This is a genomic window from Vogesella sp. (genome assembly GCF_046297735.1).
Classification (GTDB): Bacteria; Pseudomonadota; Gammaproteobacteria; order Burkholderiales; family Chromobacteriaceae; genus Vogesella; species Vogesella urethralis.
Map to the genome: position 1 here is coordinate 55,127 of NZ_JBKBHK010000005.1, position 112,812 is coordinate 167,938.

Genomic DNA, 112,812 nt, shown 5'->3' on the forward strand with positions numbered 1-112,812 from the left:
AGCTTGGTAATACTGCCAACCCTTAAAGCCGATGAAGCCCAGCGATACGGCCAGTACGGCACCACCAATCAGTTTGCCCCACTGCGCCCAAAAACCCTTGAGCGCGTCAATCTGTTCCTGTTCCTGCAGGTCGTAAGCCATGCGGCCCCCTTGTTATCAAGACTTGAAGCGGGAAACGGCAGCCACCACGTCGGCAGCGGCCACGGTTTCCTGGGTGGCGTCGGCGCGCAGCGGCTTCACCACCACTTGCGCACTGGCCACTTCGTTCTCGCCGATGATCAGCGCCACGGCGGCGCCGCTGCCATCGGCTTTTTTCATTTGCGACTTGAAGCTGCCATCACCCATGTTCTGTACTACGCTATGGCCGGCGGCGCGCAGCGCCTGGGCCAGTTGCATGGCGTAGGCGGCTGCACCGGCGCCCTGGTTGACGATGAACACGTCTACGCCGCGGCGGGCGGGCAGCAGGTTTTTCTCGGCCAGCAACAGCAGCACGCGCTCCATGCCCATGCCAAAGCCGATACCCGGCGCCGGCTTGCCGCCCAGCTGCTCGATCAGGCCGTCGTAGCGGCCGCCGGCACACACTGTGCCTTGCGCACCCAGCTCGGTGGTGACCCACTCGAATACCGACAGGTTGTAGTAATCGAGGCCGCGCACCAGACGCGGGTTTTCCACGAACGGGATGCCCAGCGCGCTGATGGTGGCTTTCCAGCCCTCGTAGTGGGCACGCGAAACTTCACCCAGGTAGTCGGCCAGACGCGGCGCGTTGTTGGCCATGTCCTGCAGGGCGGGGTTCTTGGTATCCAGCACCCGCAGCGGGTTGCTGTACAGGCGGCGCTTACCGTCTTCATCCAGAATGTCGATGTGCTTTTCCAGGTAAGCGATCAGCGCCTCACGGTGCGCGGCACGCTCTTCCTTGTTGCCCAGCGAGTTGATTTCCAGCTGTACGCAGTCGGCCAGACCCAGGCGACGCCACAGGTCGGCAGTCATGGCGATGATTTCGGCGTCGATATCCGGGCCAGCCATGCCCAGTGCTTCCACACCAATCTGATGGAACTGGCGGTAGCGGCCTTTCTGTGGGCGCTCGTGACGGTACATCGGGCCCATGTACCACAGCTTCTGCGTGGTGTTGTACAGCAGGTTGTGCTCTACCACGGCACGCAGGGTGCCTGCCGTGCCCTCGGGGCGCAGCGTCAGCGGGTCGCCGTTGAGTTTGTCTTCGAAGGAATACATTTCCTTCTCGACAATGTCGGTCACCTCGCCGATGGAGCGCACAAACAAGGGGGTCGGCTCCACGATGGGGGTACGAATGTTGGCGTAGCCGTAATCATGCAGCCAGCCGCGCAGGATGTTCTCGAAGTACTCCCACTGTTGCGACTCTGCCGGCAGCACATCGTTCATGCCACGGACAGCCTGGATTTTCTGAGCCATTGTTATCGATTCTTTCGCTATATCACGCAGGCGGCGGCCAAGGTTGGCCGCCACACCTCAAAGCTGGCGGATGGGGATGGTACGCGTCACCCCTTCGCGACGCTTGGTACCACCCTCACCGTAACGGGTCTGCACGTAGTTTTCCACGATGGCGCGGAAGTCCTGTGCAATATTGTCGCCCTTCAGGGTAACGTCTTTCTGGCCATCGACATAGACCGGCGCCACCGGCACTTCGCCGGTACCGGGCAGGCTGATGCCGATGTCGGCCAGTTTCGACTCGCCCGGGCCATTGACCACACAGCCCATCACCGCCACTTTCATGTCTTCCACGCCCGGGTACTGCAGGCGCCACACCGGCATCTGCTCGCGCAGGAAGGTCTGGATGCTGTCGGCCAGCTCCTGGAAGAACGTGCTGGTGGTACGGCCACAGCCTGGACAGGCAGTAACCAGCGGCGTGAACGAACGCAGACCCATGGTTTGCAGCAGCTCTTGCGCCACCACCACTTCCTTGGTGCGCGCCTCGCCCGGTTGCGGGGTCAGCGAGATACGGATGGTGTCACCGATGCCTTCCTGCAGCAGCACCGCCAGCGCCGCGCTGGACGCCACGATACCCTTGCTGCCCATGCCGGCCTCGGTCAGGCCCAGGTGCAGCGGAAACGCGCAGCGGCTGCCCAGATCGCGGTAAACGGTGATCAGGTCCTGCACGTTGCTGACCTTGCACGACAGCAGGATCTGGTTGGCCGGCAAACCCAGCTCCATCGCCTTGTCGGCCGATTCCAGCGCCGAGGTAATCAGCGCCTCGCGCATCACCACTTCCAGCGGCTGCGGATTGGCCGCACGGCTGTTCATGTCCAGCATGCGGGCCAGCAGCGCCTGGTCCAGGCTGCCCCAGTTGACGCCAATGCGCACCGGTTTGCCGTACTCGGCAGCGGCGCGGATCATGTAGGCGAATTTCTCGTCGCCTTTGGCCCCTTTGCCGACGTTACCGGGGTTGATGCGGTACTTGCCCAGCGCACGCGCGCAGTCCGGATAGTCCTTCAGCAAACGCTCGCCGTTGAAGTGGAAATCGCCCACCAGCGGCACGTTGCAGCCCATATCGTCCAGTCGCTGGCGGATCTCGGCCACGCGGGCCGCCGCTTCCGGGCTGTTGACGGTAATGCGCACCACCTCCGAGCCAGCCTGAGCCAGTTCGAATACCTGCTGTGCGGTAGCCACCGCGTCTGCGGTGTCGGTATTGGTCATCGACTGCACCACCACCGGGTGCTCGGACCCTACCATCACGTGCCCTACTGCTACCTGCAGGGTCTTACGGCGTTTGATCGTTGCGTCCATCTGCTATCAGTTCAGTTCCAGTTTTGCGGTACTGCCGCGGGTCTTGTCTTTCAGGTCTACCGGCGTGCCTTCGTAGCTCAGCGACATTGCCGGCGCGTTACCGATAGTGAGCTTGAACGGGGGCTTGCCGTTCACCTCCTGGCTACTACCGGCAGCAATGGTGCCGAACACCAGGCGCTTGCCTGTGGCGTCTACTACCGACACCCAGGAGTCGGCACTGGCGCTCAGCCGCAAACGCTTGCTGTCAGACGCCGGCTGAGCGGCAACCACTGCCGAAGCAGCCAAGGCCGGTGCGGTGGCTGCAGCCTGCGTACGCGCTGACATGGACGCACTGGCGGGTTGTGCAGTAGGCGCGCTAGCCACTGCTAACGGTAGGCTGGCTGCCACGGGCTGGCTGGCTGCGGCGGACAGGGGGGCACTGGCGTCCTCAAGTTGCATCGGTGCCAGTTCACCTGCTTGCGGCGCAGGCGAGGCTTCGGGTTGCAACCACCAAACCGCCACTAACAGCCCCAACAGTACCGGCAACAACAACAGCCATGGCGTAATGCCATTGGACTCGGCCGGTACGACGGCTGCGGGCTCGATACGTTCCACACGCTGCGGCGGGTAAACCTGATCCAGCAACGCTATCAGTGGCGCACTGTCCAACGTCAGGAAACGGGCGTAATTACGCACGAACCCGCGCACGAAGGTGGCACCGGGCAGTTGCTCCAGTTGGCCGGCTTCGATAGCCTCCAGCTGACGCAGAGATAGCTTTAGGCGGTCGGCGACGTCATGCAGGCTCAAATCTTTGGCCAGTCTGGCATCGCGCAGCTGCTGGCCGATTTCTTGTGCAACAGAAGTTGTCATAGGCGAGGTTAGCTTTCGGGGTCAGCTGCCGCTGAGCAGCTGCTGGGTTTGCAGGCTGTCAGGAAAACGCTTTTTCAAGGCCTCGCTCAGGCGCAGTTCGGTCAGCGCGTCTTTTTTCAAGCGCGCCAGCCGGACGCCCAGCAATAACTCGTCAGCCCCAAAACGTCTATCGTCCTTACCCAGGCGGTCAAAGTAAAACTGCGCCAACTGGGCGTTGCCAGCCTGCACCGCCAGCCGGGTCAGCTCGCGCAATGCAGTCACATCATTCGGCGAACGCCGCAGCACTTCCAGCAGCAGGGCGTTGGCTTCATCGTTACGGTTCATTTTGCCCAGGCACACCGCCTTGTTGGCCATGGCAGTCTGCGGCGTAGCAAAAAACGGGTCGGCCAAGGCGGTGTCAAAACGCTTGAGTGCCTCATCGAAGCGGCGACGCTCGCACAAGAACAGACCGTAGTTGTTGTTCACTTCCGGGTTAGCCGCATTGAGAGACAAGGCTTTGCGAAAGGCGGCATCTGCCTCGCCATCGACTTTTAGCGCCATGTAAATCAAGGCCTTGGCAAGGTAACCAGCCTGATAAGTAGGATCAACCGCAATGGCCTGATTCGCGTTCTCCATTGCCACGCGCATATTGCCGTAGCGCATGTATTCGATGGCCAGCTGCGCACGTGTCTCCGCCAGCTCGCGCGGCGGGGCCGCAGCCAGCGCCAGCTGGGCGCTCAGTACGCCCGTCAGCAAAGCAGCAAGAACACGTGTTTTCAGCATCAGCCTTTCTCCTCGGCAATTCGGATCCACTTCTCCTGGCGGCGGGTCTTGTCCTGCACCTGGCCGGCCAGCTGGCCGCAAGCGGCGTCGATATCGTCACCGCGGGTCTTGCGCACCGTCACCACAAAACCGGCTTCCTGCAGGATCTCGCGGAAAGCGCGGATGGCGTTGTTGCTGGAACGGTCGTAACCGGAGTTCGGGAACGGGTTGAACGGAATCAGGTTGAACTTGCACGGCACGTCGCGCACCAGTGCAATCAGTTCGCGAGCATGTTCCGGTCTGTCGTTCACCCCGTCAAGCATCACATACTCGAAGGTAATGAAGTCGCGCGGCGCTTTCACCAGGTAGCGCTGGCACGCCGCCATCAGTTCTTTCAGCGGGTATTTCTTGTTCAGCGGCACGATTTCGTCGCGGATGCGGTCGTTGGACGCATGCAGCGATACGGCCAACGCTACCGGACAGGCCTCTTTCAGGCGGTCCATCTGCGGCACCATGCCCGAGGTGGACACCGTCACGCGGCGACGGCTGAGGCCGTAACCGTGATCGTCCAGCATGATCTGCAGCGCCGACACCACGTTGTCGAAATTGGCCAGCGGCTCGCCCATGCCCATCATCACCACATTGGAGATGACGCGTTCGTTCTTCGGGGTCACCCCCATGGCCTTGTTGGCCCACCACAGCTGGCCGATGATCTCGGCGGTGCTGAGGTTGCGGTTAAAACCCTGGCGGCCGGTAGAGCAGAAGGTGCACTCCAGCGCACAGCCTACCTGGGATGATATGCACAAGGTGCCGCGATCATCCTCGGGGATGAACACGGTTTCCACACCGTTGCCGGTGCCGACGTCGAGCAGCCACTTGCGGGTACCATCCTCAGACTCCTGCGACACCATCAGGTCCGGCACGCCCACTTGCGCCGTGTCGTGCAGTTTGGCACGCAGGCTCTTGGCAATGTCGGTCATGGCGTCGAAATCGGCTTCGCCCATCTGGTGCATCCAGCGCATGATCTGCTTGGCACGAAACGGCTTTTCGCCCATGGCGGCAAAGTGTTCGGTGAGCTGGGGCAGGTTGAAGTCGAGCAGGTTGGTCTTCATGTCAATCTCTGGTAAAGGCGGCCGCCCACAAAGGGCAGCCGCCGGGTACAACGGGTCTATCATGCGACCAGGGGTTGGCCGCGTCCGCCTTAGCGGGCTACGACTTCGGTAGCAGCGAAGAAGTAAGCCACTTCGATCGCGGCGTTTTCCAGGCTGTCGGAACCGTGAACGGCGTTAGCATCGATGGAATCGGCGAAGTCTGCACGGATGGTGCCGGCGTCAGCTTTCTTCGGATCGGTCGCGCCCATCAGTTCGCGGTTTTTCAGAACGGCGTTTTCGCCTTCCAGCACCTGGATCATGACCGGGCCGGAGATCATGAAGTTCACCAGATCGTTGAAGAACGGGCGCTCTTTGTGTACAGCGTAGAAGCCTTCGGCTTCAGCGCGGGACAGCTGTTTCAGTTTGGCAGCGACGATTTTCAGACCAGCGGTCTCGAAGCGATCGTAGATCTTGCCGATTACGTTCTTGGCAACAGCGTCCGGCTTGATGATGGACAGGGTGCGTTCGATAGCCATACAAATTCTCCCAGTTTGCAAGTGAATATGGTTACACTTGGCATGCGCTTTTGCGGCCTGCCAGTTACCCAATTTTGAGGAACCCGGCATTTTACCAGTGTTCACCAGCCTTTGCTGCACAGAATTCAAACCGCGATGACTCCCTCCCCCAACGACCCGCACCAAGGTGGCGAATCCGCCACGGCCATGAGCCCCGAACTGAAAAAGCGCCTGGCGATGGCCGCCGGCCTGGTGGCCGTTGCCCTGGCCGCCATCCCCGTCCTGGACAGCTTTTCCGGCAACAAGCCGGAAACCATCCCCGGCAGCGTACCGGTCAGCTCCGGCCGCATCATCAACAAAGAAGCTGCCTCTGAACCCACGCTGGTGATTGCACAGCTGCCGGAAAGCAGCGCGCCGGCAGCCGCCAGCACCCCAGCCATCGCCACGCCGTCGCCAGCCACGCCTGACCTAACCCGCACACCGGCCGCCAACCTGGGCAGCACCAGCCCGGCGCCGGCCACGCCGGCACCCGCCGCGGCCAACCCGGCAACGCTAAAACCGGCCACCACGGTGGCACCGGCTGGCAACACCACAGCCACAGCCAAGCCAGCCGGCGGCAATACGGCAACCACGACCACCGCAGCGCCGGCCAAAGCACCGGCCGCTACCACTGCCACAGCGCCCGCCGCCAAGCCAGCCGCCCGCCCTGCCACCACGCCGATCGAGCTGCCGCCCGCAACCGCCACGCCTACAGCACCCGCCGCAGCCGCAGCCCCCAACACGGCGCCGCGCGTAATGCCCACCGTACCGAGCAACCGCGCCGCACCCGGCGGCAGCTCGCTGGGCTACCAAGTACAATTGGGCTTGTTTGCTAGCCCCGGCAACGCCGAAAAGCTGATCGACGACCTGAAAAAGCGCGGCATCAGCGCTCGCACCGAAACCCGCGTCCAGCTGGGGCCATTCACCACCCGCGCTGAGGCAGAAGAAGCAATGGCCAAGCTAAAAGCACTGGGTTATCAGCCCATGCTGGTGCCGGCTGGCGCACAGTAAGCAGCCGACAAGCTCCCTACTCAGACAAAACAAGCCCTGTTCGCTTGGCAAACAGGGCTTGTCACCCCTCCCGGCCGCAGCGGCATCGCTGCGGCTTTTTCACAGGCAGGTGGCGGCCGGATCAGGTTTCGCTGATGCCGTCGGCAATGCTGAAATTATCGACCAGATGGGGCAATGCCAGATAGGCGCTGGTTTGCATCTCGGTCAGACGGCTGGCAGTACGGAAGAACTCGCTGGCCTGCAGGCCTTCGGTATAGATCTCCTCCGGTGGCACCGCACTGGACGCCACAAACTTGACGCGATGGTCGTAAAACACGTCCACCAGCCAGGTAAAGCGGCGAGCAATGGCCGAGTCTTTGGCTGCCAGTTTCGGGATGCCGGACACGAACACGGTATGGTATTCGCTGGCAATTTCCAGATAGTCGGTTTGCGCGCGCGGGCCGTCGCAGATGGCCATGAAATCAAACCACACCACGCCCGGCACGTGCCGCTTCAGCGGAATCTCGCGCCCCAGCACCGCCAGCGTATGCGGCGCCTCGGCGGCGGCACCAGCCAGGCGCTCGAACATGGCGCTCATTTTCTGCTCGGCAGCGGCGTCGGCCGGCACATGAAACAGCGGCTCGCGCGTCAGCTCGCGCAGGCGGTAGTCGTTGCCGCCGTCTACGTTCAACACGTCCAGATTGGCCTTCAGCAGCTCGATGGTAGGCAGGAAGTTGCTGCGCATCAGGCCGTTGGGGTACAGGTTGTCCGGCGGGTAGTTGGAGGTCATCACGCAGATGATGCCGTGATTGAACAGCTCGGTGAACAGGCGGCCCAGCATCATGGCGTCGGCAATGTCGCTGACGTGGAACTCGTCAAAACACAGCAGCCGTACTTCGCGGGCGATGCGCGCCGCCACAATCTTCAGCGGGTCCGGCTCGTTGGTAACCGTGCGCAGCTGCTTGTGGATTTCGGCCATGAAATGGTGGAAGTGCACGCGGCGCTTGCGCTCGTACGGCACGCAGCCATAAAAAGCATCCATCAGGAAGCTCTTGCCGCGCCCTACCCCACCCCAGAAATACAGGCCACGCGGCACCGGCGGCTTGCGCAGGCTGCGACCGAGAAAACGGTTGCGTTTGTCCTTGAAGTCCACCAGCGCCTGCCACAGCGCGTCGAGGCGCTCGATGGCGGCGGCCTGGGCGGCGTCATGAATGAAACCGGGCTGCTGGCTGGCGGCCTGGTACCAGGCCTGGGGGCTGAGGCTGCCGTCGCTGGGCGGCGAAAAAACGTGTTGGGACATGGTGTTCGATTAAGGTTGGCCGCCGGCGGCCAACCCGTGCTCAGGAGAATAGACCGGTGGAAAGATAACGGTCGCCGCGGTCGCAGACAATAGAAACAATCACCGCATTTTCCAGTTGTTCGTTCAGACGCAGCGCTACCGCCAGCGCACCACCGGACGACGGACCAGCCAGAATGCCCTCTTCGCGCGCCAGACGGCGGGCGGTATCTTCGGCGGTTTGCTGGTCTACCAGCAGCAATTGGTCGATGCGATCAAAGTCGCAAATCTTTGGCAGATACTCGTCTTCCCACTTGCGGATACCGGGAATCTGGCTGCCTGCCTGCGGCTGCACACCGACAATCTGGATAGCCGGGTTCTGCTGTTTCAGATAGGTGCTGGTGCCCATCACGGTGCCGGTAGTGCCCATGCTGGACACAAAATGCGTAACGGTGCCGGCGGTATCGCGCCAGATTTCCGGGCCGGTACCTTCGATATGGGCACGCGGGTTATCCGGGTTGCCAAACTGGTCCAGGATGCGGCCAACCCCGGCCGCCTGTAGCCGGCGTGCCTCGTCGATGGCACCAGGCATCGACGCTTCTTTGGGCGTCAGCACCACCTCGGCGCCGTAAGCGCGCATGGTATCGACGCGCTCCTGGCTGGAGTTTTCGGGCATCACCAGAATCATCTTGTAGCCCATCATGGTGGCGGCCATCGCCAGCGCGATGCCGGTATTGCCACTGGTGGGCTCGATCAGCGTGTCACCGGGGCGGATGTCGCCGCGCGCTTCGGCCTGGCGGATCATCGACAGCGCCGGGCGGTCTTTGACCGATCCGGCCGGGTTATTGCCTTCCAGCTTCACCAGCACCACATTGCTGCTGTTGCCGGGCATGCGCTTCAGGCGCACCAGCGGGGTATTGCCGACGAAGTCTTCCAGGTATTTGAATTCAGGCTGGGTCATGATCCTCTCCTCGTTGGCCGCATTATACGGGCGCCGCGCCGGCACTTCGCCACCCCGCCGGCCGCCGCCAACGGCCACAGCGACATTTATGCCTTTAAATCAGCGACTTGGCGAGAAAACATGCTTTGTAATATTAAGCTCTGTTCTTATAACCGGATTGCAACACGCTACACATGACAAGGCCCGCTTGCCTAAGCAAGCGGGCCTTGTTGCGGCGCAGCCGGTGTTTACTGCAGCAGCTCTTTCAACGGCTTTTGCAGCGTAATCAGCCACAGCTGCGTGCTTTCACCGTTGGCCGCCACCCCCAGGCTGGCGCCGGCTTGCGGCTGACCCTGCTTGTCTACCAGTTTGCCGTCAGCTACACGCAGCTCGTCCAGCTTCAGGCTGCTGCCGCGCAGCTCGCTGGCGACGCCAAAATCGTTATCATTGATCACCGCCAGCGTGCTGGCGTCCACCAAGGCCAGGCCTTCGGCTTTTTCGGCTGTCCAGCCCAGCGCACGCAAGTCCAGCGCCAGCTGCTTTTTCACCGGCATCACGCCAGCGGCGGCCAGCGCCGCCGCGTCGCCGTATTCCAGCGCACGGCCGTCGGCCAGCTGCTTGCCGTCCAGCGCGCTGGCCTTGGCCAGATCGATCAGCATGATGTCGTTATGCATGCGCTTGTCTTTGTCCTTGCCCTGCTCGATCACGGCAAACTGGGTTTCGGACAATGCCACGATGTCACCCAACTTCATGTCGCCGGTTTTCTTGAAGTGGGCCGATACCGGGTAGGCAAACTGACGCACGACGCCGGTTGTCGGGTCCAGCTCGACGATGCGGGTAAACAGCGCCTCGTGGCGGGTTTTGCCATCCACATCCAGTGTGCTCTGCACGATGGCTACCACCTTGCCGGCCGGCGTTACCGCCACGCCCTCGAAACCGCGGTTGGGCTGGCGTGCGGCCAACTCCGGCGGCAAGCCCTGACCGGGCGCGTAGCGCTGCAGGATCTCGCCACTCTTGCCGTCCACCTTCACGATGAAGGGGCCGTACTCGTCCACAATCCACAGATTTCCAGCGGCGTCGGCGTCGATGCCTTCCGGGTCCAGCCCGTTGGCGTCATATGGCAGCGCGGCCAACTGCTCGCTCAGGCCCAGCTCGCCACTGGCGCCCACCTGCCCCGGCGCTATCGGGCGGCCGCTGATCGGCTTGCCGTCCTGCTTCAGCGGCAGCGTCTTGATGACCTCGGCCTTTTCGGCCAGCGATACGCGCAGCTGGGTGATAGTGGGCGTGTAATCCGGCACCGCAAACACCTTGCTGGCGCGCTTACCCTTGCCATCCGCCACATCGGGCGAATCGACATTGGGGCCACGGTCGGTTAGCGACCAGAACTCTAGCGCCGAGGTGGCTTTCTCGTAGCCCTTGAAGCGCAGGCCGGACCCTACCGCCAGCGGCAAGCCCTGCGGGAAGGCGGCCTTGGCCGTGCCAGCATAGGGCACCCTGGGCGTGGCCACTTCGTAACGCTCCAGCGCGGCGATGTTCGGCTCGCGGGTTTCCAGCAGGGCAAACGGTTCAGCCAGCGCCGGCAGCGCGGCGGCAAGCAACAGGGGCAGCAGCAAACGGGTCATGGTGTCTTCCATCGAAATGTGAACGCGATGCGGCCAACGTATAACAGCCGGGTGACAGCACCATGACAGCGCCACCGCACATAAAAAAACACCGCCCTTCTTGCGAAGGCGCGGTGTTTTTTGCATCACGACCGCCAGCTGGCGGCGGCGATTACTTAGCGTAAACCGGGAAGCGGCGTGCCAGTGCGGTGGCTTGTTCGGCCACGCGCGCCAGTACGGCGTCGTCGTTCGGGTTGTCCAGCACGTCGGCCACCAGGTTGGCCACGATGCGGGCTTCTTCTTCCTTGAAGCCGCGGGTGGTGATGGCCGGGGAGCCGATGCGGATACCGGAGGTCACGAACGGGCTTTCCGGGTCGTTCGGGATGGCGTTCTTGTTCACGGTGATGTGCGCTTTGCTCAGGGCGGCATCGGCAGCCTTGCCGGTCAGGCCTTTCGGGCGCAGGTCCACCAGGAACACGTGGCTCTCGGTACGGCCGGAGATGATGCGCACGCCACGGGCAGCCAGGGTTTCGGCCATGGCGGCAGCATTCTTCAGCACTTGCTCTTGGTAGGCTTTGAATTCCGGCTGCAGCGCTTCTTTGAAGGCCACGGCTTTACCGGCGATGACGTGCATCAGCGGGCCGCCTTGCAGGGTCGGGAACACGTTGCTGTTCAGCGACTTCTCGAACTCGGCCTTGGCCAGGATGATGCCGCCACGCGGGCCGCGCAGGGTCTTGTGGGTGGTGGAGGTCACGAAGTGGGCGTGCGGCACCGGGTTCGGGTACACACCGGCAGCCACCAGGCCAGCGTAGTGGGCCATGTCGACCATGAAGTAGGCACCCACCTTGTCGGCGATTTCGCGCATGCGGGCCCAGTCAAAGCGCAGGGCGTAAGCGGAAGCGCCACCGATGATCAGCTTCGGCTTGGTTTCCAGCGCTACGCGCTCCATGTCGTCGTAGTCGATCTCTTCGTTTTCGTTCAGACCGTAGGCCACGATGTTGAACATCTTGCCGGACAGGTTGGCCGGGGAACCGTGGGTCAGGTGACCACCGTGGCCCAGGTTCATACCCATGATGGTGTCGCCCGGCTTCAGGATGGAGAAGTACACCGCCTGGTTGGCTTGCGAACCGGAGTGCGGCTGCACGTTGGCGTACTCGGCGCCAAACAGCTGCTTCACGCGGTCGATGGCCAGCTGCTCTACCACGTCAACGTGCTCGCAACCACCGTAGAAACGCTTGCCCGGGTAGCCTTCGGCGTACTTGTTGGTCAGCTGGGAGCCCTGGGCTTCCATGACGGCCGGGCTGGTGTAGTTTTCCGAGGCGATCAACTCGATGTGATCTTCCTGGCGAACGACTTCTTCGCTGATGGCGGCAGCGAGTTCCGGGTCGTACTGGGCAATTTTGATATCTGCAAACATCGTCGACTATTCCATCAAAGGGTTATGGATAAGGAAATCTTAACGCATTCCGGCGCCGGGCCGAAATGAACAAATGGCGAAGAAACAATGAATTGCATTCATGTTCCTTCGCCATTTTCGTGTCTTACTGCAGGGTCTGGCTGACCGGCCAGTCGTCTGCGGTGTAGAACAGCGGGATGCCATCGCGGCTTTCCGGCTGCACCTGCGGCACCACCCGCACGTCGCGCACATGGCACTCGGCCATCAGCATGCGGAAATTGGTTTCGATCTGCGCCACCACGTCCTGCGCGGCCAACGGCCACACGAAACCACCCCAGTCCTTGGCATTGCCTTCGGCCGAAATGGTGAAGTGCAGCTCGCCGTTATCGTGCGATGACACAATCGCCACCGGTTCCTGGCCCTGATCGCGCAGCTGGCGGATCTGGGTGCTGGCAAACACTTGTAGCGCCACTTCCAGACGGGCAAAGTTGCCCGCCACGATGGCCTGCATCAGCGCCATCGGCGGGCGAGGAATCGGGAACAGCGTCACGCCGTCGGTTTTCAGCTGCTCGCCGAGGAACTTCATCAGCGGCACGCCCCAGGCGCCCACGCTACCACCCAGTTTTACCGGCGCCGGCGCGCCTTCCTGCTGGATGGCCACCCCCAGCAGATAGCGCAGGAATACGCCCTCGTCCTTGGCGGTTACCGCCGCCGGCGGCAAGTCCAGCGGTACGCCACTGGCGGCGTCCTGCAGCTCGCGGGTCAGGCGGAAAATCTGGGTAGAAGGAATGCCCACCACCGAATCGGGGTGCAGCAGCTTGCCGGACAGCCACGCTTCGGCGCCTTCGGCAAACAGGCCATGCTGGCGGAACAGCGCATTCAGGCCATCCACGTCGGCCAGCGTGGCCGGCAGCGTGACCTGGGTACGGCTACCGACGACCAGTACCACCGGCACGGCGAACACCACGGCATGACGGCCGCTGTCCGGGCGCTCGGCCACGTCGCGCAGCGCGTCCCACAGCACCTGGTACAGCGCCTGCGAGGTCACCATTGCCAGCGCCACCGACACCGGCAGCAGCTCGTTACGCTCCAGCATTTCTGCCAGCGTGGCGCGCAGCGATTCCTGCCACATGGCGCGGTCGTCCTGGCTGGGCGCATTGGCAATCGACTGCGCGTAATGGATCAGCATATTGGAGGGGGACGACTCGGGGTACTGGCGCGGATCGGGCAGGACTGGGCTCAAATCACTCATTGCTGACAACCGTCTGGATGGGCAAAGGCGGTATTTTCGCACAGGCCACGCCGCAGGGCGAGTGCGTGATGTGCGGAATCGCACCGGGTGGCGCCTTGGCCGCTGCCAAGTTATGGCTTATTAAAGCTTTGCCACTATTCAATAGGCTTATGACCAGCAACGAGCAAGCGCTCAATTTTCACGTCCGAACATTTTCGAGTGTTCGATGCGCGACAATTTGTTATGTTTTTTCGCTTTTGTAAATTGTATACATTGACACCCCAGGCCACGATCTGGATAATCCGTCCTCGTTGAGATGCAGCAATTGCTTCTTGATAGTTTCTCCTCTATTTCTCCTTTGTAGACTTGGCGCGGGCTTCAAACCCCGCGCATTTTTTTGCCCGCTCGCCGGCAATCAGCAAAATCAGTCACTTAGCTTGACCTTTTTTGCCCACCTCGCCTCACCCGCTCCAACGCACCGCTCGTCACCCCGCCCCACGCCCTGCCATCAACGCACGGCAACATCTGCCATCCAATCGCAGCATCATGCCACCGCACATCCGGCCTGGATGTTCGAATGAGTGAAATATTGCGTTCGATATTGTTAGAAAGCGAAAAAGAAAGCCAGCGCCGCAAACGCGGGGCTGGCCACAAGGGATATCCAAACAATCAGGGGAGGCGTGGCACGCAGGTACCACCCGCTGTCAGGCCACCGCGACGCACAAAAGTTCCAGCCAGGCGCTGCCGGTGCGACAATCGCGTTTTGCGCCCTTGCCATCGACCATGAGCCCAACCACTTTCTTCTGGCACGACTACGAAACCTTCGGCGCCGTACCACGCAGCGATCGCCCGGCCCAGTTTGCCGGCATCCGCACCGACAGCGAGCTGAACGAGATCGGCGAACCGGTCATGCTGTACTGCCAGCCAACGCCCGACTACCTGCCGTCGCCGGAAGCCTGCCTGATTACCGGCATCACCCCGCAGCACTGCGCCGCCCACGGCGTGCCCGAGCACCAGTTTGCTGCTGCCATCGAACGCGAACTGGGCCAGCCCGGCACCATTGGCGTCGGCTACAACTCGATCCGCTTCGACGACGAAGTTACCCGCTACCTGCTGTGGCGCAACCTGAAAGACCCGTACGCGCGCGAATGGCAACACGGCTGCAGCCGCTGGGACCTGCTGGACGTGGTACGCACCACCTACGCCCTGCGCCCGGAGGGCATTACCTGGCCGCGCCACGATAACGGCCTGCCCAGTTTCAAGCTGGAGCACCTGAGCGCGGCCAACGGCCTGGCGCACGAGGCGGCCCACGACGCGCTGTCCGACGTGCGCGCCACCATCGCACTGGCGCGGCTGATCCGCGCGCGCCAGCCGCGGCTGTTCCAGTTCTGCCTCGACCTGCGCAAGAAGGACGCGGTGCGCCACCAACTCAGCCTGCACGCGCCGCAGCCACTGGTACACGTGTCCGGCATGTTCGGCAGCGAACGTGGCAACGTCGCCATCGTCTGGCCGCTGGCCGAGCACCCTACCAACAAAAACGAAGTACTGGTCTGGGACCTGGCGCACGACCCGCGCGAACTGAGCGGCCTGACTGCCGAGCAGGTACGCGAACGGCTGTTTACCCGCAACGAAGACCTGCCGGCAGGCGTGCAACGGCTGCCGCTGAAGAGCATCCACATCAACAAGTCACCGTTCGTGTGCAACAAGCTGGCGGTACTGGACGACGCCCGCGCCGCCGAGCTGAGCATCGACAAGGCGCTGGCACTACAGCACGCGGTGCACGCGGCCGCCCTGCCGGACCTGAGCCTGCTATGGAAAGCCGTGTTTCGCCGCGAGCCCGGCGACACGCCGGATGTGGACGAGAACCTGTACGGCGGCTTTGTCAGCTACAACGACCGCCGCATCCTGAACCGCCTGCAACAGCTGGCGGCGCCGGCGTTGGCCGCAGAGCGGCCCGAGTTTGAAGACAGCCAGCTGGCGCGACTGTTATGGCGCTACCGCGCGCGCAATTTCCCGCACAGCCTGAATGCCGAAGAAGCCCGCCACTGGCGGCAGTGGTGCCTGGAAAAGCTGCACAGCGGCCAACCCGGCGGCCGCAGCTACGCCCAGTTTTGCCAGGAGATCGACGCACGGCTAGCCAGCGCCACACCGCAGCAGGCCACAGTGCTGCAAGCGCTACGGCAATGGGGCGAACAGCTGTTGAAACAGGCTTGAACACGGGCTACTTGCTATTACGCGGGCTAACGTCGCACTGGCGAGCTTGGCGCAGGCGGGTTGCTTATTCATTTTGTGAATAACCAAACATGAAATACATCTAAAGCAGCATAAACCCTTCGGTTAGCATGGCTGCCCGTATTGCTTTCTGAAGGGTGTGCCCCATGGATCTGGGCTTTGTGGTTGCCGGCCTGGTGGTCGGCTTCATCGTTGGCCTCACCGGCGTCGGTGGCGGCTCGCTGATGACGCCCATTCTGCTGTGGTTCGGCATCAACCCGGCCACCGCGGTCGGCACCGACCTGCTGTACGCCTGTATCACCAAGATGGGCGGCGTCTGGGTGCACCACAAGCAAAAGCACATCGACTGGCGCATTACCCGCCTGTTGGCCATGGGCAGCGTACCGGCCGCATTGCTTACCGTGGCGGTGCTGCATTTCCTGCACCTGGAAACCGCGCACGTCAACAAGATCATCAAGGTCACGCTGGGCTTCGCGTTGATGCTGACCGCCGTTGCCATCCTGTTCAAACCGTTCATCCTGCGCCAGCTGGCCCGCATTCGCCCCACCCCGGCGCCGGACCATCTGCCGGTGAACGCCACCATCGCCACCGGCGTGGTGCTGGGCGTTATCGTCACCCTTAGTTCCATCGGCGCCGGCGCACTCGGCACGCTGGCCATCTTTGCCTTGTACCCGCTGCTGCCCACTGCCCGCCTGGTGGGCACCGAAATCGCCCACGCCGTGCCGCTGACGCTGGTGGCCGGCCTGGGCCACGCCAGCATGGGCAATATGGACTACGGCCTGCTGGGCCAGCTGCTGGTAGGCTCGCTGCCGGGCATCTGGCTGGGCAGCCACATGACCCGCCGCGTGGCCGAACAATGGCTGCGCCCGGCACTGGCTATCATGATGGTGGTGATCGGTGCCAAACTGGTGGCATAAGCCGCACCGTCTGCCTGTAAAAGCCGCCAATGGCGGCTTTTTCTTCGCCCGCCTTGTGCGACAATAGCCGCCTCGTTTTGCACCCAGTACCCGTACGATGAAGCCACAACACCGCGCCATCCTGCTGATGGGTCCCACCGCTTCCGGCAAGACCGGGCTGGCGCTGGCGCTGGCGCAACGCTTTCCGGTGGAAATCGTCAGCGTCGACTCCGCGCTGGTTTACCGCGATATGGATATCGGCACCGCCAAGCCCACCGCGGAAGAAATGGCGACCTGCCCGCACCACCTGATCGACATCATTCCGCCGACTGAGTCGTACTCGGCGGCACAGTTCCACGCCGACGCCAACCGACTGATCGCCGACATCTGCCAGCGTGGCCGCATTCCGCTGCTGGTAGGCGGCACCATGCTGTACTTCAAGGCGCTGCTGGAAGGGCTGTCCGACCTGCCGCAAGCCGACGCCGAGGTGCGCGCCCGGCTGGAAGCCGACGGCGAACAGCTGGGCTGGCCCGCCATGCACCAAAGGTTGGCCGCGGTCGACCCGGAAACCGCTGCCCGCCTGGCACCCAACGATTCGCAACGCGTGCAGCGCGCGCTGGAAGTGTACGAGCTCACCGGCCAGCCGATGTCGGCACTGATGCGCCAGGGCCGCGACGATGCGGCCAGCTTTGCCGCGCTGCGCCTGGCGCTGCAGCCGTCTGACCGCGCCTGGCTACACCAGCGCATCGCCTTGCGCTTCGACCAGATGCTGGCGCAGGGCTTTCTGGACGAAGTCAGCCGCGTGCGCCAGCGCTACCCCGCGCTGTCGCTGGCGCTGCCGTCGATGCGCTGCGTCGGCTACCGCCAGGCCTGGGAATACCAGGATGGTCTGTTCGATTACGCCGAGCTGCGCGAGCGCGGCATTGCCGCCACCCGCCAGCTGGCCAAACGCCAGATCACCTGGCTGCGCGGCATGCCGCAGAACACCGAGCTGGATTGCCTGCAACCCGACCTGCTGACGCCGGTAGCCCGCCAGGTCGAAGCCTGGCTGGCAACTTGCCCCAATTAGTAACGCACGTTACCATTTAACCATGAACGAATGCCCCAACACCTGCCATAGCTTTGTTCCCTGTGAACAAGCGGTAGAAAGCATCTCCAGCAAAATGCCCGGCGCACCGCGGCAGGAAGTACTGCTGACCCGGCTGTACTTTCACCTGCAGCCGTACCTGCTGGGCTACTTCAATGAAACGCTGAAGTGCCACGAGATCAACGAAACCACCTGGATGGCGCTGATGGTGCTGTACTCGCGCCCCGAGCAGCGTGTCAGCCCGTCCGAGCTGTCCGACGCGCTGGCGTTCTCGCGCACCAACGCCACCCGCGTGGTGGACGACCTGTGCCAGCGCGGCCTGATCGAACGCCTGCCGTCGCAAGAAGACCGGCGCAAGACCGAATTGATCCTCACCGAAAAAGGCCTGGCCTTCATCGCCCAGGTAATGCCGGAACAGCGCCAGCGCATGCGCGAGCTGTGGCAGGACTTCAGCGACGAAGAGCGCACCACGCTGGATGCTCTACTGCGTAAGCTGTTGCGACGCGTTGGCGGCTGATACAAACCGTTGCACACGACAACCGGCTTTTTCAATAAGCTGGCCAATCACAAGGAAACCGGCAGCGCACTGCCGGTTTTTTGATAACAAATTAGTAACGCAGGTGATCATTACATGCGTAACAGCCAGCCTCACGCACTGATTCTCTCTACCCTCGCCGTCAGCCTGCTGCTGGCAGGCTGCGCCACGCCCGATGTACTGCCGCCCAGTACCGTGCCGTTGCAAGCCGCCAGTCTGGGCGTACAAGACGGTAGCCAACTGGCACGGGACAACTGGTGGCAAGCGCTGAACGATCCGCAGCTGGACCAGCTGGTATCGCAAGCGCTGGCGCGCAGCCCGCGCCTGACACTGGCCGACGCCAAGCTGCGCGCCGCGCGCGCCAACAGCGACAGCGTGGCCAGCAGCGACGGTTTGCGCGTCAACGGCAGCGCCAGCTTCGTCCGCGAGCGCAGCTCCGAATACGGCAACAACCCGCCGGCCTACCGTGGCATTTACACCAACCTGGAAACCGTCGGTCTGGATCTATCCTACCGCTTCGATTTCTGGGGTAAGACCCGCGCCCAGTTGGCCGCCGCTCGCGGCCAGGCCTACGCCGCGCAACTGGAAGCCGACGACGCCCGCCAGTGGCTGGCCTGGGCCGTCAGCAGCCAGTACCTGGAATGGCGTACCGCGCAGCACGCCCTGCAACTGCAAGCCGAAGACCAGCAGCAAGCAACACAATTGCTGCAACTGGGCGAGGTTCGCAGCAAGCAAGGCCTGGCGGCACCGGACGAACTGGCGCAACTGCAAGCGGCGGCCAACGATGCCCGCCAGCTGGTGCTGCGCGCCGGCTTGCGCGAAACGCAGGCACGTCACGCGCTGGCCGCCCTAGCCGCGCTGCCGCAAACCCACATCGACGCCATCGCCAAGGCAGCGCTGCCGGAATGGCAGCTGGACCCGGCACGCTACAGCACAGCCATGCTGGGCAAGCGCGCCGACATCCTGGCGGCACGCGAACGGGTGGAAGCCGCCAGTGCCGGCATCCGTGCCGCCCGCGCCGACTTCTACCCCGACGTCCGCATTGGCGGCCTGGCCGCGCTGTCGTCGTCCGAGCTGTCCAACCTGCTGGACCCGGGCGCCCGCCTGCTGCGCTTCGCCCCGGCCCTGACACTGCCCATCTTCAGCAACGGCGAGCTCAACGCCCGCCTGTCGGGCCGCACTGCCGACTACGAGCAAGCCGTAGCCGCCTACAACCAGACCTTGCTGGCCGCCATCCAGGAAACCACCGACCGCAGCAGCCAGCTGGCCAGCCTGACGCAGGCAGAAACGCAAGCCGACGCCACCTTGCGTGCACGCCGTGAAGCCAGCCGCGTACTGCAGACCCGGCTGGAGACCGGCCTCGCCTCGCGCAGCCAGTGGCTGAACGAGCGCCGGCGCGATACCCAGGCCCGACTGTCGGCACTGGAGATCCGCGGCCAACGCCTGCAAGTGCAAGCCGCCTTGCTGCGGGCGCTGGGTAGCCCGCAAGCCGGCAACTGAATGCGCCCAACATGACAACCGCAGGCCTGCCGATACGCCTGCACCAGTTTGTGGCCCGCGCCGGCACTGCCGGCCGCGCCCCACACCCGAGGAAAGACATGGAAAACACAATCGATAACGCCGCGCCCAACGCCCGCCGCACTGCCCTCACCCGCCTCACCCTGGCCCTGGTCATCGCCGGTATCGCCGGCGGGGCCTACTGGTTTGTGGCGCTGCGCCACCATGAAAGCACCGATGACGCCTACACCGCCGGCAACCTGGTGCCGGTGTCGGCGCAGATCGCCGGCAATATCCGCAGCATCCACGCCGACGACACCCACAGCGTCAAAGCCGGCGACCTGCTGCTGACGCTGGACGACAACGACGCCCGCCTGGCGCTGGCGCGTGCCGAGGCCGACCTGGCGCAGGCCGTACGCCAGACCCGCCAGCTAATCTCGGTTAGCGGCAAGGCCGACGCCGTGGTGACGCAACGCGAGGCCGACCTGGCCCGAGCCCAGGCCGAAGTGGCCCGCAGCAGTGGCGATCTGGCGCGTCGCGAAGCCGCCGCCAAAGAGCAAGCCATCGCTCAGGAAGACGTGCAGCACGCCCGCAATGCCGTTACCGCCGCCCGCGCCCAGCTGGAAGCCGCCACCGCCGCGCTGAATGCTGCCCGCGAAGAGCAAAAAGCCAGCCGCGCACTGGTGCTGAGCGACAGCGCCGAGAAACAGCCGGCCGTGGCCCGCGCCGCCGCCGCAGTTCGTGAAGCGTGGCTGACGCTGTCGCGCACCGAAGTGCGCGCCCCGATAGCCGGCCAGGTCGCGCGCCGCAGCGCCCAGCCCGGCGCCCGCGTGCAGCCTGGCACCCCGCTGCTGGCGGTCGCCGCGCTGGACAGCCTGTGGGTGGACGCCAACTTCAAGGAAGGCCAGCTGAAAGACCTGCGCATCGGCCAACCGGTCGAACTGCACGCCGACCTGTACGGCGACGACATCACCTACCACGGCAAGGTCGCCGGCCTGGCCGCCGGTACCGGCAGCGTGTTCTCGCTGCTGCCGGCACAGAACGCCACCGGCAACTGGATCAAGGTGGTGCAGCGCGTACCGGTACGCATTGCGCTGGACCCGAAAGAGCTGCAAGCGCACCCGCTGCGCCTGGGCCTGTCGATGAACGTGAGCGTGGATACCAGCCAACAGGACGGCCCGCTGCTGAGCGCCGCCCCGACCGCCCCGCTGCTGGCCACCCGCGTGTTTGACGGCAAGCTGGCCGAGGCCGACCGCCGCGTGGCGCAGATTGTTGCGGCCAACGTAGGCAAGTAAGGAGGCCGCATGGCACACCCTCCCCTACAGGGCCGCTCGCGCACGCTGGTGACGCTGGCGCTGTCGCTGGCCACCTTCATGCAGGTGCTGGATACCACCATCGCCAACGTGGCCATCCCCACCATTGCCGGTGACCTGGGCGCATCTACCAGCCAGGGCACGTGGGTGATTACCTCGTTCGGCGTGGCCAACGCCATCGCGGTGCCCATCACCGGCTGGCTGGCCAAGCGCCTGGGCGAAGTGCGGCTGTTCCTGATCGCCACCATCGGCTTTGTACTGTCGTCGCTGCTGTGCGGCATCGCCCCCAGCCTGGAACTGCTGATCCTGTTCCGCGTGCTGCAGGGCGCGCTGGCCGGGCCGATGATTCCACTGTCACAAAGCCTGCTGTTGCAGAGCTATCCGCCGGAAAAACGCGCTATCGCGATGGCGCTGTGGACGATGACCATCATCGTGGCGCCGATCTTCGGCCCCATCCTCGGCGGCTGGCTATCGGACAACTGGCACTGGAGCTGGATCTTCTTCATCAACGTGCCGGTGGGCGTGGTGGCGGCGTGGCTGAGCTGGCGCGAGCTACGTCACCGCGAAACCGCCATCCTGCAGCTGCCCATCGACAAGGTGGGCCTCACGCTGCTGGTATTGGGCGTGGGCTGCCTGCAGATGATGCTGGACCGCGGCAAGGAGCTGGACTGGTTCCACTCCACCGAAATCGTGCTCTACGCCGTGATTGCCCTGCTGAGCCTGTCTTACCTGGTGGTGTGGGAGCTGACCGACAAGCACCCGGTGATCGACCTGTCGCTGTTCCGTGACCGCAACTTCAGCGTGGGCGTGATTTCGGTCAGTGTCGGCTTCATGCTGTACTTCGGCGCCATCGTGCTGATGCCGCTGCTAATGCAGACGCAGCTGGGTTACACCGCCACCGAAGCCGGCCTGGCCACGGCGCCGATCGGCATTCTGCCGGTGCTGCTGTCGCCGGTGATCGGCAAGAACGCGCAGCGGCTGGACATGCGCTGGGTGGTGACGGTGAGCTTCCTGATGTTTGCCTTCTGCTTCTGGTGGCGCTACAGCACGTTCAACCCGGACATGACCTTTGCCGACGTGGCCTGGCCGCAGTTTGTGCAGGGCATTGCCATTGCCGGCTTCTTCATGCCGCTGACCACCATCACGCTGTCCAATATGAAGCCGCAACAGCTGGCCAGTGCCTCCAGCCTGTCCAACTTCCTGCGCACGCTGGCCGGCTCCATCGGCGCGTCGCTGACCACCTGGCAGTGGGAACGGCGCGAAGCCATCCACCACGTACAGCTGACCGACCACATCAGCCTGTACCACGAAGGCACACGGCAAACGCTGGCCGGCATGCAGCAACTGGGCCTGAGCCAGGAGCAGGCCGCCGCGGTGATCACCCGCGACATCAGCCGCCAGGGCTTGTTTATCGGCGCCAACGAGATCTTCTGGCTGGCCGCCTGCCTGTTCCTGCTGCTGACCGGCCTGGTGTGGCTGTCGCGCCCGCCCAAGGCAGCGGCCGGTGCGGCACCGGTGGTGGACGCCGGGCACTAGCACCTGCATACCCATGCGGCCAACGTTGGCCGCAGCACGCAAAAAAAGGCAAGGTCGAACGACCTTGCCTTTTTTATATCCGCCAGCGTTTAGCGGGCGGCGACGATGCGGATCTCTACCTTCCAGTCCGGGTGCGCCAGCTTGGCGCCCACCGTGCAGCGCACGGGCGCGTGGCCTTCGGCCACCCAGGCGTCCCAGGCTTCGTTCATCTGGTCGAACTCGGCCAGGTCCGGCATAAAGATGGTGGCTTCGATGATGCGGGTCTTGTCGCTGCCCAGTTCGGCCAGCACCTTGTCCACCAGCGCCAGCGTCTCGGCGGTCTGCTCGCGCGCATTGCCCTGGCCGCTTTCCGGCACCTGGACGGTGTAGATCAGGCCATTGACGATGACGGCTTCGGACATGCGTTTGCCCGGCAGATGACGGTGGATGCTCATGGCGGCTCCTGTTGCAGATGACGTGGGAAAGTGGCGATTGTAACGCAGCTGGCCACGCTGCAAGCATTCTGGGGGCATGAAAAAAGCGCCGCAGCAGCGGCGCTTGGTGATAGCGGCTAACCGGGGCAGCTTAGGCCACGGCGGCCGTGCGCAAGCTCTGCGCAAAGCGCTGCAGCGACTCGATACCGCTGGCCTCCGCGCGGCTGCACCAGTCTTGCAGCTCTTTCAGCAGCTCGTCACGGGTCAGCGACGAACGCTCCCACAGACGGGTCAGCTCCTGACGCATGCTGTAAATGGTATTCAGCACCTGGCTCTTGGCCAGTACTGCGGCCAACTGCGCGCGTTCGGCCATCGGGGTGTCCTTGGCGTCCTGTTTCAGCCACACCTTCATCTTGCGCGCGAGGTCGGTGTTACCCAGTTCCGGCAGCTGGATGCGGGCGGCTTCGGCACGGTACACGTCCTTCAGCTCGCGGGCGTAGCGGGCGGCAATGGCGTAGCGGTTGGCAATGATGGCCTGCAAATGGTCGAGGTCCAGCTGCGCGCTGGATGCCGACTGCGCCAGACGCGGCGCCACCTTGCGTACCTTGGCCAGGCCCAGGATTTCCATGATGCGGATGTACATCCAGCCGATATCGAACTCGAACCACTTGTACGACAGCTTGGCCGAGGTACCGAAGGTATGGTGGTTGTTGTGCAGCTCTTCACCACCGATCAGGATGCCCCACGGAAACACATTGGTGGACGCGTCTTCGTTTTCGAAGTTGCGGTAGCCCCAGAAGTGGCCGATGCCGTTGATGACGCCGGCCGCGAAGAACGGAATCCACGCCATCTGGATCGCCCAGATTGCCAGGCCGGCCGCGCCGAACAGCACCAGGTCGATAGCCAGCATCAGCAGGATGCCCTTGCCGGTGTGACGGGTGTACACATTGCGTTCCAGCCAGTCGTCCGGCGTGCCGTGACCGAATTTTTCCATGATGCTGCGGTCTTTGCAGGCGGCACGGTACAGCTCGGCCCCTTCCCACAGCACTTTCTTGATGCCCAGCACTTGCGGGCTGTGCGGGTCTTCTGCGGTTTCGCAGCGGGCGTGGTGCTTGCGGTGAATGGCCGCCCACTCCTTGGTTACCTGGCCGGTAGTAAGCCACAGCCAGAAACGGAAGAAGTGACTGGGAATCGGGTGCAGGTCCAGCGCACGGTGTGCCTGGTGACGATGCAGGAAGATGGTGACAGAAGCGATGGTGATGTGGGTGAGCACCAGCGTTACCACGATATAGCCCCACCAGGGCAGATCGATCAGACCGTTAAGCCATGCCATTGCACTTCAAACCTCATGGTTCGTAAAAATCATTTTCCTATTTTACACTCTTTGCCTTATAGAAACCGAGAACATTGCGCCAAGTATCAGACAGGCCTACCAAAAATACCGTCGGTATGTCAGCGCCCTCCGCTTGCCGATTCATAAGCCGGCACAGGTAAGGTAAGATGCCCGTTCGTTTTCCTATTCAGGCCGGATCGTGAACCTCAACAAGCAACACCTCAAACTGACCGCCGCGGCCGTGGCTGGCGCTTTTGTGCTGTACGGCGGCTTTGCCTACTGGGCCGGCAGCAAAGCCGAAGAAACCCTGCTGGAACAACACCGCATGATCGCCAGCATGGCGGTGTTCACGGTGAAATCCCACCAGTATGATCGCGGCTGGTTCTCGTCCGAGGAAACCACCGAACTGGAACTGAACAAGCAGCTGCTAGGCCCCTACCTTGGCCTGCTGCCGGAAAACCTGCGCCCGTTATTGAACGGTACGCTGCGTTATCGCCATCAAGTACGGCACGGCCTGCTGCCCGGCCTGTTTGATCTGGACTTCCGCCCGGCCCGCGCCATCGTGCGTACCGAGTTCGACATGAGCGACGGCACCCGCAAAACCCTGCAGCGCTTCTTTGGTGATGCCGAGCCCATTACCGTAGTCAACCGCTTGGGCCTGACCGGCGGTGGCGAACTGAGCGTCACCATACCCAAGTTCGACTACGAAGAAACACTGGCCGGCGTGAAAATGAACTGGCGCGGCTTTGACCTTAACGTCAATTACCAGTCCGGGTACAAGGAATACACCGTCAGTTCGTCCAGCCCGGGCTTTGTTCTGGAAGCCGGCCCCAAAGGCCGCTTTGCTTTTGACAGTGTCAAATACCTGTCCGAAGTACGACCCGGCAGCAGCGGTGTCAAGCTAGGCAATAGCGAATTGAGCGTGGGCGACATCAAGCTCAACTGGAACGAAGCGATTCCGTACAGCATCAAGCTGAACGAACTGATCTACCTGGTGGGCCGCGTGCGTGTGGGCGAGTTCATCAACCCGTCCGGCGAGTTCCGCCCTTCCAATGTCGGCTTGTCTGGCCTGAAATATCAAATTGTCACCAGCGAGCAGGAAGACTTTGTCAACACTCGCGGCAAACTGGACTTCGAGCGTTTCGTCTACAACGACAGCAACTATGGTCCGTTCAAACTGGACGTATCGGCCAACCATCTACACGGCCCCACGCTGGTAAAGCTGGATGAGGCGCTGGGCAAGCTGCCGTTCCAGGGTACCGACCCGGCACTACTTCGCAAGAAGTACATCGACACCATCATGAAAGAAGGCCTGCCGCTACTACAGAACGACCCGCGGCTGGTGGTGAATACCTTCTACCTGAAAATGCCCAGCGGCGTCGCCCAGCTGGACGGCAGCCTATCGCTAAAAGGCTTTCAGCCGGCAGACCTGAAAAACACGCTGCAATTTCTGAAACGCTTTACCGCCCAGGTTAACTTGGAGCTGCCGCAACAGACGCTGGAAAACCTGGTGGTAACCCAAGCTCGCAACCTGTTTACGGTAGATGCCAGCGCCGAAGAACAGCCAGATGTCGCGGAAATCGACGCTCTGGCACGCAGCCTGCTGTCTGCCCAGCTGGACGAATGGGCAGCGCAGAAGCTGATCCGCCGCGAAGGTGGCCAGATCAGCACCAAGCTGATGTTTAGTGATGGCAACCTCCAGGTCAACAGTATCCGCGTGCCATTACCGTGGCAGGAACCAGAAGAACCTGCCCCGGCCGACGCCTCCGCCGCCCAGTAAGGTTGGCCGCACACAACAAACCCCGCCACACGGCGGGGTTTGTTTTTGGCTGACGTCAGCAAAAAGCCCGTCGTCCGACGGGCTTTTTTTGCGGCAAAACGGTTGAAGAGGCTCAGTCTTCGATCATGCTTTGCTGGTAGTTGGCCAGGCCCAGTTTTTCGATCAGGCCGAGCTGGGTTTCCAGCCAGTCGATGTGCTCTTCTTCGCTTTCCAGCATCTCGGTCAGCAGGTCGCGGGTAACGTAGTCTTTGACTGACTCGCAGTAGGCGATGGCGTCTTTCAGCAGCGGCAGACCTTCGTTATCCAGCTTCAGGTCGCATTCCAGGATTTCCTGGGTGTTCTCGCCGATGTACAGTTTGCCCAAGTCTTGCAGATTGGGCAGGCCTTCCAGAAACAGGATGCGTTCGATCAGCTTGTCAGCATTTTTCATTTCCACGATGGATTCGTGGTATTCGTGCTCGTTCAGCTCTTTCAGGCCCCAGTTCTTGAAGATGCGGGCGTGCAGGAAGTACTGGTTGATGGCGGTAAGCTGGGTTTTGAGAATCTGGTTCAGAAACTTGATGACTTTCTTGTCGCCTTGCATGGCCGTGACCTCCTGCTATATCGAATTTCACGGATTATGGCACAGATTTATGCAATGACAAGCTTGGCGCCACGCGCCAAAATGCAATGAGAATGCGATTGATTCTGCAGGAGAATCAGGCAGCGACCAGTTCCGGCTCGCTGATCTGGAGCAAGGTTTGCTTACGTACCTGATTGGCGCTGCAGGCGCAGCGGCCACACTCGGTGGCAACGCCCAGCTCACGCGCCAGATCGCGCATGGTGACGGCGCCGTCAAAGACAGCCTGGCGAATGTCGCGGTCGGTTACACCGTGGCAAAGGCAAACGTACATGTCGACACCTGTTGATGATTAAGAATAAGTCGCAGTACTTGTATATTAGAAACAAATGATAACGATTGTCAATTAATATGAGCAGCCCTACCCCCGATACGCAGTGGAAACCCAACACCACCGTCGCCGCCCTCATCGAACGCGACGGCCGCCTGCTGATGGTGCGCGAACAGACCGAGCACGGCCTGCGCCTGAACCAGCCTGCCGGCCACCTGGAATACGGCGAAACGCTGTTGCAGGCAGTCACACGCGAAGCACTGGAAGAAACCGGCTACGCGGCCCAGCCGGTGGCGCTGTGCGGCATCTACCTGGCCGACAAGGATGACAACAGCGACATCACTTACCTGCGCTTTGCCTTCGTGTGCGACGCCGGCGCGGCGCCGATCCGCAGCCAACTGGACGACGGCATTGTCGAGGCAGTGTGGCTGACGCCCGCTGAAATCCGCGCCCAGCAAGCCCTCTGGCGCAGCCCGCTGGTGGGCCGCTGTATCGATGACTATCTGGCCGGGCAGCGCTTGCCGCTGTCCTGCATCTACCATCTGGGCCACTGAGCATGCGCCGGGCCAGCCTGATCTGTGCGCTATGGCTGGCCCTGTGGCTGGCGCAGGCCGGTGCAGAGCCGCTAACCCTCTGTTACCATTACGGATGCGATCGCAGCAGCACTATTGATTTGCCGGCTGATGCCCTGATCTGGATGGCTGGCCGTTTGAGACAGGCCGACGATGCGGGCGCGGAACGCGCCGCGTTGCAAGACGTGGCACTGGCGTTTTACCAGATCGCGGCCCAGACACTGCCGCTGGCGGAGGACCGTGGCGACAACCATGAAGACGACAGGATACTGGGGCGTATGGATTGCATTGACCATACCCACAACCTGCACCAGTTGTTGGCCTTGCTGCAGTCGCTGCACTTATTGCGCTATCACCAGCCGGCAGCAGACGCGTTTCGCGCGCCGTGGCTGTTTAACGAACACCATGCCGCTACCGTGCAGGACATCGACACTGGCGACGTCTGGGTAGTGGATGGCTGGTTCAGGGATTTCGGGGCACCACCTGTCGTGGTGCCTCTTGCACTTTGGAAGGAAGGATTTTCCCCGTGACGGGTAAAAAACGGATTGTTGTCGGCATGTCCGGCGGTGTGGATTCGTCGGTAACGGCCTGGCTGCTGAAGCAGCAGGGGCATGAAGTGATCGGCGTGTTCATGCAAAACTGGGAAGACGACAACGACGACGAATACTGCTCCATCAAGCAGGACGCGCTGGACGCGATGAGCGTGGCCGACATTGTCGGCATCGACATGGAAATCGTGAACTTCGCCAAGGAATACAAGGACCGCGTGTTCGCCTACTTCCTGCAGGAGTACTCGGCCGGCCGCACACCGAACCCGGACGTGCTGTGCAACGCCGAGATCAAGTTCAAGGCCTTCCTGGACTACGCGATGACGCTGGGGGCCGACTGCATCGCCACCGGCCACTACGCCCGCAAGCTGGAACGCGACGGCGTGCATTACCTGATGAAAGGCGTGGACCACACCAAGGACCAGAGCTACTTCCTGTACCGCCTGCAGCAGCACCAGCTGTCGCGTGCCATGTTCCCGCTGGGTGATATCCACAAGACCGAGGTGCGCCGCCTGGCCGAAGAAGCCGGCCTGCCCACTGCGGCCAAGAAAGACTCCACCGGCATCTGCTTTATCGGCGAACGCCCGTTCCGCGAGTTCCTGCAACGCTACCTGCCCACCAAGCCGGGCGAGATGGTCACGCCGGACGGCAAGGTGGTGGGCGAGCACGTCGGCCTGATGTTCTACACGCTGGGCCAGCGCAAGGGCCTGAACATCGGCGGTGCCAAGGATGGCAACGGCGAGCCGTGGTTTGTGGCCGGCAAGGACATGGCGGCCAACCGCCTGGTGGTGGTGCAAGGCCACGACCACCCGCTGCTGCTGAAGCCCACGCTGCAAATGGCCGACCTGTCGTGGACGCTGCCGCAGGCCCCGGCCGCCGGCGACTACGCTGCCAAGAACCGCTACCGCATGGCCGACGCCGCCTGTGCGCTGTCGCCGGTGGTGGATGGCAAAGCCACCCTCACCTTCCGCGACAAGCAATGGGCGGTCACGCCAGGCCAGTCTGCCGTGCTGTACGATGGTGATATCTGTCTGGGTGGCGGCATCATCCAGTAAGGCAGGCAGGGGCTAACGCTGGCAGCCCGTGCCAGCGCCGCGCTTTTTTATGCAGAGGGGTCGGTACGTCCTATGATGCACCATCATCTCTGTGGAGAGCACGGCCATGACCCTGCTTAGACTGTTTGCCCTGCTGCTCGCCTTGATCGGCAGCGGCTTCGCCCACGCTGCCACCACTATCCGTTACCCGCTACTGGCTACCGCTAATGATCCGCAGCAGCAATACATGCTCGCCTTGCTGCGGCTGGCGTGTCAGAAAACAGGTGCCAACTGTCTGCTAAAGCCTGCGCGTGCCATGGTACAAAGCCGCGCCATCCTGCTACTGCAGCGGCCGGACAGCAGTATCGACCTGTTATGGACCATGACCAGCAGAGAACGCGAACGGCAGCTGCTGCCGGTGCGCATACCTCTATACAAAGGTCTGATCGGCTGGCGGGTTGCACTGCTTGGCGAAGGCCGCGGCGAACTGCTGGCCGACGTCCGCACGGTAGATGACCTGCGCGCGTACAGTGCCGGTCAGGGCCACGACTGGCCAGATGTCAATATCCTGCGTGCAGCTGGCCTGACCGTGATTACCTCGTCCGACTACGAGCCGCTGTTTACCATGCTTAACCAGCAGCGCTTCGACTACTTCCCGCGCGGCGTCATCGAAATCGAAAACGAATACCTGGCGCACCGCAATAGCGGCATCAACATTGACCCGTATGTGCTGATCCACTACCCCACCGCGTTCTACTTTTTTGTTGCACCCGGTAACAAGGCGCTGGCCCGGCTGCTGGAAACCGGGCTGGAGCGCGCCATCGCCGACGGTAGTTTCGACCGCCTGTTCCGCCAATTTCATGCGGCCGCACTCAAACGCTTGCAGCTGGACAAACGCGTGATCATCCGGCTAAACAACCCGCTGTTGCCGGCGGAAACGCCGTTGCAACGCAAGGAGCTGTGGTATAGCCCCTAAGCGGCACCACAACAGCCGCCTGACAAAGCAGCAAGGCCGCGCCCAGGGGCGCGGCCTTGCTGCTTTGGCCTTAGGCGATCAAACCGTGGCTAAGCTTGCAAGCGTGCATGCCAAGCCTGCAGTGCGGCCAACTGTTTACGGATGTTGTCCTGGATCGTGCCATCGGTCAGGTTGCCGTTGGCGTCGAAGCCACCGGCAAAGGCATTGGCAAACACCTCCGGCTGGTTCAGCACGTGCAGGTTGAGGTACACGCACACCTGACGCAGGTGGTACTGCGCACGCGAAGTGCCCATACCGCCACCAGCGCCCATGATGGCCGCCGGCTTGCCGGCCAGCAGCACATTACCCGGCTCGCGCGAGGCCCAGTCCAGCGCATTCTTCAACGCCGGGGCGATCGAGTAGTTGTATTCCGGGCAGGCAAACAGCAGCGCGTCGGCACTGGCCAGCTGGCCCAGCAAGCGCTGTACCGCGGCCGGCTTTTCGGTGATGTCGGCGTTGTAAAACGGCATGTCGGACAAGTCGGCAATGGTCAGCTGCATGCCTTCCGGCAGGTTGGCCGCGGCGTAGCGCAGCATGCCCATATTGGCGGATTGACGGCGCAGGCTGCCACAGATGGCAACAACATTCAGGCTCATGGTTTACTCCCGGCGGGTAGACAGCTTCCGGTATATGCCATCGTGCCGCCCAGCGCCACCCTCACTCAAGCGGCATGGGATACCGGCAGCGGCTCGACCGCACGCAGCTGCCAGGTCAGCCACAGGCACAGGCACAGCAAGGCACCGATCAGCCCGGCCACGCCCAGCCAGCCGTCCAGCCGCCACATCAGCCCGGAACCGCTACCGATGAAGGCCGAACCCAGATAATACGACGTCAGGTAAAAGGCCGAGGCCAGCGCGCGGGCGTGCTGCACACGGCGGCCAACCCAACTGGCCGCCACCGAATGCGCGGCAAAGAAGCCAAAGGTAAACAGGGCCACGCCGGCCACCACCAGCCACAAGCTCTGGCTCAGCGTCAGCAGCAGCGCCGGCAGCATCAGCGCCACCATTTTCCACAACACCACGCGGCGGCTGTAACGGTCGGCCCAGCGCCCGCCCAGGTTGGACGACACCATGCCCACCACGTACAGCAAAAAGATCAGGCCGATGGCACTTTGCGACAGCCCGAACGGCGCTGCCTGCAAGCGAAAGCCCAGGTAGTTGTACAAGCTGACAAAGCCGCCCATCAGCATGAAACCCAGCACGAACAAGCGGGACAGGCCTGGGTCGCGCCAGTGGCTGCGGCTATCGGCCAGCACGCTGGCCAGCGACACCGGTCGTGGCGTAAAGCGGCGCGACGGCGGCAGCAACTTCCAGAACAGCAAGGCCGCTACCGTGCCCAGCGCCGCCAGCGCCAGCAAGCCGCTTTGCAGCCCCCAGGCGTCGGCCACCACCGCGCCCAGGTAACGGCCGCTCATGCCGCCCAGCGCGTTGGCTGCAATGTACAAGCCCACGGCGCGGCCCAGCGACTCCGGCGCCAGCTCTTCCGATAGGTAAGACAGCGCCAGCGCCGGCAGCCCAGCCATCAGCACGCCAAACAACGCCCGCCACAGCAGCAGCCAGCCAAAGCTGCTGCTCCACGCCGCCAGCCATGACAGCAGCACGCCACCCGCCAGCGACGCCACCATCAGCGGCGTGCGGCCAACCTTGTCGGCCAGCAGGCTGGCCGGAATCAGCAACAGCGCCATTGGCAGCGTGGCAAACGACAGCACGGCACTGGCACCGGCTGGCGACAAACCGTATTGGGCGGCAAACAGCGGCATTAAAGGCTGTACGCCGTACAGCAAGGCAAAGGTGGCAAAGCCGCCGATGGCAGCCGCCCAGGTCGCCCGCCACCAGGCCTTGGAGCCAGCGTGCAGCGGCGCAGTAGCGGTTGGAGAGTTGGCTGGCGCGGCCAGCGTAGCAGAGGCAGAGGACATAAGACGGCACCCGTTTCAGGCAATGGTGACAGCGTAGGCTTGGCCAATGGCAACGTCCAATATATATTTGGACAGGTTTTAATACCCTGAAAGTATCAAATGGAGCTGCGACACCTGCGCTATTTCGTGGCGGTGGCCGAGGAGCTGCACTTCACCCGCGCCGCCGAGCGCCTGCACATGGCGCAACCGCCGCTTAGCCAGCAGATTCGCGCGCTGGAGGACGAGCTGGGCGTCAGCCTGTTCCAGCGCCACCAACGTGCCGTGCGGCTGACGCCGGCCGGCGAGCGCTTTCTGCTGCGCGCCCGTGCCTTGCTGGAAGGCGCCAGCCAGGCTGCCGACGAAGCACGCCGTGCCGCCCGTGGCGAAATCGGCGAACTGAACATCGGCTTCACCTCGTCGCTGCCGCTGATGCCGCTGCTGCCGCTGGCCTTGCAACACTTTCGCCGCCGGCACGCCGACGTTACCCTGCACTTCCACGAGGAGTTCACCCGCGAGCAGTTCCAGCTGCTGGGCAGCAACAAGCTGGACGTAGGCGTGGTGCGCTTTAACGGCGAGGAAGACACCCCCGGCCTGCAACTGCGCGAGCTGCGCCGCGACCGGCTAGTGGCGGTGCTGCCGCAACACCATCCGTTAGCTGGCGAGGCCGCCATCCCCCTGCTGCGGCTGTCCGGCGAACGCATCATCGGCTACCCGTCCAGCAGTGGCAACTGGCTGACGCGACGGCTGGAAAAGCTGGCGCGCCAAGCCGGCTTTGACTGGCGTGTACACCAGCTGGCAGGCGAGGCCACCACCCAGATCGGCCTGGTAGCTGCCGGGCTGGGGCTAGCCGTGTTACCGGCGCCGCTGCAGTGCGTGCAACTGCCCGGTGTCCGCTACGTGCCACTGCTGGACGACGACGCCTACATGACGCTGTCCGTCGCCTGGCGCAGCAGCAACCCCTCGCCGCTGGTTGCGGCGCTGGTCGACGCGCTGCTGACTGCGGGCGGGCAAATCGACTAGCTGGCTGGCGGTGTGGTGATCAAGGCGAGAACTTGTGCCGCAGCGATGGCGTAGTCTTGCGCAGCACGGCTGCGTGGCGCGAAGTGAGACAGTGGCTGCCCGGCAGCAAATGACTCGGCCAGCCGGATGTCATTGCGAACCGGCGATAGTACACGCAATACACCGAACTGCAGCCCCACTTGATCCAGCGTGCGGCGATGCAGGCCAATGCGCGCATCGCACATCACCGGTAAAAAGCCCAGCAACCGCAACTGCGGGTGCTGGCCACTGCTGGCCAGCCGGAACAGTGTGCGCGCCAGCTGGCGCACGCCTTCCCCCGCCAGGAAGTGCGGCACAAACGGTACCAGCACCCACTGTGCGGCGTGCAGCGCATTCAGCAGCAGGGTATCCAGTGAAGGCGGGGTATCAATGATGATGACGTCAAAGGCATCCAGCAGGCCTTCGCGTTGCAGAGCCTGCCGCAGCAAATCCGGCTGCTGGCTGCCGGAACCGTGCTCGAACAGCGGGTTGGCTGGCAAAAGCGTTAGTCTCGGCCACGCCGTCGGCTGTAAAGCTGTCGCAAGGCAGGCCCCGCTGGCAAACAGGTCGTGCACGCTAGGCGTGTGCCGGCTGCAGGCTACCCCCAGACCCAGCGCACAATGGCCTTGGGTATCGAGATCGATCAGCAACACGCGTTGGCCGCTGGCAGCCAGGCTGGCCGCCAGATTGACGGCAGTGGCCGTCTTGCCACTACCGCCCTTGCGATTGCTGATGGCGAGAACCGCCGCCATCAGAACAGCTCGATGGTAGGGCGAGCGGCGCTGGCTGCCGGTGCTTTGCCCAGCGTATCGGCGTGTACTTGACGCTGCCCTTCCATCACATACTGTGCCAGGTGGCCATCCAGCTTCTGCTGTAGCGAACGCTCGGGCAGGCCGTCGCGCAAACTGCGCAACTGGGCAAAATGGCCGTCCATTTCACGCAGTGCGTACTGCACCTGCTCGACGCGCTGACGTACCACGTCCTGGAACTGGATATAACCCAGCGCATCCGACAGCTGCAACAATACCTGACGGTTGGCGGCCTCTACCGCCGTCAGAATGCCTTGCATGAAGCGGTCGGTTTCGGCAAAGCGCTGCTCCATATCGGCAATATCCGCCACGATGGCGCCCAGATTGGTGGCGCTGGCGTTCTGGGTCAGCGCCCGCTGTGCCAGCTGCAGCTCCTGCTCGGCACGATCGGTGGCGGCGGTAATGCGCACCGATATTTCAGAAGCCGCGTTGGCCGTTTGCGACGACAACTTGCGCACTTCGTCAGCAACAACGGCAAAGCCGCGCCCTGTCTCGCCGGCGCGGGCGGCCTCAATCGCGGCGTTCAGCGCCAGCAAATTGGTCTGCTTGGCGATATCGGCAATCACGCCCACCAGCGGGGCCAGCGCCGACACATCACGGCTCAGGCGCTCGGTGCGATCCAGCGTCTCGCGCATTACCTGCTGCTGCTCATCAATATGCTGTTTGAGGATATCCACCACCTTGCGGCTATGCTCGGTCTGATCCTGGATAACAGCAGACAGCTGCTGGCCATTGTTCATCGAATCGCTGATGCGCGTCATTTGCTCGCTAGAGATGGCGTGTACCGAATTGACGGTCTGTATGATGGCCATCGCACCGCGTTCCAGCTCTTGCAGCGAGCCATGCAGTTGCTTGTCCATCACCTGCAAAAACGGTGACGCCGCCTGCATCTCGCTATCCAGAGCCTGCTGCCGGGCCCGGGCTGCGCTGTGATCGCCCCCGTCGATCTGCTGCAGCAGCCAGAGAATTTCGCTACGCAACAAGGGCAGAGCCAGCACTGACCACACCAGCAGGAATAACAGCAACGACAACATGGCAAATAAAGAATCGGCAGCCACGCGCCCCAGCAGCAGCGTGCTTACCAGCGCCTCCCACCACGGGGCCAGCAAGGCCGTGGCCAGCGCTGTCAGCGCCAGCGCACCCAGCAAGGTCAGCAGGAAGCGGCGGCCGGCACCGGGTTGCAAGGATGTCAGGATGGTGTGGGCCATGATGTCAGCTACCCGGCAGCACTTGTTTGATCACTTTCACCAGGTCGGTCCCGGATACCGGCTTCACCAGCCAGCCAGTCGCCCCTAGCCGTTTGCCTTCGTCTCGCTTTTCGGGCTGGCTCTCGGTTGTCAGCGTCAGGATGGGCGTAAAGCGGAAACCGGGCAGTGTCTTCACATGCTTGATCAGCTCCAGCCCGGTCATGCGCGGCATATTGATATCGGTGATGATCAGGTCGGGCTTCAGACCTGCTTTCAGTTTGTCCAGCGCCTCCTGGCCATCGTTGGCGGTGGCTACCTGGTAACCGTTCATTTCCAGGTTGCCTTTGACGCTCATCAGCATGGTGGACGAGTCGTCGACAATGAATATCAGTTTGGGCATGGTTTACCTCTTCTCGTTGGCCTGGGTGGTAAGCGCGCCTTGCAGCCACTGCCGCAAAACGGGGTCAGCCGGCCACGCCTTTACCCGCAGCGCAGCGGCCATCATTACTTGCAGGTTGGCCGGGTGCAGGTGGCTGCAAGCAGCCAGGTCGGCCTGCGCTGCCGGGTGCTGTTGCAACCAGCCCAGCAACACTTCGGCTTCGTCGACACCGACCTGGCCACGAAAAAAAGCCACATTGCGCTTGAACTCGACCGGCATTACAGCAGCTCCTTCACGTTCAATACCATCAGCACCGAACCATCACCCATCAACGCCGAGCCGGCATAAGCAGACAAACCGGCCAGCACGCTGGACAGCGGCTTGACGATGACACTGGCAGTTTCATCAAAATCGTCCACAATCAGGCCGGCTACCTCGTCCCCCAGCCGCACCAGCAACACCGCCAGCTCGTCTTCTTCGTTAGCCAGTGGCGGAGACGCCAGCCCCAGCAAGGGGTTAAGCGCCTTCAGCGGTACGATGCGCCCGCGCAGCACCACCGCCATGCTGGACTTGATGCCGTGGATAACCTGGCGCGGGACGCGTACCGTTTCCACGACTGCATCCATCGGCACCCCGAACAACTGGCCGTCACTACGGATTATCATCACCTGGCTGATGGCAATGGATAGCGGCAAGCTCAGCCGCAACTGCGTCCCCTTGCCCGGCTGGCTCTGCAATTGCACCGTGCCGCTCACCTTCTCTATAGCACTGCGCACGACGTCCATGCCAACACCGCGTCCCGATAAATCGGAAACAGCATCAGCAGTAGAAAAACCGGCAGCAAACACCAGGTTGATGGCAGCCTGATCGCTCAACCGCTCCATGGTCGCTTCGTCGATCAGGCCACGCTGATAAGCCTTGCGCTTGACACGCTCGGGGTCGATGCCGCGGCCATCGTCGCGGATGTCGATCAGCACGCGGTCGGCTTCCTGCTGCGCGCGTAGTGTCAGCGTACCCTGCGGCGACTTGCCGGCAGCCACCCGCTCGGCAGGTGTTTCCAGACCGTGATCCAGGCTGTTGCGCACGATGTGGATAAGCGGGTCAGCCAGTGCTTCGATGATGTTCTTGTCGGCGGCGGTTTCCTCGCCACTCATCACCAACCGCACCTCCTTGCCCAGCCGGCGCGACAGGTCGCGCACCAGGCGCGGAAAACGCTGCAACACCGACGACACCGGCATCATGCGCACCTGCAATACTGCGTCCTGCATTTCTTCGGCAATACGGTTGATCACCACGTACTGTGACTTGATCTCTCGCGCCAGCTCGCGGCTGCCGTATTCGCTTTCGGCACGTTGCGCCAGGTAGGGCAAAGCATTTTTGGCCACCACCATCTCTCCGACAAGGTTCACCAGGCGGTCAACCTTGTCCTGATCTACGCGCAGGGTACGCGACAAGCTGCCGCCACTTTCGCTGCGACGCAAGACGGCGTCGGTGTCGCTAGCCAAGGCCGGGCTGTCATCCACGCTGGTTGACAGGTTGGCCGCAGGTGCGGGCAGATAGGGTTGCAGCCAGTCCAGCAGCGGCTGGCCGCTGCGTGCCGTTTCAGCACTCGCCAGTGCTTGCTGCAGGCCAGCGCGGGCGGCAGCAGGCAACGACAGGCAAGCCTGCAAGCTGCTCTCCACAGCCCGCAGGCGGCCCAAATGCCAGTCGGCGTCCACCGGCAAGGCCAGAATCTGCTGCTGGATGGCCAGCAAATCCAGCAGTGCCTCGCTGTCAACAGCTGGCGATGGTGGGACAAGGTTGGCCGCGCAGACGTCCGCCAGCCGTGGCGGCTGAAAGTCGCGCACGCTGGCAAGCAGCGCCTGCTGCAACGCGGTGTTGTCCGGCTCCAGCTCCAGCACCAGCAGTAGCCAGCGCAAGGCGGACGATAACCATAGCGCCGGATTGGACAAACCCAGCAGCGCCTGCACGCTGCGTTGCAGAGCCGTCAGCTCGCCTTGTTGCAGCAGCGGCTCCGCCTCGGCCAGAAAATCGTCGTACACCGGCCCGCCATTGTGCTCGCCTGCCGGCTGTACCAGCCAGATGGCCTGAACCGGCGCCAGCGTGACTGCATCCGGGGTGTAACGAAAGTAATCGTCCAGCTCGTCGCGGCCAGCTTCAGACAACAGATGGAAGTCCAGCATGCAGCGATAGGCGTCCAGGCTGGCCAGTGCCGGCCAGGCCTCGCGTGCGGCCAGCCCGCCCCATTGCAAGCCGGGGGTGTGCATGGCCTGGTGCAACGGGTCCAGCCCCTGAAAGAAACAGCCCTCGTCCGGACGGTAGCACACGGCATACAGGCAGCCGCCCTGCTGCAGCTGGCGGTACAGCGCCATGCGCTGCGCTTCTGGCAGCCTGCCCAGATCGAAAGGCGGCGCCATGGTGCTTGCCAGGGGCAAGTTACTGGCCGCTACGGTTTGCGGTACTACGGCTGCCCCAGGCTGCATCAGCGCGCGCAAGGCGGCGGCCAGCTGGCTGGCAACGCTGCCGTGGCCGGGGTCGCTGTGACCGCTGGCGTCGATTTCGTCGAACAGGGTGTCCAGAAAATCCACCATCTGCAGCAGTGCGTCGGCCAGTACCTGGCTGTAGACCTGCTGGCCATCGCGGACGCGCACCATCAGATCCTCACCGGCATGTAGCATCAGCGTCATTTCTGGAAAGTCGAACAGGCCGCTGTTGCCCTTCATGGTATGCACCAAGCGGAACAGTTCGGCGATCAGTTCATCGTCACCCGGCTCGCTTTCCAGCTGCATCAACAGTTGGCCGATGCGTTGCAGGCCGTCGCGGCTTTCGTTAAGGAATTGCGCCAGAATCGGGTCCATCGCTCTAGGCTCCCAGTAGCAAGCGGACGTGGGCCAGCAGCTGCTCTGGCCGGATCGGTTTCACCAAGTAGTCGTTGGCCCCGGCGGCAAAGGCTTGCGCCTTGTCTTGCGGTGCGGCCTCGGTAGACACCATGATGGCTGGCGCCTGGGCAATCTGCAGGTTGGCGCGCATTTCACGCAACAGGCTGTAGCCGTCCAGTTTAGGCATGTTGACATCGACCAATAGCAAGTCGAAACGGGCGCTCAGCAGTTTTTCCAGCGCCTCGATGCCATTAATGGCCTCATCGACTTCATAGCCTTCGGCCTCCAGGATGGCACGATGGTACAGGCGCACCGTGGCGGCATCGTCGACAATCAGGATTCGCTTCATCTGGCCTCCCCGGGTTTCTGGTAAACGATGGCTTCGGGAAATTTCCTGACCTTGTACAAGGCAGAGATGCGGCTCATCGACTCGGAGTGGCCGAGCAGGACAAAGCCGCCTGGGTTAAGTGCGTCATAGAAAGTTTCTGCTGCTGCCTTGCGCGACACATCGTCGAAGTAGATCAGCAGATTGCGACAGAAAATGACGTCAAACTGGCGGTAAGCGCGGGTATCTTCGCGGTCGGACAGGTTGACGCGGGTAAACGTTACGGCTTCGGGCAATGCATCACAGATCTGGTAACCGTCGCCGCTGGGCTCGAAGTATTTCTGCAGGTAGCTGAGCGGCAGCTGTGCCACCGAGCGCGCCGAGTACAGGCCGGCGCGGGCGGTTTCCAGTACGCCGGTGTCGATGTCGGACGAGATGATCTCCACGTCCCAGTCGCTGATCTGCGGCCAGTTCTCCAGCAAATACATGGCGATCGAGTACGCCTCCTCCCCGGTAGACGACGGAATGACCCAGATGCGGATGGCCTGTTGACGGCGCTGGCGCTGCAGGATTTCCGGCAGGATGGCACCCACCAGACACTGAAACTGGTAGGCCTCGCGGAAAAAGTAGGTTTCGTTCACCGTCATCAGGTTGACCAGTATCTGAAACTCCTCACCGGAAGCCTGAAAGCGCAGAAACGCAAAATAGCTGCGAAAACTGTCGTGCCCGGTCTTGAGTACCCGCTCGACAAGGCGCTTGTCGACAAAATAGCGTTTGCTCCTGTCGAAGTGGATACCGGTCTTGCGGTAGAAGAATTCCCTGAATTTGTCAAAGTCATCCTCGCTGATCGACAGTGTCGTCATCACGGTGCCCCGCTTTCGGCAACACGTGCCAGCGCCAGGTCGGCGGCAAACTGGATGTAAGGCTGCGCGGCAAAACGGCCTTTGGCGAGGCGGATGGCCGCCGCTGCAGCCGGGGTGCCTACCTCGGCCAGCAAGTCCAGCGCGGCAGCACAGACGTTGACGTGGGGGTCTTCCTGCAGCACCTGAATCAACCAGTTTTCTACCTGAGGGTGGCAAAGTGCGGCCAGAATATTGACGGCAAAGATGCGCAAATCGGCGTCGTCACTGTGCAATAGCTGCTGCATGATGGGGGCCACCTCGGCGGGCAGCTGTTGCATGCAGGCGATGGCTTCGTTACGCAGGCAGGCGTCTTCGCTGCGCAAGCAATCCAGCAGGCCCTGGATGGCGGCGGGGCTGCCGATAAGCGTCAGCGACGTCAGGATCACCTCGCGTACCGACAAGTCGGCCTCTTGCAACAGCCTGGCGGCCAGCGCACTGGCAGCGGCCGGGTAATCCACCAGGTCACGGGCGGCCCAACGCCGCGCCAGCGGGTTTGGGTCCTGCAACTGCAGCAACAGCGTATCGCCGTTGCGCTCGCGCTGTCGCTGCTCCTGCCGGGGCGTTCGTGCTTCCCCTTGCTTGCGGATCAAGGCCATGACGGTTCCTCCGGTCAGCGTCGCGCCCACAAACCCAGTTGGGCAGCGATGCGCTCGGCAGGCAGCACCATGCTGGCGCCGTTACGGGCAATCAGTTCGCCGGGCATGCCAAATACCACCGCCGACGCTTCCGATTCGGCAATGGTGCGGCCGCCCTGGCGGCGTATGTCGGCAAAGGCGTCGGCACCGTCGTCGCCCATGCCGGTCAGCATCACCGCCGTCAGCTGGCTGGCTGGCAGCAGCGCTAACGCAGAACGGGCCAGCAGCGTTACCGACGGGTGCCACAGGTAATCGGGGTTTTCCGGCTTGCTCAGTACCGTCAGCCGCCCTGCGCGCTCGGTCAGCACCATGTCGGCACCACCTTTGGCGATGTAGATGCGGCCAACCTCTACCGGCATCGGCGACGATGCCTCTACCACTTCCAGCGCGCACAGGCCATTGAGGCGGTCGGCAAAGGTGCGGGTAAAAGCCGCTGGCATATGCTGTGCCACCAGTACCGGGTACGGATAATCGGCCGGCAGTAGTGGCAGGATGTCTTCCAGCGTACGCGGACCTCCGGTGGAAACACCGATCAGCAGCAGGCCGTCGCGCTCGGCTGCGGGCGTCAGCACACGGCTAACAGGCCGGGGGGCGGGAGGCGGACGCTCGCGGCCGGGGCGCCCGCCTGGCAAGCGCAGCCGGGCGCGCAGCGCGGCGTTCACCTTGCGTACCAGCTCGTCGCGCACCTGGGCCAGACTCAGTGAAATGGTGCCGCCGGGCTTGGTGACGTAATCGACCGCACCCAGATTCAACGCTTCAAAGGTAGCCAGCGCCCCTTGCTCGGTCAGCGACGACACCATCACTACCGGTACCGGGCGCTGGGTCATGATCAGCGACAGCGCCGTCATGCCATCCATCTCCGGCATGTTGATGTCCAACGTGATGACGTCCGGCTCAAAACGCAGGTTCTCTGCCACCGCTTCGCTGCCATTACGGGCAGTGCGTACCTCGAAGCTGCCAGTCTGGGTCAGCATGGCCGACAGCTGACGGCGCATCAGCGCCGAATCGTCCACAATCAGTACTTTTTTCATGTTTGACTCACTGATACGGGGCGCTGGCCAGCGCTTAGGCGGCCAGGGTGGCCAACTCCTCCAGATCGCCCTGAGCCAGCAGGTAAGCCGGGTCGATCAGCTGTACCATGCGCTGCTGTTTATCCAGCTTGGCCATGCGCGCCAGCAGCCGGGCCTGCGCCTCCGACAAGCGCGGTGACGGCTCGATGGCGTCCTTATGGATACGCAGCACTTCGGCGACCGAATCCACAATAAAGCCGGTGCACACACCACCGATCAGAAACACCACCACGCGTTGGGTCTCGTTGCGCGCCATGCTGTCCATGCCCAGACGTCGACGCAGGTCGATTACCGGCAGCACGCTGCCGCGCAGGTTGATGACCCCCTCAACACAGGCCGGGGCCTTGGGCACGTGAATGAGCTGCTCCGGGACGCGTACGATTTCCTGCACGCTGTCGATGGACACGCCGAACTCTTCGCGCGCCAGGCGGAACACTACCACTTGCTCGTCGTCGTCCACCTCTTCATCCAGCGCCTCAAGCAAGGCGTCGTCTTGCGATGCTGACAGCGTGTTCATATCCTGCAGTGCCTCCTTGATGTAACGGTGATCGAACAGGTTGGCCGCATTCAGTACCGACACCAGCCGTTTGCCCTGCTCCAGCCGGCAAATGCGGCTGATCTCGGCCAGCTCGCCGTCGCGCGCCAGCAAGCTTGGCATGTCGTCTACCAGCTGGTGACTGACGCGCAGCACTTCATTCACGCTATCCATCACCAAACCCACTGTCGCCTGCCCCAACGACACCACCATGATGCGGCTGTGCTCGGTATCAGTCAGCGGCGGCAGCCCGAACAGGCTGCGCAGGCTGACCAGCGGCAGCAAACGCTGGCGCAAGGTCATTACCCCCAGCACGTGGGCATCGCTGCGTGGCACGTGCACCACCTGTTCAGGCAGCTGTACGATCTCACGCACATCCTCGATGGCGATGGCGTATTCCTGGCCGGCCACCGCAAAGCTCACCAGCTGCAGCTCGTCGCTGGCTTGCTCATCATCGGCACCCTCGCTGCCCAAGGCCGCCAGGCGGGCCATACCTTGCTGGTCCGCCGCCATGCGCGCCAGTTCAGCAAACTCGCCAGCCAGCAGACGGGCAAAATCCAGCACCATCACCATGGCCTGGTCACCAACATCCTTGATCACGGCGGCCAACAGCTCGGTATCGATACTACAGCGCAGGCTGTCCACGCTCTCCAGCCGTGCCGACTCCACCGCCACCACACTGGCCACCCGGTCAACCACAAAAGCCAGCGGCTGGCCCAGGTCGATCACCAAGGCGCGGGTGCTGTCATCGTGTTCGCGTGGCGGAAAACCGAATGCGTGCCGCAAGGAAATAATGGGCAGGATCTTGCCGCGCAGATTGGCCAGCCCCAGCAGGGCTGGTGGCGCCAGCGGCACCCTCACTACCTCGGGCACACGGATGATTTCCAGCACCGGCGCCATTGCTACGGCGAACATGTCGTCGCCACTCTGGAAGGTCACATACTGCGTGCTGTCCGCGTCCAGCGCTTTTGCCGCTGCAAGGGCGGAATCCTGCTGCTGCGGGCTTGCGTTTTCATTGGCCATTGCCTGCTCCCGGGCGTTGTCTTGCCTGTCATGCGCGCTGCCAGTGGCAGGCTCAGGTGCTTTGCAGCTCGTCGGCCAGCGATGCGATTTCCTCGATGGCCTGGGCAAGTTCCTCGGCGCCCTGCGCTTGCTGGGTGGAGGCCGACGCTGCTTCGGTGGCGGACTTGTCCGCCTCTTCGGCGGCAGAGGCAATCTGTTCCACGCCCTTGCGGATCTGAATGATGGCGGCACCGATCTCGCGGGCAGCGTCCTGGATTTCCAACGCACCACGGTCAACCTCAGCCACGTCGCTTTCGATCTGCAACAGGTTGGCGGTGCTGAGCTTGGCTTTTTCAGCCTCGTTGGCCGCGGCGGCGGCGATGTCTTCCAGGTCGCGGCCAACCAGAGCGATCTGGTCCTGCACATCACGTACCATATCCTTGATGCGATCGGCGTTTTCGGCCGAATCGTGCGCCAGGTTGCGGATATCGGTGGCCACCACCACAAAGCCCTTGCCAAACTCGCCGGCACGTGCTGCCTCGATGGAGCCGTTCACGGCCAGCATATTGGTCTGGATCGACACGGTGGTAATGGCGTCTACGATCTTGTCGATACGGCGCGATACCAGTGCCAGCTCCTTGATCTGGCGAATGCTGGCGCGTGAGGCGCTAACGGAGTTATCAATACCGCCCACCAGCGCCTCGATATTGCGCTGGTTTTGCAACAACAACTGTCGAATGGCTTGTACTCTCTCGGTGCTGGCGTCAGCACGGGCCAGCGCCAACTCCACCCCCTTTTCGATCTGGCTGACGGCCGATGCCGCCTGCTGGCTGGCGGCAGACTGGGTTTGCGCGCCTTTGCGAATCTGCTCGATGGCGGCCATGATTTCCGTGCCGGCACGGTTGATTTCCTGCACCGAGGCCGACAGTTCTTCGGCAGCCGACGCTACCTCTTCTGCGCTTTTGGCCACGTCGGTGGAGTTTTTCAGCTCTTCGGCCAGCTCTGACAGGCTGCCCGAGGTCTGCTCGCACTGCGCCAGCGCTACTGCCTGCTCGGCAACGGTACGGGCCGCTTCGGCGGCGGCCGCCGCCTGCTCTTCGGCAGCAGCGGCGATGTCTTCCGAGCCTTTCAGCGCCTGGCGCGACGCGGCGGCCGACTGCGCGGCGCCGGTGGCAATCTCGCGTACGCCGCTGACCACGTCCATCGCATCCAGGCGAATCTGCTCCAGCTGCGCGGTAATTACCTTGCCGTTTTCCACTTCGGCCTGCACGTTGCCGGCCGAGGTGGCAATACCTTCGGCGATCACCTTCACCTCGCCCTGGATCTGCGCTACCAGTTCCTGGATCTGCTTGGCGCTTTTTTCCGAGGTTTCAGCCAGGGTACGCACCTCGTCTGCCACCACGGCAAAGCCTTTACCGTGCTTGCCGGCACGTGCCGCCTCGATAGCCGCATTCAGTGCCAACAGATTGGTCTGGTCCGCAATGCGTGCCACTGCTTTTACGATGTCGCCAATACTGGCAGCTTGCTGCTCCAGTTCGCCCACCATGTTCACCAGCGATACCTGGCGCTGCGCAGCCAGCCCCACATTACTGACCAGCAGCGAGATGTCACCGCTGGTACGCGCTACCAGCAGCTGGGTTGCTTCCACTTTGCTCTGGCTGAGGTCGGCATTTTGCAACTGCCGGGCAATGGCGGTACCCACCTGCTCGAAACCGGCCAGCGACTCCTGCGCGGCGCCGGAAGCCTGCTCGGCACCGGTAGCGATCATGTCGACAGCTCGCTTCAGCTCTTCGGCCGCTGACGCAGCCTCGGCAATACCGGATGCCAGCTGGCCGGTTGCTGCGGCAATGCGCTCCGCTGCCTGCTGCTGCTTGCCCAGTGTGCGCGCTCGTCTGCGCATGGCCTCCGCCTCGCGTGCGGCGGAAGCCGCAGAGGGGCTGGAAGACGTATTACGGGCAGGACTGGGGGTGGAAACCGCCGATTTCTTGACGAGCGCCATGATGCCTCCATATCGGGTTCAAACCCGAAGCAGTGATGTCAGACCAACAAGCCAGAATTCATACAAAATCATTTAAAAATTAAGTATCACGATAGATGCTGAACTTTTAAATTCAAGATTTGTACACGACAAAGGCCGACAAACAGGGCAGGCAAACGCAGACAAAAGAAAACCCGCCGTAGGGCGGGTGCGGCCAAAGAGGGCCGAGTGATGGAGACAACACGAGGAGAGACCTCACTTGCAGCCTAGTCCCCCACTTGCTGCATTGCAACAAAAATTGCCATCCGGCACCGCTTTGACAGAAACTTCTCGCCGTTTTGACGACTCCATGCCACTTTGCTCCGCGCTTATCCAGCCATGAGAATTGCCCTGCCCCTGCTGCTGGCCCTGAGTATCAGCGCCTGCACCCAGACCCGCGCCCCGGACGCCCTGCCGCCGCTGGGCCAGGCCGACTTTGCCAGCTACCAGCAGCAAACCCGGCACTGGCTGCAGCAGCATCGCCGGTTTGTGACCGCCACACCGCAAGACGAGCTGGCCTACAACAGCCCGCAGCAATGGCAGCCGGCCGGCGCGCCGCGTGGCGCCATCCTGCTGGTACACGGGCTGGGTGATTCGCCGTATTCGTTTACCGACCTAGGGCCAGGGTTGGCCGCAGCCGGCTACCTGGTGCGCAGCGTGTTGCTGCCCGGCCACGGCAGCAAACCGGCCGACCTGATGGCCGCGCAATACGAAGACTGGCAAACGCTGGTAGCGCAACAGACCGCGCTGCTGCAGCGCGAAGGCCTGCCGGTGTATCTGGGCGGTTTTTCTACCGGCGCCAACCTGGTAATGCTGCAGGCTATGGCCGAACCGCGCGTGGCGGGCGTACTGCTGTTTTCGCCGGCGTTCAAATCCGATAGCCGCATCGACTGGCTGGCACCGTGGGTGGCACCGCTGAAACCGTGGCTGCGGTCGCCGGACGAGGGGGTGCAACAATCCCCGGTGCGTTATCTGAACGTGCCCACCAACGGCTTTGGTCAGTACTACCGCAGCAGCAGCGCCGTGCTGTCGGCGCTGGCGGCCAGACCCTACGACAAACCAGCGTTCATGGTGCTGGCCGAGCATGACTCGGTAGTAGACGTCGGCGAAGCGCGCCGCCTGTTCCAGCAGCGCTTTACCCATCCGGCCAGCCGCCTGGTGTGGTACGGCCGGCAAGCCGGCAACGGGCAGGACCCGCGCCAGCTATGGCAAAGCGACTACCTGCCGCAGCAGCGCATCAGCCAGTTTTCGCACATGAGCGTACTGTTCTCGCCGGCTAACCCCTTGTATGGCCAAGAGGGCAGCCTGCGCATGTGCCGTAACGGCCAGGAGGACGCCGAGGTAGCCGCCTGCCAGCGCGGTGCCACCGTGTGGTACAGCGACTGGGGCTACCGCGAACCGGGCAAGGTGCACGCCCGCCTCACCTTCAACCCCTACTTCGACTGGCAGCTGGGCGTGGCGCGCGGCGTGCTGCAAGCGGGCCAGGCCACGCCTCAGCCCGTGTTGGCCGCTTCGTCCAGCAGCCACGGAGATAACTGAGCGCGTGCCCCAACCAGCTTTCGCTCCCCAACTTAGCGCCTGCAACAAATCCGCCTGGGCATGCTGACGGTATTGGTTAAACCGGCAGCGCTGGCTATGGTAAGAACGGCCTGCGGCCAACCTTTCCGCTACCCGCCCGGCGCACCAGCCGGGCTTTTTTGGAGCACAGCATGCACCCACCCGAGCACGAGATGAACCACGACATGAAAGACTTCCGCCAACCGATGGTGACCTCGCTGGGCATCATCCTCGGCTTCATGCTGAACTTTCTCGGCCAGTGGGCAATACAGGACGACGGCGAAATCGCCGTCACCACCCCCTCAGACTTCGTCGTGGCGCTGGGCCTGATCACCGCCATCGCCATGATGCTGTGGGTACTGTTCCGCCTGCTGAACAACCGCTACCCGCTGCAGCGCGCCGGCCACTATTACCACACCACCTTCCGCGTCTACATGCTGGCCATCCTGCTGGCCTTCGGCGCGGTGACAGCGGCGCTGTTCGTGTAGCCGCTAGACATTGGCCAACCGGTAACCGACGCCGGTTTCGGTAAGCAGAAAGCGCGGTTGGGCCGGGTCTTGTTCCAGTTTCTGGCGCAGGTGGGCCATGTAGATGCGCAGGTAGTGGTTGTGCTCCACGTGCGCCGGACCCCACACCTCTTTCAGCAGCTGGCGGTGGGTCAGCACCTTGCCGCGCTGCGCGATCAGCGCCACCAGCAGCCGGTATTCCAGCTGCGTCAGGTGCAGCGGCTCGCCGCCACGGCTGACGCTGCGCAGGCCCAGGTCCACCACCACGTCGCCCAGCGTCACCTTGTCGCTTTCGCTGGCGGCGCTGCTGCCGCGGCGGCGCAGCTGGGCGCGCACACGGGCTTGCAGCTCGCCGGTGCCGAACGGTTTGGTCAGGTAGTCGTCTGCGCCGGCGTCCAGCGCGGCGATCTTGTCGCCCTCGTCCACGCGGGCCGACAGCACGATCACCGGTACGCTGCTCCAGCTGCGCAGGTCCAGCAGCAGCGCCACGCCGTCGCCGTCGGGCAGGCCTAGGTCCAGTACCACCAAATCGGGTTTGCGGGTGCCGGCCTCGATCAGGCCGCGTGCCACGCTGTCGGCTTCGTACACGCGATGGCCGTCTTCTTCCAGTGCGGCTTTGACAAAGCGGCGGATCACCGCCTCGTCCTCGATGACCAGAATGCTGGCGACGTTGTTCACTGCAGGTTCTCCGGGTCGAAATCCAGCGCCGGCTGCGGCGCCAGCGGCAGGCTAAGGGTAAAGCAGGCCCCGCCGGCCGGCAGGTTGGCCGCGCTGATGCGGCCGCCGTGCACGTCGGCAATGGTACGGCAGATGGCCAGCCCCAGGCCGACGCCGCTGATGGCCGACTCGCGCTCGCCGCGGGTAAAGGCGGTAAACAGCGCGTCGGGGTCGCACGGCGGCAGGCCGCGGCCCTGGTCGGCCACGCTCAGCAGGATGTGCTGGGCGCTTGCACGGGCCGTCAGCGTGATGGTGCTGCCGGCGGGGCTGTATTTGAGCGCATTTTCCAGCAGGTTGACCAGCAACCGCTCCAGCAGGATGGGGTCGGCGTACAGCATTGGGCAGTCCAGCGGGGCGTCCACCTGCAGGCGGTGGCTGGCAGTGGCGCCGCCCAGGGCGGCGATGGCGCTGCCGAACAGCTCTTGCGGCGGCAGCCAGTCGCGGCGCAGCGTCACGCCGCCGGCCTGCAGGCGGGCCATTTCCAGCAGGTTGGTTACCAGCCGCGAGATGCGCTGGCTTTGCGTCTGCAGCGTGGCGGCCTGCGCGGCGTGCGGCGACGCCTCGCGGGCCAACTGGCGCTGCAGGGTTTCGGCCTGGCCGGTGAGCGCGGTGAGCGGCGTGCGCAGGTCGTGCGACAGCGCGGCCAGCAGCGAGTGGCGCAGCCGTTCCGATTCCATCGCCACCAGCGTTTGCTGCGCCACGGCAATGTAATGCAGCCGTTCCAGCGTTTGCGCCGCCAGCGCCGCTACCGCCTCGGCCAGGCGGCGGTTGTCGGGTTCGGCCAGCGTGGCGGGGTCGGCCACGCGCAGCACCAGCACGCCGCGGGTACGCATCGGCGCTTTGAGCGGCAGGTACAGGCACGGCGCGTGTGGCAGCGTGTGCGTAGCCACCCCGGCCGGGGCGGCATGGTCGTAGCACCAGCGCACGATGGCGGTGTCTTCGTCCAGCGCGTCGCCGGCCTGCGGCTGCAGCGCGCCGTCTTCGTCGTCAGGCGGCAGCCACAGCCGGATATTGGCACCCAGGCTGGCGTGTAAAAAGCGCTGGCTGATTTCGCCCACCTGTTCCGGCAGCAGGGCTACGCCCAGCTCGCGCGCCATCTCGTACAGCGTGCGGGTGTGCGCCTCGCGCTGGCGTGCCTGCGCGGCACTGTGGCGCTGGCTGGCCACCAGTTGGCCGGCTACCAGGCCGACGATCAGCATCACGGCAAAGGTAATCAGGTACTGCACGTCGGACACCGCAAACGAGAAATGCGGCTGCACGAAGAAAAAGTCGAACAGCGCCACCGACAGCACCGCGCTCAGCGCCGCCGGGCCGCGCCCGTAGCGCACCGCCACCCACAGCACGCCCAGCAGGTAGAACATCACCAGGTTGGTGGGCTCCAGCACGCCTTGCAGCGGGCTGGCCAGCACGGTGATGGCCACACACAGCAGGCTGGCCGCCAGCCAGCCCTGGCGGCTCAGCGGCCACAGCGGCCAACGTAGCCAGGGTCGCGCGCCGGTGGCCGGCGCCGGGCCGGATAGCAATAGCAGGTCGAGGTCGGCGGCGTGCTGCTGCAAGGCCTGCTGCAAGCGGCGCCCGGCCAGCGGTGCCGGCATCGCCAGCAGCGACAGATTATGGCGGCGGGCGTAGTCGGCCAGCAGGCGCGCTGGCGAGCTGCCACTCAACACCAGCGTGGTGGCGCCCTGCTCGGCCGCCTGCTGCAAGGCGGCCAGCGCAGCGGCGCGGGATGCCGCGTTGCTGCGGCCATCGTCCACCCACACCGCGTGCCAGGCGGCGTCCAGCTGCCGCGCCAGGCGCTGGCTCTGGCGTACGCTGTCGGCACCAAAGCGGCCATCCACCAGCAGCAGCAAGCCGTGGCGGGTGGCCCACACCGGCGCCGCCTGTTGCGTGGCGCGCTGCGCCTTGACCTGGCCATCGACACGGTCGGCCATGCGCCGCAGCGCCAGTTCGCGCAGCGCGATGAGGTTGCCTTTGCGGAAAAAGTTGGCCGCCGCGCGCTCGGCCACCTCGGGCAGGTAGACCTTGCCTGCGGCCAACCTGTGCAGCAGGTCGTCCGGCGGCAGGTCCACCAGCCGCACTTCGTCGGCCTGGTCGAACACGTGGTCGGGCACCGTTTCGGCCACCTCCACGCCGGTCACGCGGCTGACGATGTCGCGCAGGCTGTACAGGTGCTGCACGTTCATCGCGCTGTACACGTCGATGCCGCTGGCCAGCAGCTCTTCCACGTCCTGCCAGCGTTTGGGGTGGCGGCTGCCGGCGGCGTTGCTGTGCGGCAGCTCGTCCACCACCACCAGCGCCGGGCGGCGCGCCAGGATGGTGTCGATATCCAGCGCCGCCACCGCCTTGCTGCGGTGGTCGAGCTGGCGGCGCGGCAGCACGGCCAGGCCGTGCAGCATGGCTTCGGTGTCGGCGCGGCCGTGGGTATCCACCCAGCCCACCAGCACGTCCAGGCCCTGGGCGCGTTTTTCCTGCGCCTCGGCCAGCATGGCGTAGGTTTTGCCCACACCGGGCGCGGCGCCGAAAAACAGCTTCAGCCGGCCACGCGGGCGCGGCAGGCTGGCCAGCAGGGCGTCGGGATCGGGGCGACGGTCGGGGTCGGTCATGGTTCTGGCTTATCGTGATCGGTTTCTCTAAACAGCGGCAAGGTTGGCCGCAGGCGGCCAACCTTGTGCGTCACATGGCGCTTGCCGATGGTATCAGCTGCCGGCCAGCGCCAGGTTCAGCTGCAGCACGTTCACCCGTGCCGTGGCGTCGCTGCCGAACCAGGCCACCTGCGCCTGCTGGCGTACCAGCTGCGCCAGCTTGCCGGCGTCCAGCTGGCGGGCGGCGGCCACGCGCGGTACCTGGTACAGCGCGGCGGCCAGGCTGATGTGCGGGTCCAGCCCACTGGCGGACGCGGTCACCAGGTCGGCCGGTACCGGCCCGGCCGGCAGCGGGCCGGCGGCTTTCAGCGCGGCGATGCGCTCGGCCACCGCCTTGGCCAGCGCCGGGTTGGCCGGGCCCAGGTTGCTGCCGCCGGAGCCGGCGCCATTGTACGGCGTGCTGGCGGTGGCGGACGGGCGGCCCCAGAACTCGCCCGGTTTGCTGAAGGCCTGGCCAATCAGCGCCGAACCCACCACGCGGCCTTGCTGTTGCAGCAGCGAACCCTGCGCCTGCGCCGGAAACAGCCACTGCGCCAGGCCGGTGACGGCCAGCGGGTACACTAGGCCCAGCAGCAGGGTGAGGCCCAGCAACAGGCGGGCGGCGGGCCACCACAGGGCGCTAGCGGCGGGTTGGGCAGCCTGGGTGTCGCTGCCGGACAGTACGTGTTGCATACGGTTACCTTTCTAAAAAATGGCTTACACCAGCCCCAGCAGGGCCAGCAGCATGTCGATCAGCTTGATACCGGCAAAGGGCAGCAGCAGGCCGCCCAGGCCGTACACCAGCAGGTTGCGGCGCAGCAGCGCCTCGGCGCCCAGCGCGCGGTAGCGCACGCCTTTCAGTGCCAGCGGAATCAGCACCACGATGATCAGCGCATTGAAGATCACCGCCGACAGCAGCGCCGACGCCGGGCTGGCCAGCTGCATCACGTTCAGCAAGCCCAGCTGCGGGTAGGTGCCGGCAAACGCCGCCGGGATGATGGCGAAGTACTTGGCCACGTCGTTGGCCAGGCTGAAGGTGGTCAGCGCACCGCGCGTCATCAGCATCTGCTTGCCGATTTCCACCACCTGGATCAGCTTGGTGGGGCTGGAGTCGAGGTCCACCATATTGGCGGCCTCGCGCGCGGCCTGGGTGCCGCTGTTCATCGCCACCGCCACGTCGGCCTGCGCCAGCGCCGGGGCGTCGTTGGTGCCGTCGCCGGTCATGGCCACCAGTTGGCCGCGCTGCTGGTAATCGCGGATCAGCGCCAGCTTGTTTTCCGGCGTGGCCTCGGCCAGGAAGTCGTCCACACCCGCTTCGGCGGCGATGGCGGCGGCGGTCAGGCGGTTGTCGCCGGTCACCATCACCGTCTTGATGCCCATCTGCCGCAGCTGGGCAAAGCGCTGCTTGATGCCCGGCTTCACCACGTCTTTCAGCTCCACCACCCCCAGTACGCGGGCGCCTTCGGCCACCACCAGCGGCGTGCTGCCACGGCTGGCAATGCCGTCCACCTGCTGTTGCAGGGCCGGGCTAAAGCTGCCGCCCAGCTGCAGCACGTGGCGGCGGATGGCGTCGGCGGCGCCTTTGCGGATCTGGCGCTCGCCCAGGTTGATGCCGGACATGCGCGACTGCGCGGTAAACGGCACAAAGCTGGCGCCGGGCGGTACCAGGCCCTGGTGCAGCGCCTGCAAGGTGCCCTGCCCCAGCTGGCTTTCGCTCAGCACGCCGTCGTGGTGCGGGGCCACGGCGCGGGTTTGCTGCTGTGCCAGCACCACGATGCTCTTGCCTTCCGGCGTGTCGTCGGCCAGTGAGGCCAGCCAGGCGGCTTCGGCCAGCGCGGCGGGCGTGCTGCCGGCGGCAGCGATGAAGGCGGCGGCCTGGCGGTTGCCGAAGGTGATGGTGCCGGTCTTGTCCAGCAGCAGCACGTCCACGTCGCCGGCGGCTTCCACCGCGCGACCGCTGGTAGCGATGACGTTGGCCGCCATCAGCCGGCTCATGCCAGCCACGCCGATGGCCGACAGCAGGCCACCGATGGTGGTAGGAATCAGGCACACCAGCAGCGCCAGCAGTACCGGCAGCGAGATCACCTCGCCGCTGCCGGCGGCGCCCACGCTATATACCGAGAACGGCAGCAGCGTCACCGTCACCATCAGGAACACCAGCGTCAGCGCCAGCAGCAGGATGGTGAGCGCAATCTCGTTGGGCGTCTTGCGGCGCTTGGCGCCTTCCACCATGGCGATCATGCGGTCGATGAAGGTTTCACCGGGGTTGACGCTGACGCGCACCACGATCCAGTCCGACAGCACGCGGGTACCGCCGGTCACCGAACTGAAGTCGCCGCCCGATTCGCGGATCACCGGGGCCGATTCGCCGGTAATCGCCGACTCGTCCACGCTGGCAATGCCCTCGATGATCTCGCCGTCGCAGGGGATGAGGTCGGTGTGCTGCACCAGTACCACGTCGTCCTTGCGCAGGTCGCTGGCGTCCACCACGGTAAAGCCGGCACCGTAGCGGTACGGTGCGGACAGCTTCTTGGCGATGGTGGCTTTTTTCAGGCTCTTCAGGCTGGCGGCCTGGGCGCGGCTACGGCCCTCGGCCAGCGCCTCGGCAAAGTTGGCAAACAGCACGGTAAACCACAGCCACACCGCAATGCTGCCGGTGAGCCAGGCCGGCGCGTCGCCCTTGCCCTGCAGTGCCATCACCCACAGCACGCTGCACAGCACGCTGCCCAGGTACACCACGAACATCACCGGGTTTTTCAGCTGCTCGCGCAGCGCCAGCTTGCGCACGCTGTCGCGCAGCGCCGGCTTCAGCAGTGCCGGGTCGAACAGCGGCAGGCTGGTTTTGTTATCGCTCATTTTGGTCTCCTGCTTAACGCGCCCAGATCATCAGGTGCTCGGCCACCGGGCCCAGCGCCAGTGCCGGCAGATAGGTCAATGCGCCCACCAGCAGTACGCTGCCGACCAGCAGGCCGATGAACAGGCCGCCGTGGGTGGGCATGCTGCCGCTGGTGGTAGCCAGCGTCTTCTTGGCCGCCAGGCTGCCGGCCAGTGCCAGTACCGGCACGATGACGGCAAAGCGGCCCAGCCACATGGCAATGCCCAGCAGCGCGTTGTAGTACGGGGTGTTGGCCGACAGGCCGGCAAAGGCACTGCCGTTGTTGTTGGCCGCCGAGCTGAACGCGTACAGCACCTCGCTGAAGCCGTGCGCGCCAGGGTTGGCCAGGCCGGCAAGACCGGGGGCCAGCAGCACGCTGGCAGCGGTGCCGGCCAGCACCAGCGCCGGGGTGGTAAGGATCACCAGCGCCACCATCTTCATGTCGAACGCCTCGATCTTCTTGCCCAGGTATTCCGGTGTGCGGCCCACCATCAGCCCGGCCACGAACACCGCCAGCACGGCAAACACCAGCATGCCGTACAGGCCGGAGCCCACGCCGCCAAACACCACCTCGCCCAGCTGCATCAGCCACATCGGCAGCATGCCGCCCAGCGCGGTCAGCGAATCGTGCATGGCGTTCACCGCGCCGCAGCTGGCGGCGGTGGTGACGGTAATGAACAGGCTGCTGGCGGCCATGCCGAAGCGCACTTCCTTGCCTTCCCAGTTACCACTGCTGCCGTCCACGCCCAGTGCGGCCAACAGCGGGTTGCCCTGGCTTTCGGCTGCCATCACGCCGCTGGCGCAGGCGATGAAGATCACGCTCATCGCCGCGTACAGCGCCCAGCCCTGGCGGCGGTCGCCCGCCAGATGGCCAAAGGCGTGGGTGAGGCCGGCCGGGATCAGGAAGATGGCCAGCATCTGCAGCAGGTTGACGAGCTCGGTGGGGTTTTCGAACGGGTGCGCCGAGTTGGCATTGAAGAAGCCGCCGCCGTTGGTACCCAGCAGCTTGATGGCCTCTTGCGACGCCACCGGGCCCAGCGCCAGCGTCTGCGCGTGGCCGGCCAGCGCGGTGTATTCGCTATACGCGGCCAAGGTTTGCGGCACGCCCTGCTGCACGAACAGCAGCGCCAGCAGCAGCGACAGCGGCAGCAGCAGGTAGACCGACACGCGCAGCACGTCGGCCCAGAAGTTGCCCAGGTCGGTGCTTTCACGGCGGGTAAAGCCGCGCATCAGCGCAAACGCCACCGCGATGCCGGTAGCGGCGGACAGGAAGTTCTGCACCGCCAGCCCGGCCATCTGGGTGAAATAGCTCATCGTGCTTTCACCGGCGTAGCCCTGCCAGTTGGTGTTGGTCACAAAGCTGATGGCGGTATTGAACGCCGAGCCGGCCTCCACCGCGCCCATGCCTTGCGGGTTGAACGGCAGCACGCCTTGCAGCCGTTGCAGCGCGTACAGCAGCAGCGCGCCCAGCAGGTTGAACACCAGCACCGCCAACGCGTACTGGCGCCAGCCCATGCCGCTATCGCGAATGCCGGCCAGCCGCAGCAGTGCGGCGTCCAGGGCTTGCCAGCGCGGGCTCACTTGCCCGGCGGCCAATGGTGCCAGCCAGGCACCCATCGGGCGGGCAGACAGCGTCAGCAGCAGCATGAACACCGCCAGCAGGCTGTAGAATTGCAGCATCATGGCAGGTCCTCCGCGTGCAGCAGCGCATGCACCAGCCAGCCGGCCAGCAGCACGGCCAAGGTGGCCGCAGTCAGGGTAAGCAGGGTCATGACGCCCTCCTGCCGGACAAAGTGTGATAAACGCGCAGCAGGCTGACAGTGCTGCCACACAGCAGCACCAGCCCGCCCAGCCAGATCAGATCTTGCATGATTACCTCGATAGGGGGAGCAACACTGCCACTGTAGGGCGCGCCATCGAAAGATCGTGCTAAATGGTGGCAGCGTGGTGTAAACGCGGTATAAAAACGCTGCGACACCTGGCCGCACCCCTGCGACACTATGTCGCAGGCGCCGCGGCCAACGTTTATCGATAATCCGGCCTTTCCTTCCGTTGCCGGAGCCCCGCATGTCTGCCTTTAGCCGTCCCCTGTTGCTGGCCACCCTGTGCCTACTGCCCGCCACCTCCCTGCTGGCCAAGCCGGTGAAGTTCACCGACGTCAGCGGCCGCGAAGTCACCGTCGATGCGCCGGCCAAGCGCGTGGTGCTGGGCTTTCACTTTGAAGAATTCACCGCCATTGCCGGCGCCAAGGCGTGGCAAAACGTGGTGGGCATCAGCAAAACCGGCTGGGCCGGCTGGCGCGCCGGCAACTGGGCACGCTATGTCGAGGCGATTCCGCAGCTGAAAGACATGCCGGACGTCGGCTTTACCGACGACAACAGCTTCAGCGCCGAAAAAGTGATCGCCCTGAAACCCGACGTGCTGATCCTGCCGGAGTGGGGTTACAAGGCGCTGGGCCCGGCGGCGCAGCAGCTGAGCGCGGCCGGCATCCCCATCGTGGTGGTGGACTACAACGCGCAAACGCTGGAACGCCACCTGGCCAGCACCCGCGTGCTGGGCAAGGTGATGGGTAGCGACAAGCGCGCCGAAGAACTGGCCAGCCTGTACCAGAAGAAATACCAGGACGTGATGGCCCGCATCGCGCGCGCCAAGGCCACCGCCAAGCCCAAGGTGTACGTGGAGCTGGGCCGTGACGGCGCCGACACCATCGGCAACACCTACCGCGACACCATGTGGGGCCAGATGCTGGACAACCTGGGCGCCGACAATATCGCCAACGGCCGCATCAGCGCCAACTGGGGCCCGCTGAACCCGGAAGCGGTGCTGGCGGCCAACCCCGATCATGTGATCATCGCCGGCTCGTCGTGGCAGAACCGCCCCAAGGCAGTAAAGCTGGGCTACGCCTCGGACGACGCCACCGCCCGCGCCACGCTGCTGCCGTACACCAAACGCGCCGGCTGGGACACGCTGAAAGCCGTGCAGCAACAGCACGTGTACACGCTGGACCACGGCCTGGCGCGCACGCTGGTGGACTATACCGCCATGCAGTTCATCGCCAAGCAGCTGTACCCGGCGCAGTTTGCCGACGTGAACCCGGTGGCCGAGCTGCGCCAGTTCCACGAGCGCTACCTGCCGGTGAAGTACAGCGGTAGCTGGATGGTGACGCTGAAACCGTGAGCACCCTGAGTCTGCCCCTGCCCGCCGCCCGCCGGCTGGCGCCCGCGCTGGCCATGCTGTTGCTGATGGCCGGCATGTTGCTGCTGTCGCTGCTGCTGGACGTGGCCAGCGGCCCGTCGCTGCTGCCGCTGCGCGAAGTGGTTGCCGCGCTGAGCGGTAGCGGCGCCGAGCGCGGCAGCGACGTCATCGTGTGGCAGATCCGCCTGCCGGTGGCGCTGATGGCACTGCTGGTGGGCGCCGCGCTGGGCTTGTCCGGGCTGGTGATGCAGACCGTGCTGCACAACCCGCTGGCCAGCAGCTATACGCTGGGCGTGTCGGCCGGCGCCGGCTTTGGCGCGGCGCTGGTGATCGTGCTGGGCAGCGCGCTGCCGCTACCGGAAACCGTCGCCGTACCGCTGGCGGCATTCCTGTTTGCCGGCATCGCCTGCAGCGCGGTGCTGGGCATCGGCCGCGCCAAGGGTGGCCAGGCCGATAGCTACGTACTGGGCGGTATTGCGCTGTTGTTCCTGTTTCAGGCGCTGCTGTCGTTACTGCAATACCTGGCCTCGCCCGAGGCGCTACAGGCCATCGTGTTCTGGCTGTTCGGCAGCCTGTACAAGGCCAACTGGCCCAAGCTGGGGCTGGTAGCGGCCGTGCTGGCGCTGTGCCTGCCGCTGCTGCTGCGTGACGCCTGGCGCTTTACCGCGCTGGGGCTGTCGGACGAGCGGGCGCAAAGCCTGGGCGTCAACGTGACGGCACTGCGCTGGCGCGCGCTGGCCATCGTGTCGCTGCTCACCGGCGCGGCGGTGGCCTTTGTCGGCACCATCGGCTTTGTCGGGCTGATCGCGCCGCACATCGCGCGCTTTTTGCTGGGCGAAGACCAGCGCCTGCTGCTGCCCGGCGCCGCGCTGTGCGGCGCACTGCTGCTGTCGCTGTCGTCGCTGCTGGGCAAATGGCTGTCGCCGGGGGCGCTGATTCCGATCGGCATCGTCACCGCCGCCGTCGGCGTGCCGTTCTTCCTGCTGCTGGTGATGCGCAGCAAACCGGAGGCGTGGTAATGCTGCAGGCACAACAACTGAACGTCAGCCTGGGGCGCCAGGCCATCCTGCACGATGTGTCGTTCGAGGCGCGACCGGGCGAAGTCACTGCCCTGCTCGGCCCCAACGGCAGCGGCAAAACCACGCTGCTGAAAACGCTGGCCGGCCTGCTGCCGGCACGCGGCCAACTGCAGTGGCAGGGCCAGGCGCTGCCGCTGCAACGCGGCGGCCAGCTGCACGCGGCCTGCGGTTACCTGCCGCAGGACTGCAGCACGCGCAGCCGGCTCAGCGTGACCGAAGCAGTGCTGCTGGGGCAGCTGGGGGCCTTGGGCTGGCGCGTCAGCGCCGAACAGCGCGCTGCCGTACAGCAACAGTTGGCCGCACTGGGGCTGGGCGCACTGGCCGAACGCCGGCTGTGCGAGCTCAGCGGCGGCCAGCGCCAGATGGTGTTTCTGGCACAGGTGCTGCTGCGCCAGCCCGGCCTGTTGCTGCTGGACGAGCCGATCAGCGCGCTGGACCTGCAACACCAGGTGCAGGTGATGCGCAGCGTGCGCGAGCAAACGCAAGCGCGCCAGCTGACCTGCGTGGTGGTGCTGCACGATTTGAACGCCGCGTTGGCCTACGCCGACCGCGTGCTGTTGCTGCAGCACGGCCGGTTGGTGGCCGCCGGCCCCGCCCGCGACATCCTTACCCCCGCCGTGCTGGCGCCGGTATTCGGCGTCGCCATCCACCAGGCCCACACCGCCAGTGGCCACAGCGTGCTGTGCCCGCATAGCGGCTAGCAGCGGGCTACGCTTCTCCTTCTCCTTCTCCTTCTCCCTCGCCCCCGCCCGGCCTGCCGCTTGCACGCCGGGCTGCTGCTTTTGGCGCGCCACGCCGCCTGCTGCGGTGCGGCAAACCGCACTTGCCAAACAAAATGTTACTGTATAGCATTCCGGCCGATAATAATTCTCGATAAGACTGGAGCCCGCCATGCACCCTCTGCAATCCCGCCTTATTGCCGGCAGCCTGCTGCTGGCCGTCGGCCTGTCTGCCCAGGCCAAAGCGCTGAACCTGATCGGCCCGTGGGAAATCCACAGCCTGGACCCGTCGTCCAGCAGCGGCATTCTGTTTACCCGCTTGCAAGTGGCCGAAACCCTGGTGGACGCCGATAACGCCGGCACCCTCAAACCCGGCCTGGCCAGCCGCTGGCAAGCCAGTAGCGACCAGCTAAGCTGGCGCTTCACGCTGCGCGACGGCGCACGCTTTCACGACGGCAGCGCGGTAACGGCGGCCAACGTGGTGGCGGCGCTAGAAAAAGCGCGCAAGAAGCCCGGCATGCTGGAAAACGCCCCCATCAGCGCCATTCGTGCCGATGGCAAGGACGTGGTGGTGGTGCTGAGCAAACCGTTCGCCCCGCTGCCGGCGGTGTTTGCCCACACCCATACCCAGGTGCTGGCCCCGGCGTCGTACGCCGCCGACGGTAGCGTAAAAAGCATCATCGGCAGCGGCCCGTACCGCATCAGCCAGCTGCAGCAGCCGCAACGCGTCAGCGTGCAGGCCTTTGCCGGCTGGCAGGGCAAGAAGCCGGCCATTACCGAGGTGGGCTACCAGGCCATCGGCCGCGCCGAAAGCCGCACCCTGATGGCGGAAAGCGGCCAGGCCGACATCGCCTTCGGCCTGGACCCGGTCAGCATTACGCGGCTGCAAGCCAGCCCGCGCGTCAGCATCGTGTCCGCCACGCTGCCGCGCGCCATCCAGATCAAGTTCAACGCCGGCCACAAATGGCTGAACACCCCGGCCATGCGCCTGGCCATCAGCCAGAGCCTGAACCGCCAGGCCATTGCCACCGCGCTGCTGCGCGACCCGCAGATGGCGGCCACGCAGCTGTTCCCTCCCAGCATGAAAGCCTGGCACCAGCCTGGGCTGCCGGCGCTAGCCTACCAACCCGAGCAAGCCCGCCGCAGCTTTGCCGCGCTGGGCTGGAAGCCGGACGCCGACGGCCAGCTGGTACGCAACGGCGAACGCTTGGCGCTGACGCTGCGCACCTACCCCGACCGCCCCGAGCTGCCGCTGATTGCCACTGCGCTGCAGGAACAGCTGCGCCAGGCCGGCATTGCCGTGCAGGTGAAGGTGGGTAACTCCAGCGAGATTCCGGCCGGCCACAAGGACGGCACGCTGGAGCTGGCGCTGTACGCGCGCAACTACGCGCTGGTGCCAGACCCGCTGGTCACGCTGCTGGGTGACTTCACCGACGACGGCGCCGACTGGGGCGTGATGAAGTGGCAGAACGCCGTGCTGTCGCAACAGTTGGCCGCCCTGGGCCAGGGCGGGCTGAAACCGGCGCAGGCCGCCGCCGCGCGGCTGAAAGTGGCCACCATCCTGCAACAGGAGCTGCCGGTGCTACCGGTAGCCTGGTACCGCCAGAGCGCGGCAGTGAACAAGGCGCTGCGCGGCGTCAGCCTCGACCCGCAAGAACGCAGCTACCGCCTGAGCGACATGAGCTGGGGCCGCTAAATGGCCGCCCTCACGCAACACGGCCTGGCCCGCGTGCTGGGCCAGCGGCTGGTACAGGCGCTGGTGGTATCGCTGCTGGTGGCCACGCTGTGCTTTGTGCTGGTGCAGCAGCTGCCGGGTGACATGGCGTTCCGCATTGCCGCCGGCCGCTACGGCTACGACTACGTAGACGCCGCCGCCGCCGACGCGGTGCGGCAGGAGCTGGGGCTGGCGCAACCGGCGTGGCAGCAGTTTGCCCACTGGCTGCAACAGCTGGCGCACGGCCAGCTGGGGCAATCGCTGGTGACCGGCGGCGCAGTGCTGGAAGAAATCGGCCATCACCTGGGCGCCACACTGCAGCTGGCCGCCGCCAGCGTAGCGCTGGCTTTGGCGCTGGGCCTGCCACTGGGGCTGGCCAGCGGCCTGCGGCCCGGCGGCTGGGCCGACCGTCTGACCCTGCTGGCGAGCGTAGCGCTGCGGGCGCTGCCGCCGTTCCTGCTGGGCCTGATGCTGATGCTGGGTTTATCGGTACAGCTGGGCTGGGTGCCGGCCGCCGGCCACGGTGAGGATGGCAACCTGTTGCTGCCGGCGCTGACGCTGGGGCTGGGCCTGTGCGGCCTCACCGCGCGCATCGTGCGCGACAGCGTGCTGGCGGTGGTGCAGTCCGACTACTACCGCTTTGCGCTCACCAAAGGCCTGTCGCCGTGGCGGGCATTCTGGCGCCACGGCCTGCGCAATATCGGCGTCACCGTGGTGGCCTACGCCGGCGTGCAGCTGGTGCTGCTGATCGAAGGCGTGGTGGTGGTGGAAAGCCTGTTTGCCTGGCCCGGCATCGGCCACGCGCTGGTGCACGCCGTGTTCTGGCGCGACGTGCCGATGATCCAGGGCTGCACCCTGCTGCTGGCCTGGCTGTTCGTGCTGCTCAATACCCTCACCGACCTGTTATGCCTGGCCATCGACCCGCGTGGCCCGGCGGAGCCGTAAATGACTTACCTTGCCTTGTTACCCTGGCACCGCCGCCTGGCCTGGCTGCTGCTGGGGCTGATCGTTCTGCTGGCCGTAGCCGGACCCTGGCTGTGGCCGGACCCGGCACGCCAGGACCTGATGCAGTTTCTGGCCAGCCCCAGCCTGGCCGAGCCGCTGGGCCGCGACCAGCTGGGCCGCAGCGTGATGGCACGCGTGGCCAGCGCCACCCGGGTATCGCTAGGGTTGGCCGCGCTGTGCGTACTGAGCGCCGCACTGCTGGGCTGCCTGCTGGGCGTACTGTCCGCCTGGCGCGGCGGCATCACCGATACCGTACTGCGCGGCGTGGCCGACGGCGTGCTGGCGCTGCCGGGGCTGCTGATCGTGCTGATTTTTTCCGCCATGGCCAAGGGCGGCTTTGTCACCCTGTACCTGGGGCTGGCGCTGGCGCAATGGGTGGAATACTTCCGCATGACACGGGCGCGCAGCCGGCTGGTACTGGCTAGCCCGCACGTGGAAGCCTCGCGCCTGCTGGGCTTTGGCCCCGGGTATATCGTGCGTCGCCACCTGTGGCCGGAGCTGGCGCCCATGCTGCTAACCATGGCCAGCTTCGGCATGGCCACCGCCATCCTGGCGCTGTCCACGCTGGGCTACGTTGGCGTCGGCCTGCAACCGCCGGCGGCCGAGCTGGGCCTGATGATGACCGAGGCCTTGCCGCATTACAGCGAAGCGCCGCGGCTGGTGCTGGCCCCGGTGGCCGTGCTGGCGCTGACCTTGGCCGCGCTGGTGCTGCTGCGCCCGTTGGAGGTGAAACGATGACTAGCCTGCATCTGGACGGCGTGGCCGTCTACCAGCAACAACACTGCCTGCTGCAGGCGCTGGACCTCACCCTGTACCCGGGCGAGGCACTGACCGTGCTGGGCGAAAGCGGCTCCGGCAAATCGCTGCTGGCACACGCCATCATGGGCACCCTGCCCGCCGGCCTGCGCGCCAGTGGCCAGCTGCGCCAGGGTAGCCAGCTGTGGCCGCTGGCCGATGCGGCCAACCACCGCGCGCTGTGGGGCCAACAGCTGGCCATCCTGCCGCAAGAACCGGCCACCGCGCTGGACCCCACCATGCGGGTACTGCCGCAGGTGGCGGAAGGCTGGCGTGGCGAAGCCGGCAGCGCCCAGGCCGAGGCGCGTGGCCAACTCGCGCGCCTCGGCCTGCAAGCGGCGCAGCGCCATTACCCGCACCAGCTGTCGGGTGGCATGGCGCAGCGGGTGGCGTTTGCTGCCGCCACGCTGGGCGGCGCCGGCTTGCTGCTGGCCGACGAACCCAGCAAAGGGCTGGACAGCCGCGCCTGCGCCACGCTGGCGCAGCTGCTGCAACAGCATCTGGCCGACGGCCGCTGCCTGCTGACAATCACCCACGACATCACGCTTGCACGCACGCTGGGCGGCCAGGTGCTGGTGATGCGCGGTGGCGAGGTGGTGGAGCAAGGCCCGGCCAGCCGGGTATTGCAGCAGCCGCAGCACCCGTACACGCAACAGCTGCTGGCCGCCGAGCCGCAAGCGTGGCCTGCCATCGCGCACCCGGCGCCGGGCGACTGGCTGCTGCAGGGCCGCAGCCTCAGCAAGGCCTACGGCAGCCAAACGCTGTTCCGCGACGTGGACATCGATATTGCCGCCGGCGAGCGCGTGGCGCTGCTGGCCGACAGCGGTACCGGCAAAAGCACGCTGGGCAACATCCTGCTGGGGCTGACCCGTGCCGACCACGGCAGCGTGCACTACCGCGACGGCTTGCCGCGCACCGCGTGGCAAAAGCTGTACCAGGACCCGGTGCAGGCGTTTGCGCCGCACGTAACGCTGCACACCGCGCTGCACGACGTGCTGAAGCACTGCGGCCAACCTGTCGCCAGCCTGGAAACGCTGCTGCACCGGCTGCGCTTGTCGCCCGGCCTGCTGGCGCGCAAGCCATCGCAGGTATCGGGCGGCGAGCTGCAACGGCTGGCGCTGATCCGCACCCTGCTGCTGCAGCCAGCGCTGCTGTTTGCCGACGAACCCACGTCGCGGCTAGACCCCGTCACCCAGCAGGACACCGTGCACTGCCTGCTGGATGAACTGGCGCGCATCGGCTGCGCGCTGCTGCTGGTCACCCACGACCACGCGCTGGCCGGCAAAGCCACGAGCAGGCAGCTGCAGCTGTAACCACGTACACCGGCCTTCAAGCCCCGTCTGCCCTTGGCAGTGCGGGGCTTATTACTTGGCGCGATCGCAACGTTAGCAGTTAGCCTGCAATATTTTTCATTACTTGTTATTATTCGACCGTATTATTTGATACAAAACAACACAAGCAATAAGGTTTTACCCTCCCACACACCCACCTGGGGCGACACGCCGCCAGACACAGGCGCCGGCCGCCCCTTGTCATTGATGAGGCACCGAATGTCACTGAAACAGCGACTGATGCTATTTGTGGCCATCCTGCTGGCCATTGCCATTGCCGTGCTGGCCGCGCTGGCTTACCAGCGCATGCGCGTGGAAATCGTGCGCGGCGTCGAACAAGAACTGAACGCCGCCATCGCCGGTAACCGCGAAGCACTGGGCCGCTGGGTCGGCCAGCGTGGCGACGCCATCCGCGCCACCGCCAACCGTTTGGGCAAGGAAGACGCCAGCGCGCCGTACGCCAGCTTGCAACAAGGCAAGGAAGCCGGTGGCTTCGACCAGATCTTTGCCGGTTACGAAGACAAGGCCATGCGCTACGACGACCCCAATCGTCCGCCCAAGCCCGGCTACGACCCCACCGCCCGCCCGTGGTACAAGCTGGCCAGCGAAAAGCGCAGCCTGGTACTGACCCAGCCCTACATGTTTGCCAGCCCGGCCAAACTGGGCGTCACCCTGGCCAGCCCCATCCTGCGTGATGGCCAGCTGGTTGGTGTTGCTGGCGGCGACATCGTGCTGGAAGGCCTGACCGCCGTGGTAAAAGGCATCAAGCTGCGCGGCGACGGCTACGCCTTCCTGGCCACCCGCGACGGCCATATCGTGGTGCACCCGGCCGACGGCAGCACGCTGAAACCGGTGAGCGACGTGATGCCGGGCTTTGACGGCAGCCTGCTGACCAGCGCCAGCACGACACCTGCGCTGCACGAAGTGGACATCGACGGCAAGACCTACTACGCCCAGCTAGCACCGGTAGACGGTACCGACTGGGTACTGGGTACCGTGGCCGAAAAAGACATCCTGTTGGCACCGCTGCGCCAGATGCTGCTTACCCTGATGCTGGCCGGTCTGGCGGTAGCCGTGGCCGCCACCCTGCTGGCCAACGTGGCGCTGAACCGCCTGCTGGCCAATCTGGTGCGCCTGCGTGACGCGCTGCTGGACGTCGCCAGCGGCCAGGGCGACCTCACCCATCAGCTGCAGATCGACAGCCGCGACGAAATCGGCCAGACCGCGCAGGCATTCAACCGCTTCATCGGCAGCCTGCGCCAGATGTTCCTGGAAGTGCGCGAGCACACCGTGTCGCTGAACGGCGGCATTGACGACCTGAACGGCATTACCCGCCAGCTGGCGCGCGATTCGCAGCAGCAGGCCGACGCCTCCAGCGCCACCGCCGCCACCATCGAGCAGATCACCGTCAGCATCAACCACATCGCCAGCAATGCCGGCAGCGCCGAAGAATCGGTAGTGCAAACCGGCCAGACCTCGCGCCAGTCGGCGCAATCGGTGGGCGAACTGGCCGACAGCATCGAAGGCATTGCCTGTGCCGTGGGCGAGCTGGCCACCACGCTGGGCGGGCTGGGACAGCGCTCTGCCGAGATGGACCAGATCATCAACGTGATCAAGGACATTGCCGACCAGACCAACCTGCTGGCGCTGAACGCCGCCATCGAAGCCGCCCGCGCCGGCGAAATGGGCCGCGGCTTTGCCGTGGTGGCCGACGAAGTGCGCAAGCTGGCCGAGCGCACGTCCAAGGCCACGGTGGAGATCGGCCAGCTGATCCACGCCACGCACGAAGACGTGAGTTCGGCGCTGGCGAATATGAACAGCACGCAGCAGTCGGTGCAGTCCGGCGTTGGCGCGTCGCGCCAGGTGGCCACCGAGATTGCCGGCATCGAGCAGGAAGTGGGCCGCGTGGTACTGACCATCCGCGACATTGCCGACGCTACCCGCGAGCAATCGATCGCCACCACCGAAATGGCCCGCGCCGCCGAGGTGGCCAACCACATGGCCATCGAAACCGACCAGGCTGTGCAGAACGCCACTCGTACCGTGGACGACCTGCACCAGCTGTCCAACCACCTGCACGGCATGGTGTCGCGCTTCCGTCTGTAAGCGCTGCCTACTGCACACGCAAAAAGCCCAAGGCCGCAGCGCAAGCTGCGGCCTTGGGCTTTTTCCGCCTGCGGCCAACCTTGCCGCTAGGCGCCGCCCTCGTCTTCCAGCCAGGCGCAGAATTCGGCGCATAGCGGGTCTTCCGCCAGCGCCAGCGGTACCACCCACGAATAACCGCGAACCCGCACCGCCGGGCCGGGCAGCGCAATCTGCAGTTTGCCGCTGGCCAGCAGCTCGTCTATCACCGGCCTGGGCCCCAGCGTGATGCCCATACCGTCCACCGCCGCCTGCAGCGCCAGATAGTAGTGATCGAAATGCTGGTTGGCCGCAGGCTGCAAGCCGGGTACACCGGCAGCCGCCAGCCAGCGCTCCCACGCCACCGGCCGTGTTTCCGAGTGCAGCAGCGTGTGCTGCGCCAGTGCGGCAGCATCCGGCAACGGCTGGCGTGCCAGCAAGGCCGGGCTGGCCACCGGCAGCTCGTGTTCGGTCAGAAAGATGTTGGACACAAAGCCTGGCCAGTGGTCGTTGCCACGGCGGATGGCGATGTCGAAATCGGCGTTCTGATTGTTGATGATGGCGTCGGAGGTGGCCAGCCGCAGCTCTACTTCCGGGTGGCGGCGCTGAAACTGCGTCAGCCGGGGCAGCAGCCAGTGCATGGCTAGCGTGGGGGCGGCGTTGATGCGTAATAGCCGTGGTTTCTGGCTTGTGAGTTTTTCGGTGGCATTGGCAATGCTGTCGAACGCGGCTTGCACCACCGGCAAGTACTGGCGGCCGGCGTCGGTCAGCCGCAGGCGGCGGCCAAGCCGTTCAAACAGTGCCACGCCCAGCCATTCCTCCAGCAGCGCCACCTGCCGGCTGACGGCACTATGGGTAACGTGCAGCTGGGCGGCGGCAGCGGTCAGGCTTTGGTAGCGGGCGGCCATTTCAAAGGCGCGCAGCGCATTGAGTGGCGGGAGCTTGCGGTTCATGTTTGTGAGAATAACGCACAAACAAAGCCAGAAAAAGCCGTTTGTGCCAGCCGCACGGCGGGCTTAGGCTAGCGGGTATGGATACCCTGATCATTCCCGACAAGAAAGCACTGTTCGGCGGCTTTTTCCTCATCGGCCTCAGCGGCTTCGGCGGCGTGCTACCGCAGGCACAACACCAGCTGGTACAACGCCGGCGCTGGCTGAACGACGCCGAGTTTGCCGAGCTGCTGGCGCTGGGCCAGATACTGCCCGGCCCCAATATCGTCAATATGGCGGTGGCCATCGGCAGCCGCTTTCACGGCGCGCAAGGCGCACTGCTGGCGGTGGCCGGCCTGCTGCTGGCGCCGCTGGCGCTGATCCTGCTGCTGGCCACGCTATACCAGCATTACCAGCAGGCGCCGTGGCTGCAACAGCTGCTGGCCGGGCTGGCACCGGCCGGCATCGGCCTGCTGTTGGGCATGGTACTGAAGCTGGCGGCGCGCTTGCCGCGCCACTGGCGGCCGTGGGCACTGACGGGGCTGACCTTCGTGGCAGTAGCGGTGGTGCAGTTGCCGCTATGGCTGGTGCTGCTGGTACTGGCGCCGCTGGCCGTGGGGCTGGCGTGGCGTTTTCCGCACGAGGGCCACTGACATGCTGATCTTCCTGTTTCTGATGTTTGTGCAGTTTTCGCTGCTGGCAGTGGGCGGCGCCAATGCCATCGTGCCGGAGCTACACCGCGTGGTGGTAACCGAGCTGCGCTGGATGAGCGGCCAGGAATTCGCCGCGCTGTTTGCGCTGGCGCAGGCGGCACCGGGGCCGAACGTACTAGTGGTGAGCCTGGTGGGCTGGAAGGTAGCCGGCGTGCCCGGCGCCATCGTCAGCCTGATCGGCATTTGCCTGCCGTCGTCGCTGCTCAGTTTCTGGGTGGCCCGCTGGTGGCAGCAGGCGCGCGGTAGCCGGCTGACCACCGCCATCAGCAGCGGGCTGGCACCGCTGACGGTGGGGCTGATCGGCGCCGGCGTGGCGATGATGGCCGGCAGCCACCCGCCGTCCCTGAGCGGTGGAGCGCTGCTGGCAGGCTGCGCGCTGCTGAGCTGGCGCACGCGGCTGAACCCGCTGTGGCTGCTGGCGGCAGGCGCCGCGGCCGGCTTGGGCGGGCTGGTGTAAGCCCGCCGCCGATAGCGCCGCATTAAGCGGGCAACAAGACAACTTTGCGATAAAACTTGCTATAGAATTGCCGGCCTTTTCCCGCTGTTGCTGCCTGCATGAAAAAGCCGCTTGCCCTGTTGCCCCTGCTTGTCGCCCTGGTTTACGCCGCCGCCGATCACTTCCAGACGCCTGCCGCCCCTGCTGCGGCCAACCCGGTACCCAGCGGCCCGCAAGTGGCCACCCGTTTTGCCGATTGCCCGCAGCTGTTCTACCGCAATACGCCCCCTGCCATCGCCGCCAGCCTGCAGCACGCTCGCGTGCGCGAGCTGTGCTTTGACGACTTTGCCGTGCTGCACGACGGCGACACACGCACCCCGCTGTTTGCCGCCGAAAAGCTGTCGGCGCGCAGCCTGGCCGACGCCGACGAAAAGCGCACCGACCGCTTCTACGAGGAGGCGCGTCTGCGCAGCAGCGAGCGCGCCACGCTGGCCGACTACCGTGGCAGCGGCTACGACCGCGGCCATATGGCGGCAGCGGCGCAGCGCACCACACCGGCGGCGATGGCGCAAAGCTTCAGCCTGGCCAATATGGTGCCGCAGGTGCCGGAAAATAACCGTGGCGTGTGGGCACGCGCGGTAGAGGCCGCCACCCGCAAGTACGTGCAACGTACCCGCAGCGAGGTGTACGTGTTTACCGGCCCCTACTTCGACCCGCAGCAAGCGCCGCGCTACGCCGGCAAGGTGCGGGTGCCGGACGCGCTGTACAAGCTGGTGTACGACCCGGCTGCCGGCAAATCATGGGTGTACTGGACCGCCAACGCCGACGTGGCCAAGCCGCAACTGCTAGCCTACGACGAGCTGGTACGCCGCACCGGCATCCGCTTCCTGCCGCAATAAGCCGCGCCAGGGTTGGCCGCTACGCACCATTTTGTACACGCTTTGTACTGGACAAAACAGGCAGCCGTTTCTAAGATCAGGGCAGTCACTCCTGCTGCCCGGTCTGCCATCATGACTTCCGATACTGCCCCCGCTAGCTTGCCCGCCCCTGCCGCCTGGCTGGGTTATGGCGGTGCCCTGCCTTTCGTTAGCCTGGCCGCGCTGTGCTGGCTGGTGGCCGGCCACGCCGGCTTCTGGTTCGGCCTGTTGTTGGTTTACGGCGCCGTGATCCTGTCGTTTGTCGGCGCCCTGCACTGGGGCTTTGCCATGACGCTGCCGGGGCTGGACCCCGCCCGTCGCAGCCGCATGATGGCGTGGAGCGTGGTGCCGGCGCTGCTGGCCTGGCCGGCCGTGCTGCTACCGGCGGCGCCGGGCGTGGCCACGCTGCTGCTGGGCTATCTGCTGCACTACCTGCAAGACCGGCGCCTGTGCCGCGACGTGGACTTGCCCAGCTGGTACCTGCCGCTGCGCCGCAACCTCAGCCTGGCTGCCGGCTTCAGCCTGCTGGCCGGCGTGCTGGCATTGCAGGCCTGAACCATGAGCCGCTACTTCAACAAACTGGCCGGTTTTCAGCGCAGCCCGGCCGGGCTGGAAAGCCGGCTACTGGCGCTGGCACCACGCTGCCTGGTGTACGGCACGCTGCTGCTGGCCAGCCCGCTGTGCCTGTGGCGACTGCAAGTGTGGCTGTGGCCGGGCAGCCTCACCCCGCAACAAAGCGCCATGGTGGATATCCTGGCCATCAGCTGGCTGATCCTGCTGTGGACGGTGGTGTTTACCGTGGCTCTGGGCGCGTGGATTGTGCGCATCATGAAAGGCCCGGCCTACGTAGCCGACGCCTACCCGCTGGCCGACCATCCGCGCCCCGGCAGCCAACCCGCCCTGCCCCCGCCGCATGACTGACAACGCAAAATCCCGCCCAGTACCGGTTGGCCGCCTGTCGCGGCTGGCGCGCCTTGGCAGCCTAGCAGGCGGCATTGCCGGCGGCATGGTGGCCGAAGGCGCGCGCCGGCTGGCTAGCGGCCAGCGCCCGCAATGGCAAGACCTGCTGCTGACGCCGGCCAACGCCGCCCGCTTTGCCCACCAGCTGTCGCAAATGCGCGGCGCGGCGATGAAGATGGGCCAGTTGCTGTCGATGGACGCCGGCGACCTGGTGCCGCCCGCGCTGCGCGATATCCTGGCCACACTGCGCGAAGACGCGCACACCATGCCGCTAAGCCAACTGGCTGACGTGCTGGAACAGGAATGGGGCGACGACTGGCAAACGCGCTTCAAACGCTTTTCCTTCCAGCCAGTGGCCGCTGCCTCCATCGGCCAGGTGCACCGCGCCGAGCTGGCCAGCGGCGAAACGCTGGCCATCAAGGTGCAGTACCCCGGCGTGGCGCGCAGTATCGACAGCGATGTAGATAATGTGGCCAGCCTGCTACGGCTGAGCGGCCTGCTGCCGCCGGGTTTCGACCTCGACACCCTGCTGACCGAAGCCAAGCGCCAGCTGCACCAGGAGGCCGACTACCAGCAGGAAGCGGCCAACCTGCAGCACTACCGCCAGCTGCTGGCCGGTAACGCCGACCTGTTGCTGCCGCAAGCCGTACCCGAGCTGTGCACGCCGCGCATCCTGGCGATGGATTTCATCGACAGCGTGCCGATCACCACGCTGCAACAGGCGCCGCAAGCCGAGCGCGACCGCATCGCCACCCTGCTGTTCGACCTGCTGCTGCGCGAGATCTTCAACTTTGCCTGCCTGCAAAGCGACCCCAACTTTGCCAACTACCGCTACCAGCCGGCCAGCGGCCAGCTGGTGCTGCTGGATTTCGGCGCCACGCGCCGGCTGGGTGCCGACAACGTGCAGCACTACCGCCGCCTGCTGTTGGCCGCACAGGCGCAAGACCGGCAGGCGCTGGGCGAGGCGGCTACCGCTCTGGGCTACTTTCCGCAGCAGGTGTCGGCCCGCCATTACGACGAGGTGATGGCCATTTTCCTGCTGGCCTGCGAGCCACTGCGCCACACCGGCGCTTACGACTTCGGCAGCAGTACGCTAGCGGCCCGCATGCGCGACGCCGGCTGGGCCATGCGCCACGAGCGCGACGCCTGGCACACGCCGCCGGTGGACGCGCTATTCCTGCACCGCAAGGTGGCCGGGCTGTACCTGTTGGCCGCACGGTTACAAGCACGAGTGGATATTGCCGCGCTGTTTGCCCGCTACGCCGGCTGACTGGCGCAGCCGCGGGCCGCTTGTCCATAATGCAGGCAGCCGCCCACGGAGCCCGCCATGCCGGACCTTGCCACCGCCCTCAGCCTGCGCCACCACTGCCCGCCAGCCCTGTGCAATTGCGGGCTGGCAGACCTTGCAGCCAACCCGCAAGCCGACTTGCGTGTGCTGCGGCTGACGCAGGCGGAAGAGAAAAAGCTGATTGCCCACATCGACGCCATCGACAGCTACCCGCAGCTGCTGCGCGTGGGCGAACGGCTGCAACAGCAGCTGGGGCTGACGCTGCAGCTGGCGCCCGGCCCCAACGAAGTGCGCACCGTGCGCGGCATCGTGGTGCAGCTGGCCGCCCACCCCGGCCTGTGCCGCAAGACGCGGCAGAACGTGGCGGCGGCGGTGCGGCGCTGCCTGGAGCGCCACCCGTCGCTCTGCTACCAGCTGCTGGACAGCCACGACCTGCTGGGCGGCGGCTTCCTGTAACCCGGCCGCCGCGCAAGGCCGGCTAGCGCTACAGCACCAGGCTGCGGCCAACCCTGGGCGCCGGCGCCAACGCTGCGCCCTCGTCATGGCGCGCCAGCGCCACCACCTCGTCAAACAGCATGTGCAGCACCGGCTGGTGCGTCACCGCCAGTACCGTGCTGCCCGGCAAGGCCTGGCGCAGCGCGCGCAGGCAGAGCAAGGCCGAGGCTTCGTCCAGCTGGTTGGTGGCTTCGTCCAGAATCAGCAGCGACGGTTGCTGCAGCATGGCGCGCAGCAAGGACACGCGTTGCTGTTCGCCGCCGGACAACACCCGCCCCCAATCTGCCACCTCGTGCAGACGGCCGGCCAAGGCCGCCAGCCCCACCGCGGCCAGGCCGTCGCGCAGTTCCGGCTCCGGGTACGGTTGCAGTGCCGGGTAGCTCAGCAGCTGCGCCAGGCTGCTACGGAACAGATACGGCTGCTGCGGCAGGATCAACACGTCGTGCTGCAGGCTGTGGCTGCCCTGGTAAAACGGCCAGATGCCGGCCAAGGTGCGGATCAACGTGGATTTGCCCAGCCCGCTGGGGCCGTCCAGGCGCACCCACTGCGCGGCAGCAACGCGATGGCTGAGCGGCTGCAGCATCGGGCGGCCATCCGGGTAGCACACTTGCAGCTGCTGCAGCTGCAAGCCGGCGGCGGGTGTGGTGGTGGTGGCCGCCGGCGGTGCCAGCTGGCGCGCGCTGTCCAGGCTGCTGACAAACTGGTGCAAACGCTGCACCGACGCCGACCAGCGCGCCAGCTCGTCGTAGGCACGTACAAACCAGCTCAGCGCATTGCTCACCTGCATGAAAGCGGAGTTCACCTGCATCAGCCCGCCCAGCGTCAGCGACTTGGACAAAAACGCCGGCAGCGCGGCAAACAGCGGCACCATGCTGTTGATGTAGTTGTAGCTGGTGCTGAACAGGCCCAGATTGCGCTCGCGCTGCATCATGCGGTACCAGTTGGCCGCCACGCCGGCAAAGTCGTCGGCCACATGGCGCCGCGCCCACGGCTCGCCGCCGTACAGCGCAATCTGCTCGGCGTGTTCGCGCTGGTGGCGCAACGTGCTGCGCAGGTCGGCCTCGCGCTGTTGCTGCTGCACGTTCAGCCGCGTCAGTTCATTGCCGATCCAGTGCGTCAGCAGCGCGCCGAACAGCGCGTAGCCCAGCGCAAACCACAGCAGGTAGCCGGGCACCACCAGTTGGCCGTCGCCCCACGGCAGCGTCAGGTTGCTGGACAGCTGCCACAGGATGAACACGAACGACAGCAGCTTGGCCACCGCCGACACCAGCGAGCGCAACAGGTCGATGCTGTCGGTCACCAGCAGGTTCACGTCTTCGGCAATACGCTGGTCGGGGTTGTCCGGCTCGCCGTGCAGGCCCAGGCGGTAAAAGGCGCGCTCGGCCAGCCAGGCGTCTACCAGCTGGCGCGTCATCGCTTCGCGCCAGCGCAGGATCAGCAGCTTGCGCACCCAGTCCAGCGCCACCGCCACCACCACGGCGGCGCTGATCAGCAGGCAGTAACGGCCCAGCAGCGGGTAGATGCGCGGTGTATCCAGCGCGCCCAGCGCGTCGTAGAAGTCCTTGTTCCAGAAATTGAGCCACACATTCATCTGCACCAGGATCAGGCCCATGCCGAGGATGGCCAGCAGCAGCAGCCAGGCTTGCCAGTTGTGGCGCGAGCGCCAGTACGGGGCGGCCAGTTGCCAGAATTGACGCAGGGTATTCAAGGTTGGGTCTCCATCAGTTTGGGCTCGGGCAGGGTCAGCAACAGGGCCAGGTTGCGGTCCAGTTGCAGCCCGCTGGCCAGCGCGCGCACGCTGGCCGCGTCCAGCGTGGCGGCCAGTTCGGCGCTACGGCTCAGGTAACGGGTGTCGCCGCCGTGGCGGATGCTCAGTTGCAGGCGGTTGAAGCGGCTGTCGTCGTCCGCCTGGCGGGCGGCGGCTTGTTGCCGGCCGTATTCCAGCGCCGGTTGCAGCATGGCGTCGTCCAGCACCGCCGCCGGCTGCGCCAGGATGGCGCGCACGCGCAGCAGCAGCTCGTCCAGCCGCGCCGGGTCGGTACTGAACTGCCATTCGCTTTCCAGGCGGTCGGTGTCGGGGTTGAGCTTCAGGCTGAACTGCACGCTGTACACACCGGCCGCCTCTTCGCGCAGCGAACGGCGCATGGCGGCGTGCAGTGCCCGCCCCAGCGTAGCCACCTGCAGCGCACGCTCGCCCTGCCACGCCATTGGCACGCTGCCGTAGGCCTGCACCCGCGCTACCGGTTCGCGCGCGATGGCGTGCCGGCTTTCAAAAAAGCCCGGCAGCGGCAGCAGCGCGCTGGCGGTGACGGCGTTTGCGCGGCGCGGTATCGGCGCCAGATAAAGGTTGGCCGCTGCCAGCACGTCGGCCTCGCGGGCGTCGCCGCTGAGGTAGTGGGTAACCGGGCGTGCCACCAGTTGCTGCCACAGCGCCAGCAAGGCGGCCGGGGTCTGGCGGCGCAGCTCGGCCGGGGTGGGTGCCTGATCGGCGGCGGTCAGCGGGTAGCGCAGCTTGTCCAGCGCGGCGTAGGCCTGGCTGGCGGCGCTGCTGTCGCGGCCCAGGCTGTTTTGCTGCAGGCGCAGCAGCGCCGGGTCGATGCCGGCGTGCAGCTGGCGCGCCTGGTAGTAATGCCACAACGTGGCCAGCTTGTCGGCGGGAACGCTGGCGCTTTGCGTCAGGCGCTGGGTGGTTTGCGCTTGCGACAGCCCCAGGCTCTGGTGTTGCTCCCAGCGGCGCAGCTGGGCGGCCTGCCAGCCGGCCGGGCCGCTGGCGGCGGCCAACTGGGCGGCCAGTTGCCACTGCCAGCCGGCAGCACCTGGCAGCCGGTAGCCGGCGCCCGATTCCGCCACGTAGCGCAGCTTGCCGTCCTGGTTGGCGCGGTACTGCCACACCAGGCGGTCGCCGTTGGCCAGTTGCCACATCGCCACTTGCTGCGCCTCGTCGCGCCACAGCAGCGTGCTGCTAGCGGCCGGCAGCGCCGGCGGCAGTTCGGGCAGCGGCACGGGGGCCGGCACCGGCGGCTGCGGTACGGCTGGCAAGGGTTTGGCGGCAATATCAGCCTGCAGGGCCAGCACCTGCTGCGGCGTCGGCAGCGGTACCGGTTTCAGGCCGGGTGCCAGCATGAACAGCAGGCGGTCGGGGCTTTGCAGCCAGCCGCGCAGGTGGGCGATAACGTCTTCGTTGCGGATGCCGGCCACAATGGCTTCCGCCATCGGCCCTTTCTGCGCCGGGTCTTGCAGCACGCGTTCGTCGGCGATGGCGTTTTGCAGCTCTTGCAGCCACTTTTGTGCGTCCCAGCCGGCACTGCTGTGCGGCGTGCGACGTGCCACTGCCAGCAAGTCTTCACGCAGCGCGGTGAGCTTGGCCTCGTCCGGCGCTTGCGCCAACAGCAGGTGCTGCAGCTGCAGCAGGTACTGCATGCCGGCGCGGTGCGCGTTGGGCTCTACCGTGGCGGCAAAGCCCAGCGTAAAGGTGGTACCGCCGATAAAGCCTTTGCGCGCCACCACGCTGCGCACGCCTGTTGGCCGCAGCGGCTGGTAACGCACCAACTCCTGCTTCAGCAGTTTTTCGGCCAGGTTGTCCAGCAGGCGGACGCGGAAGCCGGCGCTGTCCTGCGCCAGATTGCTGCGGCTGCGCAGCACCCAGCCTACCTGGCTGCTGCGGTTGTCGGCGTCTTGCAGGCGGCCGGTGCGCAAGGTGTTGCCCAGCACCGGGTTGCGGTCGGCACGCAGCGGCAGTACCGCCGCCGGCCGCTCGGCAAACCAGTGGCGGATGCGCGCTTCCATCTGCGCCACATCGACAGCGCCCACCACCAACAGCGCCATATTGTTGGGTTGGTACCAGCGCTGGTAAAAGCGCTGCAGGCTGGCCGCCGGCTGGGTGCGGATGCTGCGCTCGGTGCCGATGGTTGGCCGCAACGGCTGCAGGCCGCCGTCGCGCAGCAGCAAGCGGCGCTGCTGTTCCATGCGTTCGCGCACGCTGAGCTTGCCGCGCCACTCTTCCAGTACCACGCGGCGCTCCTGCGCCAGGCTAGTGTCGCGGATAAGGGCGTGGCCGGCGATCTGCGACAACAGGAACAGGCCTTGGTCCCATTGCGCCAGCTGCGCCTTGCCGGACAGGTTGAGCATGTACAGCGTGCGCTCGTAATTGGTCACCGCGTTGTACTGCACGCCAGGGCGCCAGCCCATGGCGGCCATGCGCCGCGCAATGCCTTCCGGCACGTCGCGGCTTTCGTGGAACACCATGTGCTCCACCAGATGCGCCACGCCGGACTGCTGTTCGTCTTCTTCCAGCGAGCCGGCGTGCACCAGCAGCTGGATGCCCAGCGTGTCTGCCGGTTTGCTGGCCGGCACGATGAAATAACGCAGGCCATTGGGCAGCGTGCCGCGCTGGATGGCCGGGTTCCAGCGGAACGGTTCCGCCGGTTCGGCGGCGGCGTGGGCAGGCAGCAGGCCCGCCACGCCACAGGCGGCCAGCAGGCAAAGCCGGCGCGCCAGGGTAACAAGATGCTTCACGAAAAACCTCGGACAGGAACGGGGGCGGCAGGCGCCGCCCCACTGGGGGTCAGAACTGGTAGCCCAGCTCCAGGGTGAAAGTACGGCCACGCTCGTAGGTGGCGTAGCTGTCGCTGACGCTGAGCATGTTCTTGCGGTTGGTGACGTTCTCGATGCTCAGCTTCACCTGCGCACGCTGGCTGCCGCTGATGCGCGGGTTCCATGCGATGACGGTATCCAGCGTCAGCGAACGCGGCAGCGCGGTCTTGCGCCATACGTCCACGGTGCTGCCTTCGTAGGTGGTAGTACCGTCCTGCAGCATCTGCTGGTAGCCGTCGCGGATGCGCAGCAGGTTGCTGATGCTGAGGTTGTAGGCCGGCAGCGTAGTGATGGCGCCCAGACGCAGCGTCCACGGCCGGTTGTAGTTGTCGGCCGGCATGTCGCTGTAGCGGATGAACTGGCCGTCGTACTGGATGATCTCGTCGGCGGCCTTGTCGCTGCTGTAGGTGTCGGCGTAGCTGGAATAGTTGCTCCGCACGTCGCTGTTGTTGAACGCCAGCCAGAAGCTGGTGCGGCTATTGCCCAGCCGCCACGGGGTACGGCCGGTCCAGCTCAGCGTGAAGTCGCGGGTCTGGCTGCTGCCCTGGTTGGTATACACGTAACACTGGTTCGACGCACACTCGGTCTGCCCGGTGACCAGGCGCTTGACGATCTGCTGCTTGCCGTCGCGACGGGTCAGCCGCACGTCGAACGGGCCGCCGGCCCAGTCCGGCTCCCAGCTGACGCCTAGCGTGGCTTCATCGTCGTACGGGCTGTCGATGTCGGACAGGCGGTTGGCGGTCTTGGACTGCACCGGGTCGCTCCACACCAGCGAACTGGTGGTACGGGTTTGCGTGTACTGCAGGGTGCGGATCTTGTCTTGCAGCGCGTAGGCCAGCAGCGAGCGGCCGTAGTAGCGGTTGGCGCCGGCGTTCAGCGACAGGCCGGGCGCGGCCTGCCAGGTCAGGCTGCTGCGCGGTGCCAGGTTAAGGTCGCGCGTCAGCGTGTCGTGGTCGGCACGCAGGCCCAGGCGCAGCTGCCAGTCTTGCCAGCGCATCTGGTCGTCGATGTAGGCAGCGCTGCTCAGCGCTTCCATCTCGGCACCGCCGGCCTGGTAGGTAATGAGGCGGCGGAAGTACTGGCCGCGCCCCTGCGCCAGGGTGGCGGTGGCCGAGCAACCCTCGGTGTCCACGCTGCCGTCGGCATACTGGCACGACGCCATGGCGCCGCTGGTAGGCAGGTTGGCCGGCGTCAGCCAGTAGCGGGTGGTGCTCAGGCGCTGGTACTCGGCGGTCTGGTGCTTGAGGTCGATACCGGTGCCGATCTTGTGCGACAGTGCGCCATCGCCGGCCAGGTCGAACGACGCGGCCAACTTGTAGTTGACGGTGCGCAGTGTCTGGTCCACGTCGCCCCACGCCCCTTCCAGGCTGGTGGGGTTGCTTTCGCTGGCGTCGCCCCAGTTCTTGGCGGTAGACCAGCGCCAGGCGCGGTAGTAGTCCACGTCGCTGCGGCGCGACTGTTCGTTCTGCATCAGCGACAGCTGCTGGTTCAGCGTGACCTTGCCCAGCTCGGATACCAGACGGCCGGATAAAGCCGTACCGCCGCTGCGGATCTGGTAATCGCTGTCTTTGGCGTCGGCGATGAAATAGCCATTCTCCGACGGCGCGTAGCTGAAGGTGATGTCGCCGCTGTGCGGGCTGTCTTTGGGCGACCAATCGGCCTTGATGGCCAGCGAGTCCATGCGCCGGGTCTGGGTGACCTCTTGGCTGACTACGGTGCTCTCATTATCGGTTTTGAACCGCTTAAGCGGAATCTCCGATTCGCGCCGTACCGCCGACACCACTACGCCCCAGTCTTCGCTCGGGCGGGCTTCCACATTGGCCTTGTACGTCCACTTGCGGTAACGCGGCTGGTTGTCGGCGTCGGACGATTTTTCAAACGCGCTCTGACGGCGCGGGTCGATGATCTGCTCGCTCCACGCCGACGAGGTGTAGCCAATGCTGACGCTGCCGCCCAGCGTCTTGCGCGCGCGGCACAGCTCGGCTTCCACCACGCCGCCAGTGAAGCGGCCGTACTCGGCCGGCACGTTGTTGTCCAGCACGCGGGCATTGCACAGCTGGCTGCTGTCGTAGGCCAGCGCCTGCGCCTGGCCGGGGATGTATTCCGGGTTGGTGGTGACGATCTTGTTGCCCGGGTCCAGGTCGTTGGCAATGGACAGGCCGTCTACCAGCATCTCGTTCTGGTACGGTTTGGCGCCGTGGATGCTGATTTCGGCCGGGCTGATTTCGCCACCGGTGGCCGACGACAGCTGCGCTTCGTCAAACTGGATATTGGGGTTGATGCGTAGCTGGCTGGTGAGGTCGCCGTTGGCCGCCGGCAGCAGCTGCAGCATTTGCTGGTCCAGCTTTTCCGGCGTACGCAGCAGCGGTGCGGTGACCACCACCGGCGCCAGCGTGGCCGGCTCGCCCTCGGCCGTATTGGCCGGGCGCAGCACCAGCTGGTAACGCTGGCCGGCTACCGGCTCGGCGCGGTAAGGCGTGGCCGCCAACAAACGGGCAAACCCCTCGGCCACGGTGAACTGGCCGCTCAGCGCCGGGCTTTGGCGGCCAGCCAGCCATTGCGCGTCAAACGCCAGAATCACGCCCACGTCGGCCGCGTAACGCGCCAGCGTGGTGGCCAGCTGGCCGGCGGGCAGCTGTACCGTATGGCGCGTGGCCGCCGCAGCGGCGGTATCGGCCCAGGCGGGGGCCGGGGCGAGCGCGGCCAGCACGGTGAGTGCCGACAGGCCGAAGCTGAGCTGGCGCAAGGCCTGGCTTAACGGTGTAAGGCGGGGAAGTGCGTGCGATGCAGTAATGTTCTTCATGGGCTCACCAGCAAATGAGAATCAGTCGTTATGCTGGTAGGCCGAACGATGGCGGCAAAACAGACACCCCGCTGCCAAAAAAATTTTGCGCCGCGCATCAACGCAGTGTCAGCAGCGTCCATAACGGGCCACGGCGCACGATCTTCACCGGCAAGGTGGCGGTAATGGCCTGCAGCGAGGCTTGCGGGTTGTCTTCGGAAAACGCACCGGATACCGGCAAGGCCGCTGCTTGCTGGTCGCACAGCAAGGCGCCGGGATAATGCGGCGCCAACTGCCTGACCACGTCGCCCAGCCGTGCATTGACCACCACGATGCGACCGCTGACCCAATCCGGCGTGGCGGCGTCCGGCGCCAGCGGCAAACGCTGCGCCTCCTCGCCCAGCTCGCCGTGCTCGCCAGCCTGCAGGATCAAGCCGGCCGCCCCCGACCACGGCTGCAAGCGCACCGCGTGTTGCTGTACCGCCACGCGGGTGCGGTCGGCGGCCAGCGCCACGGTGAAGCGCGTGCCCAGTGCCGTCACCTGGCCGTGGCGGGTTTCCACCTGCAGCGGCCGATACGGCGTGTGCGGGTCGCTGGCGGTGGTAATGGCCACCTCCCCTTCCAGCAGCCGGATCAGGCGGCGCTGCTGGTCGTAGCTCACCTGCACCCGCGCCCCGGCACGCAGCACCAGCTGGCTGCCATCGGCCAGCGTCACCCGCTGGCGACGGCCGGCGGCAGCATGAAACGACTGCGGTACCACGCTGTGCTGCAGCCGCAGCCAGCCCTGCCAGCCCGCGCCCAGACAGCCCAGCAGCAGCACGCACTGGCGCAGCGTACGCCGCCGCCCTTGCCGCTGCTGCAACAGCTGGCGGCCCAAGCCCGCCGGCAACGGTTGCAGCCGGTCGGTCAGGCTGGCCAGCTGCTGCCAGGCCTGTTCGTGCAAGGGGTTGGCCGCACGCCATTGCTGCCAGGCGGCACGATCGCCATCGCTGGCCTCGCCCGCACTGAACAGCACGTGCCATTCGGCGGCCTGCCGCAAGATAGCCGGGGTCAGTGTCGCCATATTCAGTCCTGCGCCAGCTGGTAGGCCAGGCAATGGGTCAGCGCCTTCACCATGTAGTTCTTGACGCTGCTGACCGACACCCCCAGCGTACGGGCAATGTCGGGGTAGCTCATGCCGTCCAGCTGCGCCAGCAGAAAGGCCTGCTTGGGGCGGCTGCCCAGCCCGTCCAGCATAGCATCCACCTGCAGCAGCGTTTCGATCACCAGCGCTTGCTGCTCCGGCGACGGCGCTTGTGGTTCCGGCTGGCTGGCCAGCACCTCCAGATAGGCGCGCTCCAGGTCCTGGCGGCGGAACAGGTCGATCATCAGCCCGCGCGCGATGGTTACCAGAAACGGCCGCGGGGAATGCAGCGGCGCCAGCAACTGCTTGTGCAGCACGCGCACGAAGGTATCGTGCGCCAGGTCGGCCGCGTGGTCCTGGCTGGGGCCCAGCTTGCCGCGCAACCAGCCTTCCAGCCAGCCGTGATGCGCCCGGTACAGGGCATCAACGCTGGCGGGGTCTTGCTGGGCAAGGCGTGGCGGTGGCAAGGCGTGGGGCATGGCGGCGCAAGCAATTAAATAACAATGATTATCATTTGGCAGCTTGCCGATTTTGTCAATCGCGTGACTAATCCGGCGCTACCCCACCGCCATGCCCCCATGCCAAGTACGGCGCCACGATGCGAACAATACGGCAGCCCGGCACAGATTATTGCTACGGCACAGCGCTGTTACGACGTTGGCAGGCATCTCCTGTCAGGTTGCGTGTCTTTTTTATTCGTCGCAAAAAACCGCCACACCCACTAGACTGACCAGTCTATTTGCCCTATCATGCACCCCATGGCACGAGAACGACTGCACACCGACACCCGCGAACACATCCTGGCCACCGGCGAGGCGCTGATCCATGGCCGCAGCTTTACCGCGATGGGCCTGACCGAACTGCTGAACGAAGCCGGGGTACCGAAGGGGTCGTTTTACCATTACTTCAAGTCGAAGGAAGACTTCGGCGTGGCCATGCTGACCCGCTATTTTGCGGTGTACCGCGAGCGTGTCGGCCTGCTGCTGGCTGATGTCAGCATGGGTGATGGCCGTGCCCGGCTACTGGCTTACTTTCGGCAATGGCTGGACAACCACGCCCGCTGCGAGGCGCACAGCTGCCTGGCGGTCAAGCTGGCGGCCGAGGTGTCCGACCTGTCCGAGCCGATGCGCCTGGCGCTGCACGAGGGCATGGACGCTATCGTGCACAGGTTGGCCGCATGCATTCGCGCCGGCCAGGCCGACGGCAGCATCAAGCCGCAGCTGCCGCCGGATGAAACCGCCTACGCGCTGTACAGCTTGTGGCTGGGCGCGGCGCTGATGCAGAAAACGCAGCACAGCCTGCTGCCGCTGCAGGCCGCCATGACGCATACCGAAGGCCAGCTGGCGCCCTGCCGCCCGGCAGCCTGATACGACACACACCGTTTGCCCATGGGCAGGCGGTTTTTTTGAAGCACAATCTAGACGACTGGTCTAATAATTTATTCTTCGGAGCTTGTGATGAACCACGCGATTGAACAGATGCAGCAACACCGCAGTATCCGCAGCTACCAGGACAAACCGGTACCGGCCGAGGTGCTGGACGCGGTACTGCGCGCCGCCTGGCACGGCCCCACCTCCATCAACGGCCAGCAGGTATCGCTGGTGGTGGTACAGGATGCCGCCCGCCGCGCGCGCATTGCCGAGATCGCCGGCGGCCAACCATGGATTGCACAGGCGCCGGTGTTCATCGCCGTGGTAGCCGACTTCTACAAGACCCGCCTGGGCGTGGCCGCCGCCGGTAGCGAGCAGGTCATCCACGACAGCGTGGAAGGCTTTGCCGTAGCCGCCGTGGACGCCGGCATCACCCTGGGCAACCTGATGACCGCCGCCCGCGCCGCCGGCCTGGGCGTGGTGCCGATTGGCGGCATCCGCCGCGACCCGGCCGCCATGATCGCGCTGCTGGGCCTGCCCGAGCTCACCTTCCCGCTGGCCGGCGTGGTGCTGGGTTACAGCGCCGACGACAGCGCCGTGAAGCCGCGCCTGCCGCTGGCGACGTTTGCCCATAACGAGCGTTACGACGCCGCCGCCCTGCCCGGCCACATCGCCGCCTACGACCAGACCCTGCAACAGCACTGGCAAAACCTGGGCCGCGCCGACGGCGAGCCGTGGAGCCAGAGCATTGCCCGCTATTACCAGCAAGTGTACTTCCCGCAAGTGGCACCGGTAGCACGCGCCCAGGGCTTTGGATTCGACCGCTAAACCGCAAGCAAAGGACACCTCATGCAAGCCGATAAACTGCTGACCCCCGTGCGCCTGGGCGCCGTGACCCTGAACAACCGCGTGCTGATGGCACCGCTGACCCGCCTGCGCAACACCGAGCCGGGCGACGTGCCCACCGAGCTGGCCATCGCGTACTACCGCCAGCGCGCCGGTGCCGGCCTGATCATCAACGAAGGCACCCATATTTCCCCCACCGCCAAGGGCTACGCCGGCGCGCCGGGCATCTACAGCGAAGCGCAGATCCAGATGTGGCAGCGCGTGAACGACGCCGTGCACGCCGAAGGCGGCAAGATCGCCATCCAGCTGTGGCACACCGGCCGCATCTCGCACACCAGCCTGCAGCCGGGCGGCGAAGCCCCGGTGGCGCCGTCCGCTATTGCGGCCAACAGCAACACCAATATCCGTGACGAAAACGGCCAACTGGTGCGCGCCCCGGTATCCACCCCACGTGCGCTGGAAACCGCCGAAATCGCCGACCTAATCGAAGACTACCGCCGCGCCACCGACAACGCGCGCCGCGCCGGCTTCGACCTGGTGGAAATCCACGGCGCCCACGGCTACCTGCTGGACCAGTTCCTGTCGCCGGCGGCCAACCAGCGTACCGACCAGTACGGCGGCAGCGTGGAAAACCGCGCCCGCATCGTGCTGGAAGTGCTGGACGCGGTGATCGCCGAATGGGACGCCGACCACGTCGGCATCCGTCTGTCGCCGCTGGGCGTGTTCAACGGCCTGTCGGAAACCGACCAGCAAGAGATGGCGCTGTACCTGATCGGCGAAATCGCCAAGCGCAACATCGCCTTCCTGCACCTGTCGGAGCCGGACTGGGCCGGCGGCCCGGCCTGGAGCGACGACTTCCGCCAGCGCGTGCGTGCCGTTTACCCCGGCACCATCGTGGCAGCCGGTGGCTACACGCTGGAAAAAGCCGAAAAGCTGATCGGCGCCGGCCTGATCGACGCCGTGGCCTTCGGCCGCAGCTTCATCGCCAACCCCGACCTGCCGGCGCGCCTGGCCGCCGGCGCGCCGCTGAACCCGCCGCGCCCGGAAACCTTCTACGGCGGTGGCGCCGAGGGTTACACCGACTACCCGGCCCTGGGCCAGTAAGCCCCCGCCCGGCGCTGGCTTGCCAGCAGCGGGCGCATAACGATGAGATTGCCTGCGGCCAAGGTTGGCCGCAGGCCACCACGAGATACACCATGAAAAATGTACTGTTTGTGCTGACCAGCCACGACCAGCTGGGTGATACCGGCCACAAGACCGGCTTCTGGGTAGAAGAATTTGCTGCCCCCTACTACGCGCTGGCCGACGCCGGCGTCGCCATTACCCTGGCCTCGCCGCAAGGCGGCCAGCCCCCGATCGACCCGAAAAGCGCCGACCCGGCATTTGCCACCCCGGCTACCCAGCGCTTTGACGCCGACAGCGCGCTGCAAGCCCGCCTGGCCGACACCCTGCCGCTGGCCAGCGTCAACGCCGCCGACTACGACGCCGTGTTCTACCCCGGCGGCCACGGCCCGCTGTGGGACCTGGTGGACAACGCCGCTTCGCTGCGCCTGATCGCCGACACTGTGGCCGCCGGCAAACCGCTGGCCGCCGTGTGCCACGCCAGCGCCGCGCTGGTAAACGCGCAAGCGGCCGACGGCACGCCGCTGGTGGCCGGCAAGCAAGTGACCGGCTTCAGCAATAGCGAAGAAGACGCGGTGCAGCTCACCGCCATCGTGCCGCTGCTGGTGGAAGACGCGCTGCAAGCCAAGGGCGGCCTGTACCGCAAGGGCGCCGACTGGGCACCGTTCGTGGTGGAAGACGGCCTGCTGATCACCGGCCAGAACCCGGCCTCGTCCGAAGCCGTGGCGCACGCGCTGCTGGCGCGTCTGGCGTAAGCCATCGCGCGGCGATCTCAACGCAAACAGGGTTGGCCGCGGCCAACCCTGTTGTCGTTTTCACGTCACGCAGGTATCAGGCACTTGACTGCTGCGTCTCGCCATGCAGTACCGACTGCAGATCGTCGATGGCACGGGACAGCGCATTCTGGAAGTGTTCCTCGGCCAGACGGCCCACTGCCAGCTCGTCAAACCCCTCCCTAATCATGGTGATGATGTGGTTTTCTTGACGCTGGGTCAGCCCCATGCTCAACAAAGTGGCTTCCACGCGCTCAAGCACGCTGTTCAGGTGCAGCGTGGCGTCGGCACGCCCCTGGCGCTGCATGCGGTCGATATCGCTCAATACCATGCCCAGTTGGGCCACGGTGTCACGGATGGCACCGCCCTGGCGGCGCGACTGATGTTCGAAGTGCAAGGCATGCAGCCGCACTTCGGCAGACTCGACCAGCACTGCCAGATGGTCGCGCAGGCGGCCACAGCGCGCCTCGTCGTGCAGGGGCAGGTTGGTGATCATCAAATGCAGGCGCGGGTAGGTAATGGCCAGCCGGTCACGGAACTGCACGATGCGCTCCATCCCGGCCATATGGTTCAGCACTGACACCTCCAGTTCTGAAGCCTGACCGTGGCTTTTCAATACCAGCGGGGGCGCATCGGCGGGCAGCAGCTGCACCACCCCTTCTACCTCGAACGCCTGTAGTGCGGCCAACATGGCTTGGCCCAACGCCGGGTAGTCGGCGCACTGATTGAACTGCTTGAGCGCATCCAGCAGCATGCCGGTTTCGCTCATGCTGCTCATCGCCACCATGGCCGTACTGCTGGCGAAACCTGCCTGTTCGCGCAGCTGGCGGCGCTCTGACACCGACAGCAACACGCGCTGCACCTTGGCTAGCAGAATCTGCGGGTCGACCGGCTTGGTGACGAAATCCTCGCCCCCTACCTCATAACCCCTGACGTGTTCGTCCACCCCTTCAAGGCCCGATAGAAACAGCACGGGCACATCCGCCAATGCCGGCTCGGCTTTAACGGCTTCGCACAAGGCGAAACCATTCATGCCCGGCATCCGCACATCGGTCAACAGCAAAGCGGGCGGCGCAGCACGCATCATGCCGAGCGCGGTTTCAGGATGGTTGGCAATACGCACCGGGTAATGCGGCCCCAGTGCCTCCTCCATGAACGCCAGCATGAACTCGTCGTCGTCCACCATCAGGATGGTGTGCGTGTGATCTATCGGCATTTTTTTCTCCTGTTACCCGCAAATTATAAGTGTTTGCAAGCAAAAACACGCAGTATCGCTAATAAAAAGCAGTAAGTTTAATCATTAAAGATTATCGAGTTACCGAATGGCAGCATTAGCGAAAAGCGGGGCATTTATTGCCATTGTCATCAAATTCCACATCATAATCCTGCGGTAACACCCGGCAAGACAACACACTGTGCACAAGCGAAACCCCACAGCGCCGGCCATGCAATGCAGCATTTGCTGGCCGCCATGCTGCAGCAGGCTATCACCGGCAAAAAACGGCTAATACTGGTCGATTTACCTTGCCATGCAGCACGCGGTAACCGGGCAACTACACCACAACTGCCCAGGCCAAAGCTGGTGGCGATGGCACTTTTTGCGTTGCAGAGATTGACAGCGGATGCCAGCGGCCTAGAATCACCCGAAAACAAAAACAACATTTTACGAACATCAATCAAACAAAAAGATACAGACAACACAGGCGCCCGCGCCCAAGGAGAGCTTCATGCAAGACACGTTCATTCTCGCCCTCGACCAGGGCACCACCAGCTCGCGTGCCATCCTGTTCAACCGTAGCGGTGACATGGTGGCCAGCGCGCAAAAAGAATTCCGCCAGATCTACCCGCAAGCCGGCTGGGTAGAGCACGACCCGATGGAAATCTGGGCCGGCCAGGTAGGCGTGGCGGCCGAAGCGCTGGCGCGCGCCGGCGTGCCGGGTAGCCGCATTGCCGCCATCGGCATTACCAACCAGCGTGAAACCACCGTGGTATGGGACCGCGAAACCGGCCAGCCGGTGTACAACGCCATCGTGTGGCAAGACCGCCGCACCGCCGGCTTCTGCGACGACATCCGTGCCCGTGGCCTGGCCGATACCATCCGCAACAAGACCGGCCTGCTGGTGGACGCTTACTTCTCCGGCACCAAGGTGCGCTGGATTCTGGATAACGTACCCGGCGCCCGTGAACGCGCGCAGGCCGGCAAGCTGGCCTTCGGCACCATCGACAGCTGGCTGATCTGGCAGCTGACCCACGGCGAGGTGCACGTCACCGACGTGTCCAACGCCTCGCGCACCATGCTGTACAACATCCACACCCTGCAGTGGGACGACGAGCTGCTGGACATCCTGGGCATTCCGGCCAGCATGCTGCCGCAGGTGAAGAGCTCCAGCGAGGTGTACGGCCATACCCACGCCGCGCATCTGGGCGTGGCCATCCCCATCGCCGGCGTGGCCGGCGACCAGCAGGCAGCGCTGTTCGGCCAGCAGTGCACCATGCCGGGCATGGTGAAAAACACCTACGGCACCGGCTGCTTCATGATGATGAACACCGGCGACAAACCGGTGCCGTCGCACAACAAGCTGCTGACCACCATCGCCTGGCAAGTGGGCGACAAGGTGCAGTACGCGCTGGAAGGCAGCATCTTCATCGGCGGCTCGGTGGTGAAATGGCTGCGTGACGGCCTGGGCATCATCAAGCAATCCAGCGACGTGGGCCCACTGGCGGCGCAAGTGGCCGACAGCGACGGCGTGTACCTGGTACCCGCCTTTGCCGGCCTGGGCGCACCGCACTGGAACGCCGAAGCCCGCGGCACCCTGGTGGGCATGACGCAGGGCACCAGTGCCGCGCACATTGCCCGCGCCGCGCTAGACAGCATCGCGTTCCAGACCATGGACGTGCTGGGCGCCATGCAGGCCGACTCCGGCATCACCATCGCCGAGCTGCGCGTGGACGGCGGCGCCAGCGTCAACAACGTGCTGATGCAGTTCCAGAGCGACATCCTGGGCACCGCCGTGGCACGCCCGAAAATCACCGAAACCACCGCCCTGGGCGCCGCCTACCTGGCTGGCCTCGCCGTGGGCTACTGGCAGAGCACCGACGACATCCAGGGCCAATGGCAGCTGGATACGCGCTTTGCCCCGCAGCAAAGCCCCGACACCGTGGCCCGCTACGTGGCCGGCTGGCACCGCGCCACCCGCGCCGCCATTGCCTGGGCCGGCGACCAGCAGTAAGCACCCGCCAGCCTGTTTGCGGCCAACCTGAGGTTGGCCGCGCGCTCCCTTTATACCGACCTGCCCCGCGCCCGCTTGCATGGTGGCGCGGGTGGTCCCTCTTTTTTGCAAGGAACGAGTCATGAACCCCTTATTCGGTGAATTCATCGGTACCGCCCTGCTGGTGCTGCTGGGCAACGGCGTGGTCGCCAACGTCATCCTCAAGAACACCAAGGGCCACAACAGCGGCCTGATCGTCATCGCCTTCGGCTGGGCGATGGCAGTGTTTGTCGGCGTATTCAGCGTGGCCGCCATCAGCGGCGCCCACCTGAACCCGGCCGTCACCGTGGCGCTGGCGGTAGCCGGCAAGTTTGCCTGGGCCGACGCGCCGGGCTACATCCTGGCGCAGATGCTGGGCGGCATGGCCGGCGCGCTGCTGATGTGGCTGGTATACCGCGACCACTTCGACCACACCGACTGCGCCGACACCAAGCTGGCGGTGTTCTGCACCGGCCCGGCCATCCGCAGCACCACCGGCAACCTGCTGTCGGAAGTGCTGGCCACCTTCGTACTGGTGTTTGCCATCCTCAGCATGGTGTCGCCCAAGATTTCGCTGGGCGCGATGGACGCGCTGCCGGTGGCACTGCTGGTACTGGGCATCGGCGTGTCGCTGGGCGGTACCACCGGCTACGCGATGAGCCCGGCCCGCGACCTGGCGCCACGCATCATGCACGCGCTGCTGCCGATCAAAGGCAAGCGCGACAGCGACTGGTCCTACAGCTGGGTACCGGTAGTGGGCTCGCTGCTGGGCGCTACGCTGGCCGCCGTCGCGCACGGTATCGCCTGATTGCCTACCCAAGCGCCGCCTGCACGCCGCTCACCCGCAACGGGGAGCGGCTTTTTTACGCCTGTGTCTGGCCACGCCCCCGCCACACCAGCCTACAGCACGACACGGATCGCCGATCGGGCCCCGTAGTCGGAGTGCAACGCAGCCGCTTGCATGCCCTGTCAGACGGCATGTTCGTTCAAATCACACATCAAACATTTTTCAAACATTTAATGTTCGTTTTATGTTGCTTTGTTGTCGCAGTTTCACTATCTTCTACACTGAAATCAATCAGGCGGCCGCATGCGGCCAACGTGACACAAAGGACAGAACGGTGGAACAGTACGACTTGCTGGTGATCGGTGGCGGCATCAACGGCGCGGGCATTGCCCGCGATGCGGCAGGGCGCGGGCTGCGCGTGCTGCTGTGCGAGAAGGACGACCTGGCGGCGCATACCTCGTCGGCCAGTACCAAGCTGATCCACGGCGGCCTGCGCTATCTGGAGTATTACGAGTTCGGTCTGGTACGCAAGGCGCTGCAAGAACGCGAAGTGCTGCTGGACGCCGCGCCGCACATCATGTGGCCGCTACGCTTCGTGATGCCGCACGACGCCGCCCAGCGCCCGGCGTGGCTGATCCGCTGCGGCCTGTTCCTGTACGACCACCTGGCGCGCCGCCGCCGCTTGCCGGGTAGCGAAAGCATCCAGCTGGGCAGCCACATCGCGGGCAAGCCATTACAGGCCAGCTACCGCCAGGGTTTTGTGTATTCCGACGGCTGGGTCAACGACGCGCGGCTGGTGGTGCTGAACGCCATCGACGCTGCCGAACGCGGCGCCACCATCCTCACCCGTACCGCCTGTGTGGCGGCCCGCCGTCACGGCAACGGCTGGCAAGCCACGCTGCAAGGCGCCGACGGCAAGCAGGCCACCGTACACGCCCGTGCCGTGGTGAACGCTGCCGGCCCGTGGGTGCAGCAATTGCTGGGCGGCGTCATCCAGGCGCCGGCCAGCAAAGCCATCCGCCTGGTGAAAGGCAGCCACATCATCGTCAAGCGCCTGTTCGAGCACCCGTACGCCTACATCTTCCAGAACCCGGACAAGCGCATCATCTTTGCCATTCCGTACGAGCAGGACTTCACGCTGATCGGCACCACCGACGTGGAATACCACGGCGACGCCGCCCAAGTGGCCATCGACAGCGACGAAGTAGCCTATCTGTGCCAGATGAGCAACCGCTACTTCACCCAGCAAATCACCCCGGACGACGTGGTGGCCACCTACTCCGGCGTGCGCCCGCTGCTGGACGACGACGCGGCCAACGCCAGCGGTGTGACCCGCGACTACGCACTGGAACTGGATACCGACGGCGCGCCGCTGCTGTCGGTATTCGGCGGCAAGATCACCACCTACCGCAAGCTGGCCGAGCAGGTGGTGGACCAGCTGGCGCCGCTGCTGGGCAATACGCGGCCAACGTGGACTGCCGGCAAGGCACTGCCGGGCGGCGACCTGCCCGCTGGCGATTTCGACGCCTTCGTGGCGCAGCTGCAAGCCGACAAGCCGTGGCTGCCGGCCGCGCTGGCGCAGCGCCTGGCCCGCGCCTACGGCAGCCGCGTGCATACCGTGCTGGGCGCGGCCGTGTCGCTGGCGGACCTGGGCGAAGCCATCCAGCCCGGTCTGTACGAAGCGGAACTGCGTTACCTGGTAGAAGAAGAATGGGCCACCTGCGCCGACGACATCCTGTGGCGCCGCAGCAAGCTGCGCCTGCACCTGCCGGCCGGCGCCGATGCGGCGGTAGACGCCTGGCTGGCGCGCTACCGCGGCCACGCTGCGGTACAAGGCAGCAGCCTGACCGCCGCCTAAACGCTCTCCCCTAGCGCCGGCACCCTGCCGGCAAACAGGCGTGCCACCAGCCGCGTGGCCTGGCGCCGGGTCAGCCAGCGCGGCAATTGCGCCAGCAGGTAGTTGGCCGCACCGGGCACCCGGTAGTGGCGGCCGCTGTCCAGCGCCTGCAAGGCCGAGGCCACCACCGACGCCGGCGTAGAGGCCGCCATGCCGGACACATCAGCGCCAGCCACGTCGGCAAACGCGGTGGCGGTATTGCCAGGGCACAGGCCCAGCACGCGTACGCCGCTGTCGGCGTACTCCGCCGCCAGCGCTTCGCTCAGGTGCAAGACATAGGCTTTGCTGGCGCCGTACACGGCGATGTAAGGCAAAGGCTGGAAGGCGGCGGTGGACGCCACATTGATGACGGCGCCACCGCCTCGCGCGCGCATGGCCGGCAGGTAGTGCCGACACAGCTCGGTCAGCGCTAGCACGTTCAGCATCAGCATCTGCTGGTAAACGACGGCGTCTTGCGCCTGGAAATGGCTCCACTTGCCGAAACCGGCGTTATTCACCAGCAGGTCTACCTGCCAGCCGGCCTGTGCAATACGGCGGCACACATCGGGCACCGCGCCCGGCTGCGCCAGGTCGGCCGGCAGCACCAGCACCTGACTGCCGTAACGGCTGTGCAGCTGGGCGGCCAGCTGTTGCAGTTCGGGCTGGCGGCGGGCAGTGAGGATGAGGCGGCAACCGCGGGCGGCCAACTGTTCGGCAAAGTGGCGGCCGATGCCGGAAGAGGCGCCGCTGATCAGCGCGGTCATGCGGGAATAAGGCAAAGCAGTCATGGTGCGGGGTCCTGAAATCCATCGGACCCCCAGCCTAAAGCTTGCCCCTAAGGGCAAGGTCAAGCGTTGGCGGCTGTTTCTCGCTGATACAGCGCCACCAGTTCGGTTTCCAGCGCGTCCAGCGTCTGCTGCAGCGCCTGCAACCGCTGAATCTCGGCGTCGAACTGCTGCCGTTTGGCGGCGATCAGCGTCTGCGCCACCGGCAGCGGAAAGCGCCCGCTGGCGGCTTTTTGCGCGGCCAGGTCTTTCAGCTCGGCCAGCGTGAACCCCACTCGCTGTGCGCGGCGGATCATGCCCACCAGGTGCACGTCCAGCGGGCCGTAAACGCGGTAGCTGCCGCGGCGTTGCGGCTCGGGCAACAGGCCCTCGGCCTCGTAATGGCGAATGGCTTTACGGGTGGCGCCGGTCAGCTCGGCCAGTTTGCCGATCAGCATCAGCCGGCCACCACCAGCCGCGTCTGGCCCTTGTCCAGCACCGCCTGCAGCTCGGCGCTGACCGGCTGGTCGGTAAACAGCGCGTCCAGCTGCGACACGTGGCCCAGCTCCACCAGCGCCGGGCGCTCGAACTTGGAATGGTCGGCCACCAGCCACACCTGGCGCGACTGCTGCATGATGGCCTGGCTGGTCAGCACTTCGCGGTAATCGTAATCGCGCAGCACGCCGTCGGCCTCGATACAGGAAATGCCGATGATGCCGTAGTCCACCTTGAACTGGCGGATGAACTGCACGGTGGCTTCGCCGGTCAGGCCGCGGTCGCGCTTTCGCAGCGCGCCACCGGCCACCAGCACCTCGCAGTCGGGGTAATCGCACATCAGGTTGGCGATGTGGAAGTTGTTGGTGATCACGCGCAGGCCACGGTGCTGCGACAGCGCACGGGCCACCTCTTCGGTGGTGGTGCCCAGGTTGATGAACAGCGAGGCGTTGTCGGGGATCTCGGCCGCCACGGCGCGGGCGATGCGGCGCTTTTCTTCGGCCATCAGCACCTGGCGGGCGTCGTAGGCCACATTTTCCACGCTGGACAGCACGCTGGCGCCACCGTGGTAGCGCTGCAGCAGCTGGTTATCGGCCAGCAGCGTGATGTCGCGGCGGATGGTCTGATGGGTAACCTGGAAGTGGGCGGCCATCTTTTCCACCGCAACGTAGCCTTCGCGGTTTACCCAGGCAAGCAGGTCTTTCTGGCGTTGATTGAGGATCAGCATACCGGCGTTCAGGGTGACGGGAGGCCTTCATTGTAACCGAGCCCGCCCGTGGCCGGCGCAGGCAACACCGCCGGCGTGGCGCGCGGCCCACCCTGCCCGATCGCCCCGTGGGCACCGGCGCGGCTTTTGCGCATAATGGCCTGTCACCGTTGCTGTTGTCCGTCACCATGCCCCCTCCATCCCGTATCGTTTTCATCCTGCACGGCCGTCACTGCCCGCAGGGCCTGCCGGAACCCCTGCTGGCACCGCTGCGTGCCGATTTCGACGTGGACGTGCTGCTCACCAGTAGCGCCGACAGCGCTACCCGTTATGCCCGTGATGCCGCGCTGTCCGGCGCGCGCTGGGTGGTGGCCGTCGGCGGCGATGGTACCGTGCACGAGGTGGTGAACGGCCTGATGAGCGTGCCGGAAGCCGCCCGCCAGCAGGTGGCGCTGGCGGTGTTGCCTACCGGTACCGGCAATGATTTCGCCCGCAGCCTGGGCAGTGGCAACAGCGTGCCGGACTTGCTGGCGCTGATGGCGGCCGGCCAGGTACACGCGCTGGACCTGATCCGCGTCACGCTGGCCGACGGCAGCGTGCGCTGGTGCAACAACATCGGCAGCATCGGCATTACCAGCGACATCGTGCGCCGCGTCAAGGCCATGCCGGCGCGGCTGCCGGCCAGCCTGGCGTTTTACAGCGCCGTCACCACCGCGCTGTTACGCTGGCAGCCGCAAGCCATGCAGCTAACACTGGACGGCCAGCGCATCGATGGCCGCTTTACCTGCGTATCGGCGGCTAACGGGCGTTTCTTCGGCAGCGGGCTGGGCATTGCCCCCGAGGCACAGCTGGACGACGGCCTGATGGAAGTGGTGCTGATCGACAACGCCGGCAGCCTGGACTTCATCCGCCTGCTACCGCAGCTGCGCCAGGCGCGCCCGCTAGCCGACCCGCGCGTGCGCTACCTGCGCGGTCGCGTGCTGACGGTAGAGGGCGACGCGGCACGCTGCCCGCTGGAGCTGGACGGCGAGCTGGCCGGCCACGCGCCGGTGCGCTTCGAGCTGGTACCGGCCGCGCTGCGCTGCCTGCGCCGCCTGCCCTGAAGCCAACAGCCGCAGCACCACGCCAGCACCGGCCTGCGGTATAATGGCCGGTTTTTCGCGCCGGGTGAGACCGATCCCGTGTGCGTCTATGCTGAATAACCTCGACTGTATTTCGACGGAACCATGAACAAGACACCCAAAGCCCTCGTCGTCCTTTCCGGCGGCCAGGACTCCACTACCTGCCTGTACTGGGCCCTGCGCGAATTCGGCGCGGCCAACGTAGAAGCCGTCACCTTCGATTACGGCCAGCGCCACCGCGTGGAGCTGGACTGCGCGCGCAAGATCGCCCAGCTGGCCGGCGTGCGCCAGACCCTGCTGCCGATCGACACCTTCGCCGCCATCGGCGGCAACGCGCTGACCGACGACAGCATCGCGCCGGAAGAAGGCGCCCGTGACGACGCCGACACCGCGCTGCCCAATACCTTCGTGCCGGGCCGCAACCTGGTGTTCCTCAGCTTTGCCGCCGCGCTGGCCTACACCCGCGGTATCGAGCACGTGGTGACCGGCGTGGCGCAAACCGATTATTCCGGCTACCCGGACTGCCGCGAAAACACGCTGAAAGCGCTGGAGCTGGCGCTGCGCCTGGGCATGGACAGCCGCGTTACCCTGCACGCGCCGCTGATGTTCATGAGCAAGGCCGACACCGTGCGCCTGGCGCAGGACGTGGGCGCCATGGACGCCATGGCCTGGAGCCACACCTGCTACAACGGCGAAGTGCCGCCCTGCGGCCGCTGCGCATCGTGCGAGCTGCGCGCCAAGGGCTTTGCCGAGGCCGGCGTCGCCGACCCGCTGGTGGTACGTACCGGAGGTGCGGCATGAACGGCCGTCACCATCTGCTAGGCGCCGGCTTTGAAGCCGCGCGCACGCTGCCGGGCATCGGCGAGCACGGCCACAGCTTCCGCGTGCAGCTGCGCACGGCCGCGCTGCCAGACACCCTGCCCGCGCTGCAAGGCGCTCTGCAACAAGCGGTCGCCCCGTTCCACTACGGCAATATCAGCCAGCATCTGGCCGACGCCAGCGACCTGGCGCTCGCCCGCCACCTGCTGGCCGCTTGCGGCCAAGCCGGCAGCCTGCACCTGGCCAGCGCGCCGGACCGTGGCGTGCTGCTGGGCGAAGACGGCCGCGAGTACGTGTACTTCGATACCCGTTTCGAAGCCGCACACCAGCTGCCGCACGTACCGCCCGGCCACAAATGCGGCCGCCTGCACGGCCACGGCTTTGGCGTGCGCATCGTCGCCGACGCGCGCCATGCGTCGCTGAACGACATCCTGCTGCAAGCCTGGCCGCCGCTGTTTGCGCAGCTGAACCACCGCTACCTGAACGACATCCCCGGCCTGGAAAACCCCACCAGCGAGGTAATGGCAGCCTGGCTGTACCAGCAGCTGCAGCCGCGTCTGGCCGGCCTCGCCTGGGTGGAGGTGCGCGAAACGCACACCGCCGGCAGCCAGTTTGACGGCCATACCTACCGCATCTGGAAAGAGCAGCACTTTGAAAGCGCGGTGCCGTTCGACGCCGCCGGCAACTACACCGGCCACAGCTACCTGATCCGCCTGATGCTGCAAGGCAGTGTCGACCGCGTGATGGGCTGGGTGCTGGACTTCGGCGACGTGAAAGACCGCTTCAAACCCATCTACCGCCAGCTGGACCACAACCCGCTGGACAAGCTCAGCGGCATCCGCGCCGCCGACGCCGGCAGCGTGGCCGAGTGGGTACACGGCGAACTCAAACCGCTGGTACCGGAACTGTCGCGCATCGACCTGATGGAAACCCCGCACCAAGGCGTGTCGCTGACTTTCCGTGGCGACATGCAGTGGCCGTTGCTGTAAAGGGGCAAGCATGGCGAACTACACCGTAAAAGAGATCTTCTACACGCTGCAAGGCGAAGGCCGCCAGGCCGGCCGCGCGGCGGTGTTCTGCCGCTTCAGCGGCTGTAACCTGTGGAGCGGGCGCGAAGAAGACCGCAGCAAAGCCATCTGCCAATTCTGCGATACCGACTTTGTCGGCACCGGCCCCGACGGCGGCAAGTTTGCCACCGCTGCGGAGTTAGCCGCGCGCATTGCCGCCACCTGGCCTGCAGGCGCCAACGGCGGCCAACCTTATGTGGTGTTTACCGGTGGCGAGCCGCTACTGCAGCTGGACGAGCCGCTGATCGACGCGCTGCACGCGCTGGGCTTCGAGGTCGCGGTGGAAACCAACGGCAGCCTGCCGGCGCCGCGCGGCATCGACTGGATCTGCGTCAGCCCCAAAGCCGGCGCCGACTGGGTACAGCGCAGCGGCCACGAGCTGAAGCTGGTCTACCCGCAACCCACGCTGCTGCCGGGCGAGCTGCCAGCCGACCTGCAATTCGACCACCTGTACCTGCAGCCGATGGACAGCCCGCTGCAGCGCCAGAACACGCGTGCCGCCATTGCCTGGTGCATGGCCAACCCGGCGTGGCGGCTGTCGGTACAGACGCACAAGGTGGTCAACATCCGTTAAGCCCGCGCACGGCCATGGCGGCCAACCTTGCCTGACACCAACCCTGTCTGCTACACAGACAGGGTTTTGTTTTGCCCACCCCGGCCGTCACACAAGCCACACAAAAAGCCGCTCGATAAATTTTTTGCCGCAGTGTGTAATGGATGGCGATGTGGGCCGACTAAAGCTCGTCACGCGACATCTGCCGCGTTCGATACCCACTTTTACACAGGAGAATCACCATGTCCGCTTCGTCCAAAACCCTGCTGGTTTCTGCTTTGTCCGCTGCTATTGCCATGGCTGCCGTCAGCGCGCCGGCTGTCGCTGCCAGCAAAGAAAAATGCTACGGCATCGCCATGGCCGGCAAGAACGACTGTGCCGCCAACGGCCACAGCTGCGCCGGCCAGTCCAAAGTGGACAAAGACCCGACCGAGTGGAAATTCGTAGCAGCCGGTAGCTGCACCAAGATGGGCGGCACCCTGGAACCGATGAAGAAGTAAGCACGCCCGCACAGGCTGCATGACGGGGCTGCGGCCCCGTTCCCGTTTCTGACCCGGTACCTTGTCATGACTGCCTCCCTTCCCGTGTGCGCCGGCATCGGCCTGCGCCACCCGCATTACCAGCAGGTGCTGGCGCAGCAACCCGCGCTGGGCTGGATAGAACTGCACAGCGAAAACTTCTTCGACGGCGGCCAGCCGCTGGCCATGCTGCAACAGTTGGCCGCACGCTACCCGCTGTCGCTGCACGGCGTCGGCCTGGGCCTGGGCGCGGCAGCGCGCCCCGACGCCACCCACCTGGCCGCACTGCGCCGCTTGCTGGACGCCGTACCGGCGGTGGCGGTGTCCGAGCACCTGTCGTTCAACCACGACGCCAGCCAGCGCTTTGCCAACGACCTGCTGCCCATTCCCTACACCCGCGCCATGCTGGACTTGGTAGCGGCCAACGTGGCCGAAGCGCAGGACGCGCTGCGCCGGCCGCTGCTGATCGAGAACCTGTCCAGCTACCTGGCCTACCCCGGCAACGACATGCACGAGGGCGAGTTTCTGGCCGAGCTGGTAACGCGTACCGGCTGCGGCCTGCTGCTGGACGTGAACAACCTGTACGTCAACCAGCAAAACCTGGGCACCGACGTGGATGCCTTCCTGGCCGCGCTGCCGCCGCACGCCATCGGCGAAATCCACCTGGCCGGCTACACCGAGCGCACGTTTGACGACGGCAGCACCCTGCTGGTGGATACCCACAGCCGGCCGGTGTACCCGGCGGTATGGCAGCTGTACCGGCAGGTGCTGGCGCGCTTTGGTGCGCGGCCAACCCTGATCGAGTGGGATATCGACATCCCGCCGCTGGACACGCTGTTGGCCGAAGCCGCCACCGCGCAGGCCATACTCGACCAGTACACGGAGGCCACGCCATGAACGAAACCGCCTGGCAACACGCGCTGCTGGACGCCATCACCACCCCGCAGTGGCAGCCCGACCCGCGCTTTCCCGCCGGCGCGCTAGCGGTGTACCGCAACAACTACCGCGTCGGCCTGATGGAGATGCTGGCGCTGGTGTACCCGATCTGCCGCCAGCTGCTGGGCGACGACTTCTTCGAAGCGCTCAGCCGCGAATACGTCAAGGCCACGCCGTCGGCCAGCGGCAACCTGCACCGCTACGGCGGCGGCTTTGCCGACTTTGTCGCCGCCTTCGAACACACCGCCCACATTGGCTACCTGCCGGATGTGGCTCAGCTGGAGTGGGCGTTACACCGTGGTTATTACGCGGCAGATAGCACGCCACTAGCCGTCGCTACGCTGGCCGCCATCCCGCAGCCGCAATGGGGCAGCCTGCGCTTTGCCTGCCACCCGGCCTGCGCGGTGCTGGATAGCCGCTGGCCACTGGCCGACATCCACGCCCATCACCAGCCGGCCACCGCCGGCTGTGCGGTAGACCTGGCCACGGCACAGCCGCTGCTGCTGTGGCGTAACGGCGACGGCCTGATGCAGCTGCACGTGCTGGCGCCCGGCCAGGCCGCGTTCTGCCAGGCGCTGCTGGACGGCGCCACGCTGGATGACGCCACCAGCGCGGGGTTGGCCGCCACGCCAGATTTCGACCTACAAGCCGCGCTGCTGCTGGTACTGCAGCACGGGGTACTATCTGCCATCAAGGAGCCATCATGAACGCCATTACCACCCTGCTGCGCCGTAGCCAGCCCGTCACCGCCTGGCTGGACACCTGGCTACAACCCGTCGCCCTGCTGGCGCTGCGCCTGTACCTGGCGCGGGTGTTCTTTCTGGCAGGCCTGACCAAAATTCAGGATTGGGATACCACGCTATTCCTGTTCAGCGAAGAGTACCGCGTGCCACTGCTGTCACCGACGCTGGCGGCGGTACTGGGCACTGCCGGCGAGCTGCTGCTGCCGCCGCTGTTGCTGCTGGGCCTGGCCGGGCGCTTTGCTGCGCTGGGTCTGTTCGTGCTCAACATCATGGCGGTGCTCAGCTACTGGCACGCACTGGAGGGCAGCGCGCTGGAATTCCACCTGCAGTGGGGGCTGATGTTGCTGCTATTGCTGGCCACCGGCCCCGGCAAGCTGGCGCTGGACAAGCTGCTGCACCGGCGTCTGGGCTGAACCCCGGCTGCCGCGCCCGCCGCACATGCCATTTCGATAATTCAGCAGCAACCGTGAAGCAGGGCGGTGGGCGTGGCATAATCGCCGACAGTCTTAAATTACCCAGCCACCGACATCATGAGCGTCAGCCCTACCCTGGTTCTGCAAGCCCCGCATCTCGATTTTGCCCGTGTGACCGAGCTGGCCATCCTGGCCGGTAGCGAGCCCGTGACACCTGTAGACGGCATCGCCCGCCTGGCTGCGGCCAACCCCGCACGCCGTGAGCTGGTACTGGAACGTGCCGCCCGCCTGGGCGTGGACGCCAACTACGTCGATAGCCAGCGCCGCTTTGCCGATTTCGGCCTGATCGTGTCCGATATGGACTCCACGCTGATCACCATCGAGTGCATCGACGAGATCGCCGACATGCAAGGCCTGAAGCCGCAGGTGGCCGCCATCACCGCGCGCTCGATGCGCGGCGAGCTGGATTTCTCGCAATCGCTGCGCGAACGTGTGGCGCTGCTGGCCGGGCTGCCGGAAGCCGCGCTGGCACGCGTGTACGAAGAGCGGCTGCAGCTGATGGCCGGTGCCCGCGAGCTGCTGGCCGCCTGCCGCGAACACGGCGTGAAATTCATGCTGGTCTCCGGTGGCTTTACCTACTTTACCGAACGCCTGAAAGCCGAGCTGGGCCTGGACTACACCTACGCCAACCAGCTGGAGATCGTGGACGGCAAACTCACCGGCCGCGTGCTGGGCGACATCGTGGACGCCGCAGCCAAGCGCCGTCTGCTGATCGAAAAACGCAGCGCACTGGGGCTGGCGCCGGAACAGGTGATCGCCATGGGCGACGGTGCCAACGACCTGCTGATGCTGGCCGAGGCTGGCGTCGGCGTGGCCACCCACGCCAAGCCGGTGGTGCGCGAGCAGGCCCGTTACAGCCTCAATGTCAGCGGTCTTGACGGCATCCGCAAGCTGTTCCTGTAACCATGCCGCAGACCCTGCCGTCGCTGGATACCGTCAGTTTCGACTGCCACCTGCCGCTGGACTACCAGCCGCAGCCCGGCCACGCGCCCCAGGCCTTGCTGACCACGCGGTTGGCGCTGGCCATCCTGGCCGGCCAGGCCGATCCGGCTGACGCCGCGCCGGGGCTACAGCGCCTGGAAGCCAAACTCGACCTGGCGCTGGAGCTGGCCTTGCAACAGCATTACCCGCAACACCCGCCGGCGGTCGCCTGCCGGCTCGGGCTGGAAGCGATCGCCTGGCACCATCCGCTGGCGCTGGCCGTCGGCAGCCAGGGCCAACTGTCGCTGCAGGTACAAGCGCCGTCGGCGCTCACCCTGCACTTGCCACTGACCATCCGCCACTGTCTGCCGCAGGCAGACGGCTTTGCCATTGTGGGCGACTGGGGCGCCGCCCTGGGCGAGGCACAGGCGGCGTGGGAACGCTGGGTTTTCCGCCGCCACCGTCAGAGCATAGGACGTCAGGCATGAGCTTTGCCAGCGAGCAACAAGCTGAACAAAGTGCTTTGCGCATGAGCCGCTTGTTGCCGGTTCTGACTGCGATGTTCCTGCTACTGTTGTGGAGCATGGTGGTTGAAACCCTTTACGAACGTGCAGCCTTTACACGGCAGCAGATTGCCACCGAACAACAGCGCTGGCTTAACCAGGCTGCAGGCAGTATCGATATCCGTCTGGACACCCTGCGCAGCGATATCCTGCTGCATCGTGATAAGAAAGGTGGCTTGGCCAGGGACACCACGTCCCTGTACCCGCTGCAAGGCACCCGCCTGTGGCTGATCGATGCCGACAGCCAACTGCAATTACATGGCGAAGCCGACACCTTGAGCACGACGACTGCTGACAGCGTGCGCCAGCTGCTGCAGCAACAACCCGCAGATGGCCGCTTGCTGCTACTGGATGCAGCAGGCCAGCGCTCAGGCGGGCGCCTGCTGGTGGTGATGCCATGGTGTGAGGCTGGTGCCTGTCAGCGGGCGCTGGCAGGCTATGTCACACTGCCCGATCTGCTGGACCCGGAGCTGCTGAACGACAAGCCTCACGTGCAGCTGTCTGACAGCAGCGGTAACGTGCTGGTCAGCCTGGGTCGGGCACCGGGCCGGCTCTCCAGTTATCTGGACCACGGCATGCTGCAAACCGCCAATGCCACGGCAACGCTGTCCAGCGTGCCCTTGCAGCTGTCGGTGCACCTGTCGCCGGTACGCCACAGCCAGCCTTTCATCCTGTTTGCGCTCTATCTGTGCGCTAGTGCCATCCTGATGAGTGGCTTGTTAGTGCTGATTCTGTTACGAGTTGGCCGCAGGCTTACTTTCATCCTGCAGCGTAGTGAAGAAGTGAGTCAGGCCACACACCTGCTCACGCTCACCAACAACAGCCTGCGCGAACGCCTGCGCAAGCTGATTGAAGAACAGCGTGACCAGCAAACGCTGATCGACACCGTGCAGGTAGGCGTGCTGCTGATCGACGCCGAGCAGAAGATCATCATTACCGGCAACGAAGCCGCTACCCGGCTGCTGGGCTATACCCGGCAAGCGCTGTACCGTCGCTCGCTGGAAAGCCTGTTCACTTCGAGCGAGCAATACAGCCAGTTATTGGCGCTGCTACAGGAACAGCAGCAACTGAGCGAACGTGAGGTAGAGCTGAACACCCGTAGCGACGAGCGGCTGTGGAGCGTGCTGTCGATGCGCCCGCTGCTGTTCCGCGAACGCAATGCCTACGTGTTGAGTTTTGTCGATATCACCGAGCGGCTGCTACACGCGCAGCGGCTGGAACAAGAAAAACAGGCCACCGAACGCGCGCTGTCGCAATTGCAGTCCACCCAGCACGAGCTGTACCAGCGTGCCACCTCCGACGACCTGACCGGCATTGCCAACCGCCGCCATTTTCTGTCTGGCGCTGGCAAGGCGCTGGAACTGGCGCGGCTGGAAAACCAGTGCCTGGTCGTAGTCGTACTGGACGTGGACCACTTCAAATCCATTAACGACCGCTATGGCCACGCTGCCGGCGACAGCGTACTGCAACGGCTGACCCAGCATATTGCCGCCGCGCTGCCGCACGCCGCACTGTTCGGCCGCATGGGCGGCGAAGAATTCGCCATCGTGCTGCCCGACTACAACCTGAACGAAGCACACGCGCTGCTGGACAGCATACGCGTGAGCCTGGCCGCGCTACCGCTGCAGCAAGATGGTGACATCGTGCACATCACCTTTTCTGCCGGGCTGGCCGAACGCAAGCGCCACGGCGAGCAGCTGTTTGAACTGTTGAAGATCGCCGACCACGCCATGTACCAGGCCAAAAGCGAAGGCCGCAACCGCATTCACAGCGCCGCGCCTGCGCAAAACGGTTAACGCCGCCGCGCAGGCCAGCCGGCTGGCACACCATAAAAAAACCGCCCCGGCAAGCCGGAGCGGTGCTGGCAGCCAGCAGCAGCAATCAGCCCAGTGCCGCCAGCAGTTTGGCGTGAATGCCACCAAAGCCGCCGTTACTCATCACCAGTACCTGATCGCCGTCGCGGGCTTCGGCCACGATGGCTGCCACCAGCGCGTCGATATCGTCAAAGCAGTGTGCCTTGTCGCCCAGCGGCGCCAGCGCCTCGTCCACGCGCCAGCCCAGGTTGGCCGCGCCGTAGCAGAACACCACGTCGGCGTCCTGCAGCGAACCGGGCAGCGCCGCCTTCATGGTGCCCAGCTTCATGGTGTTGGAGCGCGGCTCCAGCACCGCCAGGATGCGCGTACTGCGGCCAACCTTGTGGCGCAGGCCGGCCACCGTGGTGGTAATGGCGGTGGGGTGATGGGCAAAGTCGTCGTACACGGTGACGCCGCGCACGGTGCCTTTCACTTCCATGCGGCGTTTCACGCTCTTGAAGCGCGACAGCGCGTCGATGGCCACCGCCGGCGTCACCCCCACGTGGCGTGCCGCGGCAATGGCGGCCACCGCATTGAGGCGGTTGTGCTCGCCCGGCACGTCCCACACCACCCGGCCTTGCAGCTGGCCATCCAGAAGGACATCAAAACTGCCGTCGGCGTCCGCCGCGCCAGCTTGCCAGCCACTATCGGTACCGAAGGTTTCCACCGGCGTCCAGCAACCACGGTCCAGTACACGCTGCAGGCTGGCTTCGCGGCCATTGGCCACCACCAGGCCTTCACCGGGCACGGTACGCACCAGATGGTGGAACTGGGTTTCGATGGCGGCCAGGTCGGCAAAAATGTCGGCGTGGTCGTATTCCAGGTTGTTCAGCACCGCGGTGCGCGGGCGGTAGTGGACGAATTTGCTGCGCTTGTCGAAGAAAGCCGTGTCGTACTCGTCGGCCTCGATCACGAAGAACGGGCTCTGGCTGGCCGCATCCTGCGCCGGCGTGCCCGGCAGGCGCGCCGAAATGCCGAAGTTTTCCGGAATGCCGCCAATCAGGAAGCCCGGTGCCAGGCCGGCGTCCTGCAGGATCCACGCCAGCATCGAAGTGGTGGTGGTCTTGCCATGGGTACCGGCTACCGCCAGCACCCATTTGTCGTGCAACACGTTCTCGGCCAGCCACTGCGGGCCGGAAATGTATGGCAGGCCACGGTTGAGGATGGCTTCCATCAGCGGCTTGCCGCGCGTGACCACATTGCCCACCACGAATACGTCGGCGCCGATATCGGCCTGCTCGGCTCCGAAGCCCTGCATCAGTGCTATGCCCATGGCTTCGAGCTGGGTGCTCATCGGCGGGTAGACGTTGGCGTCGCAACCGGTCACCTTGTGGCCGGCGGCTTTGGCGATGGCGGCGATGCCACCCATAAAGGTGCCGCAAATACCGAGAATGTGGATATGCATGATGTGCTGCAGACAGAAATCGGGAAGTGGCAAGGATACCGCAAAGCTCTCGTTAAAACAGGATGAGGAACATCGCTATACTGGGGCCGCCATAAATGACAAAAGGCTAAACCGATGTCTGCGCGCAGAAACTGCCTTGCCCTGCTGTGTCTGCCGGCATTGGGCCACGCCACCACACTGGCCTTCATCGGGCCGGAACTGGCAGGTGTCTATCAGATACGCAATGGCCAGGCCCATGGCGAGCTGGTTACCCTGCTGAACCAGCTTGGCAAACAAGCCGGCATCGAGTGGGAATACCGCCATGCCTCGCCAGCCAGGGTAGAGCTGACCCTGCAAAGCCAGCCCAAAGTGTGCAGCTTGCTGTTGCAAGGCAAGCGCCAGGGCGGCAATTACCAGGTAATGGGCGGACTGGGCAGGCATGCCATCGTCGCCTACAGCGCGCTGCACGATACGCTTACCCTGAGCGATCTGGACAACCTTCCCGTCTCGCAACGCCTGGGTTTTGGCACAGGGCTCAAAGGCCTGCTGCTCAGGCAGAAGCGCCTGAACATTACCGAACACCCATCACTGGCCACCGCAGTCCAGCTGGTAAGTCTTGGCCGGGCACGCGTACTGCTCACGACACAGATCGGCATGTACAGCCTGCAGCCCACCCCGCTGCTGCGCCGTGTCGGTACCGTAGTAGAAGCCGACAATGTACTGGCGTGCTCGCCACAGCTACCGCCAGGTGTGGCACAAGGCTTGCGCAAAGCGCTGCGCAACTGGCTGATACCGTTTGCGCTATAAGCCATCAATAAAAGACAGGCCAGCAAAAGTAGCGCAGCCCTGCTATTGAAATGAAAACCCCCGCTTGGCTGGCAAGCGGGGGTGTCGTTCATCCACCGGGGCTGTCACCATGGACACGCCCGGCATCATGCCGGCTTAAAAGAACAACCAGGTGCACAATACGAAGATCGGCATCAGGAATACCATCGACCAGGCCATGAAGCCGAAGAAACTCGGCATCTTGATGCCGCGCTGTTCAGCAATCGCCTTCACCATGAAGTTAGGCGCATTACCGATATAGGTATTGGCACCCATAAACACGGCACCCATCGAAATGGCCAGCAAGGTCTGTGACAGCGGGCCCATCAAGGTAGCGGGGTCGCCGGAAGCCAGGTTAAAGAACACCAGATAGGTCGGCGCGTTATCCAGGAAGCTGGACAGAATGCCGGTCATCCAGAAGTACATCACGTTCAAAGGCGCACCATCGGGGCCGGACACCAGGCTCACCAGCGGTGCCAGCGCGCCGGCTTTGCCAGCTTGCAGCACGGCGATCACCGGGCCGATGGTGATGAAAATGCCGGCAAACAGCTTGGCCACTTCCAGAATGGGGTCCCAGTTGAACTCGTTGCCGGCACGCACTTGCTTCGGGGTGATCTTCAGCGAAATAGCAGCAATCAGCAGCAGCAGGCCGTCGCGTACCAGGTTTTGCAGCGCTACCGGGGTACCCATTACATCGAAAGTAATACCCGGCTTCCAGAAGCCCGACAGCAGCACCGCACCAATCACCGCCAGCAGCAGCGGGATATTGCGCAGGCCGTACAGCTTGATTGGGGTGTCCGCTGTTTTGTCGCGCGGCAGTACACCTTCCTTGCGGAAGTAGTAGCTGTCTACCAGGTAGAACACGGTCAGCAAGATCAGCACGGCCAGCAACACCGGCAATGCCATCGCAGACACGGTCCAGAAGAAGTCTACCCCCTTCAGGAAGCCCAGGAATAGTGGCGGGTCACCCAACGGCGTCAGGCCGCCACCGATATTGGCCACCAGGAAGATGAAGAACACCACCACGTGCACATTGTGCTTGCGGTTGTCATTAGCCTTGATCAGCGGGCGGATCAGCAGCATGGCAGCGCCTGTGGTACCCATGAACGATGCCAGTATGGTACCTAGCGCCAGAATGCCGGTATTCAGTGCCGGCGAACCATGCAGATTGCCCCATACCAGAATGCCGCCAGACACCGTGTACAACGCAAACAGCAACACCACGAACGGAATGAACTCCGCCAGCATAGCGTGCACTACCAGCCCGGCACTGGTGCCAAGCCCGAAAGTAGCGGTAAACGGCAACAAAAACAGCAAGGTCCAGCCAGCGGTAATCTTGCCGAAATGGTGGTGCCAGAAACCAGGCGCAAAAATGGGAAACAAGGCAATCGACAGCAGAATGCCAACAAAGGGCAAGCCCCAGCTCAGGGACAGCGTGGCGCCGTCCAGGCTGGCTGCATGGGCCAGCCCGGGTAGCAGTGAGAGCAAGAGTGCAGTGCTAAAACGATTCATCGGGGCTCCTTGTGCAGGCAGCAAGGTTGCTGCTCTTTTTGTAACAGAATGTTTTGTGACCGCAGTTTAAACGATTAATTCCGGAATCGGTTTGCCACAAAAGCAAAAAGTCGGCCCACTTGCGGCTGACGCCAGACATAAGAAAGCCCTTCAGCATAGCAGAAGGGCTGTAAATGACATCGGCAAGCTCGCCACCAGCGGCAGGCCGGCGCTTAGCGGGTGCCTTTCTGGATGAACTCGATCTTGTAACCGTCCGGGTCTTCCACGAAGGCAATCACGGTAGTGCCGTGCTTCATCGGGCCGGCTTCGCGCACCACCTTGCCACCCTTGGCGCGCACGGCGTCACAGGCGGCGTAGGCGTCGGCCACTTCCACCGCCAGGTGGCCGAAAGCGTTGCCCAGGTCGTAGCTGTCGGTGTCCCAGTTATGGGTCAGCTCGATCACGCTGTTGCTGTCTTCGTCGCCGTAACCGACAAAGGCCAGCGTGAAGCGGCCTTCCGGGTAGTCGTGACGGCGCAGCAGGGTCATGCCCAGTACTTCGGTGTAAAAGGCAATGGAACGGTCGAGCTGGCCGACACGGATCATGGTATGCAGCAGGCGCATGGTGTTCTCCGGCAATAAGGTTGGCCGCAGCGCGGCAAGAGCAGGCAGATGGGGACGGGTGGGCAAAGTTAAAGGCAGGCGGCCAGAACAGGCTGTTCAACCGTAGCGGAACAGGCTGTTGCCGTGGGTTTTCAGCCATTGCCGCGCTGGCTGCCAGCCCGGGTACAGGCGTTCCACTTCGGCCCAGAACGCCGGGGAATGGTTCATGTGGCGCAGGTGCGCCAGCTCGTGGGCGATGACGTAATCCAGTACCGCCGGCGGCGCCTGCACCAGGCGCCAGTTCAGCCGGATGATGCCCTGGCTGGTACAGCTACCCCAGCGCGTACGCGCCGACGACAGCGCCCAGCCGGACAGCGGCCGTGCCGCGCGTTGTTCCCAGGCTTCCAGCCGCGCACAAAAGCGCTGGCGCGCCTCTTTTTGCAACCAGGCCACCACGGCGGCGGCCAACCTGGCCGGTTGCTGCAGGCCGGGGCCGGCCAGCTGCAGTACCTCGCCGTCGATACGGGCGCGGTGCCGGCTGGCGTCTTCCACCGCCAGGCGTAGCGTCTGCCCGGCCAGCATCACCTGGCCACGGCTTTGTTCGCGCTGCGCGTCTTCCTGCCGCTGCCGCGCCAGGTGACTGGCGATCCAGTCGCGCTTTTGCGCCAGGATATCCTGCAGTGCGGCCAACGATACCGCCGGCGGCGCGATCATCTCCACCACGCCGTCGCGGATGCGCAGCGCCACGCTCTGGCGGGGGCGGCGCGTCAGCTGCACCGCCACCACGCCGTCAGGCAGCGCGAGGCTGAGCGGCGCGGGCTTTGCGCTCATCGGGATGGGCAAACGGGCCAACGCCGCCGATCTCGCGCTGGCGCGCTTCGATCCAGGCTTCGGCGGCCTTCATCATCGCCTCGGGGCCGGCGTAATCAGCCGGGAACAGCGCCGGGCCGATCACCACAGTAATCTCGCCGGGGTGCTTGAGGAAGGCGTTACGCGGCCAGAACTCGCCGGCATTGTGCGCCACCGGCACCATCGGCATGTCGAACTGCACCGCCATGCGCGCGGCGCCCAGCTTGTATTTGCCGGCCAGGCCCGGGCGGATGCGGGTGCCTTCCGGAAACACGCTGATCCAGAAACCGTGCTGTTTGCGGTTAAGCCCCTGCTCCAGCAAGCGGCGGTTGGCGTTGGCACGGTCGGCACGGTTGATGGTGATGGGGTTGGTCAGCGCCAGGCCCCAGCCGAAGAACGGAATCAGCAGCAGCTCGCGCTTGGCCACGAACACCTGCGACGGAAAGATTTCCTGCAGCGACAGCGTTTCCCAGCCGGACTGATGCTTGGCACAAATGATGGCCGGCTGGTTCAGGATATGTTCTTCGCCGATCACGCGGTAGCGCAGGCCCACCACGTGCCACAGCAGCCAGGTCAGCAGCCGTGCCCAGCTTTCGCCCACCAGATGACGGCGGCGCCGCGGCAGGGGGGCACAGAGAAACAGCACAATGAAAAAGAGCGGGGTGAGGATCAGTACCAGCAGCCAGTATGTCAGGTTGCGAATCAACAGCATGGTGCTCAGTTTTCCCGGTTAATCAGATAGTCGGCGGCAGCAAACAGGTCGTCGAAAACAAGGGTGTCAGCCGGCAGGCCACCTTTTTCCAGCGTGCGCAGGCCCTTGCCGGTACGCACCAGCAACGGCAGGCCACCCACTTCGGCCACTGCCTGCAGGTCGCGCAGGCTGTCACCTATCATCGGCAGGCCATCGCCACGCACATTGAAGCGTTCCATCACCTCGTGCACCATGCCCGGCTTGGGTTTGCGGCAATCGCATTGATCGTCCGCCACGTGCGGACAGAAAATCACCGCGTCGATACGGCCGCCAGCCTGGTTCACCAGACGGTGCATTTTTTCATGCATGGCGTTTAGCGCGTGCATGTCGAACAGGCCACGGCCGATGCCGCTCTGGTTGGTGGCCACCACCACGCGCCAGCCGGCTTGCGTGAGGTTGGCAATGGCTTCCAGGCTGCGCGGCAGCGGCTGCCATTCCATGGTGTTCTTGACGAAGTCGTCGCGATCCTGGTTGATCACGCCGTCGCGGTCGAGGATGACGAGTTTCATGGTGTCCTTTTAAGCCATTTTTGCCACGAACCCCACGAAAAACACAAAAGACACATCACGCGCCGAGTAACCCATGATTCGCCTTGTTCGTGTTGTTTCGTGGTTTTCGTGGCAAGGCAGTTTTAGTCAGCCAGCAGCGAGATATCCGCTACGCGGTTGAACAGTGCGGCCAGGCTGGCCAGCAGCGCAATGCGGTTCGCGCGCACGGCCAGGTCGTCGGCCATCACCATCACGCCGTCGAAGAACGCATCCACCGGCGCCCGCAGCGACGCCAGCTGAGTCAGCGCACCGGCAAAGTCGTGGGCGGCAAACTGCGCTTCCACCTCCGGTGCCAGCGCCTGGATGGCGTCGAACAACGCACGCTCGGCGTCTTCGGCAAACAGCGCCGGGTTCACCGTGGCGATGTCGCCTTCGGCTTTCTTCAGGATGTTCTTCACGCGCTTGTTGGCCGCAGCCAGGGTAGCGGCTTCCGGCAGCGCCTTGAACTGCGCCACGGCGGCCAGCACGGCGCCCACTTCGTTCAGCTGGGTCGGTGCCAGCGCCAGTACGGCGTCGATCTCGTCGGCCTTGTAGTCGTTGGCCAGGTAGTTCTTCAGGCGTTCCAGCGCAAAAGCGTACACCTCGTCCACCACGCTGGCAGACAGCAGGCCGGCCGGGAAGGCGGCGGCAGCGTCGGCGATCAGCGCTTTCAGGTCCAGCGGCTGTTCCAGCACCATGCGCAGCACGCCCAGCGCGGCACGACGCAGCGCAAACGGGTCTTTGTCGCCGGTAGGAATCAGGCCGATGCCCCAGATGCCGACGATGGTTTCCAGCTTGTCGGCCAGTGCCACTGCAGTGGCGATCGGGCCTTGCGGCAGGCTGTCGCCGGCAAAACGCGGGTGGTAGTGGCCTTCGATGGCGTCGGCCACGGCGGCGTCTTCACCGTCAAGGCGCGCATAGTAGCGGCCCATGATGCCTTGCAGCTCGGGGAACTCGCCGACCATGTCAGACACCAGGTCGGCTTTGGCCAGGTACGCCGCGCGGGCGGCCAGCGCGCTATCGGCACCCAGCTTGCCGGCGATGGCGGCGGCGATGATCTGCAGGCGCTCGACGCGTTCCAGCTGGCTACCGATCTTGTTGTGGTACACCACATTGGCCAGGCGCGGCAGGCGGCTGTCCAGACGCTGCTTCTGGTCCTGCTCGTAGAAGAACTTGGCGTCGGACAGGCGGGCGCGCAGCACGCGTTCGTTGCCGCCCACGATGTAGCGCGGGTCTTCTGTTTGCAGGTTGGACACCAGCAGGAAGCGGTTCATCAGCTTGCCGTCGCCATCCAGCAGCGGGAAGTACTTCTGGTTCTGCTGCATGGTCAGGATCAGGCATTCCTGCGGCACGTTCAGGAATTCGGCTTCAAAGCCGGCTTCCAGCACCACCGGCCATTCCACCAGGCCGGTCACTTCGTCGAACAGCGCGTCCGGGGCGGCGATGGTGGCGTTCAGGCGGGCAGCGGCTTCGCTCAGCTTGTGGCGGATCAGCTCGCGGCGGGCGGTGAAGCTGGCAATCACCTTGCCTTCTTCGGCCAGGGTGCGGGCGTAGGCGTCGGCGTTGGCCACGGTCACGTCACCGGCAGACAGGAAGCGATGGCCACGGGTGAGGTTGCGGCTTTGCAGGCCCAGTACCTCGCCGGCAATCACTTGCTCGCCGTGCAGCATCATCAGGCCGTGTACCGGGCGCACGAACTGTACGTCCAGGCTGCCCCAGCGCATCAGCTTGGGCGCCGGCAGCTTTTTCAGCGCGGTGGCCACGATGCCGGACAACACGGCGGCGAGGGCTTCGCCAGCCTTGGTGGATTCGTAGGCAAACACGTCCTGCTTGCCGTCGTGCACGGTGGTGAGCGCCGCCACGTCCACGCCGCAGGAGCGGGCAAAGCCGGCCAGGGCCGGCGACGGCTGGCCGTCTTTCATGCCGGCGGACACCGCCGGGCCGCGGCGCACGATGTGCTGGTCGGGCTGGATGGCGGCCACGGCCGGAATCTGCACCGCCAGGCGGCGCGGGCTGGCGTAAACGTTGGCCGCAGTGTCGGCCGCCACAAACTGCAGTTTTTTCAGTTCGTCGGTAATGGTGTCAGCAAAGCTGTTGGCCAGCTTTTCCAGTGCTTTGGGCGGCAGCTCTTCGGTGAGCAGCTCGATCAGCAGGGTGGCTTGTTGGGTCATGGTCATTCGATCTTTTCGCTGGGGGCGCTAGGCGCGAGTCGGCACACGATCTTCAGCATGGTTTCGGCAATGGAGCCCTGCTCCACCGGCACGAAGGCCCAGTTGTAGCGTTGCAGCGGGAACATCTGGGTGTACACATGCTTGCCGCGCGCGGTCCAGTAACTGGTGTTGATGAACGCGTACTGCATGTTCTGGCAATCGGCACGGCCTTCCAGGCGGCGTACCTGATAGCTGATGTCCAGGCTTTCCTCGCGTTTCTTCTCGGCGTAGCGCTCCTGGTTGATGAAGCGGACAAGGCCGTCGTTCACATTGGCAATGCTGTCCAGGTCGAGGGCGAGCTCAAGGGCGTCACCGCTCTGGTACACCTGGAAATTGCCTTCCTGACGCGGGGCATCGCGCTGGCTGGTGACATACCAGCTCAGGCCTGCCAGCACGGCAATCAGGGTGAAGAAGGCGACCGCTGTCTTCATGGCTTAGTCTTTTTTCAGCATCGGGAAGCCCAGGGCTTCGCGTGCGTCGTAGTAAGCCTGGGCCACGCCACGGGCCAGGTTGCGGATGCGGGCGATGTAGGCGGCACGTTCGGTCACCGAAATGGCACCGCGGGCATCCAGCAGGTTGAAGGTGTGGCCGGCCTTCAGGATCATCTCGTAGCCCGGCAGCGGCAGGCCGGCTTCCAGCAGGCGCTTGGCCTCGCCTTCGTAATCGGCAAACTGCTTGAACAGCAGCTCGACATTGCTGTGCTCGAAGGCAAAGCGCGACTGCTCCACTTCGTTCTGGAAGAACACGTCACCGTAGGTGACCGGGGTGCCGTCCGGCAGACGGGTCCAGATCAGTTCGTAGACGTTTTCGATGTCCTGCAGGTACATGGCCAGGCGTTCCAGACCGTAGGTGATCTCGCCCAGTACCGGTTTGCAATCCAGGCCGCCCACTTGCTGGAAGTAGGTGAACTGGGTCACTTCCATGCCGTTCAGCCACACTTCCCAACCCAGGCCCCAGGCGCCCAGCGTCGGGTTTTCCCAGTCGTCTTCCACAAAGCGGATGTCGTGGATGGCCGGGTCGATGCCCAGCTCGCGCAGCGAACCCAGGTACAGGTCCTGGATGTTCGGCGGCGACGGCTTCAGTACCACCTGGAACTGGTGGTGCTGGAACAGGCGGTTCGGGTTCTCGCCGTAGCGGCCGTCCTTTGGACGGCGGCTGGGTTGTACGTAGGCAGCGTTCCACGGCTCCGGGCCCAGGGCGCGCAGGAAGGTGGCGGTGTGCGAGGTGCCTGCGCCCACTTCGGTATCGTAAGGCTGGAGCAAGGCGCAGCCCTGACGGTTCCAGTAGTGCTGCAGGGTAAGGATGATTTCCTGGAAAGTGAGCATGGGCGGAATCTGAAAGTTTGAAAAACAAAGCCCGATTCTAACCGTATCGGGGAAGGCGGGGAAAGCGTGCTGCTGCGCACGGTGCGCGCAGTCAGACAACGCTTGCACGATCTGCCATCTGCATAAAATGCCACAACTGCACAGGGCACACGCTCAAACGCGTGGAAATATTGGCATCTGAAGGGTCTTTTCACACAAAATCATAAAAATAGCCGGTCCTATATCAACAGAATAAGGCTAATAACGCAGCGTCAGCCCCGTGGCCAGACAGCACAAGCAGGAATACAGGTTCGCACCATGATCATTCTGCCCGCCTACACCAGCGGCAGCTTGCTACACGATAGCGGCCGCACGCAGATCTACCGCAGCCAGCGCCGGCAAGACGGCCAGCCTGTCATCCTGAAGGCGCTACACCTGGCTACCGCTTCGGCGGACGAGGTTGGCCGGCTGCAGGCCGAATACGCCTGCCTGCAACGTTTTGCCCACCCAGGCATCGTGCAACCGCTGGCCTTGCTGCAACAGCCGCAGCTGTGGGTAATGGTGCTGCAGGACGACGGCGGCGAAGCCGTCAGCCAGCTGCTGCTACGTGCCGGCCCCGGCCAGCCCTTACCGCCGGTGAAGGTGCTGGACATTATCCTGCAGCTGTGCGACGTGCTGGACTGTGTACACCAAAGCGGGCTGGTTCACCGTGACATCCAGCCAAGCCACCTGTTATGGCATGAAGGCCAACAGCGTCTGCAACTCACCGGGTTCGGGCTGGCCTGCCCACCACGCCACGAAGCCCAAGCTGGCCAGCTGCACGAAGGCACGCTGGCTTATTGCGCGCCTGAGCTGACCGGGCGCACCAGCCACGGTCTGGACCACCGCGCCGACTATTACTCTCTAGGCATTACCCTGTACCAACTGCTAAGCGGCCAGTTGCCGTTCGACAGCCAGGACCGCATGGAACTGGTACACGCCCATCTTGCCCGCCTCCCCGACTACCAGCTGCCAGCGCTGGCTGCCCTGCCACCACAGTTGTTGGCCGTACTGCAGCGCCTGCTGGAAAAGCACCCGGCGCGGCGCTACCAGAACATGCCGCAGCTGCGCCAGGACCTGCAACTTTGCCAGCGCTGGCTAACCGACAACACCTGGCCGCTGCTAACAACCGGCAATGCCGACATACAGCGCGGCCAACTGCAGCTGCCAGCCGGCCTCTATGGCCGCCAAGACGCGAGTACTCAGCTGCAGCAGGCACTGCAGCGCTGCTACGGCAAGCACAGCGAGCTGGTACTGATCTGCGGGCCGGCCGGTAGTGGCAAAACCGCCCTGGCCGAGTCGCTGCGACCGGCTGCGGCACAAGCCGGCAGTTTCTTTCTGGCCGGCCGCGGCGAAGCCTACCGCCAGCACAGCCCGTACGCGCCCTTGCTGCAAGCCTTCCGCCAGTTGCTACAGCAACTGCTGAGCTTGCCACGCAGCCAGGCACAGCAATGGGCAAGCTTGTTGCAAACACAGCTTGGTGAGGACGCACCCGCCTTGCAAACTGTTCTGCCGGAGCTGGCGTGGTTACTGGCAACCGTACCGGGAGCAGACAACGCCAACCACGGCAGCGCTCACCCGCAAGGAGTACCCCAGCTGCTGGCCAGCATGGCCGCCGTATTTGCCGACGCCCATCACCCGCTGATCATCCTGCTGGACGACTTGCAATGGGCCGACCAAGCCAGTCTACTGCTGCTCGAGCGGCTAGTGCTGGACGGCCCGTCGCATCTGCTCGTCATCGGCACCTGCCCCGACATGGCAGAGGCAGCGCCCCTAACCACACTGCTGCAACAACTGGCCAGCCAGGATGCCAACGTCACCACCTTGCAACTGCCACCACTGGACAGCCAGCAAGTTGCACAGTGGCTGGGCGATGCGCTGCGCAGCCCGCCGGAGCGGCTGGCGCCGCTGGCGGAACTGTGTCGTCACAAAACCGGTGGCAACCCGTTTTTCTTGCGCCAATTCGTACGCAAGCTTTACGACAGCGGGCTGCTGTACTACCAGCCGGAGCAAAGCCAGTGGT

104 protein-coding genes and 1 pseudogene (2 of these 105 only partly in view) are annotated in these 112,812 nt (G+C 64.9%); 52 read left to right on the forward strand and 53 right to left on the reverse strand.

Annotation, left to right across the window (positions count from 1 at the left end):
• From ACK4FZ_RS07755 to ndk, 7 genes are all read right to left on the reverse strand, one after another.
• Positions 1-141, reverse strand: partial view of a YfgM family protein gene (locus tag ACK4FZ_RS07755; RefSeq protein WP_409819538.1) — the beginning only. The gene continues 492 nt to the left of window position 1, outside the view; the window shows 141 of its 633 coding nt (coding positions 1-141); its start codon is at positions 139-141; its stop codon lies off the left edge, out of view.
• 15 nt (positions 142-156) lie between these two features.
• Entirely contained in the window at positions 157-1,428 is a 1,272-nt protein-coding gene (gene hisS, locus ACK4FZ_RS07760) for a histidine--tRNA ligase (protein ID WP_409819540.1), read from the reverse strand.
• A 57-nt stretch (positions 1,429-1,485) separates the two neighbouring features.
• Positions 1,486-2,760, reverse strand: a complete 1,275-nt coding sequence (ispG, locus tag ACK4FZ_RS07765) for a flavodoxin-dependent (E)-4-hydroxy-3-methylbut-2-enyl-diphosphate synthase (protein ID WP_409819542.1) — start codon at positions 2,758-2,760, stop codon at positions 1,486-1,488.
• A 6-nt stretch (positions 2,761-2,766) separates the two neighbouring features.
• Complete coding sequence (locus ACK4FZ_RS07770; RefSeq protein ID WP_409819544.1) at positions 2,767-3,609, reverse strand: helix-turn-helix domain-containing protein; 843 nt, start codon at positions 3,607-3,609, stop codon at positions 2,767-2,769.
• 21 nt (positions 3,610-3,630) lie between these two features.
• Positions 3,631-4,371: a type IV pilus biogenesis/stability protein PilW gene (gene pilW / locus ACK4FZ_RS07775; protein WP_409819546.1), complete on the reverse strand. Its 741-nt coding sequence runs from the start codon at positions 4,369-4,371 to the stop codon at positions 3,631-3,633.
• Positions 4,371-5,462 (reverse strand): 23S rRNA (adenine(2503)-C(2))-methyltransferase RlmN, encoded by a 1,092-nt coding sequence (gene rlmN, locus ACK4FZ_RS07780; RefSeq protein WP_144372390.1) that lies wholly within the window; start codon positions 5,460-5,462, stop codon positions 4,371-4,373. Before rlmN ends, pilW begins: the two co-directional genes overlap by 1 nt.
• A gap of 89 nt (positions 5,463-5,551) precedes the next feature.
• The gene (gene ndk / locus ACK4FZ_RS07785) at positions 5,552-5,977 is read right to left on the reverse strand and encodes a nucleoside-diphosphate kinase (RefSeq protein WP_144372391.1); all 426 of its coding nucleotides are present in this window, start codon (positions 5,975-5,977) and stop codon (positions 5,552-5,554) included.
• Between the two features lie 135 nt (positions 5,978-6,112).
• On the opposite strand from ndk, the gene ACK4FZ_RS07790 reads away from it, so the two are divergent.
• Positions 6,113-7,006, forward strand: coding sequence for an SPOR domain-containing protein (locus ACK4FZ_RS07790; RefSeq protein WP_409819550.1), 894 nt, complete (start codon positions 6,113-6,115; stop codon positions 7,004-7,006).
• Between the two features lie 121 nt (positions 7,007-7,127).
• Here ACK4FZ_RS07790 and zapE read toward each other — a convergent pair whose 3' ends face one another.
• From zapE to ACK4FZ_RS07815, 5 genes are all read right to left on the reverse strand, one after another.
• A complete protein-coding gene (gene zapE, locus ACK4FZ_RS07795; protein WP_409819553.1) occupies positions 7,128-8,285 on the reverse strand; it encodes a cell division protein ZapE in 1,158 nt (385 codons plus the stop codon).
• Positions 8,286-8,325: 40 nt separating this feature from the next.
• On the reverse strand, positions 8,326-9,222 hold the full coding sequence (gene cysM, locus ACK4FZ_RS07800; RefSeq protein WP_144372394.1) for a cysteine synthase CysM: 897 nt from the start codon (positions 9,220-9,222) through the stop codon (positions 8,326-8,328).
• A gap of 227 nt (positions 9,223-9,449) precedes the next feature.
• Complete coding sequence (locus ACK4FZ_RS07805) at positions 9,450-10,823, reverse strand: esterase-like activity of phytase family protein (RefSeq protein WP_409819556.1); 1,374 nt, start codon at positions 10,821-10,823, stop codon at positions 9,450-9,452.
• Between the two features lie 151 nt (positions 10,824-10,974).
• Entirely contained in the window at positions 10,975-12,219 is a 1,245-nt protein-coding gene (glyA, locus tag ACK4FZ_RS07810) for a serine hydroxymethyltransferase (RefSeq protein WP_409819558.1), read from the reverse strand.
• Positions 12,220-12,343: 124 nt separating this feature from the next.
• Positions 12,344-13,450, reverse strand: coding sequence for a hypothetical protein (locus tag ACK4FZ_RS07815; RefSeq protein WP_409819561.1), 1,107 nt, complete (start codon positions 13,448-13,450; stop codon positions 12,344-12,346).
• 762 nt (positions 13,451-14,212) lie between these two features.
• On the opposite strand from ACK4FZ_RS07815, the gene sbcB reads away from it, so the two are divergent.
• From sbcB to ACK4FZ_RS07850, 7 genes are all read left to right on the forward strand, one after another.
• The gene (sbcB, locus tag ACK4FZ_RS07820) at positions 14,213-15,643 is read left to right on the forward strand and encodes an exodeoxyribonuclease I (protein WP_409819563.1); all 1,431 of its coding nucleotides are present in this window, start codon (positions 14,213-14,215) and stop codon (positions 15,641-15,643) included.
• Between the two features lie 164 nt (positions 15,644-15,807).
• A complete protein-coding gene (locus ACK4FZ_RS07825; protein WP_409819566.1) occupies positions 15,808-16,578 on the forward strand; it encodes a sulfite exporter TauE/SafE family protein in 771 nt (256 codons plus the stop codon).
• Between the two features lie 97 nt (positions 16,579-16,675).
• Complete coding sequence (gene miaA / locus ACK4FZ_RS07830) at positions 16,676-17,626, forward strand: tRNA (adenosine(37)-N6)-dimethylallyltransferase MiaA (RefSeq protein WP_409819567.1); 951 nt, start codon at positions 16,676-16,678, stop codon at positions 17,624-17,626.
• Positions 17,627-17,648: 22 nt separating this feature from the next.
• Complete coding sequence (gene mprA, locus ACK4FZ_RS07835; RefSeq protein WP_144372401.1) at positions 17,649-18,161, forward strand: transcriptional repressor MprA; 513 nt, start codon at positions 17,649-17,651, stop codon at positions 18,159-18,161.
• A 114-nt stretch (positions 18,162-18,275) separates the two neighbouring features.
• Positions 18,276-19,679, forward strand: coding sequence for an efflux transporter outer membrane subunit (locus ACK4FZ_RS07840; protein WP_409819570.1), 1,404 nt, complete (start codon positions 18,276-18,278; stop codon positions 19,677-19,679).
• Between the two features lie 11 nt (positions 19,680-19,690).
• Positions 19,691-20,971, forward strand: a complete 1,281-nt coding sequence (locus ACK4FZ_RS07845) for an HlyD family efflux transporter periplasmic adaptor subunit (protein ID WP_409819572.1) — start codon at positions 19,691-19,693, stop codon at positions 20,969-20,971.
• A gap of 9 nt (positions 20,972-20,980) precedes the next feature.
• Positions 20,981-22,525, forward strand: coding sequence for a DHA2 family efflux MFS transporter permease subunit (locus ACK4FZ_RS07850; RefSeq protein WP_409819573.1), 1,545 nt, complete (start codon positions 20,981-20,983; stop codon positions 22,523-22,525).
• Positions 22,526-22,614: 89 nt separating this feature from the next.
• On the opposite strand, the gene ACK4FZ_RS07855 is transcribed toward ACK4FZ_RS07850, so the two are convergent.
• Positions 22,615-22,959, reverse strand: coding sequence for a RidA family protein (locus tag ACK4FZ_RS07855; RefSeq protein ID WP_170252350.1), 345 nt, complete (start codon positions 22,957-22,959; stop codon positions 22,615-22,617).
• A gap of 130 nt (positions 22,960-23,089) precedes the next feature.
• A complete protein-coding gene (locus ACK4FZ_RS07860; protein WP_409819576.1) occupies positions 23,090-24,271 on the reverse strand; it encodes a fatty acid desaturase in 1,182 nt (393 codons plus the stop codon).
• 199 nt (positions 24,272-24,470) lie between these two features.
• Between ACK4FZ_RS07860 and ACK4FZ_RS07865 the strand changes: the two genes are divergently transcribed.
• Positions 24,471-26,051 carry a YdgA family protein gene (locus ACK4FZ_RS07865; protein ID WP_409819578.1) on the forward strand — a complete coding sequence of 527 codons (1,581 nt, stop codon included), beginning with the start codon at positions 24,471-24,473 and terminating at the stop codon, positions 26,049-26,051.
• 112 nt (positions 26,052-26,163) lie between these two features.
• Here the strand turns inward: ACK4FZ_RS07865 and bfr are convergent, their stop codons facing one another.
• Together bfr and ACK4FZ_RS07875 are read right to left on the reverse strand one after the other, a co-directional pair.
• A complete protein-coding gene (gene bfr / locus ACK4FZ_RS07870) occupies positions 26,164-26,634 on the reverse strand; it encodes a bacterioferritin (RefSeq protein WP_409819580.1) in 471 nt (156 codons plus the stop codon).
• 115 nt (positions 26,635-26,749) lie between these two features.
• Positions 26,750-26,944: a (2Fe-2S)-binding protein gene (locus tag ACK4FZ_RS07875; protein ID WP_144372407.1), complete on the reverse strand. Its 195-nt coding sequence runs from the start codon at positions 26,942-26,944 to the stop codon at positions 26,750-26,752.
• A gap of 77 nt (positions 26,945-27,021) precedes the next feature.
• On the opposite strand from ACK4FZ_RS07875, the gene ACK4FZ_RS07880 reads away from it, so the two are divergent.
• From ACK4FZ_RS07880 to ACK4FZ_RS07895, 4 genes are all read left to right on the forward strand, one after another.
• Positions 27,022-27,495, forward strand: coding sequence for an NUDIX hydrolase (locus ACK4FZ_RS07880; protein WP_409819583.1), 474 nt, complete (start codon positions 27,022-27,024; stop codon positions 27,493-27,495).
• Positions 27,496-27,497: 2 nt separating this feature from the next.
• Positions 27,498-28,043 carry a hypothetical protein gene (locus ACK4FZ_RS07885; protein WP_409819586.1) on the forward strand — a complete coding sequence of 182 codons (546 nt, stop codon included), beginning with the start codon at positions 27,498-27,500 and terminating at the stop codon, positions 28,041-28,043.
• Complete coding sequence (gene mnmA, locus ACK4FZ_RS07890; RefSeq protein WP_144372410.1) at positions 28,040-29,116, forward strand: tRNA 2-thiouridine(34) synthase MnmA; 1,077 nt, start codon at positions 28,040-28,042, stop codon at positions 29,114-29,116. The genes ACK4FZ_RS07885 and mnmA overlap by 4 nt, the downstream gene beginning before the upstream one ends.
• 106 nt (positions 29,117-29,222) lie before the next feature.
• Positions 29,223-30,071 carry a hypothetical protein gene (locus ACK4FZ_RS07895; RefSeq protein WP_409819590.1) on the forward strand — a complete coding sequence of 283 codons (849 nt, stop codon included), beginning with the start codon at positions 29,223-29,225 and terminating at the stop codon, positions 30,069-30,071.
• 89 nt (positions 30,072-30,160) lie between these two features.
• Here ACK4FZ_RS07895 and ACK4FZ_RS07900 read toward each other — a convergent pair whose 3' ends face one another.
• Positions 30,161-30,706 carry an NADPH-dependent FMN reductase gene (locus tag ACK4FZ_RS07900; RefSeq protein WP_409819593.1) on the reverse strand — a complete coding sequence of 182 codons (546 nt, stop codon included), beginning with the start codon at positions 30,704-30,706 and terminating at the stop codon, positions 30,161-30,163.
• A 65-nt stretch (positions 30,707-30,771) separates the two neighbouring features.
• The gene (locus ACK4FZ_RS07905) at positions 30,772-32,025 is read right to left on the reverse strand and encodes an MFS transporter (protein WP_409819596.1); all 1,254 of its coding nucleotides are present in this window, start codon (positions 32,023-32,025) and stop codon (positions 30,772-30,774) included.
• Positions 32,026-32,124: 99 nt separating this feature from the next.
• On the opposite strand from ACK4FZ_RS07905, the gene ACK4FZ_RS07910 reads away from it, so the two are divergent.
• The gene (locus ACK4FZ_RS07910) at positions 32,125-33,024 is read left to right on the forward strand and encodes a LysR substrate-binding domain-containing protein (protein ID WP_409819598.1); all 900 of its coding nucleotides are present in this window, start codon (positions 32,125-32,127) and stop codon (positions 33,022-33,024) included.
• Here the strand turns inward: ACK4FZ_RS07910 and ACK4FZ_RS07915 are convergent.
• The 11 genes from ACK4FZ_RS07915 to ACK4FZ_RS07965 are packed head-to-tail and all read right to left on the reverse strand — an operon-like array spanning position 33,021 to position 44,764.
• Positions 33,021-33,794: a ParA family protein gene (locus ACK4FZ_RS07915; RefSeq protein WP_409819600.1), complete on the reverse strand. Its 774-nt coding sequence runs from the start codon at positions 33,792-33,794 to the stop codon at positions 33,021-33,023. The two genes, ACK4FZ_RS07910 and ACK4FZ_RS07915, sit on opposite strands and share 4 nt — an antisense overlap.
• Positions 33,794-35,059 (reverse strand): methyl-accepting chemotaxis protein, encoded by a 1,266-nt coding sequence (locus tag ACK4FZ_RS07920; protein ID WP_409819603.1) that lies wholly within the window; start codon positions 35,057-35,059, stop codon positions 33,794-33,796. The genes ACK4FZ_RS07915 and ACK4FZ_RS07920 overlap by 1 nt, the downstream gene beginning before the upstream one ends.
• A gap of 4 nt (positions 35,060-35,063) precedes the next feature.
• The gene (locus tag ACK4FZ_RS07925) at positions 35,064-35,438 is read right to left on the reverse strand and encodes a response regulator (protein WP_409819605.1); all 375 of its coding nucleotides are present in this window, start codon (positions 35,436-35,438) and stop codon (positions 35,064-35,066) included.
• A gap of 3 nt (positions 35,439-35,441) precedes the next feature.
• On the reverse strand, positions 35,442-35,696 hold the full coding sequence (locus tag ACK4FZ_RS07930) for a hypothetical protein (RefSeq protein ID WP_409819607.1): 255 nt from the start codon (positions 35,694-35,696) through the stop codon (positions 35,442-35,444).
• Positions 35,696-38,275 carry an ATP-binding protein gene (locus ACK4FZ_RS07935; protein WP_409819609.1) on the reverse strand — a complete coding sequence of 860 codons (2,580 nt, stop codon included), beginning with the start codon at positions 38,273-38,275 and terminating at the stop codon, positions 35,696-35,698. The genes ACK4FZ_RS07930 and ACK4FZ_RS07935 overlap by 1 nt, the downstream gene beginning before the upstream one ends.
• 4 nt (positions 38,276-38,279) lie before the next feature.
• Positions 38,280-38,645 carry a response regulator gene (locus ACK4FZ_RS07940; RefSeq protein WP_409819612.1) on the reverse strand — a complete coding sequence of 122 codons (366 nt, stop codon included), beginning with the start codon at positions 38,643-38,645 and terminating at the stop codon, positions 38,280-38,282.
• Complete coding sequence (locus ACK4FZ_RS07945) at positions 38,642-39,484, reverse strand: CheR family methyltransferase (protein WP_409819614.1); 843 nt, start codon at positions 39,482-39,484, stop codon at positions 38,642-38,644. Before ACK4FZ_RS07945 ends, ACK4FZ_RS07940 begins: the two co-directional genes overlap by 4 nt.
• Positions 39,484-40,119 carry a HEAT repeat domain-containing protein gene (locus ACK4FZ_RS07950; RefSeq protein WP_409819617.1) on the reverse strand — a complete coding sequence of 212 codons (636 nt, stop codon included), beginning with the start codon at positions 40,117-40,119 and terminating at the stop codon, positions 39,484-39,486. The genes ACK4FZ_RS07945 and ACK4FZ_RS07950 overlap by 1 nt, the downstream gene beginning before the upstream one ends.
• Before the next feature lie 14 nt (positions 40,120-40,133).
• On the reverse strand, positions 40,134-41,189 hold the full coding sequence (gene cheB / locus ACK4FZ_RS07955; RefSeq protein ID WP_409819619.1) for a chemotaxis-specific protein-glutamate methyltransferase CheB: 1,056 nt from the start codon (positions 41,187-41,189) through the stop codon (positions 40,134-40,136).
• A 34-nt stretch (positions 41,190-41,223) separates the two neighbouring features.
• On the reverse strand, positions 41,224-42,786 hold the full coding sequence (locus ACK4FZ_RS07960) for a chemotaxis protein CheW (protein WP_409819622.1): 1,563 nt from the start codon (positions 42,784-42,786) through the stop codon (positions 41,224-41,226).
• Positions 42,787-42,838: 52 nt separating this feature from the next.
• Positions 42,839-44,764, reverse strand: coding sequence for a methyl-accepting chemotaxis protein (locus ACK4FZ_RS07965; RefSeq protein ID WP_409819624.1), 1,926 nt, complete (start codon positions 44,762-44,764; stop codon positions 42,839-42,841).
• A gap of 357 nt (positions 44,765-45,121) precedes the next feature.
• On the opposite strand from ACK4FZ_RS07965, the gene ACK4FZ_RS07970 reads away from it, so the two are divergent.
• Both ACK4FZ_RS07970 and ACK4FZ_RS07975 read left to right on the forward strand, forming a co-directional pair.
• A complete protein-coding gene (locus ACK4FZ_RS07970; RefSeq protein ID WP_409819627.1) occupies positions 45,122-46,321 on the forward strand; it encodes an alpha/beta hydrolase in 1,200 nt (399 codons plus the stop codon).
• A 170-nt stretch (positions 46,322-46,491) separates the two neighbouring features.
• Positions 46,492-46,827: a hypothetical protein gene (locus tag ACK4FZ_RS07975; protein WP_409819630.1), complete on the forward strand. Its 336-nt coding sequence runs from the start codon at positions 46,492-46,494 to the stop codon at positions 46,825-46,827.
• A 3-nt stretch (positions 46,828-46,830) separates the two neighbouring features.
• On the opposite strand, the gene kdpE is transcribed toward ACK4FZ_RS07975, so the two are convergent.
• From kdpE to kdpA, 5 genes are all read right to left on the reverse strand, one after another.
• Positions 46,831-47,523: a two-component system response regulator KdpE gene (gene kdpE, locus ACK4FZ_RS07980; protein ID WP_409819633.1), complete on the reverse strand. Its 693-nt coding sequence runs from the start codon at positions 47,521-47,523 to the stop codon at positions 46,831-46,833.
• Positions 47,520-50,165, reverse strand: coding sequence for a DUF4118 domain-containing protein (locus ACK4FZ_RS07985; RefSeq protein ID WP_409819636.1), 2,646 nt, complete (start codon positions 50,163-50,165; stop codon positions 47,520-47,522). The genes kdpE and ACK4FZ_RS07985 overlap by 4 nt, the downstream gene beginning before the upstream one ends.
• A gap of 93 nt (positions 50,166-50,258) precedes the next feature.
• Positions 50,259-50,876 carry a potassium-transporting ATPase subunit KdpC gene (kdpC, locus tag ACK4FZ_RS07990; protein WP_409819638.1) on the reverse strand — a complete coding sequence of 206 codons (618 nt, stop codon included), beginning with the start codon at positions 50,874-50,876 and terminating at the stop codon, positions 50,259-50,261.
• Between the two features lie 24 nt (positions 50,877-50,900).
• The gene (kdpB, locus tag ACK4FZ_RS07995) at positions 50,901-53,039 is read right to left on the reverse strand and encodes a potassium-transporting ATPase subunit KdpB (protein ID WP_409819640.1); all 2,139 of its coding nucleotides are present in this window, start codon (positions 53,037-53,039) and stop codon (positions 50,901-50,903) included.
• Positions 53,040-53,052: 13 nt separating this feature from the next.
• On the reverse strand, positions 53,053-54,741 hold the full coding sequence (gene kdpA / locus ACK4FZ_RS08000) for a potassium-transporting ATPase subunit KdpA (RefSeq protein ID WP_409819643.1): 1,689 nt from the start codon (positions 54,739-54,741) through the stop codon (positions 53,053-53,055).
• A gap of 384 nt (positions 54,742-55,125) precedes the next feature.
• Here kdpA and ACK4FZ_RS08005 point away from each other — a divergent pair, with 384 nt between their 5' ends.
• From ACK4FZ_RS08005 to ACK4FZ_RS08040, 8 genes are all read left to right on the forward strand, one after another.
• A complete protein-coding gene (locus ACK4FZ_RS08005) occupies positions 55,126-56,235 on the forward strand; it encodes an ABC transporter substrate-binding protein (protein ID WP_409819645.1) in 1,110 nt (369 codons plus the stop codon).
• A complete protein-coding gene (locus ACK4FZ_RS08010) occupies positions 56,232-57,272 on the forward strand; it encodes a FecCD family ABC transporter permease (RefSeq protein ID WP_409819647.1) in 1,041 nt (346 codons plus the stop codon). The genes ACK4FZ_RS08005 and ACK4FZ_RS08010 overlap by 4 nt, the downstream gene beginning before the upstream one ends.
• A complete protein-coding gene (locus ACK4FZ_RS08015) occupies positions 57,272-58,033 on the forward strand; it encodes an ABC transporter ATP-binding protein (protein WP_409819650.1) in 762 nt (253 codons plus the stop codon). The genes ACK4FZ_RS08010 and ACK4FZ_RS08015 overlap by 1 nt, the downstream gene beginning before the upstream one ends.
• Before the next feature lie 190 nt (positions 58,034-58,223).
• A complete protein-coding gene (locus tag ACK4FZ_RS08020; protein WP_409819652.1) occupies positions 58,224-59,747 on the forward strand; it encodes an ABC transporter substrate-binding protein in 1,524 nt (507 codons plus the stop codon).
• Entirely contained in the window at positions 59,748-60,710 is a 963-nt protein-coding gene (locus ACK4FZ_RS08025) for an ABC transporter permease (protein ID WP_409819655.1), read from the forward strand.
• Positions 60,711-61,508 carry an ABC transporter permease gene (locus tag ACK4FZ_RS08030; RefSeq protein ID WP_409819656.1) on the forward strand — a complete coding sequence of 266 codons (798 nt, stop codon included), beginning with the start codon at positions 60,711-60,713 and terminating at the stop codon, positions 61,506-61,508.
• Positions 61,505-62,878 carry an ABC transporter ATP-binding protein gene (locus tag ACK4FZ_RS08035; protein WP_409819658.1) on the forward strand — a complete coding sequence of 458 codons (1,374 nt, stop codon included), beginning with the start codon at positions 61,505-61,507 and terminating at the stop codon, positions 62,876-62,878. Before ACK4FZ_RS08030 ends, ACK4FZ_RS08035 begins: the two co-directional genes overlap by 4 nt.
• 237 nt (positions 62,879-63,115) lie before the next feature.
• Positions 63,116-65,002 (forward strand): methyl-accepting chemotaxis protein, encoded by a 1,887-nt coding sequence (locus ACK4FZ_RS08040; protein ID WP_409819661.1) that lies wholly within the window; start codon positions 63,116-63,118, stop codon positions 65,000-65,002.
• An 86-nt stretch (positions 65,003-65,088) separates the two neighbouring features.
• On the opposite strand, the gene gcvA is transcribed toward ACK4FZ_RS08040, so the two are convergent.
• Positions 65,089-65,970 (reverse strand): transcriptional regulator GcvA, encoded by an 882-nt coding sequence (gene gcvA, locus ACK4FZ_RS08045; protein ID WP_144371198.1) that lies wholly within the window; start codon positions 65,968-65,970, stop codon positions 65,089-65,091.
• Positions 65,971-66,047: 77 nt separating this feature from the next.
• Here gcvA and ACK4FZ_RS08050 point away from each other — a divergent pair, with 77 nt between their 5' ends.
• The 7 genes from ACK4FZ_RS08050 (at position 66,048) to ACK4FZ_RS08080 (ending at position 70,716) form a co-directional block, all read left to right on the forward strand.
• Entirely contained in the window at positions 66,048-66,599 is a 552-nt protein-coding gene (locus tag ACK4FZ_RS08050) for a chromate transporter (RefSeq protein WP_409819663.1), read from the forward strand.
• A gap of 1 nt (position 66,600) precedes the next feature.
• The gene (locus tag ACK4FZ_RS08055; protein ID WP_409819665.1) at positions 66,601-67,116 is read left to right on the forward strand and encodes a chromate transporter; all 516 of its coding nucleotides are present in this window, start codon (positions 66,601-66,603) and stop codon (positions 67,114-67,116) included.
• A gap of 98 nt (positions 67,117-67,214) precedes the next feature.
• Positions 67,215-67,994: a DNA/RNA non-specific endonuclease gene (locus ACK4FZ_RS08060; RefSeq protein WP_409819667.1), complete on the forward strand. Its 780-nt coding sequence runs from the start codon at positions 67,215-67,217 to the stop codon at positions 67,992-67,994.
• A 111-nt stretch (positions 67,995-68,105) separates the two neighbouring features.
• Positions 68,106-68,567, forward strand: coding sequence for a DUF3429 domain-containing protein (locus ACK4FZ_RS08065; protein WP_409819669.1), 462 nt, complete (start codon positions 68,106-68,108; stop codon positions 68,565-68,567).
• A gap of 3 nt (positions 68,568-68,570) precedes the next feature.
• Positions 68,571-68,933: a hypothetical protein gene (locus ACK4FZ_RS08070; protein WP_409819671.1), complete on the forward strand. Its 363-nt coding sequence runs from the start codon at positions 68,571-68,573 to the stop codon at positions 68,931-68,933.
• Positions 68,926-70,242, forward strand: a complete 1,317-nt coding sequence (locus ACK4FZ_RS08075) for an ABC1 kinase family protein (protein ID WP_409819673.1) — start codon at positions 68,926-68,928, stop codon at positions 70,240-70,242. Before ACK4FZ_RS08070 ends, ACK4FZ_RS08075 begins: the two co-directional genes overlap by 8 nt.
• 57 nt (positions 70,243-70,299) lie before the next feature.
• The gene (locus ACK4FZ_RS08080) at positions 70,300-70,716 is read left to right on the forward strand and encodes a hypothetical protein (RefSeq protein WP_409819675.1); all 417 of its coding nucleotides are present in this window, start codon (positions 70,300-70,302) and stop codon (positions 70,714-70,716) included.
• Between the two features lie 28 nt (positions 70,717-70,744).
• Here ACK4FZ_RS08080 and ACK4FZ_RS08085 read toward each other — a convergent pair whose 3' ends face one another.
• From ACK4FZ_RS08085 to ACK4FZ_RS08105, 5 genes are all read right to left on the reverse strand, one after another.
• Complete coding sequence (locus ACK4FZ_RS08085) at positions 70,745-72,463, reverse strand: ABC transporter ATP-binding protein/permease (RefSeq protein WP_409819677.1); 1,719 nt, start codon at positions 72,461-72,463, stop codon at positions 70,745-70,747.
• Complete coding sequence (locus ACK4FZ_RS08090) at positions 72,460-75,270, reverse strand: insulinase family protein (protein ID WP_409819679.1); 2,811 nt, start codon at positions 75,268-75,270, stop codon at positions 72,460-72,462. The genes ACK4FZ_RS08085 and ACK4FZ_RS08090 overlap by 4 nt, the downstream gene beginning before the upstream one ends.
• Positions 75,271-75,319: 49 nt before the next feature.
• Positions 75,320-78,151 carry a hypothetical protein gene (locus tag ACK4FZ_RS08095; RefSeq protein WP_409819681.1) on the reverse strand — a complete coding sequence of 944 codons (2,832 nt, stop codon included), beginning with the start codon at positions 78,149-78,151 and terminating at the stop codon, positions 75,320-75,322.
• 97 nt (positions 78,152-78,248) lie between these two features.
• Positions 78,249-79,193 (reverse strand): FecR domain-containing protein, encoded by a 945-nt coding sequence (locus ACK4FZ_RS08100; protein WP_409819684.1) that lies wholly within the window; start codon positions 79,191-79,193, stop codon positions 78,249-78,251.
• 2 nt (positions 79,194-79,195) lie between these two features.
• Positions 79,196-79,732 (reverse strand): sigma-70 family RNA polymerase sigma factor, encoded by a 537-nt coding sequence (locus ACK4FZ_RS08105; protein ID WP_409819686.1) that lies wholly within the window; start codon positions 79,730-79,732, stop codon positions 79,196-79,198.
• 279 nt (positions 79,733-80,011) lie between these two features.
• Here ACK4FZ_RS08105 and ACK4FZ_RS08110 point away from each other — a divergent pair, with 279 nt between their 5' ends.
• From ACK4FZ_RS08110 to ACK4FZ_RS08125, 4 genes are all read left to right on the forward strand, one after another.
• Entirely contained in the window at positions 80,012-80,620 is a 609-nt protein-coding gene (locus ACK4FZ_RS08110; RefSeq protein ID WP_409819688.1) for a TetR/AcrR family transcriptional regulator, read from the forward strand.
• Positions 80,621-80,710: 90 nt separating this feature from the next.
• A complete protein-coding gene (locus ACK4FZ_RS08115; RefSeq protein WP_409819690.1) occupies positions 80,711-81,451 on the forward strand; it encodes an NADPH-dependent oxidoreductase in 741 nt (246 codons plus the stop codon).
• Positions 81,452-81,472: 21 nt separating this feature from the next.
• The gene (locus tag ACK4FZ_RS08120) at positions 81,473-82,573 is read left to right on the forward strand and encodes an alkene reductase (RefSeq protein WP_144371213.1); all 1,101 of its coding nucleotides are present in this window, start codon (positions 81,473-81,475) and stop codon (positions 82,571-82,573) included.
• A 92-nt stretch (positions 82,574-82,665) separates the two neighbouring features.
• Positions 82,666-83,346, forward strand: coding sequence for a type 1 glutamine amidotransferase domain-containing protein (locus tag ACK4FZ_RS08125; protein ID WP_409819692.1), 681 nt, complete (start codon positions 82,666-82,668; stop codon positions 83,344-83,346).
• Positions 83,347-83,422: 76 nt separating this feature from the next.
• Here ACK4FZ_RS08125 and ACK4FZ_RS08130 read toward each other — a convergent pair whose 3' ends face one another.
• On the reverse strand, positions 83,423-84,580 hold the full coding sequence (locus ACK4FZ_RS08130) for a two-component system response regulator (protein WP_409819694.1): 1,158 nt from the start codon (positions 84,578-84,580) through the stop codon (positions 83,423-83,425).
• Between the two features lie 511 nt (positions 84,581-85,091).
• On the opposite strand from ACK4FZ_RS08130, the gene glpK reads away from it, so the two are divergent.
• The 3 genes from glpK to glpD all read left to right on the forward strand — a co-directional run bounded on the left by glpK (position 85,092) and on the right by glpD (position 89,257).
• Positions 85,092-86,594 carry a glycerol kinase GlpK gene (gene glpK, locus ACK4FZ_RS08135; protein ID WP_409819697.1) on the forward strand — a complete coding sequence of 501 codons (1,503 nt, stop codon included), beginning with the start codon at positions 85,092-85,094 and terminating at the stop codon, positions 86,592-86,594.
• Between the two features lie 121 nt (positions 86,595-86,715).
• Positions 86,716-87,420, forward strand: a complete 705-nt coding sequence (locus ACK4FZ_RS08140; protein ID WP_017507211.1) for an MIP/aquaporin family protein — start codon at positions 86,716-86,718, stop codon at positions 87,418-87,420.
• Positions 87,421-87,733: 313 nt separating this feature from the next.
• Positions 87,734-89,257, forward strand: coding sequence for a glycerol-3-phosphate dehydrogenase (glpD, locus tag ACK4FZ_RS08145; RefSeq protein WP_409819699.1), 1,524 nt, complete (start codon positions 87,734-87,736; stop codon positions 89,255-89,257).
• Here the strand turns inward: glpD and ACK4FZ_RS08150 are convergent.
• From ACK4FZ_RS08150 to ACK4FZ_RS08160, 3 genes are read right to left on the reverse strand one after another with little or no spacing between them, the layout of a single operon-like run.
• Positions 89,254-90,063, reverse strand: coding sequence for an SDR family NAD(P)-dependent oxidoreductase (locus ACK4FZ_RS08150; RefSeq protein ID WP_409819702.1), 810 nt, complete (start codon positions 90,061-90,063; stop codon positions 89,254-89,256). The genes glpD and ACK4FZ_RS08150 overlap by 4 nt on opposite strands.
• 59 nt (positions 90,064-90,122) lie before the next feature.
• Positions 90,123-90,497: a MerR family transcriptional regulator gene (locus ACK4FZ_RS08155; protein ID WP_409819704.1), complete on the reverse strand. Its 375-nt coding sequence runs from the start codon at positions 90,495-90,497 to the stop codon at positions 90,123-90,125.
• The gene (locus ACK4FZ_RS08160) at positions 90,497-91,258 is read right to left on the reverse strand and encodes a DeoR/GlpR family DNA-binding transcription regulator (RefSeq protein WP_206210935.1); all 762 of its coding nucleotides are present in this window, start codon (positions 91,256-91,258) and stop codon (positions 90,497-90,499) included. Before ACK4FZ_RS08160 ends, ACK4FZ_RS08155 begins: the two co-directional genes overlap by 1 nt.
• Before the next feature lie 170 nt (positions 91,259-91,428).
• On the opposite strand from ACK4FZ_RS08160, the gene ACK4FZ_RS08165 reads away from it, so the two are divergent.
• From ACK4FZ_RS08165 to ACK4FZ_RS08220, 12 genes and pseudogenes are all read left to right on the forward strand, one after another.
• Entirely contained in the window at positions 91,429-92,343 is a 915-nt protein-coding gene (locus tag ACK4FZ_RS08165; protein ID WP_409819706.1) for a diacylglycerol/lipid kinase family protein, read from the forward strand.
• Between the two features lie 123 nt (positions 92,344-92,466).
• Positions 92,467-93,162, forward strand: a complete 696-nt coding sequence (gene queC / locus ACK4FZ_RS08170; protein ID WP_409819708.1) for a 7-cyano-7-deazaguanine synthase QueC — start codon at positions 92,467-92,469, stop codon at positions 93,160-93,162.
• A gap of 311 nt (positions 93,163-93,473) precedes the next feature.
• Positions 93,474-93,800 (forward strand): annotated as a pseudogene (locus tag ACK4FZ_RS08175) (6-pyruvoyl trahydropterin synthase family protein); the annotation flags it as partial.
• A gap of 42 nt (positions 93,801-93,842) precedes the next feature.
• Positions 93,843-94,169, forward strand: coding sequence for a 6-carboxytetrahydropterin synthase (locus ACK4FZ_RS08180; protein WP_276607768.1), 327 nt, complete (start codon positions 93,843-93,845; stop codon positions 94,167-94,169).
• 10 nt (positions 94,170-94,179) lie between these two features.
• Positions 94,180-94,821: a 7-carboxy-7-deazaguanine synthase gene (gene queE / locus ACK4FZ_RS08185; protein WP_144371226.1), complete on the forward strand. Its 642-nt coding sequence runs from the start codon at positions 94,180-94,182 to the stop codon at positions 94,819-94,821.
• Between the two features lie 221 nt (positions 94,822-95,042).
• Entirely contained in the window at positions 95,043-95,300 is a 258-nt protein-coding gene (locus tag ACK4FZ_RS08190) for a DUF2282 domain-containing protein (RefSeq protein WP_409819711.1), read from the forward strand.
• A gap of 66 nt (positions 95,301-95,366) precedes the next feature.
• Positions 95,367-96,215 carry a DUF692 domain-containing protein gene (locus tag ACK4FZ_RS08195; protein ID WP_409819712.1) on the forward strand — a complete coding sequence of 283 codons (849 nt, stop codon included), beginning with the start codon at positions 95,367-95,369 and terminating at the stop codon, positions 96,213-96,215.
• Positions 96,212-96,961, forward strand: coding sequence for a DUF2063 domain-containing protein (locus ACK4FZ_RS08200; protein ID WP_409819713.1), 750 nt, complete (start codon positions 96,212-96,214; stop codon positions 96,959-96,961). Before ACK4FZ_RS08195 ends, ACK4FZ_RS08200 begins: the two co-directional genes overlap by 4 nt.
• The gene (locus ACK4FZ_RS08205; RefSeq protein ID WP_409819715.1) at positions 96,958-97,410 is read left to right on the forward strand and encodes a DoxX family protein; all 453 of its coding nucleotides are present in this window, start codon (positions 96,958-96,960) and stop codon (positions 97,408-97,410) included. The genes ACK4FZ_RS08200 and ACK4FZ_RS08205 overlap by 4 nt, the downstream gene beginning before the upstream one ends.
• A 117-nt stretch (positions 97,411-97,527) precedes the next feature.
• Positions 97,528-98,373 carry a phosphoserine phosphatase SerB gene (gene serB / locus ACK4FZ_RS08210; RefSeq protein WP_409819717.1) on the forward strand — a complete coding sequence of 282 codons (846 nt, stop codon included), beginning with the start codon at positions 97,528-97,530 and terminating at the stop codon, positions 98,371-98,373.
• Positions 98,374-98,375: 2 nt separating this feature from the next.
• Positions 98,376-98,879, forward strand: coding sequence for a hypothetical protein (locus ACK4FZ_RS08215; RefSeq protein WP_144371232.1), 504 nt, complete (start codon positions 98,376-98,378; stop codon positions 98,877-98,879).
• Positions 98,876-100,750 carry a diguanylate cyclase domain-containing protein gene (locus ACK4FZ_RS08220; RefSeq protein WP_409819719.1) on the forward strand — a complete coding sequence of 625 codons (1,875 nt, stop codon included), beginning with the start codon at positions 98,876-98,878 and terminating at the stop codon, positions 100,748-100,750. The genes ACK4FZ_RS08215 and ACK4FZ_RS08220 overlap by 4 nt, the downstream gene beginning before the upstream one ends.
• 85 nt (positions 100,751-100,835) lie before the next feature.
• Here the strand turns inward: ACK4FZ_RS08220 and mpl are convergent, their stop codons facing one another.
• Positions 100,836-102,215: a UDP-N-acetylmuramate:L-alanyl-gamma-D-glutamyl-meso-diaminopimelate ligase gene (gene mpl / locus ACK4FZ_RS08225; protein WP_409820013.1), complete on the reverse strand. Its 1,380-nt coding sequence runs from the start codon at positions 102,213-102,215 to the stop codon at positions 100,836-100,838.
• Between the two features lie 111 nt (positions 102,216-102,326).
• Between mpl and ACK4FZ_RS08230 the strand changes: the two genes are divergently transcribed.
• A complete protein-coding gene (locus ACK4FZ_RS08230) occupies positions 102,327-102,998 on the forward strand; it encodes a hypothetical protein (RefSeq protein ID WP_409819721.1) in 672 nt (223 codons plus the stop codon).
• Between the two features lie 135 nt (positions 102,999-103,133).
• On the opposite strand, the gene ACK4FZ_RS08235 is transcribed toward ACK4FZ_RS08230, so the two are convergent.
• The 8 genes from ACK4FZ_RS08235 to glyQ all read right to left on the reverse strand — a co-directional run bounded on the left by ACK4FZ_RS08235 (position 103,134) and on the right by glyQ (position 110,771).
• Complete coding sequence (locus ACK4FZ_RS08235) at positions 103,134-104,528, reverse strand: sodium:proton antiporter (protein WP_409819723.1); 1,395 nt, start codon at positions 104,526-104,528, stop codon at positions 103,134-103,136.
• A 212-nt stretch (positions 104,529-104,740) separates the two neighbouring features.
• On the reverse strand, positions 104,741-105,130 hold the full coding sequence (gloA, locus tag ACK4FZ_RS08240) for a lactoylglutathione lyase (RefSeq protein WP_144371237.1): 390 nt from the start codon (positions 105,128-105,130) through the stop codon (positions 104,741-104,743).
• A 96-nt stretch (positions 105,131-105,226) separates the two neighbouring features.
• Positions 105,227-105,940, reverse strand: a complete 714-nt coding sequence (locus ACK4FZ_RS08245) for a M48 family metallopeptidase (protein ID WP_409819725.1) — start codon at positions 105,938-105,940, stop codon at positions 105,227-105,229.
• Positions 105,900-106,670: a lysophospholipid acyltransferase family protein gene (locus ACK4FZ_RS08250; protein ID WP_409819727.1), complete on the reverse strand. Its 771-nt coding sequence runs from the start codon at positions 106,668-106,670 to the stop codon at positions 105,900-105,902. The genes ACK4FZ_RS08245 and ACK4FZ_RS08250 overlap by 41 nt, the downstream gene beginning before the upstream one ends.
• A gap of 5 nt (positions 106,671-106,675) precedes the next feature.
• Positions 106,676-107,218: a D-glycero-beta-D-manno-heptose 1,7-bisphosphate 7-phosphatase gene (gene gmhB, locus ACK4FZ_RS08255; RefSeq protein ID WP_409819729.1), complete on the reverse strand. Its 543-nt coding sequence runs from the start codon at positions 107,216-107,218 to the stop codon at positions 106,676-106,678.
• A gap of 122 nt (positions 107,219-107,340) precedes the next feature.
• Complete coding sequence (glyS, locus tag ACK4FZ_RS08260) at positions 107,341-109,407, reverse strand: glycine--tRNA ligase subunit beta (protein ID WP_409820015.1); 2,067 nt, start codon at positions 109,405-109,407, stop codon at positions 107,341-107,343.
• Between the two features lie 2 nt (positions 109,408-109,409).
• Complete coding sequence (locus ACK4FZ_RS08265) at positions 109,410-109,877, reverse strand: surface-adhesin E family protein (RefSeq protein ID WP_409819731.1); 468 nt, start codon at positions 109,875-109,877, stop codon at positions 109,410-109,412.
• 3 nt (positions 109,878-109,880) lie between these two features.
• On the reverse strand, positions 109,881-110,771 hold the full coding sequence (glyQ, locus tag ACK4FZ_RS08270; RefSeq protein WP_409819733.1) for a glycine--tRNA ligase subunit alpha: 891 nt from the start codon (positions 110,769-110,771) through the stop codon (positions 109,881-109,883).
• Positions 110,772-111,068: 297 nt separating this feature from the next.
• On the opposite strand from glyQ, the gene ACK4FZ_RS08275 reads away from it, so the two are divergent.
• Positions 111,069-112,812 carry the 5' portion of a response regulator gene (locus ACK4FZ_RS08275; RefSeq protein WP_409819736.1) on the forward strand. 5,201 nt of this gene lie beyond the right edge of the window, so only the first 1,744 of its 6,945 coding nucleotides appear in the window; it begins with the start codon at positions 111,069-111,071; the stop codon falls past the right edge of the window.

What these genes read in the sequence shown, in the direction of transcription:
- hisS (WP_409819540.1), bottom strand. Translation starts at nt 1,428, where the DNA reads ATGGCTCAGAAAATCCAGGCTGTCCGTGGCATGAACGATGTGCTGCCG.
- ispG (WP_409819542.1), bottom strand. Translation starts at nt 2,760, where the DNA reads ATGGACGCAACGATCAAACGCCGTAAGACCCTGCAGGTAGCAGTAGGG.
- ACK4FZ_RS07770 (WP_409819544.1), bottom strand. Translation starts at nt 3,609, where the DNA reads ATGACAACTTCTGTTGCACAAGAAATCGGCCAGCAGCTGCGCGATGCC.
- pilW (WP_409819546.1), bottom strand. Translation starts at nt 4,371, where the DNA reads ATGCTGAAAACACGTGTTCTTGCTGCTTTGCTGACGGGCGTACTGAGC.
- rlmN (WP_144372390.1), bottom strand. Translation starts at nt 5,462, where the DNA reads ATGAAGACCAACCTGCTCGACTTCAACCTGCCCCAGCTCACCGAACAC.
- ndk (WP_144372391.1), bottom strand. Translation starts at nt 5,977, where the DNA reads ATGGCTATCGAACGCACCCTGTCCATCATCAAGCCGGACGCTGTTGCC.
- ACK4FZ_RS07790 (WP_409819550.1), top strand. Translation starts at nt 6,113, where the DNA reads ATGACTCCCTCCCCCAACGACCCGCACCAAGGTGGCGAATCCGCCACG.
- zapE (WP_409819553.1), bottom strand. Translation starts at nt 8,285, where the DNA reads ATGTCCCAACACGTTTTTTCGCCGCCCAGCGACGGCAGCCTCAGCCCC.
- cysM (WP_144372394.1), bottom strand. Translation starts at nt 9,222, where the DNA reads ATGACCCAGCCTGAATTCAAATACCTGGAAGACTTCGTCGGCAATACC.
- ACK4FZ_RS07805 (WP_409819556.1), bottom strand. Translation starts at nt 10,823, where the DNA reads ATGACCCGTTTGCTGCTGCCCCTGTTGCTTGCCGCCGCGCTGCCGGCG.
- glyA (WP_409819558.1), bottom strand. Translation starts at nt 12,219, where the DNA reads ATGTTTGCAGATATCAAAATTGCCCAGTACGACCCGGAACTCGCTGCC.
- ACK4FZ_RS07815 (WP_409819561.1), bottom strand. Translation starts at nt 13,450, where the DNA reads ATGAGTGATTTGAGCCCAGTCCTGCCCGATCCGCGCCAGTACCCCGAG.
- sbcB (WP_409819563.1), top strand. Translation starts at nt 14,213, where the DNA reads ATGAGCCCAACCACTTTCTTCTGGCACGACTACGAAACCTTCGGCGCC.
- ACK4FZ_RS07825 (WP_409819566.1), top strand. Translation starts at nt 15,808, where the DNA reads ATGGATCTGGGCTTTGTGGTTGCCGGCCTGGTGGTCGGCTTCATCGTT.
- miaA (WP_409819567.1), top strand. Translation starts at nt 16,676, where the DNA reads ATGAAGCCACAACACCGCGCCATCCTGCTGATGGGTCCCACCGCTTCC.
- mprA (WP_144372401.1), top strand. Translation starts at nt 17,649, where the DNA reads ATGAACGAATGCCCCAACACCTGCCATAGCTTTGTTCCCTGTGAACAA.
- ACK4FZ_RS07840 (WP_409819570.1), top strand. Translation starts at nt 18,276, where the DNA reads ATGCGTAACAGCCAGCCTCACGCACTGATTCTCTCTACCCTCGCCGTC.
- ACK4FZ_RS07845 (WP_409819572.1), top strand. Translation starts at nt 19,691, where the DNA reads ATGACAACCGCAGGCCTGCCGATACGCCTGCACCAGTTTGTGGCCCGC.
- ACK4FZ_RS07850 (WP_409819573.1), top strand. Translation starts at nt 20,981, where the DNA reads ATGGCACACCCTCCCCTACAGGGCCGCTCGCGCACGCTGGTGACGCTG.
- ACK4FZ_RS07855 (WP_170252350.1), bottom strand. Translation starts at nt 22,959, where the DNA reads ATGAGCATCCACCGTCATCTGCCGGGCAAACGCATGTCCGAAGCCGTC.
- ACK4FZ_RS07860 (WP_409819576.1), bottom strand. Translation starts at nt 24,271, where the DNA reads ATGGCATGGCTTAACGGTCTGATCGATCTGCCCTGGTGGGGCTATATC.
- bfr (WP_409819580.1), bottom strand. Translation starts at nt 26,634, where the DNA reads ATGCAAGGCGACAAGAAAGTCATCAAGTTTCTGAACCAGATTCTCAAA.
- ACK4FZ_RS07875 (WP_144372407.1), bottom strand. Translation starts at nt 26,944, where the DNA reads ATGTACGTTTGCCTTTGCCACGGTGTAACCGACCGCGACATTCGCCAG.
- ACK4FZ_RS07880 (WP_409819583.1), top strand. Translation starts at nt 27,022, where the DNA reads ATGAGCAGCCCTACCCCCGATACGCAGTGGAAACCCAACACCACCGTC.
- ACK4FZ_RS07885 (WP_409819586.1), top strand. Translation starts at nt 27,498, where the DNA reads ATGCGCCGGGCCAGCCTGATCTGTGCGCTATGGCTGGCCCTGTGGCTG.
- ACK4FZ_RS07895 (WP_409819590.1), top strand. Translation starts at nt 29,223, where the DNA reads ATGACCCTGCTTAGACTGTTTGCCCTGCTGCTCGCCTTGATCGGCAGC.
- ACK4FZ_RS07900 (WP_409819593.1), bottom strand. Translation starts at nt 30,706, where the DNA reads ATGAGCCTGAATGTTGTTGCCATCTGTGGCAGCCTGCGCCGTCAATCC.
- ACK4FZ_RS07905 (WP_409819596.1), bottom strand. Translation starts at nt 32,025, where the DNA reads ATGTCCTCTGCCTCTGCTACGCTGGCCGCGCCAGCCAACTCTCCAACC.
- ACK4FZ_RS07910 (WP_409819598.1), top strand. Translation starts at nt 32,125, where the DNA reads ATGGAGCTGCGACACCTGCGCTATTTCGTGGCGGTGGCCGAGGAGCTG.
- ACK4FZ_RS07915 (WP_409819600.1), bottom strand. Translation starts at nt 33,794, where the DNA reads ATGGCGGCGGTTCTCGCCATCAGCAATCGCAAGGGCGGTAGTGGCAAG.
- ACK4FZ_RS07920 (WP_409819603.1), bottom strand. Translation starts at nt 35,059, where the DNA reads ATGGCCCACACCATCCTGACATCCTTGCAACCCGGTGCCGGCCGCCGC.
- ACK4FZ_RS07925 (WP_409819605.1), bottom strand. Translation starts at nt 35,438, where the DNA reads ATGCCCAAACTGATATTCATTGTCGACGACTCGTCCACCATGCTGATG.
- ACK4FZ_RS07930 (WP_409819607.1), bottom strand. Translation starts at nt 35,696, where the DNA reads ATGCCGGTCGAGTTCAAGCGCAATGTGGCTTTTTTTCGTGGCCAGGTC.
- ACK4FZ_RS07935 (WP_409819609.1), bottom strand. Translation starts at nt 38,275, where the DNA reads ATGGACCCGATTCTGGCGCAATTCCTTAACGAAAGCCGCGACGGCCTG.
- ACK4FZ_RS07940 (WP_409819612.1), bottom strand. Translation starts at nt 38,645, where the DNA reads ATGAAGCGAATCCTGATTGTCGACGATGCCGCCACGGTGCGCCTGTAC.
- ACK4FZ_RS07945 (WP_409819614.1), bottom strand. Translation starts at nt 39,484, where the DNA reads ATGACGACACTGTCGATCAGCGAGGATGACTTTGACAAATTCAGGGAA.
- ACK4FZ_RS07950 (WP_409819617.1), bottom strand. Translation starts at nt 40,119, where the DNA reads ATGGCCTTGATCCGCAAGCAAGGGGAAGCACGAACGCCCCGGCAGGAG.
- cheB (WP_409819619.1), bottom strand. Translation starts at nt 41,189, where the DNA reads ATGAAAAAAGTACTGATTGTGGACGATTCGGCGCTGATGCGCCGTCAG.
- ACK4FZ_RS07960 (WP_409819622.1), bottom strand. Translation starts at nt 42,786, where the DNA reads ATGGCCAATGAAAACGCAAGCCCGCAGCAGCAGGATTCCGCCCTTGCA.
- ACK4FZ_RS07965 (WP_409819624.1), bottom strand. Translation starts at nt 44,764, where the DNA reads ATGGCGCTCGTCAAGAAATCGGCGGTTTCCACCCCCAGTCCTGCCCGT.
- ACK4FZ_RS07970 (WP_409819627.1), top strand. Translation starts at nt 45,122, where the DNA reads ATGAGAATTGCCCTGCCCCTGCTGCTGGCCCTGAGTATCAGCGCCTGC.
- ACK4FZ_RS07975 (WP_409819630.1), top strand. Translation starts at nt 46,492, where the DNA reads ATGCACCCACCCGAGCACGAGATGAACCACGACATGAAAGACTTCCGC.
- ACK4FZ_RS07985 (WP_409819636.1), bottom strand. Translation starts at nt 50,165, where the DNA reads ATGACCGACCCCGACCGTCGCCCCGATCCCGACGCCCTGCTGGCCAGC.
- kdpC (WP_409819638.1), bottom strand. Translation starts at nt 50,876, where the DNA reads ATGCAACACGTACTGTCCGGCAGCGACACCCAGGCTGCCCAACCCGCC.
- kdpB (WP_409819640.1), bottom strand. Translation starts at nt 53,039, where the DNA reads ATGAGCGATAACAAAACCAGCCTGCCGCTGTTCGACCCGGCACTGCTG.
- kdpA (WP_409819643.1), bottom strand. Translation starts at nt 54,741, where the DNA reads ATGATGCTGCAATTCTACAGCCTGCTGGCGGTGTTCATGCTGCTGCTG.
- ACK4FZ_RS08005 (WP_409819645.1), top strand. Translation starts at nt 55,126, where the DNA reads ATGTCTGCCTTTAGCCGTCCCCTGTTGCTGGCCACCCTGTGCCTACTG.
- ACK4FZ_RS08015 (WP_409819650.1), top strand. Translation starts at nt 57,272, where the DNA reads ATGCTGCAGGCACAACAACTGAACGTCAGCCTGGGGCGCCAGGCCATC.
- ACK4FZ_RS08020 (WP_409819652.1), top strand. Translation starts at nt 58,224, where the DNA reads ATGCACCCTCTGCAATCCCGCCTTATTGCCGGCAGCCTGCTGCTGGCC.
- ACK4FZ_RS08025 (WP_409819655.1), top strand. Translation starts at nt 59,748, where the DNA reads ATGGCCGCCCTCACGCAACACGGCCTGGCCCGCGTGCTGGGCCAGCGG.
- ACK4FZ_RS08030 (WP_409819656.1), top strand. Translation starts at nt 60,711, where the DNA reads ATGACTTACCTTGCCTTGTTACCCTGGCACCGCCGCCTGGCCTGGCTG.
- ACK4FZ_RS08035 (WP_409819658.1), top strand. Translation starts at nt 61,505, where the DNA reads ATGACTAGCCTGCATCTGGACGGCGTGGCCGTCTACCAGCAACAACAC.
- ACK4FZ_RS08040 (WP_409819661.1), top strand. Translation starts at nt 63,116, where the DNA reads ATGTCACTGAAACAGCGACTGATGCTATTTGTGGCCATCCTGCTGGCC.
- gcvA (WP_144371198.1), bottom strand. Translation starts at nt 65,970, where the DNA reads ATGAACCGCAAGCTCCCGCCACTCAATGCGCTGCGCGCCTTTGAAATG.
- ACK4FZ_RS08050 (WP_409819663.1), top strand. Translation starts at nt 66,048, where the DNA reads ATGGATACCCTGATCATTCCCGACAAGAAAGCACTGTTCGGCGGCTTT.
- ACK4FZ_RS08055 (WP_409819665.1), top strand. Translation starts at nt 66,601, where the DNA reads ATGCTGATCTTCCTGTTTCTGATGTTTGTGCAGTTTTCGCTGCTGGCA.
- ACK4FZ_RS08060 (WP_409819667.1), top strand. Translation starts at nt 67,215, where the DNA reads ATGAAAAAGCCGCTTGCCCTGTTGCCCCTGCTTGTCGCCCTGGTTTAC.
- ACK4FZ_RS08065 (WP_409819669.1), top strand. Translation starts at nt 68,106, where the DNA reads ATGACTTCCGATACTGCCCCCGCTAGCTTGCCCGCCCCTGCCGCCTGG.
- ACK4FZ_RS08070 (WP_409819671.1), top strand. Translation starts at nt 68,571, where the DNA reads ATGAGCCGCTACTTCAACAAACTGGCCGGTTTTCAGCGCAGCCCGGCC.
- ACK4FZ_RS08075 (WP_409819673.1), top strand. Translation starts at nt 68,926, where the DNA reads ATGACTGACAACGCAAAATCCCGCCCAGTACCGGTTGGCCGCCTGTCG.
- ACK4FZ_RS08080 (WP_409819675.1), top strand. Translation starts at nt 70,300, where the DNA reads ATGCCGGACCTTGCCACCGCCCTCAGCCTGCGCCACCACTGCCCGCCA.
- ACK4FZ_RS08095 (WP_409819681.1), bottom strand. Translation starts at nt 78,151, where the DNA reads ATGAAGAACATTACTGCATCGCACGCACTTCCCCGCCTTACACCGTTA.
- ACK4FZ_RS08100 (WP_409819684.1), bottom strand. Translation starts at nt 79,193, where the DNA reads ATGGCGACACTGACCCCGGCTATCTTGCGGCAGGCCGCCGAATGGCAC.
- ACK4FZ_RS08105 (WP_409819686.1), bottom strand. Translation starts at nt 79,732, where the DNA reads ATGCCCCACGCCTTGCCACCGCCACGCCTTGCCCAGCAAGACCCCGCC.
- ACK4FZ_RS08110 (WP_409819688.1), top strand. Translation starts at nt 80,012, where the DNA reads ATGGCACGAGAACGACTGCACACCGACACCCGCGAACACATCCTGGCC.
- ACK4FZ_RS08115 (WP_409819690.1), top strand. Translation starts at nt 80,711, where the DNA reads ATGAACCACGCGATTGAACAGATGCAGCAACACCGCAGTATCCGCAGC.
- ACK4FZ_RS08120 (WP_144371213.1), top strand. Translation starts at nt 81,473, where the DNA reads ATGCAAGCCGATAAACTGCTGACCCCCGTGCGCCTGGGCGCCGTGACC.
- ACK4FZ_RS08125 (WP_409819692.1), top strand. Translation starts at nt 82,666, where the DNA reads ATGAAAAATGTACTGTTTGTGCTGACCAGCCACGACCAGCTGGGTGAT.
- ACK4FZ_RS08130 (WP_409819694.1), bottom strand. Translation starts at nt 84,580, where the DNA reads ATGCCGATAGATCACACGCACACCATCCTGATGGTGGACGACGACGAG.
- glpK (WP_409819697.1), top strand. Translation starts at nt 85,092, where the DNA reads ATGCAAGACACGTTCATTCTCGCCCTCGACCAGGGCACCACCAGCTCG.
- ACK4FZ_RS08140 (WP_017507211.1), top strand. Translation starts at nt 86,716, where the DNA reads ATGAACCCCTTATTCGGTGAATTCATCGGTACCGCCCTGCTGGTGCTG.
- ACK4FZ_RS08150 (WP_409819702.1), bottom strand. Translation starts at nt 90,063, where the DNA reads ATGACTGCTTTGCCTTATTCCCGCATGACCGCGCTGATCAGCGGCGCC.
- ACK4FZ_RS08155 (WP_409819704.1), bottom strand. Translation starts at nt 90,497, where the DNA reads ATGCTGATCGGCAAACTGGCCGAGCTGACCGGCGCCACCCGTAAAGCC.
- ACK4FZ_RS08165 (WP_409819706.1), top strand. Translation starts at nt 91,429, where the DNA reads ATGCCCCCTCCATCCCGTATCGTTTTCATCCTGCACGGCCGTCACTGC.
- queC (WP_409819708.1), top strand. Translation starts at nt 92,467, where the DNA reads ATGAACAAGACACCCAAAGCCCTCGTCGTCCTTTCCGGCGGCCAGGAC.
- queE (WP_144371226.1), top strand. Translation starts at nt 94,180, where the DNA reads ATGGCGAACTACACCGTAAAAGAGATCTTCTACACGCTGCAAGGCGAA.
- ACK4FZ_RS08190 (WP_409819711.1), top strand. Translation starts at nt 95,043, where the DNA reads ATGTCCGCTTCGTCCAAAACCCTGCTGGTTTCTGCTTTGTCCGCTGCT.
- ACK4FZ_RS08195 (WP_409819712.1), top strand. Translation starts at nt 95,367, where the DNA reads ATGACTGCCTCCCTTCCCGTGTGCGCCGGCATCGGCCTGCGCCACCCG.
- ACK4FZ_RS08200 (WP_409819713.1), top strand. Translation starts at nt 96,212, where the DNA reads ATGAACGAAACCGCCTGGCAACACGCGCTGCTGGACGCCATCACCACC.
- ACK4FZ_RS08205 (WP_409819715.1), top strand. Translation starts at nt 96,958, where the DNA reads ATGAACGCCATTACCACCCTGCTGCGCCGTAGCCAGCCCGTCACCGCC.
- serB (WP_409819717.1), top strand. Translation starts at nt 97,528, where the DNA reads ATGAGCGTCAGCCCTACCCTGGTTCTGCAAGCCCCGCATCTCGATTTT.
- ACK4FZ_RS08215 (WP_144371232.1), top strand. Translation starts at nt 98,376, where the DNA reads ATGCCGCAGACCCTGCCGTCGCTGGATACCGTCAGTTTCGACTGCCAC.
- ACK4FZ_RS08220 (WP_409819719.1), top strand. Translation starts at nt 98,876, where the DNA reads ATGAGCTTTGCCAGCGAGCAACAAGCTGAACAAAGTGCTTTGCGCATG.
- ACK4FZ_RS08230 (WP_409819721.1), top strand. Translation starts at nt 102,327, where the DNA reads ATGTCTGCGCGCAGAAACTGCCTTGCCCTGCTGTGTCTGCCGGCATTG.
- ACK4FZ_RS08235 (WP_409819723.1), bottom strand. Translation starts at nt 104,528, where the DNA reads ATGAATCGTTTTAGCACTGCACTCTTGCTCTCACTGCTACCCGGGCTG.
- gloA (WP_144371237.1), bottom strand. Translation starts at nt 105,130, where the DNA reads ATGCGCCTGCTGCATACCATGATCCGTGTCGGCCAGCTCGACCGTTCC.
- ACK4FZ_RS08245 (WP_409819725.1), bottom strand. Translation starts at nt 105,940, where the DNA reads ATGAGCGCAAAGCCCGCGCCGCTCAGCCTCGCGCTGCCTGACGGCGTG.
- ACK4FZ_RS08250 (WP_409819727.1), bottom strand. Translation starts at nt 106,670, where the DNA reads ATGCTGTTGATTCGCAACCTGACATACTGGCTGCTGGTACTGATCCTC.
- gmhB (WP_409819729.1), bottom strand. Translation starts at nt 107,218, where the DNA reads ATGAAACTCGTCATCCTCGACCGCGACGGCGTGATCAACCAGGATCGC.
- glyS (WP_409820015.1), bottom strand. Translation starts at nt 109,407, where the DNA reads ATGACCCAACAAGCCACCCTGCTGATCGAGCTGCTCACCGAAGAGCTG.
- ACK4FZ_RS08265 (WP_409819731.1), bottom strand. Translation starts at nt 109,877, where the DNA reads ATGAAGACAGCGGTCGCCTTCTTCACCCTGATTGCCGTGCTGGCAGGC.
- glyQ (WP_409819733.1), bottom strand. Translation starts at nt 110,771, where the DNA reads ATGCTCACTTTCCAGGAAATCATCCTTACCCTGCAGCACTACTGGAAC.